This window comes from Sinorhizobium sp. CCBAU 05631, assembly GCF_002288505.1.
Lineage (GTDB): Bacteria > Pseudomonadota > Alphaproteobacteria > Rhizobiales > Rhizobiaceae > Sinorhizobium > Sinorhizobium fredii_C.
Genome location: NZ_CP023063.1, coordinates 627,736 through 738,833, shown reverse-complemented (window position 1 = coordinate 738,833; position 111,098 = coordinate 627,736). Strand labels below are relative to the sequence as shown.

112 protein-coding genes, 2 tRNA genes and 1 pseudogene (2 of these 115 only partly in view) are annotated in these 111,098 nt (G+C 63.5%); 52 read left to right on the top strand and 63 right to left on the bottom strand.

From position 1 onward, the window contains the following. The 11 genes from SS05631_RS03545 to feuN form a co-directional block, all read right to left on the bottom strand. Positions 1-978: the 5' portion of a HAMP domain-containing sensor histidine kinase gene (locus SS05631_RS03545; RefSeq protein ID WP_037413605.1), read on the bottom strand. It extends 420 nt beyond the left edge of the window; only the first 978 of its 1,398 coding nucleotides appear in the window; it begins with the start codon at positions 976-978; its stop codon lies beyond the left edge, outside the window. Continuing rightward, positions 975-1,676, bottom strand: a complete 702-nt coding sequence (locus SS05631_RS03540; RefSeq protein WP_037413603.1) for a response regulator transcription factor — start codon at positions 1,674-1,676, stop codon at positions 975-977. The genes SS05631_RS03545 and SS05631_RS03540 overlap by 4 nt, the downstream gene beginning before the upstream one ends. 146 nt (positions 1,677-1,822) lie before the next feature. Continuing rightward, positions 1,823-3,388: a Do family serine endopeptidase gene (locus tag SS05631_RS03535; RefSeq protein WP_037413601.1), complete on the bottom strand. Its 1,566-nt coding sequence runs from the start codon at positions 3,386-3,388 to the stop codon at positions 1,823-1,825. Positions 3,389-3,705: 317 nt separating this feature from the next. Continuing rightward, complete coding sequence (locus SS05631_RS03530) at positions 3,706-4,161, bottom strand: cytochrome c-type biogenesis protein (RefSeq protein ID WP_037413599.1); 456 nt, start codon at positions 4,159-4,161, stop codon at positions 3,706-3,708. Beyond that, complete coding sequence (locus SS05631_RS03525) at positions 4,158-6,143, bottom strand: heme lyase CcmF/NrfE family subunit (protein ID WP_037413597.1); 1,986 nt, start codon at positions 6,141-6,143, stop codon at positions 4,158-4,160. Before SS05631_RS03525 ends, SS05631_RS03530 begins: the two co-directional genes overlap by 4 nt. Next, the gene (ccmE, locus tag SS05631_RS03520) at positions 6,140-6,592 is read right to left on the bottom strand and encodes a cytochrome c maturation protein CcmE (protein WP_037413594.1); all 453 of its coding nucleotides are present in this window, start codon (positions 6,590-6,592) and stop codon (positions 6,140-6,142) included. The genes SS05631_RS03525 and ccmE overlap by 4 nt, the downstream gene beginning before the upstream one ends. Next, a complete protein-coding gene (gene ccmI, locus SS05631_RS03515) occupies positions 6,589-7,728 on the bottom strand; it encodes a c-type cytochrome biogenesis protein CcmI (protein WP_037413584.1) in 1,140 nt (379 codons plus the stop codon). Before ccmI ends, ccmE begins: the two co-directional genes overlap by 4 nt. Positions 7,729-7,860: 132 nt before the next feature. Then, a complete protein-coding gene (locus tag SS05631_RS03510; protein WP_037413581.1) occupies positions 7,861-8,301 on the bottom strand; it encodes a membrane protein in 441 nt (146 codons plus the stop codon). Between the two features lie 211 nt (positions 8,302-8,512). Then, on the bottom strand, positions 8,513-9,898 hold the full coding sequence (locus tag SS05631_RS03505) for a HAMP domain-containing sensor histidine kinase (protein WP_037413579.1): 1,386 nt from the start codon (positions 9,896-9,898) through the stop codon (positions 8,513-8,515). Then, entirely contained in the window at positions 9,888-10,559 is a 672-nt protein-coding gene (gene feuP / locus SS05631_RS03500) for a two-component system response regulator FeuP (RefSeq protein WP_014327722.1), read from the bottom strand. Before feuP ends, SS05631_RS03505 begins: the two co-directional genes overlap by 11 nt. 40 nt (positions 10,560-10,599) lie before the next feature. After that, positions 10,600-10,851, bottom strand: coding sequence for a two-component system FeuPQ modulator FeuN (gene feuN, locus SS05631_RS03495; protein ID WP_037379546.1), 252 nt, complete (start codon positions 10,849-10,851; stop codon positions 10,600-10,602). Between the two features lie 622 nt (positions 10,852-11,473). Here feuN and SS05631_RS31290 point away from each other — a divergent pair. After that, positions 11,474-11,614 (top strand): hypothetical protein, encoded by a 141-nt coding sequence (locus tag SS05631_RS31290; protein WP_162843174.1) that lies wholly within the window; start codon positions 11,474-11,476, stop codon positions 11,612-11,614. Between the two features lie 126 nt (positions 11,615-11,740). Then, positions 11,741-12,076, top strand: coding sequence for an MmcQ/YjbR family DNA-binding protein (locus tag SS05631_RS03485; protein WP_037413576.1), 336 nt, complete (start codon positions 11,741-11,743; stop codon positions 12,074-12,076). Positions 12,077-12,082: 6 nt separating this feature from the next. Here SS05631_RS03485 and SS05631_RS03480 read toward each other — a convergent pair whose 3' ends face one another. Further along, positions 12,083-12,550 carry a YcgN family cysteine cluster protein gene (locus SS05631_RS03480; RefSeq protein WP_037413573.1) on the bottom strand — a complete coding sequence of 156 codons (468 nt, stop codon included), beginning with the start codon at positions 12,548-12,550 and terminating at the stop codon, positions 12,083-12,085. A gap of 151 nt (positions 12,551-12,701) precedes the next feature. Between SS05631_RS03480 and SS05631_RS03475 the strand changes: the two genes are divergently transcribed. The 3 genes from SS05631_RS03475 to SS05631_RS03465 all read left to right on the top strand — a co-directional run bounded on the left by SS05631_RS03475 (position 12,702) and on the right by SS05631_RS03465 (position 16,129). After that, a complete protein-coding gene (locus SS05631_RS03475; RefSeq protein WP_037413571.1) occupies positions 12,702-14,903 on the top strand; it encodes a transglycosylase domain-containing protein in 2,202 nt (733 codons plus the stop codon). Positions 14,904-15,000: 97 nt separating this feature from the next. Next, a complete protein-coding gene (locus SS05631_RS03470; RefSeq protein ID WP_037413569.1) occupies positions 15,001-15,588 on the top strand; it encodes a DUF1214 domain-containing protein in 588 nt (195 codons plus the stop codon). Continuing rightward, the gene (locus tag SS05631_RS03465; RefSeq protein ID WP_037413564.1) at positions 15,581-16,129 is read left to right on the top strand and encodes a membrane protein; all 549 of its coding nucleotides are present in this window, start codon (positions 15,581-15,583) and stop codon (positions 16,127-16,129) included. The genes SS05631_RS03470 and SS05631_RS03465 overlap by 8 nt, the downstream gene beginning before the upstream one ends. An 88-nt stretch (positions 16,130-16,217) precedes the next feature. Here SS05631_RS03465 and SS05631_RS03460 read toward each other — a convergent pair whose 3' ends face one another. From SS05631_RS03460 to SS05631_RS03450, 3 genes are all read right to left on the bottom strand, one after another. Beyond that, the gene (locus tag SS05631_RS03460; RefSeq protein WP_172900164.1) at positions 16,218-16,388 is read right to left on the bottom strand and encodes a hypothetical protein; all 171 of its coding nucleotides are present in this window, start codon (positions 16,386-16,388) and stop codon (positions 16,218-16,220) included. Positions 16,389-16,675: 287 nt separating this feature from the next. Next, positions 16,676-16,960: a hypothetical protein gene (locus tag SS05631_RS03455; protein WP_037413560.1), complete on the bottom strand. Its 285-nt coding sequence runs from the start codon at positions 16,958-16,960 to the stop codon at positions 16,676-16,678. 149 nt (positions 16,961-17,109) lie between these two features. Further along, on the bottom strand, positions 17,110-17,898 hold the full coding sequence (locus SS05631_RS03450) for an SH3 domain-containing protein (RefSeq protein WP_037413558.1): 789 nt from the start codon (positions 17,896-17,898) through the stop codon (positions 17,110-17,112). 265 nt (positions 17,899-18,163) lie between these two features. Here SS05631_RS03450 and SS05631_RS03445 point away from each other — a divergent pair, with 265 nt between their 5' ends. Continuing rightward, positions 18,164-19,234 carry a DUF2336 domain-containing protein gene (locus tag SS05631_RS03445; protein WP_037413557.1) on the top strand — a complete coding sequence of 357 codons (1,071 nt, stop codon included), beginning with the start codon at positions 18,164-18,166 and terminating at the stop codon, positions 19,232-19,234. 23 nt (positions 19,235-19,257) lie between these two features. Here SS05631_RS03445 and SS05631_RS03440 read toward each other — a convergent pair whose 3' ends face one another. The 3 genes from SS05631_RS03440 to SS05631_RS03430 form a co-directional block, all read right to left on the bottom strand. Then, positions 19,258-19,605, bottom strand: a complete 348-nt coding sequence (locus tag SS05631_RS03440; protein ID WP_037413778.1) for a DUF1491 family protein — start codon at positions 19,603-19,605, stop codon at positions 19,258-19,260. Positions 19,606-19,674: 69 nt separating this feature from the next. After that, positions 19,675-20,658, bottom strand: a complete 984-nt coding sequence (locus SS05631_RS03435; RefSeq protein WP_037413555.1) for a peptidoglycan-binding domain-containing protein — start codon at positions 20,656-20,658, stop codon at positions 19,675-19,677. Further along, positions 20,630-22,192: a HAMP domain-containing sensor histidine kinase gene (locus SS05631_RS03430; RefSeq protein ID WP_037413553.1), complete on the bottom strand. Its 1,563-nt coding sequence runs from the start codon at positions 22,190-22,192 to the stop codon at positions 20,630-20,632. Before SS05631_RS03430 ends, SS05631_RS03435 begins: the two co-directional genes overlap by 29 nt. Before the next feature lie 593 nt (positions 22,193-22,785). Between SS05631_RS03430 and SS05631_RS03425 the strand changes: the two genes are divergently transcribed. Both SS05631_RS03425 and SS05631_RS03420 read left to right on the top strand, forming a co-directional pair. Then, the gene (locus tag SS05631_RS03425; RefSeq protein ID WP_037413551.1) at positions 22,786-23,217 is read left to right on the top strand and encodes a DUF5330 domain-containing protein; all 432 of its coding nucleotides are present in this window, start codon (positions 22,786-22,788) and stop codon (positions 23,215-23,217) included. A gap of 166 nt (positions 23,218-23,383) precedes the next feature. Then, a complete protein-coding gene (locus SS05631_RS03420; RefSeq protein ID WP_037413549.1) occupies positions 23,384-23,806 on the top strand; it encodes a SufE family protein in 423 nt (140 codons plus the stop codon). A gap of 160 nt (positions 23,807-23,966) precedes the next feature. On the opposite strand, the gene mucR is transcribed toward SS05631_RS03420, so the two are convergent. The 8 genes from mucR to SS05631_RS03375 all read right to left on the bottom strand — a co-directional run bounded on the left by mucR (position 23,967) and on the right by SS05631_RS03375 (position 30,732). Then, a complete protein-coding gene (gene mucR / locus SS05631_RS03415) occupies positions 23,967-24,398 on the bottom strand; it encodes an exopolysaccharide biosynthesis transcriptional regulator MucR (RefSeq protein ID WP_037379521.1) in 432 nt (143 codons plus the stop codon). A gap of 406 nt (positions 24,399-24,804) precedes the next feature. After that, a complete protein-coding gene (gene mnhG / locus SS05631_RS03405) occupies positions 24,805-25,164 on the bottom strand; it encodes a monovalent cation/H(+) antiporter subunit G (protein WP_037413546.1) in 360 nt (119 codons plus the stop codon). Next, entirely contained in the window at positions 25,164-25,535 is a 372-nt protein-coding gene (locus SS05631_RS03400) for a cation:proton antiporter (protein WP_037413545.1), read from the bottom strand. The genes mnhG and SS05631_RS03400 overlap by 1 nt, the downstream gene beginning before the upstream one ends. Continuing rightward, complete coding sequence (locus tag SS05631_RS03395; RefSeq protein WP_037413544.1) at positions 25,532-26,008, bottom strand: Na+/H+ antiporter subunit E; 477 nt, start codon at positions 26,006-26,008, stop codon at positions 25,532-25,534. The genes SS05631_RS03400 and SS05631_RS03395 overlap by 4 nt, the downstream gene beginning before the upstream one ends. Further along, positions 26,005-27,564 carry a Na+/H+ antiporter subunit D gene (locus SS05631_RS03390; RefSeq protein WP_037413543.1) on the bottom strand — a complete coding sequence of 520 codons (1,560 nt, stop codon included), beginning with the start codon at positions 27,562-27,564 and terminating at the stop codon, positions 26,005-26,007. Before SS05631_RS03390 ends, SS05631_RS03395 begins: the two co-directional genes overlap by 4 nt. A gap of 5 nt (positions 27,565-27,569) precedes the next feature. Further along, on the bottom strand, positions 27,570-27,947 hold the full coding sequence (locus tag SS05631_RS03385) for a Na+/H+ antiporter subunit C (RefSeq protein ID WP_037413542.1): 378 nt from the start codon (positions 27,945-27,947) through the stop codon (positions 27,570-27,572). Then, entirely contained in the window at positions 27,947-28,366 is a 420-nt protein-coding gene (locus SS05631_RS03380; protein ID WP_037413541.1) for a Na(+)/H(+) antiporter subunit B, read from the bottom strand. The genes SS05631_RS03385 and SS05631_RS03380 overlap by 1 nt, the downstream gene beginning before the upstream one ends. Further along, entirely contained in the window at positions 28,363-30,732 is a 2,370-nt protein-coding gene (locus tag SS05631_RS03375; RefSeq protein ID WP_037413539.1) for a putative monovalent cation/H+ antiporter subunit A, read from the bottom strand. The genes SS05631_RS03380 and SS05631_RS03375 overlap by 4 nt, the downstream gene beginning before the upstream one ends. Positions 30,733-31,226: 494 nt before the next feature. Between SS05631_RS03375 and SS05631_RS03370 the strand changes: the two genes are divergently transcribed. After that, on the top strand, positions 31,227-31,721 hold the full coding sequence (locus SS05631_RS03370; RefSeq protein ID WP_037413537.1) for a hypothetical protein: 495 nt from the start codon (positions 31,227-31,229) through the stop codon (positions 31,719-31,721). A gap of 11 nt (positions 31,722-31,732) precedes the next feature. Here the strand turns inward: SS05631_RS03370 and SS05631_RS03365 are convergent, their stop codons facing one another. From SS05631_RS03365 to SS05631_RS03355, 3 genes are all read right to left on the bottom strand, one after another. Next, entirely contained in the window at positions 31,733-32,395 is a 663-nt protein-coding gene (locus tag SS05631_RS03365) for a hemolysin III family protein (protein WP_037413535.1), read from the bottom strand. 349 nt (positions 32,396-32,744) lie between these two features. Continuing rightward, positions 32,745-33,089 (bottom strand): TraR/DksA family transcriptional regulator, encoded by a 345-nt coding sequence (locus SS05631_RS03360; RefSeq protein ID WP_037379501.1) that lies wholly within the window; start codon positions 33,087-33,089, stop codon positions 32,745-32,747. 56 nt (positions 33,090-33,145) lie between these two features. Further along, complete coding sequence (locus tag SS05631_RS03355; protein ID WP_037413534.1) at positions 33,146-33,568, bottom strand: universal stress protein; 423 nt, start codon at positions 33,566-33,568, stop codon at positions 33,146-33,148. Positions 33,569-33,920: 352 nt separating this feature from the next. On the opposite strand from SS05631_RS03355, the gene SS05631_RS03350 reads away from it, so the two are divergent. The 3 genes from SS05631_RS03350 (at position 33,921) to SS05631_RS03340 (ending at position 37,572) form a co-directional block, all read left to right on the top strand. After that, positions 33,921-34,808 (top strand): VOC family protein, encoded by an 888-nt coding sequence (locus SS05631_RS03350; protein ID WP_050988155.1) that lies wholly within the window; start codon positions 33,921-33,923, stop codon positions 34,806-34,808. A gap of 116 nt (positions 34,809-34,924) precedes the next feature. Then, the gene (locus SS05631_RS03345; RefSeq protein WP_037413533.1) at positions 34,925-37,033 is read left to right on the top strand and encodes a S9 family peptidase; all 2,109 of its coding nucleotides are present in this window, start codon (positions 34,925-34,927) and stop codon (positions 37,031-37,033) included. 11 nt (positions 37,034-37,044) lie between these two features. Then, positions 37,045-37,572, top strand: coding sequence for a DUF1697 domain-containing protein (locus SS05631_RS03340; protein WP_037413531.1), 528 nt, complete (start codon positions 37,045-37,047; stop codon positions 37,570-37,572). 14 nt (positions 37,573-37,586) lie between these two features. Here SS05631_RS03340 and SS05631_RS03335 read toward each other — a convergent pair whose 3' ends face one another. Then, positions 37,587-38,201: a TetR/AcrR family transcriptional regulator gene (locus tag SS05631_RS03335; RefSeq protein WP_037413529.1), complete on the bottom strand. Its 615-nt coding sequence runs from the start codon at positions 38,199-38,201 to the stop codon at positions 37,587-37,589. A 225-nt stretch (positions 38,202-38,426) separates the two neighbouring features. On the opposite strand from SS05631_RS03335, the gene SS05631_RS03330 reads away from it, so the two are divergent. The 3 genes from SS05631_RS03330 to SS05631_RS03320 all read left to right on the top strand — a co-directional run bounded on the left by SS05631_RS03330 (position 38,427) and on the right by SS05631_RS03320 (position 43,658). Next, positions 38,427-39,383: a homocysteine S-methyltransferase family protein gene (locus SS05631_RS03330; RefSeq protein ID WP_037413773.1), complete on the top strand. Its 957-nt coding sequence runs from the start codon at positions 38,427-38,429 to the stop codon at positions 39,381-39,383. 136 nt (positions 39,384-39,519) lie between these two features. Continuing rightward, positions 39,520-41,025 (top strand): protein adenylyltransferase SelO, encoded by a 1,506-nt coding sequence (locus SS05631_RS03325; RefSeq protein ID WP_050988154.1) that lies wholly within the window; start codon positions 39,520-39,522, stop codon positions 41,023-41,025. Between the two features lie 296 nt (positions 41,026-41,321). Beyond that, positions 41,322-43,658, top strand: a complete 2,337-nt coding sequence (locus tag SS05631_RS03320) for a glucose/quinate/shikimate family membrane-bound PQQ-dependent dehydrogenase (protein WP_037413768.1) — start codon at positions 41,322-41,324, stop codon at positions 43,656-43,658. Positions 43,659-43,688: 30 nt separating this feature from the next. On the opposite strand, the gene bla is transcribed toward SS05631_RS03320, so the two are convergent. Continuing rightward, complete coding sequence (gene bla / locus SS05631_RS03315) at positions 43,689-44,579, bottom strand: class A beta-lactamase (protein WP_037413527.1); 891 nt, start codon at positions 44,577-44,579, stop codon at positions 43,689-43,691. Positions 44,580-44,749: 170 nt separating this feature from the next. Here bla and SS05631_RS03310 point away from each other — a divergent pair, with 170 nt between their 5' ends. Together SS05631_RS03310 and SS05631_RS03305 are read left to right on the top strand one after the other, a co-directional pair. Next, the gene (locus SS05631_RS03310) at positions 44,750-45,208 is read left to right on the top strand and encodes a helix-turn-helix domain-containing protein (protein ID WP_050988153.1); all 459 of its coding nucleotides are present in this window, start codon (positions 44,750-44,752) and stop codon (positions 45,206-45,208) included. Positions 45,209-45,364: 156 nt separating this feature from the next. Continuing rightward, entirely contained in the window at positions 45,365-45,868 is a 504-nt protein-coding gene (locus tag SS05631_RS03305; RefSeq protein ID WP_037379478.1) for a GNAT family N-acetyltransferase, read from the top strand. Positions 45,869-45,885: 17 nt separating this feature from the next. Here the strand turns inward: SS05631_RS03305 and SS05631_RS03300 are convergent, their stop codons facing one another. The 3 genes from SS05631_RS03300 to SS05631_RS03290 all read right to left on the bottom strand — a co-directional run bounded on the left by SS05631_RS03300 (position 45,886) and on the right by SS05631_RS03290 (position 48,179). Then, positions 45,886-46,803 (bottom strand): cytochrome c, encoded by a 918-nt coding sequence (locus SS05631_RS03300; RefSeq protein ID WP_162109061.1) that lies wholly within the window; start codon positions 46,801-46,803, stop codon positions 45,886-45,888. A gap of 76 nt (positions 46,804-46,879) precedes the next feature. Continuing rightward, a complete protein-coding gene (locus SS05631_RS03295) occupies positions 46,880-47,326 on the bottom strand; it encodes a cytochrome c (protein ID WP_037379476.1) in 447 nt (148 codons plus the stop codon). 214 nt (positions 47,327-47,540) lie between these two features. After that, positions 47,541-48,179: a LysE family translocator gene (locus SS05631_RS03290; protein WP_037413525.1), complete on the bottom strand. Its 639-nt coding sequence runs from the start codon at positions 48,177-48,179 to the stop codon at positions 47,541-47,543. A 132-nt stretch (positions 48,180-48,311) separates the two neighbouring features. Here SS05631_RS03290 and SS05631_RS03285 point away from each other — a divergent pair, with 132 nt between their 5' ends. After that, positions 48,312-49,025 (top strand): YafY family protein, encoded by a 714-nt coding sequence (locus SS05631_RS03285; RefSeq protein WP_037413523.1) that lies wholly within the window; start codon positions 48,312-48,314, stop codon positions 49,023-49,025. Positions 49,026-49,122: 97 nt separating this feature from the next. On the opposite strand, the gene SS05631_RS03280 is transcribed toward SS05631_RS03285, so the two are convergent. Then, positions 49,123-49,725: a superoxide dismutase gene (locus SS05631_RS03280; RefSeq protein WP_037413517.1), complete on the bottom strand. Its 603-nt coding sequence runs from the start codon at positions 49,723-49,725 to the stop codon at positions 49,123-49,125. Positions 49,726-49,954: 229 nt separating this feature from the next. Here SS05631_RS03280 and SS05631_RS03275 point away from each other — a divergent pair, with 229 nt between their 5' ends. Next, complete coding sequence (locus tag SS05631_RS03275) at positions 49,955-50,365, top strand: VOC family protein (RefSeq protein WP_037413516.1); 411 nt, start codon at positions 49,955-49,957, stop codon at positions 50,363-50,365. Between the two features lie 88 nt (positions 50,366-50,453). Here the strand turns inward: SS05631_RS03275 and SS05631_RS03270 are convergent, their stop codons facing one another. Together SS05631_RS03270 and SS05631_RS03265 are read right to left on the bottom strand one after the other, a co-directional pair. Further along, complete coding sequence (locus SS05631_RS03270; RefSeq protein ID WP_037413513.1) at positions 50,454-51,002, bottom strand: glyoxalase superfamily protein; 549 nt, start codon at positions 51,000-51,002, stop codon at positions 50,454-50,456. A gap of 202 nt (positions 51,003-51,204) precedes the next feature. Next, positions 51,205-52,086 carry a branched-chain amino acid aminotransferase gene (locus SS05631_RS03265; RefSeq protein WP_037413511.1) on the bottom strand — a complete coding sequence of 294 codons (882 nt, stop codon included), beginning with the start codon at positions 52,084-52,086 and terminating at the stop codon, positions 51,205-51,207. A gap of 155 nt (positions 52,087-52,241) precedes the next feature. Between SS05631_RS03265 and SS05631_RS03260 the strand changes: the two genes are divergently transcribed. The 5 genes from SS05631_RS03260 (at position 52,242) to SS05631_RS03240 (ending at position 56,443) form a co-directional block, all read left to right on the top strand. Then, a complete protein-coding gene (locus SS05631_RS03260; protein ID WP_037413509.1) occupies positions 52,242-53,282 on the top strand; it encodes a zinc-dependent alcohol dehydrogenase family protein in 1,041 nt (346 codons plus the stop codon). A 69-nt stretch (positions 53,283-53,351) separates the two neighbouring features. After that, positions 53,352-53,903 (top strand): phosphatase, encoded by a 552-nt coding sequence (locus SS05631_RS03255; RefSeq protein WP_037413507.1) that lies wholly within the window; start codon positions 53,352-53,354, stop codon positions 53,901-53,903. Between the two features lie 159 nt (positions 53,904-54,062). Further along, positions 54,063-54,725: a haloacid dehalogenase type II gene (locus SS05631_RS03250; RefSeq protein WP_037379455.1), complete on the top strand. Its 663-nt coding sequence runs from the start codon at positions 54,063-54,065 to the stop codon at positions 54,723-54,725. Positions 54,726-54,737: 12 nt separating this feature from the next. Beyond that, positions 54,738-55,511 carry a trans-aconitate 2-methyltransferase gene (gene tam / locus SS05631_RS03245; protein ID WP_037413504.1) on the top strand — a complete coding sequence of 258 codons (774 nt, stop codon included), beginning with the start codon at positions 54,738-54,740 and terminating at the stop codon, positions 55,509-55,511. Positions 55,512-55,612: 101 nt separating this feature from the next. Next, on the top strand, positions 55,613-56,443 hold the full coding sequence (locus SS05631_RS03240) for an aldo/keto reductase (RefSeq protein WP_037413501.1): 831 nt from the start codon (positions 55,613-55,615) through the stop codon (positions 56,441-56,443). 51 nt (positions 56,444-56,494) lie between these two features. On the opposite strand, the gene SS05631_RS03235 is transcribed toward SS05631_RS03240, so the two are convergent. Then, entirely contained in the window at positions 56,495-56,887 is a 393-nt protein-coding gene (locus SS05631_RS03235) for a hypothetical protein (RefSeq protein ID WP_037379449.1), read from the bottom strand. A 263-nt stretch (positions 56,888-57,150) separates the two neighbouring features. Here SS05631_RS03235 and SS05631_RS03230 point away from each other — a divergent pair, with 263 nt between their 5' ends. Beyond that, positions 57,151-58,704, top strand: a complete 1,554-nt coding sequence (locus SS05631_RS03230) for a helicase HerA-like C-terminal domain-containing protein (RefSeq protein WP_037413760.1) — start codon at positions 57,151-57,153, stop codon at positions 58,702-58,704. A gap of 72 nt (positions 58,705-58,776) precedes the next feature. Here the strand turns inward: SS05631_RS03230 and SS05631_RS03225 are convergent, their stop codons facing one another. Further along, the gene (locus tag SS05631_RS03225; protein WP_037413500.1) at positions 58,777-59,199 is read right to left on the bottom strand and encodes an organic hydroperoxide resistance protein; all 423 of its coding nucleotides are present in this window, start codon (positions 59,197-59,199) and stop codon (positions 58,777-58,779) included. Positions 59,200-59,314: 115 nt separating this feature from the next. Between SS05631_RS03225 and SS05631_RS03220 the strand changes: the two genes are divergently transcribed. Further along, the gene (locus SS05631_RS03220; RefSeq protein WP_037413498.1) at positions 59,315-59,806 is read left to right on the top strand and encodes a MarR family winged helix-turn-helix transcriptional regulator; all 492 of its coding nucleotides are present in this window, start codon (positions 59,315-59,317) and stop codon (positions 59,804-59,806) included. A 27-nt stretch (positions 59,807-59,833) separates the two neighbouring features. Here the strand turns inward: SS05631_RS03220 and SS05631_RS03215 are convergent, their stop codons facing one another. Then, positions 59,834-60,595 carry a L,D-transpeptidase family protein gene (locus SS05631_RS03215; RefSeq protein ID WP_037413496.1) on the bottom strand — a complete coding sequence of 254 codons (762 nt, stop codon included), beginning with the start codon at positions 60,593-60,595 and terminating at the stop codon, positions 59,834-59,836. 393 nt (positions 60,596-60,988) lie between these two features. Between SS05631_RS03215 and SS05631_RS03210 the strand changes: the two genes are divergently transcribed. Beyond that, positions 60,989-61,648 carry a glutathione S-transferase family protein gene (locus SS05631_RS03210; RefSeq protein WP_037413494.1) on the top strand — a complete coding sequence of 220 codons (660 nt, stop codon included), beginning with the start codon at positions 60,989-60,991 and terminating at the stop codon, positions 61,646-61,648. Here SS05631_RS03210 and SS05631_RS03205 read toward each other — a convergent pair. Next, the gene (locus SS05631_RS03205; RefSeq protein WP_037413492.1) at positions 61,608-62,543 is read right to left on the bottom strand and encodes a LysR substrate-binding domain-containing protein; all 936 of its coding nucleotides are present in this window, start codon (positions 62,541-62,543) and stop codon (positions 61,608-61,610) included. The two genes, SS05631_RS03210 and SS05631_RS03205, sit on opposite strands and share 41 nt — an antisense overlap. A gap of 164 nt (positions 62,544-62,707) precedes the next feature. On the opposite strand from SS05631_RS03205, the gene SS05631_RS03200 reads away from it, so the two are divergent. Beyond that, positions 62,708-62,965, top strand: coding sequence for a hypothetical protein (locus SS05631_RS03200; protein ID WP_141471730.1), 258 nt, complete (start codon positions 62,708-62,710; stop codon positions 62,963-62,965). Further along, the gene (locus SS05631_RS03195; RefSeq protein WP_037413490.1) at positions 62,962-63,327 is read left to right on the top strand and encodes an MmcQ/YjbR family DNA-binding protein; all 366 of its coding nucleotides are present in this window, start codon (positions 62,962-62,964) and stop codon (positions 63,325-63,327) included. The genes SS05631_RS03200 and SS05631_RS03195 overlap by 4 nt, the downstream gene beginning before the upstream one ends. A gap of 9 nt (positions 63,328-63,336) precedes the next feature. Here SS05631_RS03195 and SS05631_RS03190 read toward each other — a convergent pair whose 3' ends face one another. After that, the gene (locus SS05631_RS03190) at positions 63,337-63,957 is read right to left on the bottom strand and encodes a glutathione S-transferase (protein ID WP_037413488.1); all 621 of its coding nucleotides are present in this window, start codon (positions 63,955-63,957) and stop codon (positions 63,337-63,339) included. Positions 63,958-64,071: 114 nt separating this feature from the next. After that, on the bottom strand, positions 64,072-64,443 hold the full coding sequence (locus SS05631_RS03185) for an NUDIX hydrolase (protein WP_037413485.1): 372 nt from the start codon (positions 64,441-64,443) through the stop codon (positions 64,072-64,074). A 93-nt stretch (positions 64,444-64,536) separates the two neighbouring features. Here SS05631_RS03185 and SS05631_RS03180 point away from each other — a divergent pair, with 93 nt between their 5' ends. Beyond that, on the top strand, positions 64,537-65,289 hold the full coding sequence (locus tag SS05631_RS03180; protein ID WP_037413483.1) for a DeoR/GlpR family DNA-binding transcription regulator: 753 nt from the start codon (positions 64,537-64,539) through the stop codon (positions 65,287-65,289). 52 nt (positions 65,290-65,341) lie between these two features. On the opposite strand, the gene SS05631_RS03175 is transcribed toward SS05631_RS03180, so the two are convergent. After that, on the bottom strand, positions 65,342-66,349 hold the full coding sequence (locus SS05631_RS03175; RefSeq protein ID WP_037413481.1) for an asparaginase: 1,008 nt from the start codon (positions 66,347-66,349) through the stop codon (positions 65,342-65,344). Positions 66,350-66,420: 71 nt separating this feature from the next. On the opposite strand from SS05631_RS03175, the gene SS05631_RS03170 reads away from it, so the two are divergent. Further along, entirely contained in the window at positions 66,421-67,158 is a 738-nt protein-coding gene (locus tag SS05631_RS03170) for a DUF3750 domain-containing protein (protein WP_037413478.1), read from the top strand. A 240-nt stretch (positions 67,159-67,398) separates the two neighbouring features. Here SS05631_RS03170 and SS05631_RS03165 read toward each other — a convergent pair whose 3' ends face one another. From SS05631_RS03165 to SS05631_RS03155, 3 genes are all read right to left on the bottom strand, one after another. Beyond that, positions 67,399-68,406, bottom strand: coding sequence for an NAD(P)H-quinone oxidoreductase (locus SS05631_RS03165; protein ID WP_037413476.1), 1,008 nt, complete (start codon positions 68,404-68,406; stop codon positions 67,399-67,401). An 81-nt stretch (positions 68,407-68,487) separates the two neighbouring features. Next, positions 68,488-70,278 carry a GGDEF domain-containing protein gene (locus tag SS05631_RS03160; protein WP_037413758.1) on the bottom strand — a complete coding sequence of 597 codons (1,791 nt, stop codon included), beginning with the start codon at positions 70,276-70,278 and terminating at the stop codon, positions 68,488-68,490. Between the two features lie 130 nt (positions 70,279-70,408). Further along, complete coding sequence (locus SS05631_RS03155; RefSeq protein ID WP_037413474.1) at positions 70,409-70,957, bottom strand: HdeD family acid-resistance protein; 549 nt, start codon at positions 70,955-70,957, stop codon at positions 70,409-70,411. A gap of 146 nt (positions 70,958-71,103) precedes the next feature. Here SS05631_RS03155 and betI point away from each other — a divergent pair, with 146 nt between their 5' ends. The 4 genes from betI to betA all read left to right on the top strand — a co-directional run bounded on the left by betI (position 71,104) and on the right by betA (position 76,769). Continuing rightward, positions 71,104-71,691 (top strand): transcriptional regulator BetI, encoded by a 588-nt coding sequence (gene betI, locus SS05631_RS03150; protein ID WP_037413471.1) that lies wholly within the window; start codon positions 71,104-71,106, stop codon positions 71,689-71,691. A gap of 211 nt (positions 71,692-71,902) precedes the next feature. Next, positions 71,903-73,441, top strand: coding sequence for a choline-sulfatase (betC, locus tag SS05631_RS03145; RefSeq protein ID WP_037413756.1), 1,539 nt, complete (start codon positions 71,903-71,905; stop codon positions 73,439-73,441). A gap of 1 nt (position 73,442) precedes the next feature. Next, positions 73,443-74,906 carry a betaine-aldehyde dehydrogenase gene (betB, locus tag SS05631_RS03140; protein WP_037413469.1) on the top strand — a complete coding sequence of 488 codons (1,464 nt, stop codon included), beginning with the start codon at positions 73,443-73,445 and terminating at the stop codon, positions 74,904-74,906. A 213-nt stretch (positions 74,907-75,119) separates the two neighbouring features. Then, positions 75,120-76,769 (top strand): choline dehydrogenase, encoded by a 1,650-nt coding sequence (gene betA, locus SS05631_RS03135; protein WP_037413468.1) that lies wholly within the window; start codon positions 75,120-75,122, stop codon positions 76,767-76,769. Positions 76,770-76,828: 59 nt separating this feature from the next. On the opposite strand, the gene SS05631_RS03130 is transcribed toward betA, so the two are convergent. Together SS05631_RS03130 and SS05631_RS03125 are read right to left on the bottom strand one after the other, a co-directional pair. Continuing rightward, positions 76,829-77,314 (bottom strand): DUF6644 family protein, encoded by a 486-nt coding sequence (locus tag SS05631_RS03130; RefSeq protein ID WP_037413465.1) that lies wholly within the window; start codon positions 77,312-77,314, stop codon positions 76,829-76,831. Continuing rightward, positions 77,314-77,712 carry a DUF6152 family protein gene (locus SS05631_RS03125; protein WP_037413754.1) on the bottom strand — a complete coding sequence of 133 codons (399 nt, stop codon included), beginning with the start codon at positions 77,710-77,712 and terminating at the stop codon, positions 77,314-77,316. Before SS05631_RS03125 ends, SS05631_RS03130 begins: the two co-directional genes overlap by 1 nt. Positions 77,713-78,002: 290 nt before the next feature. On the opposite strand from SS05631_RS03125, the gene SS05631_RS03120 reads away from it, so the two are divergent. From SS05631_RS03120 to cysN, 3 genes are read left to right on the top strand one after another with little or no spacing between them, the layout of a single operon-like run. Then, the gene (locus tag SS05631_RS03120; RefSeq protein ID WP_037413459.1) at positions 78,003-78,758 is read left to right on the top strand and encodes a phosphoadenylyl-sulfate reductase; all 756 of its coding nucleotides are present in this window, start codon (positions 78,003-78,005) and stop codon (positions 78,756-78,758) included. A gap of 45 nt (positions 78,759-78,803) precedes the next feature. Then, entirely contained in the window at positions 78,804-79,757 is a 954-nt protein-coding gene (gene cysD, locus SS05631_RS03115) for a sulfate adenylyltransferase subunit CysD (RefSeq protein WP_037413458.1), read from the top strand. Further along, the gene (gene cysN, locus SS05631_RS03110) at positions 79,757-81,253 is read left to right on the top strand and encodes a sulfate adenylyltransferase subunit CysN (protein WP_037413455.1); all 1,497 of its coding nucleotides are present in this window, start codon (positions 79,757-79,759) and stop codon (positions 81,251-81,253) included. The genes cysD and cysN overlap by 1 nt, the downstream gene beginning before the upstream one ends. A gap of 243 nt (positions 81,254-81,496) precedes the next feature. Here the strand turns inward: cysN and SS05631_RS03105 are convergent. Next, positions 81,497-81,573, bottom strand: a tRNA-Pro gene (locus SS05631_RS03105). A gap of 289 nt (positions 81,574-81,862) precedes the next feature. Between SS05631_RS03105 and SS05631_RS03100 the strand changes: the two genes are divergently transcribed. Then, the gene (locus SS05631_RS03100) at positions 81,863-82,276 is read left to right on the top strand and encodes a hypothetical protein (RefSeq protein ID WP_037413453.1); all 414 of its coding nucleotides are present in this window, start codon (positions 81,863-81,865) and stop codon (positions 82,274-82,276) included. 82 nt (positions 82,277-82,358) lie between these two features. Here the strand turns inward: SS05631_RS03100 and SS05631_RS03095 are convergent. After that, positions 82,359-82,433: transfer RNA gene (locus tag SS05631_RS03095), tRNA-Gln, on the bottom strand. A 400-nt stretch (positions 82,434-82,833) separates the two neighbouring features. Here SS05631_RS03095 and SS05631_RS03090 point away from each other — a divergent pair. Continuing rightward, positions 82,834-83,745 carry an MBL fold metallo-hydrolase gene (locus SS05631_RS03090; protein WP_037413451.1) on the top strand — a complete coding sequence of 304 codons (912 nt, stop codon included), beginning with the start codon at positions 82,834-82,836 and terminating at the stop codon, positions 83,743-83,745. Positions 83,746-83,751: 6 nt separating this feature from the next. Here the strand turns inward: SS05631_RS03090 and SS05631_RS03085 are convergent, their stop codons facing one another. Beyond that, positions 83,752-84,660, bottom strand: a complete 909-nt coding sequence (locus SS05631_RS03085) for a DUF1499 domain-containing protein (protein ID WP_037413448.1) — start codon at positions 84,658-84,660, stop codon at positions 83,752-83,754. Between the two features lie 404 nt (positions 84,661-85,064). Here SS05631_RS03085 and SS05631_RS03080 point away from each other — a divergent pair, with 404 nt between their 5' ends. Together SS05631_RS03080 and SS05631_RS03075 are read left to right on the top strand one after the other, a co-directional pair. Continuing rightward, on the top strand, positions 85,065-85,454 hold the full coding sequence (locus SS05631_RS03080) for a hypothetical protein (protein WP_037413446.1): 390 nt from the start codon (positions 85,065-85,067) through the stop codon (positions 85,452-85,454). Between the two features lie 283 nt (positions 85,455-85,737). Next, the gene (locus tag SS05631_RS03075; RefSeq protein WP_037413751.1) at positions 85,738-85,983 is read left to right on the top strand and encodes a hypothetical protein; all 246 of its coding nucleotides are present in this window, start codon (positions 85,738-85,740) and stop codon (positions 85,981-85,983) included. Positions 85,984-86,002: 19 nt separating this feature from the next. Here the strand turns inward: SS05631_RS03075 and ppdK are convergent, their stop codons facing one another. The 5 genes and pseudogenes from ppdK to SS05631_RS03050 all read right to left on the bottom strand — a co-directional run bounded on the left by ppdK (position 86,003) and on the right by SS05631_RS03050 (position 94,451). Then, the gene (gene ppdK, locus SS05631_RS03070; protein WP_037413442.1) at positions 86,003-88,693 is read right to left on the bottom strand and encodes a pyruvate, phosphate dikinase; all 2,691 of its coding nucleotides are present in this window, start codon (positions 88,691-88,693) and stop codon (positions 86,003-86,005) included. Between the two features lie 146 nt (positions 88,694-88,839). Further along, positions 88,840-92,301: a chromosome segregation protein SMC gene (gene smc, locus SS05631_RS03065; protein ID WP_037413440.1), complete on the bottom strand. Its 3,462-nt coding sequence runs from the start codon at positions 92,299-92,301 to the stop codon at positions 88,840-88,842. A 256-nt stretch (positions 92,302-92,557) separates the two neighbouring features. Continuing rightward, a pseudogene (locus SS05631_RS03060) lies at positions 92,558-92,930 on the bottom strand (DUF559 domain-containing protein). A gap of 80 nt (positions 92,931-93,010) precedes the next feature. Further along, the gene (locus SS05631_RS03055) at positions 93,011-93,823 is read right to left on the bottom strand and encodes a DsbA family protein (protein WP_037413439.1); all 813 of its coding nucleotides are present in this window, start codon (positions 93,821-93,823) and stop codon (positions 93,011-93,013) included. 121 nt (positions 93,824-93,944) lie between these two features. After that, the gene (locus SS05631_RS03050; RefSeq protein ID WP_037413437.1) at positions 93,945-94,451 is read right to left on the bottom strand and encodes a DUF721 domain-containing protein; all 507 of its coding nucleotides are present in this window, start codon (positions 94,449-94,451) and stop codon (positions 93,945-93,947) included. 90 nt (positions 94,452-94,541) lie between these two features. Between SS05631_RS03050 and mutY the strand changes: the two genes are divergently transcribed. The 3 genes from mutY to SS05631_RS03035 all read left to right on the top strand — a co-directional run bounded on the left by mutY (position 94,542) and on the right by SS05631_RS03035 (position 97,502). Continuing rightward, a complete protein-coding gene (mutY, locus tag SS05631_RS03045; protein ID WP_037413435.1) occupies positions 94,542-95,630 on the top strand; it encodes an A/G-specific adenine glycosylase in 1,089 nt (362 codons plus the stop codon). A gap of 41 nt (positions 95,631-95,671) precedes the next feature. Further along, positions 95,672-96,334: an HAD family phosphatase gene (locus SS05631_RS03040; RefSeq protein WP_037413432.1), complete on the top strand. Its 663-nt coding sequence runs from the start codon at positions 95,672-95,674 to the stop codon at positions 96,332-96,334. Between the two features lie 130 nt (positions 96,335-96,464). Beyond that, positions 96,465-97,502, top strand: a complete 1,038-nt coding sequence (locus SS05631_RS03035) for a calcium-binding protein (protein ID WP_037413430.1) — start codon at positions 96,465-96,467, stop codon at positions 97,500-97,502. Positions 97,503-97,684: 182 nt separating this feature from the next. On the opposite strand, the gene SS05631_RS03030 is transcribed toward SS05631_RS03035, so the two are convergent. The 3 genes from SS05631_RS03030 to SS05631_RS03020 form a co-directional block, all read right to left on the bottom strand. Continuing rightward, entirely contained in the window at positions 97,685-98,815 is a 1,131-nt protein-coding gene (locus SS05631_RS03030; protein ID WP_037413429.1) for a site-specific DNA-methyltransferase, read from the bottom strand. 117 nt (positions 98,816-98,932) lie between these two features. Continuing rightward, positions 98,933-99,289: an antibiotic biosynthesis monooxygenase gene (locus SS05631_RS03025; protein ID WP_037413428.1), complete on the bottom strand. Its 357-nt coding sequence runs from the start codon at positions 99,287-99,289 to the stop codon at positions 98,933-98,935. Between the two features lie 4 nt (positions 99,290-99,293). Next, positions 99,294-99,614, bottom strand: a complete 321-nt coding sequence (locus tag SS05631_RS03020; protein WP_037413749.1) for an NIPSNAP family protein — start codon at positions 99,612-99,614, stop codon at positions 99,294-99,296. Positions 99,615-99,685: 71 nt separating this feature from the next. On the opposite strand from SS05631_RS03020, the gene SS05631_RS03015 reads away from it, so the two are divergent. Next, a complete protein-coding gene (locus SS05631_RS03015) occupies positions 99,686-100,366 on the top strand; it encodes a winged helix-turn-helix domain-containing protein (RefSeq protein WP_037413425.1) in 681 nt (226 codons plus the stop codon). Here SS05631_RS03015 and SS05631_RS03010 read toward each other — a convergent pair. Together SS05631_RS03010 and SS05631_RS03005 are read right to left on the bottom strand one after the other, a co-directional pair. Then, positions 100,361-100,789, bottom strand: a complete 429-nt coding sequence (locus tag SS05631_RS03010) for a DUF1284 domain-containing protein (RefSeq protein ID WP_037413424.1) — start codon at positions 100,787-100,789, stop codon at positions 100,361-100,363. The two genes, SS05631_RS03015 and SS05631_RS03010, sit on opposite strands and share 6 nt — an antisense overlap. A 52-nt stretch (positions 100,790-100,841) precedes the next feature. Further along, positions 100,842-101,510, bottom strand: coding sequence for a GntR family transcriptional regulator (locus SS05631_RS03005; protein WP_037413422.1), 669 nt, complete (start codon positions 101,508-101,510; stop codon positions 100,842-100,844). A 170-nt stretch (positions 101,511-101,680) separates the two neighbouring features. On the opposite strand from SS05631_RS03005, the gene SS05631_RS03000 reads away from it, so the two are divergent. Together SS05631_RS03000 and SS05631_RS02995 are read left to right on the top strand one after the other, a co-directional pair. After that, positions 101,681-102,376: an HAD family phosphatase gene (locus SS05631_RS03000; RefSeq protein WP_037413420.1), complete on the top strand. Its 696-nt coding sequence runs from the start codon at positions 101,681-101,683 to the stop codon at positions 102,374-102,376. A gap of 243 nt (positions 102,377-102,619) precedes the next feature. Next, positions 102,620-103,726, top strand: coding sequence for an ABC transporter substrate-binding protein (locus tag SS05631_RS02995; protein WP_037413418.1), 1,107 nt, complete (start codon positions 102,620-102,622; stop codon positions 103,724-103,726). 194 nt (positions 103,727-103,920) lie between these two features. Here SS05631_RS02995 and SS05631_RS02990 read toward each other — a convergent pair whose 3' ends face one another. Continuing rightward, a complete protein-coding gene (locus SS05631_RS02990; protein WP_037413416.1) occupies positions 103,921-104,469 on the bottom strand; it encodes a hypothetical protein in 549 nt (182 codons plus the stop codon). Between the two features lie 409 nt (positions 104,470-104,878). Between SS05631_RS02990 and thrC the strand changes: the two genes are divergently transcribed. The 4 genes from thrC to SS05631_RS02970 form a co-directional block, all read left to right on the top strand. Continuing rightward, positions 104,879-106,285 (top strand): threonine synthase, encoded by a 1,407-nt coding sequence (gene thrC / locus SS05631_RS02985; RefSeq protein WP_172900163.1) that lies wholly within the window; start codon positions 104,879-104,881, stop codon positions 106,283-106,285. A gap of 14 nt (positions 106,286-106,299) precedes the next feature. Continuing rightward, positions 106,300-107,601 carry a pitrilysin family protein gene (locus tag SS05631_RS02980; protein ID WP_037413415.1) on the top strand — a complete coding sequence of 434 codons (1,302 nt, stop codon included), beginning with the start codon at positions 106,300-106,302 and terminating at the stop codon, positions 107,599-107,601. Between the two features lie 261 nt (positions 107,602-107,862). Then, positions 107,863-108,474, top strand: a complete 612-nt coding sequence (locus tag SS05631_RS02975) for a GNAT family protein (RefSeq protein WP_037413744.1) — start codon at positions 107,863-107,865, stop codon at positions 108,472-108,474. Then, positions 108,474-111,098, top strand: partial view of a sensor domain-containing phosphodiesterase gene (locus SS05631_RS02970; RefSeq protein WP_037413414.1) — the 5' portion only. Its footprint extends 288 nt past the window's final position; 2,625 of the gene's 2,913 nt are visible here — the first part of the coding sequence; its start codon is at positions 108,474-108,476; its stop codon lies off the right edge, out of view. The genes SS05631_RS02975 and SS05631_RS02970 overlap by 1 nt, the downstream gene beginning before the upstream one ends.

The window sequence follows — 111,098 nt, the reverse complement described above, 5'->3', positions numbered from 1 at the left end:
AAGCTCTACGCAATCCTCGACGATGCCGGACAAGGCGACATCGCTCATCTCAGCGATGGCGGAGCCCGCCTCGACGCGCGAAATCATCAGCAATGCATTGAAGGTTCGGATCAGTTGGTCGGATTCGCCGATGATTTCCTCGAGCGCGCCGTTCTGGTTGCCACCTTCCTTGCTGGCAAGCGCCGCTTCGGCCTTGTTGCGCAGCCGCGTCAGAGGCGTCTTGAGGTCGTGGGCGATATTGTCGGAAACCTGTTTCAGGCCCTCGTTGAGCTTCTCGATCCGCCCCAGCATCGCGTTCAGCGATTCCGACAGACGGTCGAATTCATCGCCCGATCCGCTCGTCGGCAGCCGTTGTGAAAGGTCTCCGGCCATGATCTTGGTGCTTGCCTCCGACATCCGGTCGATGCGCCTCAAGGCGTTGCGACCAATGCCGAACCAGATGACCAGTGCGCCGAGCCCCATGATGCCGAGCGCCACCACCAGGGCCTGGCGGACGAGAACGCGAAACTTTTCCGGTTCCTGCAAATCGCGGCCGACGAGGATGCGCAGGCCGTTGTCGAGCATGAGGACCTGGGCGAGCGCGACGTGGTTGCCGGTGCGGCTTTCGTCGGTGAAACGCCGGTAGTGAAAGGGCTCCGATGTCCAGCCCTCGTTGTCGAGCAGGCCCGGCTCGAGGCCGGCGACATTGCCGGCAAGGATCTCCCCGCTCGGCCCCGCAATGACATAGAGGTTGGCGCCCGGTTGACGGGCCCGACGCTCCAGCGAGCGGAGCAGGCCGTTGACGCCGGCACGCTCGTAGATGTCTTCGATCTGGGCCGCCTCGACGGCAATCCCTTCACGCGTCTGCTGCTGCAGGAGACGCTCGGACATGCCGGTGACGTAGAAGACGAGGAAGACGGCGCAAAGGGAGAAGAGGACGAGATAGAGCGCGGAGAGCCGGACCGCGGTCGTCCTGAACAGAACGCCGACTTTGCTCATGCGTCAGCGGTCCGATCGTCCTTGATCATGTAGCCGGCGCCGCGAACGGTTCTCAGCAACGGTGGATCGAAATCCTTCTCGATCTTGGAGCGCAAGCGGGAGACGTGCACATCGATCACATTGGTCTGCGGATCGAAGTGATAGTCCCAGACATTCTCGAGCAGCATGGTTCGCGTCACCACCTGCCCGGCATTCTTCATCAGATATTCAAGCAGCCGGAACTCGCGCGGCTGCAGCGGGATTTCCTTGCCCTGGCGGCGGACCGAATGGGAGAGCCGGTCCAGTTCCAGGTCGCCGACGCGGTAGACCATGTCCTGGTCCGGCGCTCCCTTGCGCCGGCCGAGCACCTCGACACGCGCCAGGAGCTCGCTGAAGGCATAGGGTTTGGGGAGGTAATCGTCGCCACCGGCGCGTAGTCCCGTCACCCGGTCGTCCACCTGGCCGAGGGCGGAGAGAATGAGCACCGGCGTATGGATGCCCCGGCGCCTCAACTCGGTGATCAACGACAGGCCGTCCCGACGCGGCAGCATGCGGTCGACGACGAGCACGTCGTAGGCGTTCTCGCTCGCCATGAACAGGCCGCTTTCGCCGTCGCTGGCGTGGTCGGAAACGATGCCCGCTTCGCGGAACGCCTTCGCCAGATAGGCGGCCGCCTCGAGGTCATCTTCAACTATCAGAATCTTCATACGGGTGACCATAGTCCCGGACCTCTGTTCGTCTCAACCGGTTTCGGGGTTTGCCTTGGCCGAATACAGCGTTCGGCCGAAACAGAAGACGCCGCGATATCGGCAGATGTCGCGGCGCCTCATCATCAGCCAGGATGGTGGCTTGCTCTTGCCGCGCCTCAGCTCTGCGCGATCGGCAACGCCACGAAGCGGCTTCCCTCGTCGGCCTCGATCTGGAAGAGCGCCTTGCTGCGGCCATCCTTCTTGGCGTTGTTGATCACCTTCAGGATGTCGTCCGCCGTCTTCACTTGCTGATTGTTGACGGAGACGATCTTCTCGCCTTCCTTCAGGCCACGATCGGCAGCATCCGAGTCCGGATCGACGGAGGCGATGGTGACGCCCGTGCCGTCTTCCGAAGGGGTGACCGCCAGACCGAGGTCGGCCAGTGCCTCTTCGCCAGCCTGACCCTGGTCCGTCTGTTCGTCGCGGGTATCCGGCGGCGTAGCCTTGGCCTCCTCCGGCAGCGTGCCGATCTCGAATTTGACGCTCTCAGACTTGCCGTTACGCCAGAGTGTGACCTCGGCGGTCGAACCGGGGCGCAGCGTTGCCACCCGGCGGGCCAGGTCGCGTGGATCCTTGACCGGCTCACCGTTGAGGGCGGTCACGATATCACCCTTCTTGATGCCCGCCTTGTCGCCCGGCGAACCCGCCTGCGGCTCGACCACCAACGCACCGCTCGCCTCAGAGAGGCCGAGCGATTCGGCGATATCCTTCGTCACCGGCTGGATTTGAACGCCGAGCCAGCCGCGCGAAACGGAGCCGTCCTTGATCAAGGCATCGACGACGTCCTTGGCGACGGAAGCGGGAATCGCGAAGGCGATGCCGACATTGCCGCCCGACGGCGAGAAGATCGCCGTGTTGATACCGACGACTTCGCCGGAGAGATTGAACGTCGGGCCGCCGGAATTGCCGCGGTTCACCGCCGCATCGACCTGCAGATAGTCGTCATAGGGGCCGGAGCCGATGTCGCGGCCGCGTGCCGAGATGATACCGGCCGTCACGGTGCCGCCGAGGCCGAAGGGGTTGCCGACCGCGACCACCCAGTCGCCGACCCGCACCCGGTTGTCATCGGCGAAGCTTACATAGGTGAACTTGCGGTTGGCTGCGTCGACCTTGAGCACGGCGAGATCGGTGCGGCTGTCCTTGCCGACGAGCTTGGCGTCGAGTTCCGTCCCGTCGTTCAAAATGACAGTGAAGGCGGAGCCATCGGAGACGACGTGGTTGTTGGTGACGAGATAACCATCCTCGGTGATGAAGAAGCCGGAGCCCTGGGCTCGCGGGCGCAGGCGACCTTCGCCACGCGGACCGTGCCGATCACGCCAGCGATCGGCCCGATCGCCATCGCGGGAATCGGGACTGCCGAATTCGCGGAAGAAGCGCTTCAGCGGGTGGTCGTCGGGCAGGTCTTCGAAACCGCGGCCGCCGAAGTCGAAGGTGAAGTTGCTCTCGTCGTTGGATGCCTGTTCACGGGCCTGGACGCGGACGGAAACGACGGCCGGGGAAACGGCGTCGACAACATTGGCGAAGCTCGGAACCGACGGAGCCTGCACCCTGACCGCCTCGGCGAAGGACTGGGTGATCTGCGCCGGCAGACCGGTCGTCAGCATGACTGCGGCAAGACCTGCAACCGTGGAGGTCTTCAGTGCGGTCTTCAGCGAGGGACGCGGAGTTTTGAACGTGGACATTCGTTTTGCCTTCTCTCTTGCGTGAAGCCGCCGCCGACAGACGGACGGCTTCGAAACTTTGATCACGAGCAAGGTATCCGGACCAACCGCCCGGAACCCGCTCGTATGGCTGTGACTGGAGGAACAGCCGATGACGCAAGGTGTAACGGATGGGACCTTACTGGGTTCTGTCCGGAAGATGAATTTTTGGTAATGTTGCGACAGAGCAGAAATGAGAGGCCGGTACCCGATCCGCGGGTCCTCTCAAGGAACGGCGAAGCATGCCCTTAACGCGTATGATATTGCCGTTGGAACTGCCACCGGCAGTCGGCGGCTCCCTACGGGCCAAGCAGCTTGTCGAGCTCTTCCTTTTCATCCTTGGAAAGCGGCGCACCAGCTGGGCGCGTGCCGCGCCGGTGCGCGGCGACGACCAGCGTGACCGCACCAAGGACGAGCAGCACGACCGGCATGCCCCAGAGGACCAGTGTCTTCGCCTCGAAGCGGGGTTTCAGCAACACGAACTCCCCGTAGCGCGAGACCACATAGGCGATCACCGCCTCGTCACTGTCCCCGTTCTCGAGCCGCTCGCGCACGAGCACTCGCAGATCCTTGGCGAGTTCGGCATTGGAATCGTCGATCGACTGGTTCTGGCAGACCATGCAGCGAAGCTTGGCGGAGATTTCCCGGGCGCGCGCTTCGAGCGCCGGATCGGCAAGCACCTCGTCCGGATTGACGGCGAAGGCCGGCGCAACCGAAACAATACAGAGGAAGAGCGCGGCGAGGACGCGGATCATTCGACGGCTCCTGCGGCAAGCCTCGCCGTCCTGGCGCGCGACGGAGCACCCACCCTCAGGCGACGGTCGCTCAAGGAAACGATTCCGCCCGCCATCATGACGAGAGCGCCGCCCCAGATGCAGAGGATCAGCGGCTTCCACCAGATGCGCACGACGATGCCGCCGCCGGTCATCTCGTCGCCCAGCGAAACATAGAGCTGGCTGAGGCCGAAGGTCCTGATGCCGGCCTCCGTCGTCGGCATGCGGCGCGCCGAATAGAGGCGCTTGGACGACCAGATCTCGGTTACCTTCACGCCGCCGCGGCTGACGGTGAAGTGGCCGGTGTCCTCGGTATAGTTCGGCCCGCGACCCTCGCGCATGCCATCGAAGCGTATGCTATAGCCGCCGGCATCGACGAGCATTCCGGGCTTCATCTCGACGACGGTCTCCGTCTCATAGGCCGTCACGGCGACGATGCCGATCAGCGTGACGCCGAGGCCGATATGGGCAAGCGCCGTGCCATAGGCCGAGCGCGGCAGGCCAAGGAACCGCCGCAAGGCCACGCGGCCCGCCACCTTGCCCAGGCCCGAGCGAAGCGCGACATCGGTGATCGAACCGACAATCAGGTAGACCCCAAGCCCGATGCCGAGGACGGCGAGAACGGGACCGCCATTCCTGGCATAGTAGACCGCGGCGGCGAAGAGCAGGCCGGCGCCGACGGCGGCGAAGAGCCGCTGGGCGGCGGCCAAGAGGTCGCCGCGTTTCCAGGCAAGCAGCGGCCCGAAGGGAACCGCAAACAGCAAGGGGAGCATCAACAGGCCGAAGGTCATGTTGAAGAACGGCGCGCCGACCGAAATCTTGTCGCCGGTGAGCGCCTCGAGCACCAGCGGATAGAGCGTGCCGGTGAGAACCGTTGCCGTCGCCGTCGTTAAGATCAGATTGTTGAGGACGAGCGCGCCTTCGCGCGAGATCGGCGCAAACAGTCCGCCGGACTTGAGGTGGGAGGCCCGGAAGGCGAAGAGCGACAGGGCGCCACCGATGAACACGATGAGGATCACCAGGATGAAGACGCCGCGCGTCGGATCGGTAGCGAAGGCGTGAACCGAGGTCAGCACGCCCGAGCGCACCAGGAACGTGCCGAGCAGCGACAGCGAGAAGGTGAGGATCGCTAGGAGCACGGTCCAGATCTTCAGCGCCTCACGCTTTTCCATGACCAGCGCCGAGTGCAGGAGCGCCGTTCCGGCCAGCCAAGGCATGAAGGAAGCGTTCTCGACCGGATCCCAGAACCACCAGCCGCCCCAGCCGAGTTCGTAATAGGCCCAGTAGGAGCCCATGGCGATGCCCGCGGTCAGGAACGTCCAGGCGGTCAGCGCCCAAGGCCTGACCCAGCGCGCCCAGGCGGCATCGATCCGCCCCTCGATCAGCGCTGCGATCGCGAAGGAAAAGCAGACGGAAAAGCCGACATAGCCGAGATAGAGCAAGGGCGGATGAATGGCGAGGCCGATGTCCTGCAGCACCGGATTCAAGTCCCGGCCTTCCCCCGGAGCCGGGACGAGGCGGGCGAAGGGATTGGACGTCAGCAGGATGAAGAGCGTGAAGGCGGCGGCGATCCAGGCCTGGACCGCCAACACATTCGCCTTCAGACTTTCGGGCAGGTTGCGGCCGAAGCTTGCCACCAGGGCGGAAAAGAAGACGAGGATCAGCAGCCAGAGGAGCATGGAGCCCTCGTGATTGCCCCAGACGCCGGAGATCTTGTAGATCAGGGGCTTCATCGAATGCGAGTTTTCCCAGACGTTCCTGACGGAGAAGTCGGAGGTCACATAGGCGAAGGTCAGCACCGCAAAGGAGAAGGCGACGAGCAGGAAGGAGACGATCGCGGCACTGCCCGCGAGGTCGACCAGAGCCCGATCGCCGCGCCGCACGGCGAGGAGCGGCAGCACCGACTGGATGAGCGCGGTCGCGAGCGCCAGCACCAGCGCATAATGTCCGAGCTCGATGATCATTGAATGTTTTCCTTCCCGCCGAGCGTGACGCCCTGAGCCTTCAGGCGGTCGGCCACGTCCTTCGGCATGTAGGTCTCGTCATGCTTGGCAAGCACCGTATCGGCAACGAAAACTGAACTTCCAGCGGCGAAGCTCCCCTCCGCCACGACACCCTGGCCCTCGCGAAAGAGGTCCGGAAGTATGCCTGTGTAGGTCACCGGCACCGTCGCGAGCGTGTCGGTGACGCTGAAGGTGACGGTCTTGCCGTCGCCGCGCTTGACCGAGCCCGCTTCCACCAGCCCGCCGAGGCGGATGCGCGTGCCCGGCGCGAGATCCGCCTTGGCAAGGTCGCCGGGGACATAGAAATAAGCCACGGCCTGGCTGAAGGCGAACATGACCAGAAGGACGGCGGCCGTCAGGAAGCCGACCCCGCCGCCGATGATCGCCAGGCGTTTCTGCTTACGCGTCATTCTTTCGCTCCGCCGCCATCGATGCCGAGTTCGCGCCCGAGAGCCAGCAATTGCTGGCCCTCATCGCCGCTGGCCGGAAAGGCCTGCAAGCCGTCGCGTAGAGCATTCTCGGCCTTATCTCTTTGATCGAGGACAACATAGGCCCGGATCAGCCGCATCCAGCCCTCGAAGTTGTCGGGGTCTTCCTTCAGCCGGCCGGCGAGACCGTCGACCATGCCGCGGATCATCTCCTGACGATCGCCGGCGCTCATTCCCTCGGCGGCGGCGATATCCTCGGAGGTCGGGTTTCCCGGCGCTGCACCGCCGGCAACGGGCGTGTCGGCGGAGAGCTCGGCGATATGCTGGTTGACGAGCGGCAACCACGGCGCCCCCGCGGGCGACGTGTCGGCAAGCTTGCGGAAGGCCGCGAGCGCGTCGCCGCGCCTTCCCTCCTGCTTGAGGCCGAGGGCGAGATAGAACTCCGAGCGCGGATCATTGGCATCGAGAGCCAGCGCCTTCTTCAGGGCATCCTGCGCCGCTGCCGTCACAAGGCCGCCGGACTGCACGATGAGGGCCTCTGCATAGCCGCCAAACCTGGCTGCCGTCGGCCCGAGCAGGCGGAGGGCGCGGTCATAGGCGGCAACCGCGTCGTCGACGCGGCCGTTGCGCATGTAGATCGGCGCAAGCAGGTCCCACCCTGCCCCGTCGTCCGGGTTGAGGGCCAGGTGATTTTCCGCCTTGGCGATCAGGATGTTGACGTCTTCACCGGGATTGGCGAGCCGCGCCGCAAGCGGCTGCGCCGGCACGCCGGGATTGCCCGTCGTTAAGTAAAGACAGAGCCCGACGGTCGGCAGACAGAGGAGGATGAACACCTGCGCCAGGCGTTTCGAGCCAAGCCGCCTGGACGCCGCAGTGGAGGTGTCGGCGGCGTGGGCGGCGATCAGGCGGCGGCCGATTTCGGCCCTGGCGAGTTCCGCGTCTTCGTCGCTGATCAGCCCGGCCTCACGGTCCCGCGTCAGTTCCTCGAGCTGGTCGCGGTAGACCTCGATGTCATGGCTGTGAGGAGACGGGAGGGGCGGCGCCGCCCGCATCAGCGGGAGGACAAGTGCGACAGCTACAGCCGCCGTCAAGATGGCGACGAGGATCCAGAACAACATGGATGCGAAATACTATGAGGCTCCCGGCTTTCCAACTCGAAAACCGAGAATGACGGAGATTTGAGGCGTTTCGCCGCAAGCCGTGCCGGTCCTGCAAGGCAGTCCGCCTACGGGCAACGCGCCGCGTCCGGCTCAGGTCAGCGGCGACCAGGTGCCATTGCTGTTGCGGCATGCAGCACCACGGGCCGTCGAGGACTGACCCTTCACGACCACCGTGTGGCTGTACTGACGGCAATTCTGTGAGCCGACCTGATAGGGGGCGGCAGCAACAACCGAGCCGCTGACGCCGCGGCCTTCCCATGCCACGGGCTGGCCGCCGGGAGCCGCCTCGAGCGCACGATACTCCGCCTCGAGTGCGCGCTGCCGGTCGGATTTGCCGAGGTCGATCGTGCCGAGGCGCGCGATGACGCCGCCTTGCAGGGCCTCGATATAGGCGGCCGATGACGCTCCACCCGCACCCAGACTCGCAACGGCCACGCCCCCGCGCTGACCGCCCGAAGTCCCGCAGCCGGCAAGAGCGACGGTCGACGCGACGACCACGATTCTGCCGCTCAAGGCGACGGCTCGCCCCATATCTGCGTTAATCCTCATGATACGCGACAACTTAACCCTCGTTGACCGGTTGCCGCCCGCGATCCGATCGATCGCGTCAAGCGGCGGCGCTTTCGATTTTCTTTTTGCACCCCCAGCCTCGCTAGGCAACCGCGCGCCGTGGACGACGGGGTATTTTCGACTGCCGGTGTGACCGTCGGATCACGGCTTGAACGGAGGCACCCCACTCCCGCTAGACGGCCGCCGGCAGAACGAGTTTGGCCCTCAAGCCTCCCTCCTCGCGTCGGCTGAGTTCGACGCTGCCCTGATATTCGCCGACGATTTCGCTGACGATCGACAGTCCCAGGCCGGTGCCGGGCTTGCTTTCGTCGAGCCGCTTGCCGCGCTTCATCGCCAAAGCGATCTGATCCGGATCAAGCCCGGGGCCGTCATCGTCGATCTTGAGCACGATCCATTCGCGGCCGGACTCCTTGCTGCGCTCCTGGTCGGTGGCGGGCTCGACGCTGAGGACGACGTGATCCCGTGCGTAGCGCGCGGCATTTTCGAGCAGGTTGCCGACGGTTTCCTCGACATCCTGCTGTTCCATGGCCAGCACCAGCCCCGGCGGAATGATCGACAGGCTGAACTGTTTTTCCGGATTGAGCCGCCGCATCACCCGGACGATCCTTTCCAGAGCCGGCTGAGCCTCGGTCCTCGCCAGAATGGAACCGCGCTGCGCCGCAATGCGGGCACGGCTGAGATAGGACTGGACCTGCGTCTGCATCGCGTCGGCCTGGGTCCTGATCAGTTCGCCGTGGGGGACCTCGAGAACCCGCGCTTCGTTGAGCAGCACGGCGATGGGGGTCTTCAGAGAGTGGGCGAGATTGCCGACCTGCATGCGCGCGCGTTCGATGATGCGGCGGTTGCTGTCGATCAACGCATTCACCTCGTTGGCAAGCGGCTGAATCTCGCGCGGAAAGGCACCGTCCAGGCGCTCGCTCTGGCCCGTACGGATTTTTTCGAGCGAGCGGCGCACCTGGTCCAGCGGCCTGAGGCCGAAGAGAATGGTCAAGGCGTTCACCCCGAGCCCGCCGAGACCGAATATGGAGAGCGCGATCGTCAGGTTGCGGGTGAAGCGGTCGATGTCCGCCTCCAGGACGTCGCGGTTTCCGGCAACCCGGAAACGCGCCGTATGCCCCTGGATGTCGAGCACGACTTCCGTCTCGGCCACCTCGACCTCGTTTCCGAACGGATCCTCGGTGGTGTAGAAGCGCTCGTAGCGGATGTCGAAGGGAACCTCGTCGACGCTGACAATCGGCAATTTGGCGGATCCGAGAGACGTCGACAGCAAGGGCGGCGTGTCGAATTCGCCGATCGGCTCGACGATCCAGTACCAACCGGTCTGCGGCTGGGAAAAGCGGAGGTCGCCGAGTTGCGGGCTGCCGGTCAGGGCTGCCTTCTCGTCGACCGAGATGGAGTTGATGACGTTATAAAGCTGGGCGCGCAAGAGGTCCTGGAAGCCGCGTTCGGAGCCCTGCCGGTAGAGCGCCGAGATCACCACTCCGATCACGACGAGGGCGACGACGGCCCAGACGGTCGAAACCGCCAGAACGCGCGCCGTAAGGGATCTAATGGCCATTGCCGGGTGCTTGCATCCGATATCCGAGACCACGCACCGTCTCGATCAGGTCGTTGCCGATCTTCTTCCGGAGCCGGCCGATGAAGACCTCGATCGTATTGGAATCGCGGTCGAAGTCCTGATCATACATGTGCTCGACAAGTTCCGTGCGAGAAACTACCTGCCCCATGTGATGCATGAGGTAGGAGAGCAGCCGGAATTCGTGCGAAGTCAGCTTCAGCGCAACACCGCCGACCGTCGCCTTCGAGCCTTTCGTGTCGAGGCGGACCGGGCCGCAGACGATTTCGGAACTCGCATGCCCGGCGGCGCGGCGGATCAGCGCCCGGATGCGGGCGAGCACCTCCTGGACGTGGAAGGGCTTCGCAACATAATCGTCGGCGCCGGCATCGATCCCCGCCACCTTGTCGCTCCAGCGATCGCGAGCGGTCAAGATCAGCACCGGCATCGTCTTGCCGTCCGCCCGCCACTTTTCCAGCGCCGTGATGCCGTCCATTTCCGGAAGGCCGATGTCCAGAATGATCGCGTCATAGGGCTCCGCATCGCCGAGATAGTGGCCCTCCTCGCCGTCATAGGCCTGGTCGACGACGTAACCGGCTTCCTTCAGCGCTTCGGCGAGCTGCCTGTTCAGATTGACGTCGTCCTCGACTATCAGGATGCGCATCTTGCTCTTACTTCCCTTCGCTGACGGGCGCTGCCGATGCCTACATCGGCACCTTGACCGTCACCTTCTTCGGCCGCCCGCCATTGCCCGGGATTAGCACGGTCACGACGCACTTGCCATCGGCTGTCGGCTGGGCGGAGAGCAATTCGCCGCCTGTCTCCGCCACGACTTGCGCCGCCGCGGCGCTGCAGTCACCCGCCACGCGAACAACAACCCTAGGCACGTCAACGGCAGGCAGCGAAAAACCTGCGAGGCCTGCGGCGAGCGCGACTATGGTCACTGATGAAGACATGAACGCACTTTCGACTTGGGAAGATCATGGCGACTTGGGAAGATCATGGCAAAATCATTAGCCGATGGAGGCTGAATGGCAAATGAATGTCGGCCGCCGGGTCCCGCGGCATCGCGCAGCAGGCATCGGCACTACAGACCCTAAAATCCACCGGAAATTGCAATGCCCGCGCAGCCGCGGCGCCCCCATCAGCGATCCGTTAAGACCTTTGCGTCACACTCTTGGGAGGACGGCAGGCCGTACTGAAGACGTGCGCCGAACTCCGGCTCGGCAGCGCCGTTTCGCGAGTCGGCCCGAATCCCTTGCGGCGTTTTCTTCAGAATTCGATTCCGGTTCTTCGGACGCCTCGTGAGAGAGCTCGGAAGGCGAATGCGGACAAGCTCGCAAATCTTTGGAGCAGCCTGCCTTTTTGGCTCTCAAATGGTTCTTCGGCCGATAGTTTCAAAAGCCAACGCGATTGTGAAGGCATCCGCGCCGGGAGGCACGAGCGGCTGTGGACGAGCGCGAAGTTAATCGATTTAAAGATTTTTCAATCGTTTAAATAGTTTAAGCCCCTGATTTACAAAGTATTTGCCATATGAAATGGTCCGCCTGACCCAACCGTCTTGCACAGGAGGACCGGATGCAGACACTCGCGAAGAAGCCGCTCGTAGCGCCGCAATCCAGGATTCCGCAATCGCTGCTCGATCGTTTCGAAAGCGAATGGCGCGAAATGCGTGTGGCCAGCGAAACTGCTCAGAAGCCCGTTCCGCCTGCAGAATAGCGCTCGCGCTCGGCGATCATTCGCCTCGATATAGCAGTCCCCACCCCATCACAGCATCGTCTCGCGCCCGCCCCAACGGCGGGCGCGGGTTTTTGTCAATTGGCGATTTCGTGCTACTCTTTTCGGATGCTAACCGAAGAGATCGAAAAGCTGGCGCTCAGCCTCCCCGGGACGCAGGAAAACGCCCATTTCGGCACGCGCGACTTCCGCGTGGGCAAGCGCATATTCATGACCCTGCCGGAAGCGGGGCGTGCCGTCTTCAAGCTGACCCCCGATCAACAGCGCATGCTGCTCGAAATGGAACCCGGCGTCTGTGCCGCCGTGCCCGGCGGATGGGGCGCCCGCGGCTGGACGTCGCTTTATTTCGTCGAGGCCGACGAGGAGCTCATTCGCCAATCGCTGGAGACCGCCTGGAGAAATGCCGCCCCGAAGAGCCTTGTCCGGAGAAACGGCGGCCACTGACGACAACTACTCGGCCGGTTCCAGTCCGACTTCAAGGGGCCAAGTAACCAGATAGTCTTCGTAATCTTCGATGTCGATGCCGTCCTCGGCGATGGTGCGCCCGCGCACCGAGATGCCGGCCGCGTGGACCGTTTCCGGATCGCCCGAGACGAGCGGGTGCCACCAGTACAAATCCCTTCCCTCGGCAACCAGCCGATAGCCGCAGGTCGGCGGCAGCCAGCTGATCTCCCGCACCGCCTTCGGCGTCAGTTGGACACAGTCGGGAACCGTCGCCTGCCGATTGTCGTAGTCCTTGCAGCGGCAGTTCTCGCCATCGAGCAGCGTGCAGCGGATCGAGGTCCAGGCGATCTCGCCCGTGTCCCAATCCTCCAGCTTGTTGAGACAACAGAGTCCGCAGCCGTCGCAGAGGCTTTCCCATTCGGCGTTGGTCATCTCGTCCAGGGTTTTCGTTGTCCAGAAAGGCATTTCGCCCATTGCGTCACACTTTCGTCACTTCCACGCCAACATCGGAAGTTTGCAGAAAATTGCCGGTTTTTTAAGGCCGACGGCGCGATATGCAAGTAGATTGGAACGTCGCGCCGTGCAAATATCATAAGGTGGCAGAAAGCTTCGGGACAGGAAAACCGTGCAGGACCCGCTAAAAGACGAAAACCGGCCGAAGAAGCGACACATCTTTCTGCGGATCGATTCCTGGATCGATTCCACCGTGTGGAATGCCGGGTTTCGCCTGGCGGAGTGGTGGGAGGACACCACCATCTTCTTTCGCCGCTTTCGTCTGCGCGGCTGGAAAAGAGCGGTTTTCGACGTCCTCGGCGAAGGGATGACCTGGGGCACGGCCGGCTCCGTGCTGATGCTTGCGCTGGCGCTCCCGGCCTTCGAGGAGACCAAGGGCAACTGGCGGGCGCAAAGCGATTTCGCCGTGACCTTTCTCGACCGCTATGGCAACGAAATCGGCCATCGCGGCATCATCCATGAGGATTCGGTTCCGATCGACGAGCTGCCGGATCACCTGATTAAGGCGGTCCTGGCGACGGAGGACCGTCGTTTCTTCGACCACTGGGGGATCGACTTCCTCGGCCTCTCGCGGGCCATGACGGAGAACGCCCGCGCCGGCGGCGTGGTCCAGGGCGGCTCGACGCTGACGCAGCAGCTTGCCAAGAACCTGTTCCTCACCAACGAGCGGACGATCGAGCGCAAGATCAAGGAAGCATTCCTCGCCGTCTGGCTCGAGTCCAATCTGTCGAAGAAGGAAATCCTCCGCCTCTACCTCGACCGCGCCTATATGGGCGGCGGCACCTTCGGCGCTGCGGCGGCGGCTCAGTTCTATTTCGGCAAGTCGATCACCGACATCGATCTCGCCGAGTCCGCCATGCTGGCCGGGCTGTTCAAGGCGCCGGCGCGATACGCGCCGCATGTCAACCTGCCGGCGGCACGCGCCCGCGCCAACGAGGTGCTGTCCAACCTCGTCCAGGGCGGGCTGATGACGGAGGGCCAGGTGCTCGCCGCCCGCCTCAATCCGGCGACCGTCATCGATCGCGCCCAGGTCAAGGCACCGGACTTCTTCCTCGACTGGGCCTTCGAGGAGGTCCAGCGCATCGCCGCCCCCTTCGCACAGCATTCGCTGATCGTCAGGACGACGATCGACATGGGGCTGCAGCAGGCGGCCGAAGATTCGGTCGAATCGAGCCTCCGGCAATATGGCGAGAGCTACAAGGTGAAGCAGGGCGCCCTGGTCATGATCGAAAACGGCGGTGCGTTGCGCGCTATGGTCGGCGGCCGCGACTACGGCGAGAGCCAGTTCAATCGCGCCACCCGGGCGCTTCGCCAGCCCGGCTCGTCCTTCAAGGTCTATACCTATGCGGCAGCGATGGAGAAGGGCATGACGCCCGAGACGGTGGTCGTCGACGCGCCGATCACCTGGCGCGGCTGGTCGCCGCAGAACTACGCCCGAAAATATGCGGGCCGGGTCACGCTGATGAATGCGCTGGCGAGATCGATCAATACCGTTCCGGTGCGCCTCGCCAAGGACAAGCTCGGCACGGAGATCATCGCCCAAACAGCCAAGAGAATGGGCGTCGAAACGCCGATCCGCACAGACAAGACCATGCCGCTTGGGACGTCGGAGGTGACCGTGCTCGACCAGGCAACCGCCTATGCCGTGTTTCCCGCCGGCGGATTGGAATCCCGCCGCCACGGCATCAGCCAGATTCTGAATTACGACGGCGATATCCTCTACGACTTCGGCCGCGACGCGCCGCCGGCTCGACGGGTCCTGAGCGAGCAGGCCACCTTGTCGATGAACAGAATACTCACCCAGATCCCGGTCATCGGCACCGGCCGCAGGGCCGCGTTGAGCAACGGGCTCGTGACAGGCGGCAAGACGGGAACGACGCAAGCCTATCGCGATGCCTGGTTCGTAGGCTTCACCGGCGATTACACGACGGCGGTCTGGTTCGGCAATGACGACTACACCTCCACCGAGGAAATGACCGGCGGCTCCCTGCCGGCGATGACCTTCAAGCGGCTGATGGATTACGCCGAACAGGGCATCGAACATCGCGCAATCCCGGGCATCGATGCTCCGCCGGCCGAAACGCCGAAGGAGCCGGAGGCCGCCGCTGAGCCGGATGAGAACGCCTTGCCGCCGCTTGTCCGGCCGCGCTCCCTGTCTGCCGACGTGACCCGGCTCTTGAAGTCGATCGGCAATACGTTCGAGCAGGCGCCACCGCTTAAGCCCAAGGAAAAAGACGGCGGCCGGGTTGCAGCGCTCGAGGGGCCTGAGGGAACGCCAGCCACGCCTCGGGTGACAAATGCCGCGAAGAATTGACTTCGCCACGACAAGTCCGTTTTCTGGCGGCCTGCAGCGCCGCACAATCGACTCACTGCCGGCAGGATAAACAAGACATCATTCGATAGAGCCCCCCTTGTTCCGCGTTCCCCTCCTCGTCGCCCTTGCACTTCTCGTCGCCTTCGGCGGCGGCATTACCTCAGCCATATGGGCGCTGAAGGCGACCGTCGGCTTCGGATCGATCGCAATCGGCCCTTGGGTGGCCTTCCCCGAGGCGCAGACCGTCGCGGCCGACCCTTATGCAAAGGCGCACCGCGCCCGGGTCGGGGAACTGCTCTATGGCGGTGCGGAAGGCTTAAAGTTCACGGCTGCCACCGACGATAGCGGTGCGCGCCTATCGGCCGCATGCTCCTATGACATTTCCGGGATCACACCGCCCGCCCGGTTCTGGACGCTTCACACGGCGAACACCGACGGTGCGACGCTGCGACCGGGCTCCGATCTACCTTCGGCGATCAATTCGTGGACGGTGCTGCGCGCCAAGGACAGCAGTTTCGTCATTCACGTCTCGCCGGTCGCCCAGCCGGACAATTGGCTCGCCATCCGCCACACGGGAAATTTTCAGCTCGTGCTGACGTTGCTCGATACACCGACGGCCGGCTCCTCCGGACTGATCGACCTCGCAATGCCGAAGATCGTCAAGACGGGGTGCGGAAATGCGTAGGGCCCTGTTCGCGTTTCTCGTCGGGCTGGTCGGTGCCGCGCTCCTGCATATCGTCCTCGTCCTCGCCCTGCCGCGGTTCACCGGCCGCGACGCCTATACGCGCGTCCTCGGTCTTCTCGAGATGGACAGTTTCTTTCCGCTCACCGCCGAGCCGGGCTCGACCGGACTGGACAATAGCGACCCGTTTCTGCGCACCGCCGTCTGCAGCTTCTCGATCGCGGACGCGCCGGCGCGTTTCATTGCGCGCGGTGCCGTGCCGTTCTGGTCGCTGTCGATCTTCGACAGCGGCTCGAACGAAGTCTTCAGCATGAACGACCAGACCGCCGTCAATGGGGATCTCGATCTCGTCGTCGCCACACCGATCCAGCTCGTGGAGCTTCGCAAGACGCCCCCGGAGGCGCTCGCCCAGTCGATCATGATCGAGATGAAGGATGAGGAGGGCTACGCGGTCCTGCGCGCCCTGGCGCCGCTCGACAGTTTCGAGGAGCAGGTCCGCGAATTCCTCACCGATTCGAGTTGCGCGCCGTTCCGACGCCAGTGACGAGTGTATAGGGGGAATTAGAGAGGCGAACGAGCCACGCAGCGATGTCAGCGGACCCGCGGCATCAGAGCCGATCACGCCGGACCGGCTACTGCTTCTTGACCTGCCGCCCTGTCGGAGCGCTTGGCTGCGGGCCGCGCCCGTCGAGCCGCTCGTAACGGATGCCCGTGAAGAACAGCACTTTGGCACTGCCCGCGGTGACGGGACGCCTCCGCGGCATCTTTACCTTGCGGTCCTGCAATCTGATTACGTCTGCCATGCTCGTCTCCATACTTGCATGAGACGGATGAACACAGATTTCACCCTGCCCGATGGCGGGCTGGCGCATTCCCGACATCCCCGGGCAGACGCGCCGTTCTCAACTCACTCCTTCTTCCGGTCACCCGGATCTCGTCCGTTTCAATGCAAATCAGATGCGAACCAATAATAGCCCGCCTCCTCGGATTGAGCCATAGCCCGATTAACCATTTCTTAATCCAGACCACGTCGCCTTAACCAAGTGCAATTGCCATTTCTGGTGGTATTTTAGTTCGCGCCGAAATGCCTTCAGCGTCTCGCGAAGAGGCCGACCAGGAAGGCTACTCCCGCAACGGTCAGCAGCGTCGAGATCGGATCGTCGCGGACACGCTCCCTGAGCCGTTCCGTCATCAGTTCCGCTTCCCCCTGCACGACCGCCTTGGCACCGCTGCCGATAGCCGAAACCGTTTCCGTCAGGCGCACGATCTCCGCTCTCAACTCAGCGACGTGGGCCTGCAATTCCATCTGTGTGTCGGCCGCGGTCTTTTCCGTTTCCATATCGGCGCCCACCGCTGCCAGCTTCTTTTCCGCCATTGTCTCCGCTCCTTACCTTTCGCGCGAAATCAACGCGTCGAACAGGGATTGGTTCCCGCAAAGCGCCGCCAAATGCGGACAAGAAAAAAGCGAGCGGATGGTCGCCGCCCGCCTTCGCCACCATGATCGGAGCGGAACGTGCGGCTCCGTCAGTCGTTCTCACAGGCGAAATCGTTGAACACGCACTTCGGAACCGTTCTGACTTCGCCATCCCGGCGCAGTTCGCGGAGCTGACGCGCCCGCTCTTCCTTGCGAGCTCCTTGGTAGTTTTCGGCGGAACCGTTTTCCCGTCGCTCTTCGTCGCGGCCACGGTCCCGCCACTCGCGACGCTCGCGTTCCCGCTCGCGCTGCCACTGTTGGCGCTCTCTCGCCTCCTGCCGATCTCTCGCCTGCTCACGCTCCCTGGTCCGTTGGCGCTCCCAGTCGCGCCGATCCTGCTCACGCTCCCATTCGCGCCGTTCCGCCTGCTGCCGGCGCTGCCGATCCCGGCGCTCCTCTTCGCGCCGCCACTGCCAGTCGCCTTCTTCGATCCAGTCGGGCCCGCGGCGCCAGCGATCCCGGTCGCGATAGAAATCGCGTCCTCGATAGTTGCGATCCCAGTAGCGATCGAATTCGAAGACGACCGTTGGGATCCCGAGCGGCCGATAGTATTCCGGCTCCACATAGACCCGATTGCTGCGATAGAGCGCCTGGACGTATTGGCCGGCCACCCATCCGCGGCCGCCATAGAAGGAAACGTCGCACCAGGGGCGATCGGCCAGACAGCCATGGATTTCCACCGATTCGCCCGAGGGAATAACGGTGACGGCGGGATAGCGGGTACTCGGACCCGATCGCATGTTGACATTGGCGGTGGCAAAGCCTTCTGCGGCCTCGGCTACGACCGGCATGAGCGAAAGCGCACAGAGTGCCGCCGCCCCCAAGAACGTACTCTTCACAGATACTACTCCCATAAGGAGGCCATATGGCCTTCTGCTTCGGCGGGCGAAAACCGCCCTTCACCGTCCAGGCAAGGAAATAGGCCTGCATGTGGAGTTTTTATGGCTGAGCTCGACGCTTCGGCGGTGGCCGCCCCCGGCGGCCGCCCGACACGCGGATGCCGCAAGCCTGAATAAAGCCTCAAGGTCCATAGTTAATTCTACGCTAACGATTTCGATCTATTTTTTGAGACGTGTGCCGTTCCGAGCCATCGGCAATGGTGTCATGCTTTTGCATCTGGGATTTGTCGTGACGAACCGGTTTCGTGAGTTGGAAAGGCCGCAGACGGGCCGGCTGAAGGACGTCGTGCTGATGGCGACCGTCACCGGCTTCGAAAGCCTTCGCATCCCGCGCAAGTCCGACCTGAAGCAGTTTGCCGAACTCTTCGAACCGCTCTTCCTCGGCTCCAGCAACGAAGCGCGCCGGCAGGCGGCAGCGGCGCTGTCGCAGTGCCCGCACGTGCCCGAATCGGTCGCACTGCTCATCGGCAGCATGCCGATCTCGATCGCCGCGATCTTTCTCACCCGCTCGAAAGCGATCCCCGACCGGACGCTGATCTCGATCATCCGCCAGCACGGCCCAGCCCATGCGAACGCGATCGCGCACCGGGAGGATATCTCGCCGTCGATCGTCGACGCGCTGGTCGAACACCATCAGTTCAGCGCCGCCGCACCCCGCGCCGATCCTCCAGCCGCAACGGCTGCGCCGCCTGCAGCTGCAGAAGAGGATCGCCTTTCCTCCGACCGCGTAACCCGCGAAGAAGAGCTGCGCGACGAAATCCGGGCGCTGGCGCGCGCCGGATCCAGGTCTCTCCAAGAAGTCGGCCGTCTTCAGCCCATCGACGAGCTGCATCAGGCGCTGCTCATGCGGTTTGCCCGCAGCGGCGAGGCAGTCCTTTTCGCGACGGCGCTTGCCGCCACCCTTTCCGCGAGCCGCGCGCTCGCCGAGAGAATCCTGCTGGATGTTTCCGGTCAACAGCTTGCCGTCACGCTCATGGCGCTCGACTTCCCGGACGGGGAACTGCCCCCCCTGCTTCTGGCGCTCTATCCACATCTCTCCGAAAGGCTCGGCTCAGGCAACCGTGCGGAGTGGCTGATCAGGAGCATCGACCGGAAGGCCGGCCTCGAACGGGTCGAATCTTGGCTGCGCGCCGACCGCGATGGAGCTGCCAAGCCGGCGCGCCACGAAAGCCACCTCGCCGAGAATCGCGGCGCCGATCCGCGTCGGCAGGAGAGCCGGACGGCGTCCGCCCCGCCGGCCGCGGCACAGCCGAAGCGCACCGTCGGGCGAAAATAGGGCACCGCCTAATCTTCGCGGGCTCAGCGGCCGGCCTCGACAACCTGTAAAAGATCGCCGACGTCGTCGAGTTCGATCTCGACGATCCAGCAATCTGGGTCGAAGCGGACTTCAGACGACAGCGCGCCGTCGATATTTTCCCCATCCATGTTCCGCAGGCGGACTTCGAACTTGCGGAGATCATCGCCTTCGTCTTCGAAAAAGCTCTGCGGCGCCGGCGCATAGAGCGTTTCGGTGCCGAGGCGGGTGCGGTGGCGGATGAAAATCGCGCCGGCCTCTTCCGCTCCCTTGCGTAGCACCGCCGCATAGCCGCCGCTCGCGAACACGCGGCGCAGGAGCGAAGTGACGAAGATATGGGTTTTCACGCGCATTTGCGGCAGATACACGCGTGATGGTGTATATGCAATGACCTTCCGCGGCGCCGCTTTTCGGTCCGCAGTTCAGAGCGCGCCGATTTCCTTGAGCTTCTCAAGAACCTTGCCGTTCGGTTCGCCGGTCTGCGGGAGCCGGTAGTGCTTCTCGAAATGGCGGATCGCCGCCCGCGTCTGATCGCCGGCGACGCCGTCGACGACGATATCGGCGTAAGCGAGATTGCTCAGCCCCTTCTGGATATTCATGACCAGTTCGTTCGATACCGGTATTTCGGCGGGCGGCATAAGCGTCGCGTCCCCTTCCGCGGTGCGGATCGCAGCGGCGACGGGATCGACTTCGGCGGCAGTCGATTTGGAATCGGCGTAGGCGCGGTTGCCAGGCGCTGCAACGGCCACTTCGGAACGCTGGGTTGCCAGGAGCGCCTGAAGGAGATCGGGGCTCGCCACACCCGATTCCGCGCGCCCGGCTCCTTTTTCGAAGCGAAGGATGGCCGATACGGTCTTTGGACCGCTGCGGCCGTCCGGCGTGCCGTCGTAAAGGCCGAGCCGGGCAAGTTCCTTCTGGACATCGGCGACAAGGGCCGACGGCAAGGCGTTGTCCGGTTCCAGCACGGATTCCGCCGGCCGCGGCAAGCGTTGCGTGGAGGAATCGTCTTGCGCGGCGACCGCGTCGTCGTCGGCCTTTACCGGAGCCGCTTCACCTTCGCGCTCGATGACGAAGGTCGTTACCTTGCGCGGCTCGACGGGCTCGCCGTTGGCGGCCGCCAAACGCTCGGCAACCTCGGACCCGACCAGCGGAACTCGGGTGCGCAACAGCGGCGAAGGATGGCTGCCGTGCTGATACCACATGGCGTTCGCCGCCACGAAGCTGAATACAACGGCGAAGGTCGCCAACCCGCCGGCTCCCACCGGATGGTGCGCGATCACTCGCCCGGCAAGGACGGCACAGCGTCCGACGCCCAGGCCCGCCAGCGCCAGTCCGCGCAACGCGATGCCCTGCCGCGGCCGTCCGCCACGTTTCCGCTCAGGCTGTTTTCGCTTGCGCGGCGCCATGTCGCCTTTCCTTGACTGTTCCTTCGGAAGCCTCTGCCTGCAATCGCAACTCGCTCGCCTTTTCGTCGCGCAGTTTCAGTCGCGGCGGAAACTCCACAGTCCCGCCTATGCTCACCTGCTGACGCTCGCAAATTCCGGTACCGTCCCGCGGTATGGTGACCACGACCACTGTCCCCTCGCCTTCCGAACTGCGGATCGAAATCCTGCCGCCATGCAATTCGACGAGCCCCTTGACCAGCGACAGGCCGAGACCGGTGCCCTCGTAGCGGCGGGTATAGTCATTCTGAATCTGGACGAAAGGTTGGCCGAGCATGTCCAGCTTATCTTCAGCAATACCGATGCCGGTATCGCTGACAGTCAGCTTCAGCATCACGCCTTCGACCTCCGCATCGACGGTGACGAGCCCGCCCTTCTCCGTGAACTTCACGGCGTTGCCGACGAGATTGATGAGGATCTGCTGGACGGCGCGCTGATCCGCGTTGATTTCGTCCACCGACCGCATCACGCGGCTTGTCAGCCTCACACCCTTTTCGCGCGCCTGATGCGACAGCATCGCTTCACAGGTGTCAATCGCGTCGGCGACCCGGAAAGGCTCCGGCACCAGTTCGTAGCGGCCGGCCTCGATCTTGCTCACGTCGAGCATGGTATTGACGACGGAAAGCAGATGCGTGCCGGACCGGTGAATCAGGGAAACATATTCGCGCTGACGGTCGTTCTCCAGCCTGCCGAAATATTCCCCGGAAAGAACGTCCGAAAAGCCGAGAATGGCATTGAGCGGGGTGCGCAATTCATGACTGACGGCCGCAAGGAAACGCGTCTTGGCATCGTTGGCCGATTCGGCATGCGCCGCCTTGGCGGCAACTTCCGCCCGCAGGCGGGCCTCGTTCGAAACGTCTCGGGATTGCGCGATGATCGCCATCAGATGCCCTTCGGCATCGCGAAGGGGCGTCAACTCGCAGCGCATATGCACGAATTGCGCTCCATCGGCAGGGGCCGACGGACGTTCGAGGCGGATATCGACCGCCGAGCATTCGCCGTCCTGGCGCAGAGCATCGACCGCCTTCAGGAAGCTGATGCGGTCGGATACGTGGATCTGCTCGATGAAGCCGCGTCCGTGCGGATCGCGCATCGACTTCAAATAGTCGGCGGCATCGCGGCCGTGAACGGACAGCACCTGCCCACGCGGATCGTGAACGGTGACGAGACCGGCAAAGAGATCGTAGGCGGCAGCGAGATCGGGCAGGTCGGTCACGCCGGGCGGCTGCGCCGCCGGCACTAGGCGGCGCGCTGCGAGACTTGCGGCGGCGGCCAGCAAAGAGGCCGACGCCCAGAGCGCCGTCCCCGCCGGCAGGGCCACGGAAATGGGCAGGACCGTCGACAGGGCGAGCGGCACGATCGGCAGCACCGCCAGCGAAACGGCAGCCACGGCGCGCAGTCGTTTGAAATCATGGCGTCCTGCAACGGGCCCATCCGGGCGGCGCGGCAACCATGCTGCGGCGGCTTCATCCACACGGGATGCCCATTTGCCAGCCATGTTACGCAATACACTCACGCCTTGCCCTGCCACCATTATTGTTTTTGCGAGGCGGGCGCAGCCCTCCTGCCGGCGTAAACCGAGCCACCTCGTAGTGGTTCGAATCTCGCATTCCCGACTTAATGAAAGAATAAGCGCGGTCCCTGCGCGGGCTGGCGAAACGGGCGAAAATTCCCATTTCGAAGCAAATCCGGCGGGCTTCGTCTCTTGTGGTTAACGGGGCGTAAGCAGCGGATTTTGGTGGATTTTCTGCTTTCCATTAACGATTTGGGCAGCGCCCGCCGGCGGCGGTGTCGAGCCGCTCGGGCGTGGCGGCGGCAGGGCTGCCACGATCCTTAACGCCGATCGTTAAAATGCCGGATAATCGCCCTCCGGCAATGCCACAATCGGCCAGTTCGCTAAGATTTGAAGCAAATCCCCGCATTTCTGGAAAAGCAGTCTTGTGATTCCCGCTCTAGCGTTGCTCACGTCAAATGCCCCGAGGCGCAACAATTCGGCCACTGGGCAAAGCGTAACCAAAGGCGTAGGCAGTAAAGGGCCGAAGATCCATCCGGCGAAAACCGGGGCGGCGGCCTGACAGAGGATGGCAGACCATGTGGTTTCTCGTAAAGGCGGCGTTCTGGTTCTCGCTCGTGCTCGTGCTGCTGCCCTTCCTTGATCCGTCGAGCGGCGCCAAGCTGGAAAACGGACCGAAGGTGGAGATCGGCGACACCTTCTCCGCCGCCAATGAGGCCTTCCAGTACATCAGTGCGATCTGCATCCAGAAGCCGGACGTCTGCACGAAAGGTGCCGAAACCTTTGTCGCTCTCGGCCATCGCGCCCGTGAGGGTGCGCGCATCGCCTATGAATTCCTCGACAGCCAGTTCGCGGAGACCGAGGCGCCCGACGCCAAGGTCATGACCGGCACTGTGGCGCCTGCCGAAAGCCTCTTGGCCGTGGAGCCGGCGAACGAAGCCATGCCGGTTTTCAAGCGCACGCCCGTCCCGGAAAAGCGCCTCGACCCCAAGGCGACGTCCGCCAAGTAAAGTCGGTCTCAAGGAGCGAAATCGTCCCGGAAGCCATAGGGCTGTTCTCTTTGCAGCCCGTATCCCCTATATGAATGGGTGTACGGGATCCCGGCCTTGGGCACGGGACGGAAGCAAAGCGCAGGCGAGCGGCAGTCGATCGCAAGGCGCCACATTCGGATCAGCCATGGTTTCACTTGACCAGATCATCGACGACTTCGCCTTTCTCGACGAGTGGGAAGATCGCTACCGCTATGTCATCGAACTGGGCAAGAGCCTGCCGGAGATGCCGGAAGCCTGGAGGACCAGCGAGAACAAGGTTCAGGGCTGTGCCAGTCAGGTGTGGCTGGTAACGCATACGTCCGGCGATCCCGATGATCCGGTCCTGACCTTCGAGGGCGAGTCGGACGCGCACATCGTGCGCGGCCTGGTGGCAATCGCGCTTGCGATCTTTTCGGGCAAGCGCGCCTCGGAGATCGCCAGAACCGATGCTCTCGATATCTTCGGCAAGATCGGCCTTATCGAGCACCTCTCGTCGCAGCGTGCCAACGGTCTGCGGTCGATGATCCGGAGAATCAAGGGCGAGGCCGAGACGCGCCTGCCCGCGTAAGACCGCTCTGCAGCGGCGACCCGTCGGTCGGAGAGCCGGCGTCACCAAAAAGCCGGACTGAGACAGCCCGGCTTCCACCAAACACCAGATATTCTGCTGCCGTTCAGGCATCGGACTTCCGTACCTGAGACTCGCCCGGACGGTTGCCGGGCGAACCCGCTTATTTGCCGCGGCGCTTGCGACGCTGACCCAGCCCCATCTCCTTGGCAAGACGCGATCGGGCTTCCGCATAAGCCGGCGCCACCATCGGATAATCCGCAGGCAAATCCCACTTCTCGCGATATTCTTCCGGAGAGAGATTGTGGTGGGTCATCAAATGGCGCTTCAGCGACTTGAACGTGCCGCCGCATTCCAGGCAGGTGATCTGGTCATCCTGCACGGACTTGCGCACGGAGACCGCTGGCTTCGGCTTCTCGACCGGCACGATGACCGGCGCGGGAGCGGTCGTATTGTTGAGCGCCGAATGAACATCGGCTATCAGCGTCGGCAGCTCGGCAACCGGAACGACGTGGTTGCTCACATAGGCGGCAACGATTTCCGCCGTCAGTTCAACCAGGAGTTCGTTGCTCGCACCGAGCGTATTTTCACTCATTTTTTTCTCCTATGGGAATCCAGCAACAAGTCCTGAAACGGTGTTTCAGGAGGGAGGAAATGCCAAAATGCCGCCGAACAGCGCTTTCCGCCTTGGAACTGAGCGATAACCGCGCAACGGGGGCATCGCCCCGCCGCAACATCAAGGCTCGATTCGCGACAGCGAAATCCGTCACCAAGGTGCCGCACCGTTTGGCACCTCAAAGCAACGGATAAGAATCACAACTCAAGCTGGAATTCCAGTTCAAAGTATTGATCACAACGACACTTTGCGGATACTGGCTTAACACTGATCCGCAAAATGTCAAAACATAATTTTTGGCAAAGAGCAGCATATCTATTTCAGGTCACTAAAACTGTCCGGAGTGGCGGAATTGTCCCGAAATAGAGAGTCAGAAATGACGCCATCAATGCCGCCGTGGCTCTTCCTTTTGTGGCAGCTGATCTATAACCGATTGTTTCGTCATCCTGTAACCCGCCTGATGAGCGGCTTTCGCCAGCAAATGGGCCGAGATCGGCGCCGTCAGCACCAGGAATACGAAACCGGCAAGCGCGCGAACGAAAATGGCGGGATCGAGCGAGTGCAACCCGGCGGCGACGAGCAGCAGGCCGGAACCGACGGTACCCGCTTTGGAAGCTGCGTGCATGCGCGTGTAGAGATCCGGGAAGCGCAGGAGGCCAAGCGCCGCGAGCAGCGAAAAGCCTGCGCCTGCGACGATGAGGATGGCGACCAGAATTGTGATCCCAGCGACGAAAAACGTGTCCATCAGCGCCCTCCCCGGCGTTTGCGACGGGCCGTCTCGGGAGCCCGGCCCCTCTTCAAGACTGGTTTCGCGAAGGCGGCGCCTTGTTCCGCTTCCGGCGCGAGGCCACGTGTCAGGATGAAGCGCGCGAAGGCGACGGTTGCCAGGAAGCCGACCAGGCCGAGGGCGATCCCTATGTCGATATAGAGATTGAAGCGGGTCTTGATTGCTAGGACCGCAATGAACCCGATCGCGATCGCGACCAGCATGTCGAGGCCGAGCACCCGATCCGGCAATGTCGGACCGCGGATGATGCGCAGCATGGTCATCAGCAGCGCGAGCGAGAGGAGCAGAAGCGCAAGGCTGGTCGCCCCCGCCAGGATCGCGGAAATCATCGTTCGAAAGCCTCCCGAATGCGCCGCTCGAAGCCGCGTGCAATATCCTGGCGCAACGCACCCGGATCGGCACAATCGAGCGCGTGCACATAAAGGGTCTTGCGGTCCTCGGATATGTCGACGGAAAGCGTGCCGGGCGTCAGCGTGATGAGATTGGCAAGCAGAGTAATCTCGAAATCGCTCTTGGCGGTCAGCGGATAGGCGAAGATCCCGGGCTTCAGGCCCATCCGGGAGCGCAGGACGAGAATGGCGACCTTGACCGCCGATACGGCCAGCTCCTTGAAGAACAGAGCCGCCAACAGCGTCAGCCGCAATGGTCTCAGCGGATAGGTGACGGGCTGCAGCTCGCGGCGGATCAGCCACAGGGACACAGCGCCGACAGCAAAGCCGAGCGCGAGGTTCGCTGGCGTGAAACTGGCGCTGATGGCACCCCAAATAACGGTGAAAATCAGGTTGATCTGCAGGAATTTCATTGCGGCCCACCTTCCGGGAAGACCGAGTTCACATAGGCCGACGGCTCTGCGAGCCCCGCCGCCGCGTCCTGGATTACCGCCAGCAGCGGCTCGGGATAAAGGCCGATCAACAAAGTGAGCCCGGTGAGCACGGCTAGCGGGCCGAATGCCGCGGGCGACAGCGATACCGCCTCGCCGTCCGCAGGTGGAGCCTCGCGCCAAAACGCCAGAAGGAAAAGGCGGCCGGTGACGATCATTGTCAGGAACCCGGCAAGGAGAAGCGCGGCGGCGAGCCACCAGGCGCCGATATCGAGAGCTGCCTTTACGAGCATGACCTTCGGCCAAAAACCGGAAAAGGGAGGCAGGCCAGAGACGGCGAAACACAGCATCAGGGTAAGAGCGGCAAATCCGACATGCCGGCGGTAGAGGCCGGCGAGCGCCGCAATCGAGGAACTCGCGCCGAGGCGCATGGCGATCCCCGAGGCAAAGTAAAGGCCGGTCATCACGAGCATGGAATGCAGCGCATAAAAGATGGCACCCCCAATGCCGCCCGGTCCGCCGACGGCGATACCGGCGAGCATCGAGCCGATGCCGGAGACAATGAGGTAGCCGAGAATGCGGCGGAAATCCGTCTGCGCCAAAGCGCCGAGCACGCCGACGATCATCGTCAGCGCCCCGGCGACCGCGAGGATGAAGCTCAGCTCCTCCCTTTCGACCGGGAAAAGCATGACCATCACCCGCACCAGCGCATAGATCCCGACCTTCGTCAGCAGGCCTGCAAAGAGCGCGGAGACGGCGACGCGGGGGGTATGGTAGGAAGCCGGCAGCCAGAAATTCACCGGGAAGGCGGCCGCTTTCATGGCAAAGGCGAGCATGAACAGGCCGGTGAGCGTCATCAGCGGCGCGCGGTCGCGCAATGCCTCGGCCTTCGTAGCGACGTCAGCCATGTTGAGCGTGCCGAAAACGGCGTAGAGATAGCCGGTCGCTATCAGGAACAGCGTCGTGGCGACGAGATTGAGGAAGCCGTATTTCACCGTGCCGTCTATCTGCTCAGGCTCGGAGCCCAGGACGAGAAGGCCGAAGGACGAGATCAGCAGCACCTCGAACCAGACGTAAAGATTGAAGATGTCGCCGGTCAGAAAGGCGCCCGAGACGCCGGCCATCAGCAACATCAGCAACGGATAAAAGCCGTAGCGGCGGCCGCTGTCGTTGATATCGGCAAGCGAGAAGACGCCGGCGACCAGCGCTACAAGCGCCGCGGCAAAGGCGAACAAGGCCCCGGTCAGGTCGGCAGTGAAGGCGATGCCGAAGGGAGGCAGCCAGCGCCCCATAACCATGGTCAGCGGACCGTTCTCGGCGATCTCCCTGAGCAGCAGCCCATTGATCAGCACGAGCCCGGCGAGACCGCTCATGGCAATGGTCGGATGGAGGCCGATCGGGCGGCGCAGCATGACCAGCAGCGCACCGATCGCGAGGCACCAGGCGACCGGCAGGATCACCAACCATTCGGCAAGCGTGGGCGGCGCGGCAACGAGCGCAGCGGAAAGATCGACGGAAGGGGAGATCGTAGCGGCCATGCGGGTCAGTATCCAAGCGGAGGGAGCGGCTCGTCCGCCGGTTCGGCAACGCGCATTTCGTCCGTGTTGTCGGTCGCAAGGTCGCTATAGGCGCGCCAGGAGAGGACGAGCAGGAAGGCGAAGAAGGAAAAGGAAATGACGATCGCCGTCAGGATCAACGCCTGGGGAAGCGCGTTGGCCGCCGGCGCAGCCAGCGACTCGGCCCCTTCGGGTATGATCGGCGGCACCTCCCGCGTCAGCCGACCTCCGGTGAAGATCAGCAAATTCACCGCATTGCCGAGCACTGCGACACCCAAGAGCACGCGGATGATGAATTTCGAGAGCATCAGGTAGACGGCAACAGTGAAGAAGACGCCGACCAGTAAGGCAAACCAAGCCTCCATCACTCCCCTCCCCGCTCTTCGAGCGACAGCGCGATCGAACTGATGGCGCCCACGACGACCAGGTAAACGCCGCTGTCGAAGAGCAGCACGGTCGAAAGCGGGACCTCGAGGCCGAAAACGGCCGGATAGATCCAAAGTCCGGTCATGAACGGGACGCCTGCGAAGATCGCGATCAGGCCGGCAGAGGTGGCAGCGAGGAGCCCGGCCCCGGCGATTGCCATCGGGTGGAAGAAGATGGCCCGCCTGACCGTCTCGACACCGTGCGCCATGCCATAGATCGCCAAGGCCGAAACGGCGATTAAACCGCCGATGAAACCGCCGCCCGGCTCGTTGTGGCCGCGCAGCAGCACGAAGATGGAAAAGAGCATCATCAGGCTCGTCAGGACCGGGGCGAGCGTGCGGAAGATCACCGACTTCATGCCCGTTCCTCCACCGCCGTCTCATCGGCCTCCGCGACGACGGCGCGCTTCAGCGAACCGGCCCTCAGCCGCACGAGCGCCAGGATCGCAAGGCCGGTAATCATCACCACGGCAATTTCCCCGAGCGTGTCGGTGCCGCGGAAATCGACGATAATGACGTTGACGACATTCGCCCCGTGCGCAACCGACTTCGAATAGAGGTTGAAGAAGTCCGTGAGCGACCGGTCGAAGGGTACGGCCGTGGCCCGCAGCAGAAACAGGGCGAAGCCGAGGCCGCAGGCAAGCGCGATCGTCGCGTCGCGCGCTTTCTCGGGGAGTGGCCGATGGTCGGCGGGCGAGAGCCGCAGCCGGGTCATCACCAGCGCCAACACGACGACCGACAGCGTTTCGACCATGAATTGGGTGAAAGACAGGTCCGGCGCCCCATAGAGCAGGTAGATGACGGCGACTGCGAAGCCTTGAATGCCGAGCGAGACGATCGCGGTGAGGCGGTCGGAAGCAACCACGACGGCGAAGAGACCGCCGACGGCGATCGCGATGATCGCAAGCTCGTGCAGCGGAACGTCCGCGGAGAAGAACGGGGCGCGCGGGAACTCACCGTATCGCAGTGGCATTGCCAAGAGAATGACCGCAACCAGCGAGAAGGTGGCGGTCATATAGACGTCGAGGCGGCCGCCCTGCAGGCGCCGAGTGACGGCGACGGCAAGGCGCACGAGACCACGCATGAATTGGTCGAAGCCCCGATCGGGCCCCCAGCCGATGTCGACGAGGATCGCCGCCATCGCGGCGCGCAAGCGGGCGAGATTGAGGTAGAAGGCGACGCCGAGCGCCACCGTCAACGCCGAAAGCACGAGCGGCAGACCAAGATGCGGCACGAGCGATATGTCGACCGTCCTTGGCTCGCCGGCGATCGCCGAGGCGGTGGGCGATGAGACGAACCGATGGGCGAGACCCGACAGGAGCGCGATGGAGAGCCCCTTGAGTGCGAGAACGGCCGGGCCTATCCATAGTAGCGGCGGCGCCTCATGGGCATGCTTCGGCGTGTTCACGCGCGGTCCCAGGAAAGGCTTCAGGACGACAGCGAAGGCGACGGCAAAAATCAGGGCGTTGCCGAGGACAGCCAGTATCGCAAAGAGCGCGGAGCGCAAATTCGGCGCGGAGAAGGCGGAATAGAGCTCCTCCTTGGCGAGGAATCCGAAAAAGGGCGGCAGGCCACCCATGGAGAGCGCAGCGGCAAGGGCAATGGCAAAGGTGAGCGGCATGACCGAACGCAGGCCGCCGAGCTTCGTGAAGTCGCGCAATCCGGTTTCGTGATCGAGGATGCCGGCCACCATGAACAGGGCGCCCTTGAAGAGCGCGTGTGCCACGAGATAGAGCGCTGCCGCCTCGATCGCGCGGGGCGAGCCGAGCCCGATCGACATCACCAGCAGACCGAGCGAGGCCACCGTGGTATAGGCCAGCATCAGCTTCATATCGGTCTGGCGCACCGCGAGCGCCGCGCCGATCACCAGCGTCGTCACACCGAAGAGCGGCAGAAGGAGCTGCCATTCCGGTGTTCCGCCGAGGACTGGATTGAGACGCATCAACAGATAGACGCCTGCCTTCACCATCGTCGCCGAATGCAAATAGGCGGAAACCGGTGTCGGCGCCTCCATCGCATTCGGCAGCCAGAAGTGAAATGGAAACTGGGCCGATTTGGTGAAGGCACCGCCGAGGACCAACAGCAGTGCAGCGAGATAAAAGGGGCTCTCCTTCACCTCGGAGCCGAAGGAAAGCAGCAGCGAAAGCTGCGTAACGCCGCTGACGTTCCAAAGGATCAGCAGCCCGGCGAGCAGCAGAAGACCGCCTCCGCCGGTGACGACCAGCGCCTGCAGCGCGGCGCGGCGCGTGGCCTCGCGGGCGTGGTCGAAGCCGATCAGCAGGAAGGAGGTAATCGACGTCAATTCCCAGAAGACGAACAGCATCAGGAAACTGTCGGAGACGACGAGCCCCTGCATCGATCCCATGAACAGGAGGATGAAGGCGAAGAAACGGCCCTGTTGCGGGTGCCCTTTCAAATAGCCGCCCGAATAGAGAACGATGAGCGCTCCGATACCGGAAATCAGCAGCATGAAGGTCAGCGACAAACCGTCGATCAGCCAGGAAAAGCTGACATTGAAAGACGGTATCCACGCATAGCCGCCTGTCACGATTTCGCCGCTCGCGACATCCGGAAGGAAGCGCAGGAAATGCAAAAAGATTGCCGCGGGAGCAAGGGCCAGGACCCAGGCGGCATTGTGCCCGAGGAGCCTGGTCAGGCCGGGTGCGACAAGGGCCGCAGCGAAGGGAAGGCCGAGCGCCAGAAATGTCAGTGCCGTGACTTCCATCGCTTGGCGTGCTCCTTCGCCGTTGATCATCTGGTCAATTGATACCGGACATAGAAGAAGGGCTGGCTCGTCTCAAGAGAAATCGGTTGGAAGCTCAGTCAAGTGGACGGTTATACTGTGCAAAGGCAGCAAAGCCTCTGCCAAGCACCGCGCATCTACGCCGGCCGACAGCACGCGGCTGCGGTTCACTGTTCCCACAGGGGCTGCGTGGTCATGTTCCGCGGGGAACAGATAAGGAGTGGCGGCGGGACTATCGAATACGTGGTAATCCGGAGCGGCCGGGGAAGGCCAATGCGGCTGCCTCCGACCCGCAAGAGCCCTTTACGCGCCCAGCGAAAAGCGCCACTCTCCTACAGCGCCGCGCGTCTTATCAGACGCGCAAATGTCGCTATAGGATTTTGAAATGCTGCATGTTTTGTCCTAAATCGGCTACGATTTAACGACACGTGCAGAAGGCAAAGCGGCAGGTAAATAACCGAAGGAATGCTCTGCGCATGCGCCGCGTCATATATGCATTCGCTCTTCTCTTTGGGCCCGCGCTGCTCGCTGCCGCGCAGGACGATTGGCATCCCTATTCCAACCCCCGTTTTGGCTACACGGTGGAGATTCCGCCGGGTTTCGAGATGCACCAGCAGGCCGACAACAACGACGGCGCGAGTTTTCATGCCGACGACAATGGCGCGACGCTGATCGTGTTCGGCACGCACCCGCCGGCCGGCGATTTCGAGACCGACGTCACCGACCGGATCGGCTACGAGAAAGACGACGATTGGAGAATCCTCTACTCGCGCGTCACGCCCGCCTGGGCGAGCTTCTCCGGCGCTCGAGGCCGAGAGGTCTTTTACACACGGGCGATCGCGCTCTGCGACGGCAGCGCCGCCTATTTCCGGCTGCAATATCGCAAATCGAAGCTGACAAGCTTCGATGGCGTCATCTCGCGGATGGCGTCGGCATTGCGTCCCTCGGACGATTGCCGGCCTCCGGAGTGAGTCCTGCCGCGTCAGGCGACGGCTGAAGCGCTGATGCAGTTGAGGACGGCGGAATAGTGAACGGCCGATCCGGCGACCACGAAGCCGTGCCAGATGGCGTTCTGGAACCGAAGCCGCTCCCAGACATGGAAGATGATACCGATCGAATAGATGATGCCGCCAATTAGGACCAGAACCAGCGTCGTCGCAGTGAGGGCTGCGAAAAGCGACTTGGCGGCAAGAACGCCGCCCCAGCCCATGGCGAGATAGAGAAAGATCGCCAGCCGATCGAACCGTCCCGGCAGCAGGCATTTGATCGAGATGCCGAGAAGTGCGACGGCCCATATGCCGATGAGCATCCAAAACAGGAACGGATCATCCCAAACGCGCTGGAGAAAGGGCGTATAGGTTGCGGCGATCAGCACGAAAATGGCCGAATGGTCCAGGCGGCGCAGCAACCACTTCGTCCGGCAAATGGGATAGAGATTGTAAAGAAACGACACCGACAGGGTGAGGATCAGGCCCGCACCGTAGATCCACGCAGCGGCAAGCTGTCCTGAGGTGCTCCAGACCGTCGCATAGAATATGAGGGCTGTGACGCCGACGAGCGCGGCACAAAGGCCGATGCCGTGAACAATTCCGTCGGCAATCAGCTCCGACCGGTCATAGGTCCATTTAAACTCGCTGATATCCACGCGGCCCCTCCAGATCCCGCATCGATTCCGACATCGGCACCGTGTCCCCGAACCGCAGTGATCTGGTCGAACAGACTCGCCCCAACACCGTGGCCCCTTCCGACGGATCGATTTATCGTGCCACAGAGTTCTTTGACGGCAAAGCGCCTGTTTGGGGCGAAAGGATCAAATTCCGCAACGCATTACAACAGTCGAAAGGCGCCCCGCGACCGCGTCGCGTGGCAAGGCTGATCGCGACACTGCATGTTGGATTGGATCCGCGCCGAGGCCACGGCGCGCCCTGTTCGTTGGGTAGGTCCGGGGGCGCGGGAGTATCAAAGCCCGCTCGGGCGGCGGCAATGCGCCGCCCTCATCGGGTGCGCGAGGCGACTTCGGCGGCGCAAGTCTGGCAGAGCGGAGCGTGGGGCACCGCATGCAACCTCTCCTGAGAAATCGGGTCTCCGCAGCGGGCGCAGATTCCGTAGGTTCCGGCCGCGATCCGGTCGAGCGCCGCATCGATGGCGCGGATCTCGCCCTGGCCGGCGAGCCCCAGCCCTTCGAGCACTTCATCGTTTTCCCGTTCTGTGACGCGATCCGGCACGTCGGCATTCATCGGCTGGTCCAGATCTTCCTCGATCTTCACCAGACGGCCGTAGAGCTCGTCCTTGCGGCGCAGAAGCTTGTCGCGGAAATCATCAAGCGCGTATTTGTCCATCATGGGGCTCCCTTGGGTCGCGGCGCGGCATGGCCGCACCGCATTCTTCTTGTTGATTAGCGGTCGACGAGGACGGCGCAGGGGCAGTGGCTGACGACGCGGCTGGCGGTCGATCCGATGAAATAGTCGATCAGCCCCGGACGGTGCGACGCAATGATCACCAGGTCCGCGTTCTCTTCCTTGGCGAGCGCATTGATGGTGCCGGCCGCCCCGCCGGTGCGGATCTCGATCCGTCCCTTGATGCCATGCTTGGTCTTCAGCGCCTCGAGCGTCTTGACCGCATGCTTGCGCGATTCCTCGATCATCTCGAGCGGGAAATCGACGATCATGTAGCCTTGAGCGTAGGCGTTGAGGTCCTCGACGACGTTGAGGAGGATGATCTCTCCACCCTCATCGATCAGCTTTTCGGCGATGCCGAGAACGGATTCACCGTGTTCGAGCTGATCCATCGCGATCGGGACGATAATCTTCCTGTACATACAGATACGCTCCTTCTGTTGCGTTCCGGTCGCCGGCTGGAAATCGGGCGATTCTTCGGATCCGAGGGCGGCACTCCGGCGTAACTTTCTTCCGCCTTTTCCCGCCCTGCAGATCGAAATTGAGCGGAGGCGGCGACTCCGACCATGATCGAGATCAATCGGCCACCGCTTCCGCGCTCGCACCATCTATGATGAGGTAGCGCGACAGCCGCGACCGTCAACGTTCGTCGAACACAACATCAAGTAATATAATGGCTTTCCCGAACGCCTTCACGTGCTCATATTGGGCTACGGTTCCGGCGCCCCGGCAGCCCGGAGCGCCTCCCGAAAGGCGTAGCTCAAGGAAAAGACGATGAAATCGCAGCTCGTGACCAACCTTCCCGCCGACCACGCGGTGGCGATGCCCGCCTATGTCGACCGGGCGCATCTCGTCGTTCAGGACCTGCCAATGGTGTCGAGCTGGTATCAAAAAGTGCTCGGTCTCGCTTCGATCGAAGCGAGCGCCAGCGGCGAGACGCTCGGGGTCGCCGGAAGGCCTCTGTTGACGCTGACAACCGATGCGCAAGCGACAAGGGCACCGCGCAGCGCGCCCGGTCTGTTCCACACGGCGTTCCTGGTGCCCGATCGCCGGGAGCTGGGACGCTGGCTTGCCCACGCGGCGAACAACGGCGTTCGCCTCCAGGGCGCCTCCGACCACCTCGTCAGCGAAGCGATCTATCTCGCCGACCCGGAGGGCAACGGCATCGAGGTTTATCGCGATCGGGCGCGCAGCGAATGGCGCTACGAGGTGGACGGTACGGTGGCGATGAACACCTTGCCGCTCGACCTGCAGTCGCTCTATGACGAGGCGCCGGAGGAAGCTTGGAGCGGCCTTGCCGACGGCACCGTGATCGGCCACATTCATCTGCAGGTCTCCGACATTCCGCAGGCGGATGCCTTCTTCCGCGACGTCCTCGGCCTCGATCTGATGGCGCGCTATCCGGGAGCAAGCTTTTTCGCTACTGGCAAATATCATCATCACGTGGCCGCGAATATCTGGAATTCGCGAGGGGCGGCGAAACGCCAGGCCAAGATGACCGGTCTCTCAGACTACACGATCCGCTTTCGGGACACCGACAGGCTCGCGACGGCAATTCGCAAGCTCGACGAGCTCCAGATCCCCGTGCGCGAGGAAGGCGGCATCCATCGTCTCACCGATCCGTGGGGCATCGGCCTCAATCTCGCGGCTTCGGCAGCCTGAGCTTAGCTGGCAATCCGTCGCTCTGTCCGCCGGCGCCCGGTGGCGCTTTCCGCTTGATCGCCGCCCGGGCGCTCTCTATCTCATGATCTCCCACCGAAGAGATCCCGGAGAGACCCTTGTCCGTTTTCAGAAACCTGCCCGCCGCGCCCGTCGCTCGTAAGAAGCCGCTCACGGATACGCGCCACGGCATCACCCGGACCGATGACTACGCCTGGCTGAGGGCCGACAACTGGCAGGCTATGTTCAAGAACCCGTCGACCCTCGATCCGGAAATTCGCCGGCACCTCGAGGCGGAAAATGACTACATGAACGCCGCGATGGCGGACACCAAGGATCTGCAGAAGGCGCTGTTTGCCGAAATGCGCGGCCGCATCAAGGAGGACGATTCCTCCGTACCGATGAAGGACGGCGCCTTTGCCTATGGCACGTTCTATGTGAAGGGCGGCGAGCATCCGCGCTATTTTCGCATCCCGCGCGACGGAGCGGCGGGCGACGAGACGATCCGCCAGGTGCTGCTCGACGGCGACAAGGAAGCTGAGGGCAAGGCTTACTTCCGCATCGCCGGCCTCGACCATTCGAGCGATCATGCCCGCGGCATCTGGGGTTACGACGACAAGGGATCGGAATATTTCACGCTGAAGGTGCGCGATCTTTCGAGCGGCGAGGACCTGGCCGACGTAGTCGAGAATACCGGCGGCGGCGGTGCCTGGGCACCGGACGGCCAGAGCTTCTTCTACACCGTGCTTGACGAGAACCACCGGCCGTCGCGAATCTACCACCACGTCGTCGGCACGCCGCAGTCCGAGGATCGGCTCGTCTACGAGGAAACGGACCCCGGCTTCTTCATGTCTGTCGGAGGATCGCTGCTCGACGACTTCATCTATATCGACATCCATGATCATGAGACGAGCGAATACCGGCTGCTTTCGACCAAGAACCTGACGGCCGAGCCGCAGATCGTGGCGAAACGCGTCATCGGTCTCGAATATTCCATGACCGAGGGCGGCGAGGTCTTCTACATCCTCACCAATGCCGACGGCGCCAAGGATTTCAAGATCATGGAAGCGCCGGCGGAAGCGCCGCAGAAGGAAAACTGGCGTGAGGTGGTGGCGCACCGCCCGGGTACGCTGATCCTCAGCCACATGGCCTATGCCCGTCACCTCGTTTGGCTGCAGCGCCGCGAGGGGCTGCCGGAGATCGTCATCCGCGACCGGAAGACAGGTGAAGAACATGCGATCGCCTTTGCCGAGGAAGCCTATTCATTGGGGCTCTCGGGGGCGGCCGAATACGACACCGACGTCATCCGCTTCTCCTATTCGTCGATGACGACGCCCTCGCAGCTCTTCGACTACAACATGGCGACGCGCGAGCGCACGCTCCTGAAGACCCAGGAAGTGCCCTCCGGCCACGATCCGGACGACTACGTCACCCGCCGCGTCTTCGCCCCGGCTGAGGATGGTGCGTCGGTTCCGGTGACGCTCCTCTATCGCAAGGGCACACCGCTCGACGGTTCGGCGCCGTGCCTGCTCTACGGTTATGGTGCTTACGGCATCACCATCCCGGCCGGCTTCAACACCAATTGCCTGTCGCTCGTCGACCGCGGCTTCGTCTATGCCATTGCCCATATCCGCGGCGGCAAGGACAAGGGCTTTCAATGGTACGAAGACGGAAAAATGGCGAAGAAGTCCAACACTTTCAAGGACTTCATCGCCGCGGCTGACCATCTGAATCAGCAGAAGTTCACATCCTACGCAAACATCGTCGCCGAGGGCGGCTCGGCGGGCGGCATGCTGATGGGCGCAATCGCCAATATGGCACCGGAGAAATTCCGGGGCATCATCGCGGCAGTCCCCTTCGTCGACGTCCTGAATACCATGCTGGACGACACGCTGCCGCTGACGCCGCCGGAATGGCCGGAATGGGGCAATCCGATCGAGAGCGCCGAGTTCTACAACATCATTGCCGGCTACTCGCCCTACGACAATGTGGAAGCTAAGCCTTACCCGGCAATCCTGGCGCTCGGCGGCCTGACCGATCCGCGCGTCACCTATTGGGAGCCGGCGAAATGGGTCGCCAGGCTGCGCGAGAAGACGACCGGCAGCGAGCCGATCCTGTTGAAGACCAACATGGATGCCGGGCATGGCGGCGCCTCGGGCCGTTTTCAGCGGCTGGAGGAAATCGCGTTCGAATACGCTTTCGCCATCAAGGTCGCCGGCAGGATGTAGGAGGACCGCCTGTGCCGGTCTATGTCGCACTGCTGAGGGCGGTCAATGTCGGCGGCACCGCTACGCTTCCCATGGCGGAGCTGAAGGCCCTCTGCGAGGGCCTCGGCTTTGCCGATGTCAAGACCTACATCCAGAGCGGCAACGTGCTCTTCCGCTCCGAGCTTGCCGAAGGCAAGGTTCAAACGAGACTCGAGGAAGCGCTGACGGTAAAGATGGGCAAGACGCCGGGCGTCATTCTGCGCAGCCGCCGTGACCTGGAGGCGATTGTCGCAAAGGCGCCGTTTCCAGACGCGAAGCCGAATTTCCTGCTCGTCACATTCCTGCCGGAAGCACCCGCCGCGGACGCGTTCGACAAGCTCGTCGCACCGGACGGAGAAGAAGTGAAGATCGACGGGCGGGAGATCTATATCCACTATCCGAATGGATCGGGTCGGTCGAAGCTCAAACTGCCGGCGCTAAAATCGGGTACGGCACGCAACCTCAACACCGTATGCGAGCTGGCGGAACTCGCCGCGGTTCTCGAGGATGAAGGCGCGTGACCCGCCCCGCGGCCTTACGCGGCGGGCTGGAACAGCAAGCGCACGAAACTGCGGAAGACAAGGAGCTGGTCGGGCAGGCTTTTCGGCTCCTTCAAGGCTTTTGAGAGTACGATACCGCCTTCGAGGACGGTCGAGACCATGTCGGCGAGCTGATCCGCATCCAGCGCTTCCCGCGGCCGATAGACCTGCATGATGTCCCGGAACATGGCGGCGAAGCGCCGGCGCCACATCAGCGCCGCCTGGCGGTTCATCTCCTGGATCTCGCGGTCGAAGGCGCGCTCCTGGGTGCACATCGTGGCGACCAGGCAGCCCGGATGGCCGTTCGGCAAGTCGGAGAGCAATTCTGCAAGCAGCTTCAATCCGATCAGGAACGCCTGCAGCGGGTCGTCGGCAAGTTCGCGCGCCCGGCCGAAAATCTCGTCGTAGATGCGCTCGTCATTGTCGATGTAGCGCTCGAGCAGCGCCTTGGCGAGCTCGTTCTTGTCGCGAAAATGATAGAAGAACCCGCTCTTGGTGATGCCTGTCTCGACGATCAGTTCGTCGATCGAGGTGCCACCGAAACCCTTTGCCAGCACTGCGGCTTCGGCAGCATCCAGGATCTTGGCACGCGTTTCCTCGCCCTTTCGCATGGTGCACTCCTGTACCGCCGGTAAAGTTTTCTCTCTGGAAAGGACGGCGAGCCATTCGCCTGTCGCCTCGAATCTTACGGCAAGTTCCTGATGTAACATCGCTATGCGGCTTATTGGGTCATAGTGTACCGCAAGCCGGCTAGTTTAGCAGATGATAAAACGGCAGAAATTCCTCAGACCTCGCGCCGGAGCGTCCGCAAAAGGGAGGGAACGATGCAATACGAAATCGCCAAGTATCGACATGACCTGCCGCTTTTACGGGGTGGCACATTCCTCAGCGACGGTGGCATGGAGACGGCGCTGATCTTTCATGAAGGAGCCGAGCTGCCGCACTTCGCCTCTTTCGTCCTGCTGTCGACCCCGGAGGGCCGCCGGCAGCTGTTGCGCTATTACACGCGCTATCTCGAGATCGCGCGGCTCCACGACACCGGTTTCGTGCTCGACACGGCTACGTGGCGCGCCAATGCCGACTGGGGCGCGAAACTTGGCTACGACGCCGAGGCGCTCAGGCAGGTCAACCAGGACGCCGCCCACCTGCTTGCCGAACTGCGGGCGCAGTACGAGCGGCCGCAGGTCCCGATCGTGTTCAACGGCGTTATCGGTCCCCGCGGCGACGGCTACAAGGCCGGCCTGATGAATGCGAAGGAAGCTGAGGAATATCACAGCGCCCAGGTCGCGGCCTTTGCCGGCAGCGAAGCCGACATAGTATCGGCGGTGACCATGACGAATGTCGACGAGGCGATCGGCGTCGCAAGAGCGGCCAGGAAACACGGCATGCCCTGCGCCATCTCCTTCACCGTCGAGACCGACGGTCGGCTGGTAACGGGCGGCTCTCTCCAGGAAGCCGTCGAAACGGTGGACGCAGAGACGGAAGGCTATCCGCATTACTACATGGTCAATTGCGCCCATCCGAGCCATTTCGAAAGCAGCCTCGATCAGCGCCAGCCATGGGTGCGGCGGATCGGCGGCATTCGCGCCAACGCCTCGACCAAGAGCCATGCCGAACTCGACGAAAGCGAGACCTTGGACATCGGAGACATCGGCGATCTCGCCCGGCGCTATCGTTCGCTCACAGGCCGCATGCCGCATTTGCGTGTGCTGGGCGGCTGCTGCGGCACCGACCATCGCCACATCGCGGCGATCTGCGAGGTCTGCCTGCCCGCGACCGCACTGAGCGCTTGACCACCGGAAGAGCTCCTTCCGCCGTAGTGGCGGCAGGAGCTCCCAGTATTCCCGACGCTCGCGAAAACCGGATCGCTCGTGTAGACTTGTCGGGAAAGGGCGGCCGGTATTTGCTAGGCAGGGCCGCTGGAGTGTGATGAATTCCATACCGCCGCAACCGGGCTCGGCGACAGCCCCGTTTCCCTTCGACAACAGCTATGCGCGACTGCCTGGGAATTTCTACGCCCGGGTCGAGCCGACACCTGTTGCCGAGCCCTGGCTGATCAAGTTCAATCGGCCGCTCGCGGAAGAGCTGTGTCTCGATCTCGAAGCGCTCGAGCGCGACGGCGCCGCGATCTTCTCCGGCAGCATGGTCCCGGCGGGCGCGGAGCCGCTCGCCATGGCCTATGCCGGGCACCAGTTCGGCACCTTCGTCCCGCAACTCGGCGACGGCCGCGCCATCCTGCTGGGCGAAGTCGTCGACCGTGATGGAAAACGCCGCGACATCCAGCTCAAGGGACCCGGCCAGACCCCATATTCGCGCCGCGGCGACGGCCGGGCAGCGCTCGGGCCTGTGCTGCGCGAATATATCGTCAGCGAGGCGATGCATGCGCTCGGCGTGCCGACCACCCGCGCGCTTGCCGCGACGGTGACCGGCCAGCCGGTCTATCGCGAGCAGATCCTCCCCGGCGCCGTCTTTACCCGGGTGGCGGCGAGCCATATCCGGGTCGGTACGTTCCAGTTCTTCGCCGCACGCGGCGACATGGACTCGGTCAAGGCACTGGCCGACTACGTGATCGACCGCCACTACCCCGAACTGAAGGCAGACGAGAACCCTTATCTGGGCCTTCTCAGGGCAGTCTCGGAGCGGCAGGCAGCGTTGATCGCGCGCTGGCTGCACATCGGCTTCATTCACGGCGTGATGAACACCGACAACATGACGATTTCCGGCGAAACGATCGACTTCGGTCCCTGCGCCTTCATGGATGCCTACGATCCGAAAAAGGTCTTCAGTTCAATCGACCAGTTCGGCCGCTACGCCTATGCCAACCAGCCGGCCATCGGCCAGTGGAATCTCGCCCGGCTCGCCGAAACACTCGTGACGCTCTTCGATCCGACGGCAGACGTGGCGGTGAACCTCGCCAATGACGCCCTCGGCGAGTATGGCGCTATCTTCCAGAACCAATGGCTCGACGGCATGCGCCGCAAGATCGGGCTCTCAACGGCGGAAGAGGGTGACCTGGAGCTGGTGCAGGCTTTGCTGGCGCTGATGCACAAAGGGGGCGCGGATTTCACCCTCACCTTCAGAAGGCTCGCTGCGTCGGCGGAAGACGCAGGCGCCGATGCCGAGCTTGCCAAGCTCTTCCAGGCGCCCGAGGCACTGTCGCCATGGCTTGGGGACTGGCGCCGCCGTCTCGAGCGCGAAGCTCCCGGGCCGGTCGAAAGAGCGGCAGCGATGCGCGCCGTCAATCCGGCCTTCATTCCGCGCAACCACCGCATCGAGCAGGCGATCGAAGCGGCGACCGAACATGCGGATTTCTCGCTTTTCGAAGCGATTCTCGAGGTGACCTCCAAACCTTACGATGATCAGCCGGCACATGCCGCCTTTGCCGAGCCGCCGCAACCTGGCGAAGAAGTGCTGCAAACCTTCTGCGGCACCTGACAAGCCGCAGCCCCGCCTCGGCCTCCGCGGCCCAATGGGCCGCCAATTTAAAATACTCCCGGGGAATCAAAGTCCTGCCGCGACGCCTGGCGTATGCAAAGGCGCTTGCGCCGAAGGCGGCAACATTGAAAGGCACCTGCGTCGCGTTACCTTCGCAAATGATGCTGTGGATGAGGCGCACAATTTGCGAGGGAGAATTGTCGCGAAATCCGCGCTCGTTCTTCGTCTGCCGTTCCGTGCGGCCCGGCGGGCCGAAGGTGCCGCCGTATCGTTCTTCAATTTGGGAGTTCGAATTCATGCCGATTGTCCTGACCGCCCTTTTCTTCGCACTGATAGGTCTCGTGCTCGGTGCGGGAGGGACAAGGCTCGTCCTGCTCGGCGGCAGTCCATACTACATCATCACCGGCTTGGCGTTCCTGCTCACCGCATTGCTGCTCTACCGCAAGAGCGCGGCGGCGATCTGGGTCTATACGCTGATGGTCCTCGGCTCGCTTACCTGGGCCGTCTGGGAGGTCGGGCTTGACTGGTGGCAGCTTGGTCCGCGCGGCGGTGTGATCATCCTGCTGGGCCTCTGGCTGCTTACGCCATGGATCCGGCGGCCGCTCGGTTTCATCAGCCCGTCGGGCGAACACTACAGCGCAGCCGCCTGGCCACTTGCGCTCGCCAGCCTCGTCGCGATCGGCGTCGCGCTCTATTCGATGACGCAGGACGTCCATGACATTCGCGGCGACCTGCCGGCTGACGTCGCGGCGGGCAACCCCAACCTCGGCGGCAATGTGCCGGCCGGCGAGTGGCATCACTACGGCCGCACGCTGTTCGGCCAGCGCTATTCGCCGCTCGCCCAGATCCACCGGGAGAACGTCGCGACTCTGAAGGTCGCGTGGCAGTACCAGACAGGAGACGTCAAGCTGCCGGAGGATATCGGCGAGACCACCTATCAGGTGACGCCGCTGAAGGTGAAGGACACGCTCTATCTCTGCACGCCGCATAATTGGGCGATCGCGGTCGATGCTGCGACCGGCCGGCAGAAATGGAAATATCATTCGAACTCGGGTCTGAACCCGGACCGCCAGCACCAGACCTGCCGCGGCGTCACCTATTGGGCCGATCCGGCGGCGGCCGCCGGCAGCGCCTGTGCCGAACGCGTATATCTGCCGACATCGGACGCCCGCCTGATCGCGCTCGATGCCGCGAACGGCACGGTCTGCACCGGTTTTGCCGACCAGGGCGTTCTGCACCTCGAACAGGGCATGCGCTACAATCCCGCCGGCTATTACTATTCGACATCGCCCCCGGTCGCCGTCGCCGGCAAGCTTATCGTCGGCGGCGCCGTCAACGACAATTACTCGACCCAGGAACAGTCCGGCGTCATCCGCGCCTTCGACATCAAGACCGGGGCGCTTATCTGGAACTGGGACAGCGGCAACCCCGATCAGACGGCGCCGCTGCCGCCCGGCCAGTTCTACACGACCAATTCGCCGAACAGCTGGTCGGTCTCCTCCGTCGACGAGGCTCTCGGGCTGATCTATGTCCCGCTCGGCAATCAGGTTCCCGATCAACTCGGCATGGGGCGGAGCGAGCATGTGGAGAAATACTCGTCCTCGATCGTCGCGCTGGACATCAACACGGGCGCGGTGCGCTGGGTCAGGCAGACGGTGCATCACGACCTCTGGGACATGGACGTGCCGGCGCAACCGGCCCTCCTCGACATCACCAGGGAAGACGGGAGCGTCGTGCCGGCGCTTGTCGGGCCGACCAAGCAGGGCGACATCTATGTGCTCGACCGGCGCAGCGGAGAACCGATCATTCCGGTGGAGGAGGTGCCCGCCCCCGGCGGCGCGATCGCGGAGGATTTCACCGCGCCGACCCAGCCGGTCTCCGGACTCACCTTTATGCCGCCGCCGCTTCAGGAGCGCGACATGTGGGGAATTACCATGTTCGACCAGCTCGCCTGCCGGATCGAGTTCCTCTCGTTAAAATACGAGGGCCGCTACACGCCCCCCTCGCTCGAAGGAACGCTCGTCTATCCGGGCAATTTCGGCACCTTCAACTGGGGCTCGGTCGCCGTCGACCCGGAGCGCCAGGTGATGTTCGGAATGCCAACCCATCTCGCCTTCACCTCGCGGCTCGTGCCGCGCGAGGAAATCCCGCCGAAGGGCGAAGGCGAAAAGGGCAGCGAGCAAGGGCTGAACCGCAACGAGGGAGCACCCTACGGCGTCTATATGGGTCCGTTCCTCGGTCCCTTGCGGATTCCCTGCCAGGCGCCGCCCTGGGGCTATGTCGCGGGTGCCGACCTCCGGACCGGCAAGATCGCCTACAAGCACAAGAACGGCACGGTCTACGACATGACGCCGCTGCCGCTTCCCTTCAGGCTCGGCGTGCCGGGCATCGGCGGACCGATCATCACCAAGGGCGGCGTCGCCTTTCTCGGCGCCACGGTCGACAATTTCCTGAGAGCCTATGACGTCACCACCGGCGACCAGCTCTGGGAGGCGCGGCTGCCGGCCGGCGGCCAGGCGACGCCGATGACCTATATGGTCGGCGACAAGCAGTATCTGCTGATGGTCGCAGGCGGGCACGGCTCGGTCGGGACCAAGCCGGGCGACTATGTGATCGCCTATACGCTGCCCTGATGGTCATCGGCGGCCCGCCTGCTGAAGCGCTCAGACCATGCCGGCGACAATTTTGCCGACTTCGGCGAACAACGGATTGAGCTCTGCCGGCTCCACCTTCGCTTCGCCGGTATAGACGGTGATGAGGATCGGGCCGCGCCCCTTGGGCACCGCAAAGCCGATATCGGAGACTGCGCCGGTCGAACTCGTGCCGGTCTTGTCACCGATCTGCCAATCCTTCGGCAGTCCGGCACGAAGCCGCGCGTCGCCGGTCGTGTTGGCGACCATCCATTCGACGAGTTGTCGACGCGAGCTCTCCGCCAGGACCGATCCGAAGGCAAGCTTTCCGATGGTCTCGAGCATCGCGACCGGCGTCGTTGTATCGCGCGGATCGCCGAATTTGGCTTCGTTGAGATCCGGCTCGGTTCGGTCGAGGCGCGTCGTCCCGTCGCCGATCGACCGCAGCCAGGAGGTCAGCCCGGCCGGGCCGCCGAAGCTTTCGAGCATCAGGTTGGCGGCCGCATTATCGCTGATGGTGACCGCGGCGTCGCAGAGTTCGGCGACCGTCATGCCATTGCCGCCGACATGCTTTTCGGCGACCGGCGAATGGGGCAGCAGGACATCCTTGCCGAAGGTGATCCGCCGGTCGAGTTTTTCTTCGCCCCGATCGACGCGCGCGAGCACGCATGCAGCGGCGAGCGCCTTGAAGGTCGAGCACATGGCGAAGCGCTCGGTCTCACGGTGACCGAAGGAGATGTTGGTTTCGGTATCGAGCACGGCCACGCCGAGGCGCCCGCCGGTCCGCTTTTCGAGCTCGGCGAGCAGTTTCGTCACATCGTCACCGGTCGAAGTGGCGGCACGCGCCGCACCGGCAAGCGCCAGTGCCGGATAAAGCATTGCGGTGCCGATCAGCATGTTGCGGCGATTGATGAGCAGGGACATGTCTTTCCTCCTTTTGGCGAGCGAGCAGCCGCTGAGGTTAAATTACTGATCTCGAATATTAATTTCGTCCATGCGACGCTCTGACTCGCTAGGCAGGGAATGTGGCGGCCTTGTGCCCTGAGGGAGCGGTATCTATATAGCTCCAGAGACTATAGCTATGGAGCGCGCCTATGTACTCGATCGGAGACCTCTCCCGGCGGACCGGCGTGAAAATTCCGACGATCCGCTATTACGAGCAAATGGGTCTCATCGCGGCGCCGGAACGTTCGGAGGGCAACCAGCGGCGCTACGAGCGGCGCCAGCTCGAGCGGCTTGCCTTCATCCGTCACGCGCGCGATCTCGGGCTTTCGATCGAAGCGATCCGGGAATTGCTGGCGCTCAGCGAACATCCGGAACGGCCCTGCGGCGAGGCGGACCGCATTGCCAGCGAACATCTCGCTTCGGTGCGGGAGAAGATCGCCCGCCTCACTAAGCTCGAGCAGGAACTGGAGCGGATCGTCGCCTGCCACGGCGATCACACGATCGGCGACTGCTATGTCATCCGGGCCCTTGCCGACCATTCGCTGTGCGACAGCGAGCACTCAGGCATGTTTGTACCAAGTATCCCGTTGACAAATTCGCGGAAATGAACAATCTACGCGCATGATCAAGAACGCACCCATCTGCCGCGCGTATTTTTGGCTGTTCCGATAGGAGCGGCCTGCTGATCATTTTCAACAAGGCCGCCATCAGGCGGCTTTTGTTTTTCACGGCACCTGATGGCGGGAAACCCATAGGAGCCGAGAATGCTGCAGACTGCCACCCCCTCCCTTCATCCTATTCCGTCGGTCCGCGCTCCGATGGTGACGATCCGCTGCGCCAAGTTGCGCGACCTCGCCGAACTGCGTGAGATGATCGCGGAGCTTTCCGCCCATCACGGCGATGCCGCCCCGCTTACCTCGGAGCAGCTCGAACGCGACCTCTTCGGCCGCACCCCCTGGATCACCGCCCTTGTCGCCGAGGCCGGCGGCCAGCTGATCGGCTACGCAATTCTCGTTCCCCAATACCGGGCAGCCGAAGGCGCGCGTGGCATGGAGCTGCATCACCTCTTCGTGCGCCCCGGCCATCGCGGCACAGGCATCGGCCGCCATCTCGTCGCCAAGGCGCGGGAACAGGCGAAGATGGCGGGCTGCGATTACCTTGCCGTCAGCGCTGCAACCGGCAATTTCCAGGCGCATCGTTTCTACGAGTCGGAGCGCTTCGTGCCGCGGCCGGTGACCGGCATGCGCTATATGCAGAAGCTAGGCTGAGCGAAGGAGGCGATAGCCTATGACGGGGGCAGCGCCTTCAGGTAGGCGGCAATCGCCTCGCGCTCGGAGGCCGGAAGCTTTGCCATGTTCTTCTGCACCTCGACCATAGAACCGCCGACTGAATCGAATTCGGGCGTGAAACCCGTCTCCAGATAGGAGGCGATGTCCGATGCGCTCCAGCTGCCGATGCTCCTGGAGCCCGGGGTGATGTCGGGAATCCGACCCTCGCCTTCCGGGTTCGGGGCGCCGGCTAGCCAGCGGCCCGCTTCGAAGCCGCCGAGTGCGTCGCGCGGCGTGTGACACTCGCCGCAATGGCCCGGGCCTTCCACGAGATACTGTCCGCGGGCGAGCTTCGGGTCGGCGCTGTCGACCTGAACCCGCGGCTCGTCAGTGAGATACATCAATTTCCAACCGCCGAGCGCCAGACGGACATTATAGGGAAAAGGCAGATCATGCGGCGGCACCACATTGGCGCTCTTCGGCAAGGTCCGCATATAGCCATAAAGGTCGTTGATGTCCTTGGCGGTCATCCGCGCATAGGAACCGAAGGGAAAGGACGGGTAGAGATGCTCGCCATTCCTCCCCACCCCGCGCGTCATGGCGTTGCCGAATTCTGCCAGCGTCCAGCCCCCGATGCCGGCTGTCTCGTCCGGCGAGATATTCGGGGGGAAGAAGGTGCCGAAGGGGCTCTTCAGCGGCCGGCCACCCGACAGCACCAGTCGGGCATCGTCATCGGCACGGGGTGCTGCATGGCAGCTGGTGCAGCCGCCCGCCCAGAAGACCCGCTCGCCATTGGCGAGATCCGGCTCGCCCAGGCCCTCCCAATGGGCGGCATCCCAGGGGGCGGGCTTCGTCAGCCACCAGAAGGCGCCGGCGCCGACCGCTGCAAGTAGAACCAGACCGGACAAAAGCCGCCCCGCGGGCCCCCTCATCATCTCTCCTTCGTCTTCAACACAGAAATAAATGCGCCGGGTAGACCGGCGCATTGAACTGACCAAGCAGTGGCGTCCGCTACTCTTTCTTCAGACGATAGCTCTCATGACAGCTGGCGCAATCCTTGCCGAGGACGCCGAGTGCGGCGCCGACGCCGGCCTGGTCGGCGGGCAGCTCGGCAAGAATCTTCTCGGCATCGCCACCGAGCTTGGCGGCCTTCGCCTTGAAGTCATCCATGTTCTGCCAGATCTTCGGGCTCGCCTCCGTTTCCATACCGGTCTCGGAGCCGGCCGGGAAATGATTCGGGAAGACTTTCACCGTCTCGCTAATCGTCGACAGCGACGCTTTGACGATTTCGGCATCATAAGGCTTTTCGCCCTTGGCGATCCCGCTCAGCGCGCCGGCAGCCTGGCCCACCTTCTTCATCAGTTGCTGGCGGACCGCCTGAGGTTCACCGGCGGCGGTGACGGCGGTCACACCCAAGCCTGCGAGGACGGCTGCAAGCATAAGAGCTCGTATCTTCATCATGTTCTCCGGTCGTTCGAACCCGCTCGCGCGGCTTCCTGTTGAAGGCGCCGGCATGATGGCATCTTGGCTTTTCGACGGAAGTAACATTTTCTTGATGTGCTTGTCATTTCAGCACAATTCGCCGCGCTATACCTGAAGGCGCGGCAGAACTTGTGCGAACAATAACATGAATTCCTTGTTCATGTTTAATACTTGAAGGGAGCACAGCAAATCACCGGGCGGCGCTCCAACCCTGCCATACGGTGAAGACGGCGATTGCGACAAGCAGCAGGCCGGCACCGCGGCCGATGGCAACCGTCGCTACCGGACTGCCGACCAGCAGGTCGCGGCCGCGGCCGGCGGCGAGCGCCAGCCCGCCATAGACGGCAAGCTGCGTCACGGCGATCATCAGCGCCATGACCGCGGCCTGCGACCAGACTGGACCGAATTGCGGCTTCAGGAACTGCGGATAGACGGCGAGCATGAAGAGATAGGCCTTGGGATTCATCAGGCTCGTCAGTGCCCCCTGCCGGAAGCTTGCCCAGCGCGACAGCCGCCTGCCCTCCTCGACACCGCCGATGGTGATCGAACTGCGCAGCAACGAAAAACCGATCCAGGCGATATAGGCGGCGCCGGCGACAAGGAGCACATTGAAGAGCTCCGGGACCAGATGCAGCACGACGCTGACGCCGAGCGCGGCATAGAGCGTGTGCAGCACTCCGCCCGCCATGATGCCCGCCGTCGCGGCCAACCCGGACGTCCGGCCGCCGGTTATCGCATTGGCGAGCACGAAGACCATGTCCATGCCCGGAACAATGATGATGCCGAACAGAAGTGTGAAGAAGAGCCAGAGATTTTCAGCATAGGTCATGTCAGTTACTCATCGAGGTTGCATGGGAGTTCCGTTTCGGATTGCTGATTTTTCAATCCGTTGATGCGTGCTATAGCTCCGCCCAACTGACAGGGTTCTGTCAGGAGCGTTCGGACTTCCGGAGTTTTCGCCATGCGCAAGGCGGCGCGGCTTTTCGAGATCATCCAGATATTGCGGCTTGCCCGTAAACCGATCACGGCCGCCCAGATTGCCGAGAAACTAGAGGTCACGCCGCGCTCGATCTATCGCGATATCGTCGCCCTGCAGGCAATGCGCGTGCCGATCGAAGGGGAGCGCGGTCTCGGCTATATCTTGAGGCCCGGCTTCGATCTGCCGCCGCTGATGTTTTCGATCGAGGAGACGGAAGCGATCGTCCTGGCGCTGGCGCTGCTGGCGCGTACCGGCGACGAGGAATTGAAGACCGCAGCCCAGCGCGTCAACCGCAAGATCACCGGCGCCGTGCCCCAACCGCTGCGCCAGGCGTTCCACTCGCAAGCGCTGCATGCCTGGGGCACGATCGCCGCCCCGCCGCCTGCGGTCGACCTCGCCATGATCCGCCGCGCGATCCGCGACGAGCAAAAACTCGCGCTCGACTACCGCGACGAACTCGGGCGGACAACGGAACGCACGGTGCGGCCGCTGGCGCTGATCTACTATTCGGAGCATGCGATGATGGTCGCCTGGTGCGAATTGCGCCAGGACATCCGCAACTTCCGCGCCGACCGGGTGGAGCATTGCGAGCCGATCGGCGCCTTCTTCCGCGGCGAAGGCGAGAAGCTTCGGCAAGCGTGGATCGCCGGCTGGAAGATAAATGCCGTTCGATCTTTCGCTTCGGGCACTCTGTGATTGATCGCGAAGCAGATATTAGTCTCGCCGGCGGACCAACAACGAAAAGGCCCGACGCAAGCGCCGGGCCGAATTTCGTGCATAAACAACCAAATGGTTACTTCGCCGCTGCCTCGTACATTTCGAGGACGTAATCCCAGTTGATGAGATTGTCGACGAAAGCCTCGAGGTATTTCGGACGGGCATTGCGGTAATCGATGTAATAGGAATGCTCCCAGACGTCGACGCCGAGGATTGGCGAGGCGCCGTGCACGAGCGGGTTTTCGCCGTTCGGGGTCTTGGAGATTTCGAGCTTGCCGTTCTTGACCGAGAGCCAGGCCCAACCGGAACCGAATTGGGCGGTGCCGGCGGCGATGAAGTCGGCCCGGAACTTGTCGTAGCCGCCGAGATCGGACTTGATGGCCGCGTCGAGCTTGCCCGGCAGGCTGGTGCCGCCGCCGCCCTTCTTCATCCACTTCCAGAAGTGGACGTGGTTGTAGTGCTGGCCGGCATTGTTGAACAGCGGCTGGTTGGTGCCGTAGGACTTCTTGACGATTTCCTCCACCGAAAGGTTCGACAGACCGGCTTCCTCGGCGAGCTTGTTGCCGTTCGTCACATAGGCGAGGTGATGCTTGTCGTGGTGGTATTCGAGCGTCTCGCGCGACATGTAGGGCGCGAGCGCATCGTAGTCATAGGGAAGGTTCGGCAATTCGAAAGCCATTGTGGCATCTCCTCTTGGCATTGGATTTCGTGACGGAAATCAGTGAGCGGGAACATAGGCACCGCCTTGGCGGGAGGCAACCGATGCGGTGCCAAAAATTCCCTGAGCCGCGCAAAATACTTTCATTCGGCGCTGGGTGCGCGTTTGACGCGAATGTCGACGCTGAGGATTCCTGTCCTACCTTACGGAGACGAGCCAACTGACTTCGCCCTCGGCACAGGAGGAAAGAATGGAGTTCCATCAGGGCCGTCTCATTGACCACGTACATCTGCGCGTCGAGGATCTCGCCGTCAGCAAGCGCTTCTATCAGGCAGTGCTTGGCGCCCTCGGCCATCGACCAACCCACGAGACCGACGCGTTTTTCGCCTTCGACGAGTTCTTCGTCGACCAGGCGGACGACTATCGTACCCGCGTCCATATCGCCTTCCAGGCCTCCGGGCCGGACGCGGTGCAGCGCTTTTACGATGTCGGCCTCGCCAATGGCGGCACGGATAATGGCGCACCCGGCGAGCGTCCCTATCACCCGGGCTACTTCGCCGCCTTTCTGCTGGATCCCGACGGCAACAATATCGAGGCGGTTCATCATGGGCCGACGACGCGATCGGCCGCCGATGTCGTCGTCCGGCCGGTCGAGACTTGAGGTCGGAGTGCGGTTCATAGTCGGGAGACCGTTCGATCCGGCTAGCGCCGGGCATCGCTGCGGCCTCCCGATCAGATAGGCGGCCGACCTATCCCTCCTTCAGCTCCATGAAGCGGATGGGGTTGTTGAACGGGTCGATGACTGTCACCTCGAGCCGCGTTCCTTCATCCTCGAGACCCGGCCGCATGTAGCGGTAGTTCTTGGCGATGAGTTCCTTGTGGAACGCGCGGATGCCCGTCATGTAGACGCACATGTTGCCGCCGGGCGTCGCGTCTCCCGCATGCTCGGAAAGATGCAGCTTCAGTCCGCCTCGCGAGATCTGCGTGTAAAGCGGGAAATCGTCGCCATAGCGGTGTTCCCAGTCGACTGTGAAGCCCAGGAAGCCAAGATAGAATTCGTGGGCCTTTGCCACGTCGAAGATCCGAACGATCGGCACGGCCTGCTCGAACGCGATCTCGGCGCTCTCTCGAGCGGCTGCCGCGGCTTCGAGTTTCGCCGACAGGATGTTCCAGGTGGCAAGCCCGAACTGGCGGGCGACGATCTCAAGCGCCTCGCTGTGGGCGATCGTCATTTGATGGTCGGCAAGGGCCTCACGCAGGGCCTTCGCCATGGCCTTGGCATCGCGATAGTCGCGCATTTCCGTTCCTCGTCACGGCGAAGCCTTCGTCAGCGCCCGCATTACCAACGCCTTCGCCCGACTGTCGAACGGGTGAGCAAGGATCAGTGGAGGCGTTCGCCATGCCCTTGTCGGACGCGGGCTGCCGGCCGCCTCCGGCCGAGCATCAACCTATCCGGTTCACACCGCCTTTGTCAGCCGGAATATCCCGTCTTGAACCCTCCTAGACGTCGCCGCTCGAATGCGCCCAATCCATATAGAGATCGCGCGCCTTGGCGGTGATCGGGCCGGCCTGCAGATCGCGGTCGTCAAGGCGGGTCACCGGCAGCACCTTCGAATAGTTGCCGGTGGTGAAAATCTCGTCGGCAGCCCCGAAATCGGTCATCGTCAGCGTCGTTTCGATCACCTCGAAGCCAGCTTCGCGCAACAGGCTCATGACGCGCGAGCGGGTGATGCCGGCGAGGAAGGTGCGGTTGGCGGCCGGGGTGAAGACGACGCCGTCCCGGACCATGAAGATATTGGAAGAGCCGGTCTCGGCGATGTTGCCGAGCATGTCGCGCACCAGCGCATTGTCGAAACCGCGCGAGCGCGCTTCCTGGAGGATGCGGGCGTTGTTGGGATAGAGACAGCCGGCCTTGGCGTCCGTCGGCATGCATTCGAGCGTCGGGCGGCGGAAGGGCGAGAGCGTCAGCGCCGAACCGGCATGGGCGTTGCCCATCGGCGCCTCGAACAGGCACAGCGCAAAGCGGGTCGATTCCGGATCGACCGCCACGACGCTCCAGGACCCATGCTCGCCCCAATACATCGGCTTCACGTAGATAGCCGTCTTGCCGTCGAATTTCTTCACGCCCTCGAAGGTCAAAGCCTCGATTTCCTCGGCGGCCATGGTGGGCTTCAGGCCGAGCGCTTCCGCGGAACGATTGACGCGCTGACAATGGAGGTCGAGGTCCGGGGCGATGCCGTCGAACCAGCGGGCGCCGTCGAACACCGTCGAGCCAAGCCACATGGCGTGCGATGTCGGGCCGATCAGCGGCGGGTTACCGGACAGCCATTCGCCGTCGACATAGGTCCAGGTGGTGGATCGGGGGGATGTATCGACGGCCATCGGACTCTCCTCTTGTCCTTCGCTGCTGTCCCGATCTAGCCCGAAAAAGCAGCATCAGGGTGAATGGGTACATCAAAAAATGTCATGGCGTCCATTGTGGAGCCTCCCCGCACCGCGTGCGAGAATAGCGGAACAAAAATGGAGACCGATCGCCGATGAAAGCGATGTATTACGATGCCTTCGAGAAGACGCCGGAAATCCGGACGCTGCCCGATCCGACGCCCAGCGAATACGGCGTCGTCGTCAAGGTCGAGGCGACCGGGCTCTGCCGCAGCGACTGGCACGGCTGGATGGGGCACGACCCGGACATCCGCCTGCCGCATGTGCCCGGCCACGAACTGGCCGGAACGATCGCCGCCGCCGGGCGCGGCGTCCTCAACTACAAGATCGGCGACCGGGTGACCGTGCCCTTCGTTTCCGGCTGCGGCCGCTGCGGCGAATGCCGCTCCGGCAACCAGCAGGTCTGCGAGGCGCAGTTCCAGCCGGGCTTCACCCATTGGGGTTCCTTCGCCGAATATGTCGCACTCGACTTCGCCGAGCAGAACCTCGTGCACCTGCCGGAGAGCATGGATTTTGCGACCGCCGCCAGCCTCGGCTGCCGCTTCGCCACATCCTTCCGGGCGATCGCCGACCAGGCCCGCGTCCGAGGCGGTGAATGGGTGGCGGTGCACGGCTGCGGCGGCGTCGGTCTTTCGGCGATCATGATCGCCGCGGCGCTCGGCGCCAATCCCATCGCCATCGACATTTCCGAGGAGAAGCTCGCATTCGCGCGGACGCTCGGCGCCGTCGCCGCGATCAATGCGCGGGGGACGGAGAATGTCGCCGACGCGGTCAAGGAGATCACCGGAGGCGGCGCGCATGTCTCGATCGACGCGCTCGGCTCGCCCGTCACCTGCTTCAACTCGATCAGGAACCTCCGCCGCCGCGGCCGCCATGTCCAGGTCGGGCTGATGCTGGCGGAACAGGCAACACCGCAGATCCCGATGGCGCAGGTGATCGGCCACGAGCTCGAAATCTACGGCAGCCACGGCATGCAGGCCTGGCGCTACGACGCAATGCTGTCGATGATCACCAGCGGCAAGCTCGTTCCGAAGCGGCTGATCGGCCGCGAGATATCGCTGGAGGAGGCGGTGCCGGCGCTTACGACGATGGACCGGGCGACGGACCTCGGCATCAGCGTGATCACGGGGTTCTGATCGGGGATTCCGATCGTTACGGCGCGCTGTTATTCTCAGCCTAGCAAGACGAATCAGGGAGGTGTCGTCATGGCGCTTGCGGCTCGGGCCACGGAAGACGAACTCTATCGGCCGGTTCTTAACACGAACCCGGCCCATCCGAGCGGCTGGCCGGTGCGGGTGATCGTGAGGTCGCAGACGGAGGCGCGGCACAACCGCCAGCACTGGGCGCCGACGCATCTCGTCTCGATCCGGGCGCCCGCAACCCGCCTGCTTTCGATGATCGACCTGCCGCCGGAGCGGCATCTGGAGCTCTATTTCGGCGATACGACCGACCCGGATGCGCCGGATGCGGCGCGCGCCGAGGCGATCCAGGCGACCTTCGCCTTCATTGACGGGCTGCCAAAGGACGCGCATCTGCTGGTCCACTGTCTGAGGGGCATCGGCCGCTCGACGGCGCTGACGCTCGGCATATTGGCGCGCTACATGGAACCAGAAAGGGCGGCGGCAGCCCTGCACGCGCTTCGCCCCGAGGCTAAGCCGAACCGTCATGTGGTCGGCCTCTGCGACGCGACGCTGGGGCTCAAGGGGAAGCTTGCCAAGCAGGCACTGCGGTTTCCTGCAAAGCTCTGGAAAGGCTGAACAATCACGGCGAGGATGAGACGCATTGTGCGGCGCACAAAAATTTGACATGATCCCCTAAAAACAAATGGAGAAGCGGCGCGTTCTTCGTCGCAAGAAGCCTTCGCTGCGGGCACCGATCGGAAAGCGCCGCAGACGAGGTAAAGACGGGAGAGTTCGATGTCTCATGCGGCCTATGTCTTCGATGCCTATGGCACTCTTTTCGATGTCCATGCGGCCGTGCGCCGGCATGCCGAGGCGATCGGTCCGGACGGCCAGGCCTTCTCCGAACTCTGGCGCGCCAAGCAGCTCGAATATTCCTGGGTGCGCTCGCTGATGGGCGCCTATGTCGATTTCTGGCAACTGACCGAGCAATCGCTGGACTACGCCTTTGCCCGCTTTCCCTCCGCCGATCCCAAGCTCAGGAAGCAGTTGCTCGACGCCTATTGGGCGCTCGATTGCTACCCCGAGGTTCCGGCCGTGCTCAAGGGGCTGAAGGAGCGCGGCGCCCGTATCGCCATTCTCTCGAACGGCTCGCCGGCGATGCTTGCATCGGCCGTCAAGAATGCCGCGCTCGACATCATCATCGATGACGTCTTCTCGGTCGATGCGGTCAAGGCCTTCAAGACGGCACCAGCCGTCTACGACCTGGTGACGACGCAATACCGGCTCTATCCGCATGCGGTTTCGTTCCAGTCGTCCAACCGCTTCGACATTGCCGGCGCCACCAAGTTCGGCTTCCGCACGGTGTGGATCAACCGCGCCGACATGCCGGACGAATACCAGGACTATGGCCCGGCACTCATTCTCCCTTCGCTGGAAAGCCTGCAAGTCGGCATATGAAGGAGCGGCCCGATGGCCTGGTCGGCAGCGCAATATGTAAAGTTCGAGGATGAGCGAACCCGGCCGGCGCGCGATCTCCTGGCGCAGGTCCCCGATCTGCCGCCCGGCCCCGCCTTCGACCTCGGCTGCGGACCGGGCAATTCGACGCAACTTATCCTCGAACGCTTCCCCAACAATCCGCTCGTCGGCATCGACAGCGACGAGGACATGCTGGAGGCCGCTCGCAAACGGCTGCTCGGCCTGCGCTTCGAGAGGGTCGATCTTGCCGGCTGGACGCCGCCGCCAGGGGCCGCGCTTTTCTTCGCCAACGCCGTCTTCCAATGGCTGCCGAAGCACATCGATATCCTCGAGCGTCTCGTCGAGGCGCTGCTGCCGGGCGGAACGCTTGCGGTGCAGATGCCCGACAACCTCGACGAGCCTTCGCATCTCCTGATGCAGGAGACGGCCGAGGAACGGACTTTCGCAGCGGCTTTTGCCGGCCGGACGATCCGGCGAATGTCGCTTCCCTCCCCGAGGACCTATGTCGAAAGGCTGGCCCCGAAGGCGGCGCGGGTCGAGGTCTGGCACACGGTCTATTATCACCCGCTGGCCAACGCGAATGCCATCGTCGAGTGGGTGAAGGGCACGGGCTTGCGCCCCTATCTCGATGCACTGCCTGCCAACCGGCGTAAGGACTACCTCGCCGCCTATGCTGAGAAGATCCGCAGGGAATATCCGGCCATGGCCGACGGGCGGGTGCTCCTGCGCTTTCCCCGCCTGTTCCTCGTCGCCGTAAAGGCGCCCTGAATCGACGGCGAAGGACGTGCTGGCCGGCTTGAAGCCGCGACCGGCAGCGACAAGTATAGGGGCATGTCCGTTATTTCTCCGCCGCGACCAAGGAGCCACCCATGCATGCAGTCATTTCGAACGGCGCCAACATCCCCGCCCTCGGCTTCGGCACTTTCCGCATGTCGGGCGCCGAGGTGTTTCGGATCTTGCCGAAAGCCCTGAAGATCGGCTTCCGCCACGTGGACACCGCGCAGGCCTATGGCAACGAGGCGGAGGTGGGGGAAGCGATCCACCGTTCAGGCATTCCGCGCGCCGACATCTTCCTGACGACCAAGGTCTGGGTCGATCGGTACCGCCATGACGACTTCCTCGCCTCAGTCGACGAGAGCCTCAGAAAGCTGAAGACGGACCACGTCGATCTGCTGCTCCTGCACTGGCCGGGCGGCAGCGAGGTGCCGATGGCCGAGCGCATCGGGGCGTTGAACGAGGTCCGGAAGGCGGGCAAGGTCCGCCATATCGGCGTCAGCAATTTCAACACGGCGCAGATGGAGGAGGCGGTCCGCCTCAGCGACGCGCCGATTGCGACCAACCAGGTCGAGTACCACCCCTATCTCGACCAGACGAAGGTGCTGCAGGCGGCGCGGCAACACGGCATGTCGCTCACCGCCTATTACGCCATGGCGAATGGCAAGGTGCCTTCCGACCAACTGCTGAACGACATCGGCGATCGCCACGGCAAGACAGCGGCGCAAGTGGTGCTCAGATGGCTGGTGCAGCAGCAGGATGTGATCGCACTGTCGAAAACCGCCACGGAGGCGCGGCTTGAAGAAAATTTCGCGATCTTCGATTTTGCGCTGACACGAGAAGAAATGGCGGCGATCCGCGGCCTCGCCCGCCCGGACGGGCGAATCGTCAACCCGGCGGACCTTGCGCCCGAGTGGGACGGATGAGAGGGATTGCTGCCCCTCTGGCCTGCCGGTCAGAGGGGATTGATCGCAGAATCAGACGAACTGGCTGAGACCCGGAACGGAGGCGACGACCTCGTCCACGACCTCGTCGCCGGCCTTTTCCTTGGCATAGGCAATGGTTTCCCTGGCGAGCGCGGTGATTTCGCCCATGCCCAATCCCTGGCTCATCAGCTGCTGGCCGAGCGCCATGACGCCGCCGCCGCCGATGGCCGACAGGAGGCCGCCGAGCAGGCCGCCGCCATTGCCGCCCTCGCCATTGTACTGAGCGACCAATTCCGGCGCACCGGGGATAGCCTCGATCATCCGGGCGACCGGGCCTTCGGCCGCTTCGCGCTGGAGAAAGCCGAGGATCATGCCCACTGCCTTCTCGGCCGTCGCGGGCTCGAGACCGACATTTTCAGCCACCCGCGTAACCAGTTCACTCATGGAAATCTCCTCGTGCAATTTTGACGTTGACGTCAAGGTAAAATATCGCTTCCGAAATGACAATAGCACCGGAACACATATCCGTCCTGCGTCAACATATGCGGCGTTGCAGCCCGGCGAGGCCTTGCCTCGCCTACACCCCGTGTTGCCGGACCGCAGTGCACAGCCTATAACAGAACCGAGCAATATTTCGATGACGGACTTCGTACGACATCCGGCAAATGCCCGGTTCCATTGACAAAATCGATTCGGAGAAGAATGCCATGCAACAGGAAGGCAAGCTCTATATCGGGACCAGCCGCAAGCCGGACGATGCGATCAACAAGCCCGAATATCTCGAACTGAAGTTCGGCAACCGCCATGGCCTGATCACCGGCGCCACCGGTACCGGCAAGACCGTAACGCTGCAAATCCTGGCGGAGGGTTTCTCGAACGCCGGCGTTCCGGTCTTCTGCGCCGACGTCAAGGGCGATCTTTCCGGCATCGGCGCCATCGGTGAGGCCAAGGACTTCCTCCTCAAGCGCGCCGAGCAGATCGGCCTCTCGCCCTATGACTTCCAGGAATTTCCGGTGATCTTCTGGGATCTCTACGGAGAGAAGGGCCACCGCGTCCGCACGACGCTGTCGGAAATGGGGCCGCTTCTCCTGTCGCGGCTGATGAACGCCAGCGATGCCCAGGAAGGAGTCTTGAACATCGCCTTCAAGATCGCCGACGAGGGCGGCCTGCCGCTCCTCGACCTCAAGGACCTGCAGTCGCTGCTGAATTACATGGGCGAGAATGCGAGCGAACTCTCCAATCAGTTCGGCTTCATCTCGAAATCCTCCGTCGGCTCCATCCAGCGCGAACTCCTGATCCTCGAACAACAGGGTGCCGAGCACTTCTTCGGCGAGCCGGCGCTGAAGATCACCGACATCATGCGCACGACGAATGACGGGCGCGGCGCAATCTCGGTGCTTGCCGCCGACAAGCTGATGATGAACCCGCGGCTCTATGCCACCTTCCTGCTCTGGCTTCTGTCGGAGCTTTTCGAGGAGCTGCCTGAGGTCGGCGATCCGGACAAGCCGAAACTGGTGTTCTTTTTCGACGAGGCGCACCTGCTCTTCAACGACGCGCCGAAGGTCCTCGTCGAGCGCGTCGAACAGGTGGTCCGGCTGATCCGTTCGAAGGGCGTCGGCGTCTATTTCGTCACCCAGAACCCGCTCGACGTGCCCGAAACCGTGCTCGCTCAGCTCGGCAATCGCGTCCAGCATGCGCTGCGCGCCTATTCGCCGCGCGAGCAGAAGGCGGTGAAGACCGCGGCCGACACGTTCCGCCCCAATCCGAATTTCGACTGCGCCGAGGTGATCACCAATCTCGGCACCGGCGAGGCGCTGGTCTCGACGCTCGAGGGCAAGGGGTCGCCGTCGATGGTCGAGCGGACCTTGATCCGGCCGCCGGCCTCGCGGCTCGGTCCGCTGACGGAGGCCGAGCGCCAGAATGTCATGAATGTCAGCCCGGTGCGTGGGCTCTATGACGAGGACTTCGATCGGGAATCCGCCTATGAGCTCCTCGCCAAACGGGCTGAAAAGGCCGCTGAGGCCGCCGAACGGGCCGAAGCGCAGGCCGCCGAAGACGAGGCCGGCCGCAGCCGCTGGACCCTCCCCGGCTTCGGGGACGACGACAAGGAGGCAGCGTCCGGCCGCCAGGCCCGGCCGCGCTCCACGGGCTATCAGCGCGAAACGATCATGGAGGCGGCGATGAAGTCTGTCGCCCGTACGGTCGCAACCCAGGTGGGACGGGCACTGGTCCGCGGCATTCTCGGCAGCCTGAAGCGATAGGTGAGCGGCAAAAGGCCGTAGCCTGAACTGAAGCCCGCAACCGCGGACTTCAGTTCACAATGACGTTTCCTATCAGGCCACCGACAGTTTCACGTCGACATTGCCCCGCGTCGCATGGCTGTAGGGGCAAACGATATGCGCCTTCTGGACCAGGTCCTCGAGCACGGCCTTGTCGACGCCGGGTGAAGAGATCTCAAGCGCCGCATCGATGTAGAAGCCGGTGCCGTCGTCGCGCGGACCGATGCCGACCGTTCCTGTCACTTTCGTGTCTTCGGCAAGCTTTACCTTCTCCTTGCCGGCCACGAACTTGAGCGCGCCGAGGAAGCAGGCGGAATAACCGGCGGCAAAAAGCTGCTCCGGATTCGTGCCGCGTGCCCCATCGCCGCCCAGTTCCTTCGGCACGGTGAGGGTGACGTCGAGGACGCCGTCGGCGCTCTTGGCCTCGCCGGCGCGGCCCCCGGAGGCAGATGCGGTGGTGCGATAAAGAATGGGCATGGCAGTTCTCCTTGCTGGCTTCGTTGTGGATCGCATTTCAATAGCGCAATATTAAATTGGACGCAAATTAATTTTGCAAATTGCATTTGGGGCGTGAATTTGCGACAATCCGGGAATGACGACCAAAGTGGTGAAGACTGGAAACCCATTCCCCGACGAGGCGCTGGCGCTCGGCCAGCAACTTTGCTTTGCCGTCTATTCCGCGACGCACGCCTTCAACCGGGCCTACAAGCCGCTCCTCGACCGCTTCGGGCTCACCTATCCGCAGTATCTCGTGCTGCTGGCGTTGTGGCAACGGGACGGCATGACGGTGAAACGGATCGGCGAGGAACTGGGTCTCGATTCCGGCACTCTCTCGCCCCTGCTCAAGCGGCTGGAGGCAGCCGGCTATGTCGGGCGAATGCGCGACCCGGCCGACGAAAGGCAGGTCATCGTCAGCCTCACGGAAAGCGGCCGGCGCCTGAAGACCGAGGCCTTCAAGATTCTTGCGGAGATCGGCAAGGCGACGGGTTGCAGCCTTGAGGAGGTCGGCGAACTGCGCGAGGCGCTGCATCGGCTGACGCAACGCCTGGCCGACAGCCAGGACGAGGGAACGCAGACCGCTTGATCCGTGCAGACGCGCGGCTCGCCGTCGTCAGACGACGAGAATCGGCGCCTTTCCGCGCACGCGATCATAGAGGTCGATCACGTCCTGGTTGATCATGCGGACGCAACCAGAAGAAACGGCCTTGCCGATCGACTGCCATTCCGGCGTTCCGTGGACGCGATAGAGCGTGTCCTGGCCGTTCTGGAAAATATAGAGGGCGCGCGAGCCGAGCGGATTGTCGAGGCCCGGCGGCATGCCGCCATTGTCCGCCGAATATTTGGCGAGCACCGGCTGGCGGACGATCATCGAATCCGGCGGCGTCCATTTCGGCCATTTCTGCTTCCACTGAATGACGCCGCGGCCCGACCAGGCGAAGCCTTCGCGGCCGAGGCCAACGCCATAGCGCGTGGCGCTGCCGCCGGATCCGATCAGGTAGAGATAGCGGTCCGCCGTATCGACAACGATCGTCCCCGGCGCCTCGCCGAACGGGTCACTGACCTCCTGACGATAGAAGCGCGGGTCGATCTGGTGGTAGGGCACCGCCGGAATGAGAAAGCCGCCATCCTCCCGCTGCGCGTAAATATCGGCGTAGTAGGCGTCCTGCGGCGGCAGGCCGGTCAGCGGCTCTTCGAGCATAGCCGGATCGACCCAACGGTTTTCGAGCGCCGGATTGCGATAGACCGGCATCGTTTCCTGGCGAAAGCGGTCGGTGTTCATCGACGATGTACAGCCCGCAAGACCGGCAGAGGCGATCGCAACCGCGGACGTGCGAAGAAACTGGCGGCGGGAAAAGACAGGCAGTGATGACATCGAACTCTGACGGGTTTGAGTGCGGCGAGAAAGGAGAGCGGCGCGACGCGCAACGTGCATCGTCCCGCTCCTGCAGCGAAATCGCGATGGCCTTGTCGACGAAAGCCATCCGGGTGATCGATATCGACAAGTCGGAGGAGGACGCAAGCCAAAAACATTCTTGCCCCCTCACTCCAAGCTTGCATTTACGGCTGGAGCCGAACTTGCGCCAGTAAATACCCGATCACGATTGTGGTACCGCACTTTGCAACCGTTAACAGGCGCTGCCTCGGTGCGACCGGGCCGCAGAGCGGTTCGCATCAAAAGATTTCATGCGCACATCAACATGGACGGCTTCGCCAGGCATCGGCAATTGCGTATGCAATCGCGGCATTGCCAACCAAGGAGGCCGAGATGCTGACGATTTATGGTGTTTACCGCTCGCGCGCATCGCGCAACTACTGGATGGCCCGCGAACTTGGCGTTCCCTTCCAATCGGTGCCGGTTATCCAGGCGCGTCGCCTTGCCGATCCGCTGGCAGCGGACGCGCCGATCAACACGCGCTCGCCGAGCTTTCTCGCCGTCAACCCGACGGGGCTTATTCCGGCGATCGACGACGACGGGCTGGTGCTGACGGAATCGCTTGCCAACAATCTCTATCTCGCCCGCAAGCATGGCGGGCAGCTGGCGCCGGCCGACCTTGCCGAGGAAGGACAGATCGGCAATTGGACCATGTGGGCGGCGACCGAAGTCGAGCCGCACGCGGTCAAGATCGTCATCGCCTATGACGCCGGCATCGAGAACACACCGGACGGGCAGGCCGTGATCGCCGCCTGCTTGCGGTCGCTCGAGAAATCCTTCGCCAGGCTCGAGGCGCATCTCGACGGCGGCGATTACCTGGTCGGGGGCCGCTTTACGGTCGCCGATCTCAACCTCGCCGAGGTGTTCCGTTATACGATGAGCCAGGCGGCGCTTTTCGAGCAGCACCCGGGCGTCAAGGCATGGCTGGCGCGCTGCCAGTCGCGCCCGGCCTTCAAGGCGATGATGGAAGAACGGCTGAAGGAGAAGGAATAGCGGAGAGCTGCCGCATCCCCTCCTCCACTTCCTCGCGCACCCAGCGCTTGAATGCAGTGACGGCCTTGCTTTCACGCCTCGAGGCCGAGGTGACGAAATAGTGCCCGAAGCCGGTCTTGGCGCGGATGCCGAACGGCGCCACCAGACTGCCCTTCATCACCGCATAGCCGGCGAGCGTCTGCCAGGCAATCATCACGCCCTGGCCGGCAATGGCCGCGTCGAGCGCCAGCGACGCATCATTGAAGGTGTGGCGCACGGTCATCTGGGCGCCGGAAAGACAGGCCGCCTTCAGCCACACCTCCCAGGAGAACATGGCGTGCTCGTCGATGACGGCCGGCAGATTCAGGATATCCACGGGTTCGCGCAGTCCCGCGGCCAGGGCCGGCGAGCAGACGGGAAAGACCTCCTGCTCCAACAGCAGCTCGGCCCGCACACCCGGCCAGCCGCCCGCACCGACGCGGATGGCGAGATCGACGTCGGACGTTTCTAGATTGGCGAGTCTCGTGGTCGCGTCGATTCTCAGCCGGATCTCCGGATGGCGCTCGGCGAAGCGGTTCAGCCGATAGACCAGCCAGCGGGCCGCAAAGACCGGCGCCACAGACACCGTCAATACCGACTCGTCGCGACGACGCACCTGCGCCACGGCTTCGGCGAGTTCCGCAAAAGCATTCGAGAGCCGCATCATGAGCGGGCGGGCGCTATCCGTTACCACAAGTCCGCGCGGCGAGCGCTCGAAGAGCGTACGCCCAAGCTGCGCCTCAATCTTGGCAATCTGCTGACTGACGGCGCCGGGGGTCACGCCGAGTTCGTCGGCCGCGGCGGCGAGCGAACCCAGGCGACCCACTGCCTCCGCCGCACGTAGCCCATTCAAATGGATCGTGTTCAGTTCCTTCATATAGTTTTTCTAAACATAAGATCCGGCAATCTCAATTGTAAATTTCGCCGAACAGGCCGATTCTGCTGCAAGGCTCCCCGGAAGGAGAGCGAATGGCTGCAAAGGTTTTAACCGCATTCGACCGCAGATGCGGGACTACGGCGGCCTCGAAGAAGGATAGCGCCATGCTGAAGGTTTTCTCTATACTGAAACGTATCGGGATCGCCTCTGACGATCTTACCGAAGCGGCTCCCGCCTGGTCGCGAGATCCTCTCCAGCATCCCGATCTCGCCCGCATGGATGAACGCGCGCTGGCGGACCTGCCGTTTCCCGGATGGCCATGGCCGCGCGCTGCGGCGAGCGGGGCTTGCGACCACAGTGATCGGCGACGGCGGCTGAGCTATGATCCGCAACGTCCTTCCGTTTGCCGAGGAAATCCATGACGGACGAGATGAAGCGTTCCTTCGAGCGCGTGTGGCGCCTGGCAGAAGCCGCGGCGTTGCCGGAAATGACCGTCGGCACGTCCTATGGGACGCCGGCGCTACTCGTCAAAGGCAAGAGCTTCGTACGGATGAAGGACGCCGAAACGCTGGTGGTGATGTGTGCGCTCGAAGAAAAGGAGATGCTGATGGAACTCGGTCCGTCGCTTTTTTTCGAGACCGACCATTACAAGGGATGGCCGGCGATGTTGGTAAGGCTCTCGGTCATCGACGACGATGTGCTGACGCAACGGCTGATCGCCGCCTGGCGCGAAAAAGCGCCGAAACGGCTGGCAGATCGCTTCGCCACCTGCAACCCGACGTGACCCGCGGTATCATGACTGCACGACTGCCTGCACCTTGGCGACGGCGGGCCGTGCGGCCATTCGGTTGCGATGATCGAGAACCTTCGGGAAGCGCGCCGGATCGACGCCGTCCGCTTCAAGCCAACTGGCAATTGTGAAGAGATAGGGATCGGCGATCGTGTAGTTCCGGCCCATCACGAAGGGGCCGGCGAACATGGAGCTTTCTATCAAGGCGAAGCAATTGGCCATATTCTGCGGCACCTTCGCCATCATCGCCTCGTGCGCAGCCGGGTCGTCCGCCCAGCGTGCCGCTCGCCGCGCATGAGCGTGAGCGACATGCACCGTCGAGCAGAGATAGCTCAGGAACGACTGCAGCCGCGCAAACTCGAATGCGTCCTCGATCGGTGCAAGCCGCGCCGCGGGAAAGCTCTGGGCTATATAGGCGAGGATGGCTGGCGTCTCGGTCAAGATGCCACGATCGGTCACGAGCGCAGGTACCCTTCCCTTCGGATTGATGACGAGATATTCGGGCTTCGTCTGCTCGGCCTTGGAAAAATTGATACGATGCGCTTCATAGGCAGCTCCGGTCTCCTCGAGCGCGATATGCGAGGCAAGCGAACAGGTCCCGGGCGTATAAAACAGTTTCAGCATCGTTCTGCCTCTCAAGGTGGCGGCGCGGAAGCGCGAATTGCCTTTGCAGAAGAGATGAAAACGCGGCGATTGACAAGGGCGGAAGGTCCGGCGGCGATCCGCCGGACCCGGTGCTCAGGCGACCAGCGTACCGGCGCAGCCCGGCACGTCTTCAAGACGATAGTAGACCGGAATGCCGCGCTCGCGCGCTATGCGCACGTCATTGTCCGCTCCCTTCGAGTCGCCGGGCAACCGCAGTACGGCGTCGCAAAGGGCTAGCAAGCGGCCGGCCACCGGGTGAAAGATCTCCTCATAGAGATCATCGCCCACGTGGCGACCGTCCGCTGCATGCCATACCGGCAAGGCCACCCATTCGCCGATCATCGGTACGTGCCCAGCCTTGAAGAGCGCGTAGGACGGCTCCTCCAGACGCTTCAAGTTGGCCGCCATTTTGGCCGCATCGTCGCCCGTACCCGAGCGGTAGGGTCCAGCAATCAGAATAAGCATCAACTTTCTCCACGGTTTTTGCACGAAAATTCCAGATATTTCTGGAAAATTCAGAGACTTCATGCAATTTCGTGGATAGTCAAGGAGGAATCGATGCTGACGACACAGAGACGAGCGATGATCTCGGCAAGACTTGCGCGCGACGGGCAGATTGTTGCAAAGGCGATTGCCGACGAGCTCGGGCTTTCGGAAGACACGATCCGCCGCGACCTCAGGGAAATGGCGGCCGAGGGCCTGTTGAAGCGGGTTCATGGAGGAGCCCTGCCGCTGACGCCGCCGCTTCCGGATTTTGCCGCCCGCGGGGCTATCGCCAGCAACGTCAAGCGCCGACTCGGCCGCCGCGCGACAGGCCTCGTTAAGGCCGGCCAGGTCGTCTTTCTCGATGGCGGCACAACCAATGCAGAGATCGCCCGAGCTCTGCCGTACGACCTCCGCGTGACCATCGTCACGCATAGCCCGACGATCGCCGCAGAGCTCGAGCGTCACGACGCGGAAGTGGTCCTGGTCGGCGGCAGGCTCTACAAGCACTCGATGGTGACAACCGGCTCCGCCACGCTCGCGGCGATCGAGCAAATCCGGGCCGACATTTTCTTTCTCGGGGTCACCGCCATTCATCCGGCCCATGGGCTCTCGACCGGAGACTACGAGGAGGCGGCGATAAAGCGGGCGATCGCCCGGCGCGCGGCTGAAACCTACGTGCTCGCCACGCCGGAGAAATTCGGCTCAGCCTCTCCGCACAGCATCATGAGCGTCAGCGACCTTGCCGGCCTCGTCGTACCCGCGGACATGGAAGCCGACCTTCTATCGCCCTATCAGGACGGCACCACCGCGCTGATCACGGCATAGAGAGACTTCCGAACGCTGCCGCATGTTTCCTTAAGACGCGCGGCGTTGTAGGTCACGCGATAAAGGCCTCGGTCACGCGCACGTTGCCGACATGGATACGATTCCAATTGTGCATCGAGTGGTTGGCCTGAGCCATCAGCGCTGCGTGAACCTGCGGCTCGTCCGCGAAGAAGCGTGCGAGCGTCGCCGCGACCATAGACTCGGCCGCGCGCGTCGTGCCGTCCTCGCACTTGACTGCGATGCCGATGCCTTTTTCCGGGATCGCGGCGCAGAACACCCCTTCGGCACCGGTCTTGGCGAAGATGCGCCCGGGTGCCGCCTTCATCAGCCGCGTGCAGGTGCGATCGGTGCCGGCAACATAGAAGGGCTCGGCCATGCAGGCACCGATCAGGCGCTTGGAGGCGCGTGCCCGCACCGCGTCCAAGCCCGCGCCCGTCGCCATGCGGGCGAAGCCATGGGCGAGGCCCTTCATCGGCACCGCATAGGTCGGAATCGAGCAGCCATCGACGCCGCAGTTATCCTGGGTGAGAAGCGCGCCTGTCAGGCTTTCCATGATCCCGCGGATTTCCTGCTGGATCGGATGGCCGTAGCCGGCATAGCCCTCGACCTCGGTGCCGGAGTGGCAGCAGGCGCAGATAAAGCCGGCGTGCTTGCCGGAGCAATTGTTGTGCAGTGCGCTCGGCCTTTCGAGGGTGCGCGCCTGCGCAATCAGGTTCTTCTGGTAGAAGGACCAATGGGCGCCGCATTCAAGCGCGCCGACATCGCGGCCGGCGGCGGAAAGCATCTTGGCGGCCAGCGCCACATGTTCCGGCTCGCCGGAATGCGATGAGCAGGCAAGCGCCAGTGCCTTGTCGTCGAAGCCGTAGGCATCCGCGGCGCCGCTTTCTATGAGCGGGAGGGCCTGCATCGCCTTGCAGGCCGAACGGGGGAACACGGCCGCTTCCGTGTCGCCGAGCGCGAACAGCGTCTTGCCGTCGCCGTCGACGGCGATGACCGCCCCGCGGTGGCGGCTTTCGACCAGATTTCCGCGCGTCACTTCGACCAGGACCGGATTCGACATGTCTTGCCCTCAATTTTCCAAGTTTGGGCTATGCATCTATCAGGAATCCATCCGCAGAAAAGACATCGTCGATGAAAATCCTCCGCCGGCTGCTGATCGTCTTCGCCATCATCTACCTGCTGCCGGCGCTGGCGTCGGCAGGGCTGTGGTACTTCAAGGAAAGGCCGCAGAGCTGGCGTGACGCGGACTGGTCATCGGCAGGCATCCTCCCCGAGGCATCCATCAGTCCGCAGGCAGCGATCTATGTCTTCTCGGCAACGACCGGAGGCATGAAGGGCGCCGTGGCCAGCCACGCCTGGATCGTCACGAAGGACGAAGGCGCTTCCACATACAACCGCTATGAAAAGGTCGGCTGGGGGCGGCCGATCCGCAAGAACGCCTATCGGGCCGACGGCCGCTGGTATTCGAACGAGCCGCGCATCGTTGCCGCCGTGACCGGCGAGGAAGCGAAGCGGCTGATCCCGAAGGTCGAACAGGCGATTGCCGCCTATCCCTACTCCTCGCCCGGCACCTACCGCCTCTGGCCGGGGCCGAACTCCAACACCTTCGTCGCCCATGTGCTGCGCTCGGCGCCCGAACTCGACACCGTGCTGCCGCCCGATGCGGTCGGCCGCGACTATCTGCCGGAAGGCAAACTGTTCCACATCGACGCGGACGGCCGCGACCTGCATACGACGCTCTATGGCATCGCCGGGATTTCGGCCGGCTGGCGCAGCGGCCTGGAACTGCATTTCATGGGGCTGGTGGCCGGCATCGATCTTGCCCGGCCAGGCATCAAGATACCGGCGATCGGCCGGGTCGGGATTTGACCTGAAAATGGAAAAGGGCCGCGCTAGCGACCCTTCCATGAGTTTTGGCCTTGTGAATGGCTGGGCCTGGCGGGCCCGAGGAAGGCGGGGATCAAGCCGAGGGCTGCCTCGACTCCTTCACCTCTCCGATGCCTGTCACGAGGTCCGAAATCTCATTAGACATTGGATCACCTTCCTTTCTGTTGTTGCCGATATAGCCAAGGTAGTTCATGTCCGCGGCAATACAAGGGCAACCATCGTCTAATCCCTGGTAATCGTCATCATGATCTTGCCGATATGGTCGCCCTCTTCCATCAGGCGGTGGGCGTCCGCAATCTCTTCAAAGGGCAAGACCGCGTGTATGACCGGCGCGACGTCGCCTGCTTCCAAGAGCGGCCAGACCCGGCCCGCAAGTCCGTCGCGGATCGCTCGTTTCTCCTCCGCCGTACGCGGTCTCAATGCGGACCCCATCACATGCAGCCGTTTGGTCAGGATCGCGGCGATATTGGCGTCCTCGACGCGCGCCCCGCCGAGAAAGCCGATGATCGACAGGCGTCCGTCCTTGGCCAGCGAGGCGAGGTTGCGGCCGAAATAGCGGCCGCCGACCATATCGAGGATGACATCGACGCCGCGGCCGCCCGTCGCCTCGAGCACGGCGGCCTTGAAATCCTCCTCGCGGTAGTTGATCGCCCGCTTCGCGCCGAGCGTCTCGCAGGCGGTACACTTCGCCGCACTGCCGGCCGTCGCGAAGACCTGGGCGCCCAAGGCGTTGGCAAGCTGGATCGCCGTCGTGCCGATGCCGCTCGAACCGCCGTGCACGAGGATGGTCTCGCCAGGCTTCAGGCCCGCCATGTCGAAGACATTGGCCCAGACCGTGAAGAAGGTCTCCGGCAGGGCCGCGGCCTTGACCGCATCAAAGTCCTTCGGCCAGGCAAGCGCCTGCGTCGCCGGCACCGCGCAAAATTCGGCATAGCCGCCGCCATTGGCGAGCGCGCAGACCTTGTCGCCGACCGAAAAACCCGCTGCCCCCTCGCCAAGCTCGACGACCTCGCCGGCGATCTCGAGGCCGAGAACGGGGCTCGCGCCGGGCGGCGGCGGATAGTCGCCCTTGCGCTGCAGCACGTCCGGCCGGTTGACGCCGAAGGCCTCGACGCGGATCAAAATCTCGCCGGACCTAAGCTCCGGCAGCGGTCCGCGCGTAAGAACCATGTTTTCCGCGCCACCCGGGCTCGGCAAATCGACATAGGTCATTTCGGTCGGGATAGTCATGGCAGTATCCTCGCGAAGCGCTCGAAGCGCCTATACCTATAGCCGGCCCGCGGCTCAGGAAAGGCCATGCCTCGCCAAGGTTCATTCGCGGGTGATCAGTTCCAGCACCAGGCCTGTCTCACTTGCCTTGGCCCGCGCCTTGATCTCGGCGATCCTCGTGCTCACCGTCTGGCTGTCGGAGAGTATGAAACCGGCCGGCAGGACGAGCACCGCGATCGAACAGCGCATCAGCGGGAAGTCCTTCGCTCCGCCGTCACGGCCATATCCACTGATGCAACCCGCCGCCTGATGCTCCGGCGAATAGAGCTGGCGGACATCCGAACGAAAATCGTCGATGAGGCGCATCAGCTGGGCGCGAAGCTCCGCTTCGGCGAGCCCGCTCACACCGACGAAGAAGTCGTCGCCGCCGACATGGCCGAGGAACTTTTCCTCGCCGATGAAATGGCGCCGCAAAAGCGCGGCAAACAGGGTAATCGCCAGGTCACCCTTCTGGAAGCCGTAGCTGTCGTTGAAGGGCTTGAAGTCGTCGAAATCGCAATAGCAGAAATAGCGCGTCTCATCGCCGTCGAGAATGGCCTGCTGGACGTGGTCGCGGATTGCACGGTTGCCGGGCAGGCCGGTCAGCGGGTTCTGCTCCTGCGCCAGTTTCAACTGTTTCTCGTTGATGATCTTCAGGAGTGACGAGGCTGAGAGAATGCCGGCATACCGCATGTTCTCCGTCAGGATGACGCAGTCGCTGCCGTCCATGCCGGCAAAGATCTTCAGCATCTCGTCGGCCGGCGTATCGAGATCGGCGATTGGCGCCGGCGTGACGAAGTGCGAAATGCGCCGCTGGTAGATGCGGTTTTTCAGAAGATCGCGGCCGAAGGGATGATAAATCATCTCCTTCACGTGGTACTCGTGCAGGATGCCGCGCGGCTCGCCGTTGGCGTTCAGCACCGGGAAGAACGCCTGGCGCGGGTTGCGCCGGAAAAGATCGAAGACGGAATCGAGGTCATCGCTTTCCCTGACGGTCGGCAGTTGCTCGATCTCCTTGCGGATCAGGATGCTGTCCAGCGTCGACGAAAGCCGGCGGACGCCCGGCTCGAGATGCGGATAGACCGGCTGAAGCTCATTCAAGTGTGTCGTCGGGCGCGCGACGAAATAGCCCTGTATCAGGTCGCTGCCGAGATCGCGGCAGACCAAAAACTCGTCTTCCGTCTCGACCCCTTCGGCAATCACCCGGGTACCGAGCACATGCGCCATGTTGACGGTGTGGCGCAGGAGGTGCCGCTTGCGCGGGTCCCTCTCTATGCCGGAGACGAAGTGCCGGTCGATCTTCACATAGTCGACGGGCTGGTCGCAGAGCAGTTTCAGCCCGTTGAAGCCGGCACCGAAATCGTCGATCGCCAGCTTAAAGCCGCCAAGCCGCAATTGCCGGACGAGGGCCGAGAAGTCCGGGATCTTGCCGCTGTCGAAGCGCTCCGAGATCTCGAAGCAGAGCGACGACGGGGCGATATTGGCGCGCTTCAGGTGATTAACGAGGCGCTCGACGATGTCGCCCTCGCCGCCGACCAGCCGCGAGTCGAAATTCAGGAAGAGCGTACGCGACGCAAAATCCGGCAGCGTCGCGAAGGCGGCGACGGCGCGGCTGTTGATCAGATGTTCGAGGGCCAGCAATTGCCCGGCGCCCTCCGCCCTGTCGAGCAGTTCGAGCGGCGAGGCGAAGCCCAGCCGATCGAAACCGCGTAGGAGCGACTCATAGCCGAATACGGCGCCGGTGGTCGCTTCGACGATCGGCTGGAAGGCGTTTTCAATGACGAGCTTGGCAAGCGTTACGATCTGATCGTCGCCGAAGCGGCGAAACGACAGAAGTTCTGCGGCGGCGGGCATGCCGGACTCCAGGATATGACGGACGGACCGGCCGCCAGCATCGGCGGCAAGCGTCAATGAAAGCTTTCGCCAATGTGAAAGTTTTGTGAAGGCCGCTTGCGGACGGGTCTTCCTTCACGCGCGCAGCCGACTAACTCTTCACGAGAACACCGAAGGCGATCAGCGCCAAACCCTGCATGACGAGGTCTACCGCCAGAAACAGGCCGAGGATCCAGAGGCTGTCGACCGGCCAGCCGGCAGCGATGACGAGACCGGCAATCAGCGTCACAAGGCCGCCAATGACGATCCAGCCCCAGCCGCCTAGCGGACTGAGCCTGAAGCCGACCCAGATCCGGAAGGCGCCGGCGACGATCAGGGCCATCGCCATGAGGATGGTCAGGATCGACGAAGCGAGCAGCGGATTGACGAAAGCGAAAAGGCCCGCTGCCGCATAGAGACCACCGCTCAGCACCCAGAAGAGAAAGCCTCCCCAATCCTTGACCTGATAGGCCTGAGCGAGGTTGAGCAGACCGCCGATCAGCATGATGAGACCGACGTAATAGACGGAGGCGACGGTCGCCATCAGCAGATTGCCGAAGGCAATGCCGCCGGCCATGATCAGCAGCACGCCGAGCGCGACGAACCATCCCCACTTTCCCGCCACGGTCTGTCTTCCGCTGGGATCGAACGTGTTGGTCATATTCAACCTCAGTCCAGGCGACGAGCACGAGCGCTACCTCGTGATTGAGCCGGATTTCCAAGCAAAAAGAAAGGGAAAAAGCATGTGGATTTTTATTGATTGATGCATCAATCAAAAATAGACTGCCTCACGAAGGAGCTCGGGAGATGCCGAAAATCGGAATGGAGCCGGTGCGCCGCAAGGCGCTGGTGGACGCGGCGCTGCGCGTGATCGGCGATCAGGGAACGCTTGCCGTCACCATGTCCGACATCGCCCGCACGGCCGGCGTCTCGCCGGCGCTGGCGCATCACTATTTCGGCAGCAAGGATCAGTTGCTGATCGCCACCATTCGCAGCCTGCTCGGGCAGTTGCGCCGCGACGCCGTAGCCGCGATCCGGGCAGCACGGACACCGCGGGAAAAGCTGAGCGCGCTGATCCGTGTCAGCTTCCGGGCCGACCAGTTCGCCCCCGAGACGGTCGCCGCCTGGCTCGCCTTCTATTCCGAGGCGCAGCGCTCCGAGGACGTGCGGCGCCTTCTCGTCATCTATGCGCGGCGGCTGCGCTCCAATCTGCTCGCCAGCCTCAAGGCGCTCTGCCCGGCTGATGACGCGGAGCGTATTGCCGAGGGCGCGGCTGCGATGATCGACGGACTTTACATTCGGCAAAGTCTGAAATCGGCGCCGATCAGCATCGAGGCTTCGATCGCGCTGACGGAAGATTATGTGAATGCGCATTTGCGGGCGCGTGGTGGGTGAGCTTGTGGCCCCTCAACTCCGTTCTCGCGAATTGGTCGCCCCTCATCCGGCTGCCGCCACCTTCTCCCCGCTCGCAGGGAGAAGGGATATGCCGCACCGCCCTGTCCCCTCTCCCCGCCTGCGGGGAGAGGGCTAGTCCTCGGGTTTAACCCGAGCAGAGGGGCAAAACTCAGAGCAAGATGTGGAACTGAACCATCAAGGAACCGACAACGTGACCGCCAGGAAGCCGAATATCCTGATCATCATGGTGGACCAGCTGAATGGGACGTTCTTCCCGGACGGTCCCGCCGACTTCCTGCATGCGCCCAATCTGAAGGCGCTCGCCGACCGCTCGGCGCGCTTCCGCAACAACTACACGTCCTCGCCGCTCTGTGCCCCGGCGCGTGCGTCTTTCATGGCCGGGCAGTTGCCGAGCCGCACGCGCGTCTACGATAATGCCGCGGAGTACCAGTCGTCGATCCCGACCTATGCGCACCATCTGCGGCGGGCGGGATACTACACCGCGCTTTCCGGCAAAATGCACTTCGTCGGTCCGGACCAGCTGCACGGCTTCGAGGAACGGCTGACGACCGATATCTATCCGGCCGATTTCGGCTGGACGCCGGACTATCGCAAGCCCGGCGAGCGCATCGACTGGTGGTATCACAATCTCGGCTCGGTCACCGGCGCCGGCGTCGCCGAGATCACCAACCAGATGGAGTACGACGACGAGGTGGCGTTTCTGGCGAACCAGAAGCTCTACCAGCTTTCGCGGGAGAACGACGACAAGGACCGCCGACCCTGGTGCCTCACCGTCTCCTTCACCCACCCGCACGACCCCTATGTCGCGCGCCGAAAATTCTGGGACCTCTACGAAGATTGCGAGCACCTTCGGCCGAAAGTGGACGCCATCCCCTTCGAGGAGCAGGATCCTCATTCGCAGCGCATCATGCTGTCCTGCGACTACGAGAACTTTGAGCTGACCGAGGAAAACATCCGCCAGTCGCGCCGCGCCTATTTCGCCAATATCTCCTATCTCGACGAGAAAGTCGGGGAGCTCGTCGATACGCTGGCGCGGACGAGGATGCTCGACAACACGCTGATCCTCTTCTGCTCCGATCACGGCGACATGCTCGGCGAGCGCGGCCTGTGGTTCAAGATGAACTTCTTCGAAGGCTCGGCGCGCGTGCCGCTGATGGTGACCGGACCGGGCGTCACGCCGGGTCTGCATCTGACGCCGACATCGAATCTCGACGTGACGCCGACGCTGGCCGATCTGGCCGGTATTTCGATGGATGAAATACAGCCCTGGACCGATGGGGTCAGCCTCGTGCCGATGATCAACGGCGCGGAGCGCACCGAGCCGGTGCTTATGGAATATGCGGCAGAGGCTTCCTACGCGCCGCTCGTCGCGATTCGCGAGGGCAAGTGGAAATACGTCCACTGCACGCTCGATCCGGACCAGCTCTACGACGTCGATGCCGACCCGCTGGAACTCACCAATCTTGCGGAAAAGCCGCGCGGCCCCGTCGATCAGGCGACGCTCGCCGCATTTCGCGACATGCGCGCCGCCCATTGGGACATGGAGGCTTTCGACGCCGCCGTGCGCGAAAGCCAGGCGCGTCGCTGGGTGGTCTACGAGGCGCTCCGCAACGGCGCCTATTACCCCTGGGATCACCAGCCGCTGCAGAAGGCATCCGAGCGCTACATGCGCAACCACATGAACCTCGACAATCTCGAGGAATCCAAACGCTATCCGCGGGGAGAATGAGATGAAAGCCCAACCGAAAGCCTCGCACTTCATCGATGGCGAATATGTCGAGGATGCGGCCGGCACGACGATCGAGAGCATCTATCCGGCGACCGGCGAGGTGATCGCCCGGCTGCATGCGGCAACGCCGGCAATCGTCGAGAAGGCAATAGCGGCGGCGAAGCGGGCACAGCCGGAATGGGCGGCGATGAGCCCGACGGCGCGCGGCCGCATCCTCAAGCGCGCCGCCGAGATCATGCGCGAGCGCAATCGCGAGCTCTCCGAGCTTGAGACGCTCGACACCGGCAAGCCGATCCAGGAGACGATTGTCGCCGACCCGACCTCGGGCGCCGACAGCTTCGAGTTCTTCGGCGGCGTCGCGGCCGCCGCGCTCAACGGCGACTATATCCCGCTTGGGCAGGACTTCGCCTATACCAAGCGGGTGCCGCTCGGCGTCTGCGTCGGCATCGGCGCCTGGAATTACCCACAGCAGATCGCCTGCTGGAAGGGTGCGCCGGCGCTCGCTGCCGGCAATGCGATGGTGTTCAAGCCGTCGGAGAACACGCCGCTCGGAGCGCTGAAGATCGCCGAGATCCTCACAGAGGCGGGGCTGCCGAAAGGGCTCTACAATGTCATCCAGGGCGACCGCTCGACCGGCCCGCTGCTCGTCAACCATCCCGACGTCGCCAAGGTGTCGCTGACCGGCTCGGTGCCGACCGGAAAGAAGGTGGCAGCGGCCGCAGCGGCCGAACTGAAGCACGTCACCATGGAGCTCGGCGGCAAGTCGCCGCTGATCGTCTTCGACGACGCCGACCTCGAAAGCGCCATCGGCGGCGCCATGCTCGGCAATTTCTATTCGACCGGCCAGGTCTGCTCCAACGGCACCCGCGTCTTCGTGCAGCGGAAGATCAAGGAAGCGTTCCTGACGCGACTCAAGGAGCGCACCGAGGCGATCGTCATCGGCGACCCCATGGACGAGGGGACGCAACTCGGGCCGATGGTGTCGAGGGCGCAGCGCGACAAGGTGCTCTCCTATATCGACAAAGGCAAGGAGGAAGGTGCGCGGCTCCTCACCGGCGGCGGCATCCCGAACGATGTGAACAGCGAAGGCACCTATATCCAGCCGACCGTCTTTGCCGACGTCACCGATGAGATGACGATCGCCCGCGAAGAAATCTTCGGGCCGGTGATGTGCGTGCTCGACTTCGACGACGAGGCCGAGGTCGTCGCCCGGGCGAACGCGACCGAGTTTGGTCTCTCCGCCGGCATCTTCACCGCCGACCTCACCCGCGCCCACCGGGTGATCGACCAGCTCGAAGCCGGCACGCTGTGGATCAACGCCTACAATCTCGCACCGGTGGAAATACCCTTCGGCGGCTCGAAGCAGTCCGGCTTTGGGCGGGAGAACTCGATCGCGGCGCTCGATCACTATACCGAGCTCAAGACCGTCTATGTCGGCATGGGGAAGGTAGAGGCGCCGTACTGAGAGTTTGCAATAGCCCCTCACCCTAGCCCTCTCCCCGCTCGCGGGGAGAGGGAATACCGCGCCGCATACGCTCGCCTCGTGGAGGAGACAGGGTTTTGGGCGGGGTCAGAGGGGAGCGAAGTCGGCAACCGCAAGTCCCTTCTCCCCGCAAGCGGGGAGAAGGTGGCGGCAGCCGGATGAGGGGCGTACTCGACACACAAGAAAGACACTAGAATGCAGGCAGATTTCGTCATCATCGGTTCCGGTTCGGCAGGCTCGGCGCTCGCCTATCGCCTGTCGGAGGACGGCAAGAATTCGGTCATCGTGCTGGAATTCGGCGGATCGGACTTCGGTCCGTTCATCCAGATGCCGGCCGCGCTCGCCTGGCCGATGAGCATGAACCGCTACAATTGGGGCTATCTCTCCGAACCGGAGCCGCACCTCAACAACCGGCGCATCACCGCGCCGCGAGGCAAGGTGATCGGCGGCTCCTCCTCGATCAACGGCATGGTCTATGTGCGCGGCCACGCGGAGGACTTCAACCGCTGGGAAGAACTCGGCGCGCAGGGCTGGGCCTATGCCGACGTGCTTCCCTATTTCAAGCGGATGGAGCATTCGCACGGCGGCGAGGACGGCTGGCGCGGCACCGATGGACCCCTGCACGTACAGCGCGGCCCGGTCAGGAACCCGCTGTTCCACGCTTTCGTCGAAGCCGGGAAACAGGCCGGTTTCGAGATGACCGACGACTACAACGGCTCCAAGCAGGAAGGCTTCGGGCTGATGGAGCAGACGACCTGGCGCGGCCGGCGCTGGTCGGCCGCTTCCGCCTATCTGAAGCCGGCGCTGAAGCGCCCAAATGTCGAGCTGATCCGCTGCTTCGCCCGCAAGGTCGTCATCGAGAACGGCCGTGCCACCGGCGTCGAGATCGAACGCGGCGGCCGCATCGAGATGGTCAAGGCCAACCGCGAAGTGATCGTCTCGGCCTCCTCGTTCAACTCGCCGAAACTCCTGATGCTCTCCGGCATCGGACCGGCCGCGCATCTGAAGGACATGGGCGTCGAGGTCAAGGTCGACCGCCCCGGCGTCGGCCAGAACCTGCAGGACCACATGGAGTTCTATTTCCAGCAGGTCAGCACCAAGCCCGTCTCGCTCTATTCCTGGCTGCCCTGGTTCTGGCAGGGCGTCGCCGGGGCCCAATGGCTGTTCTTCAAGTCCGGCCTCGGCATTTCCAACCAGTTCGAGGCCTGCGCCTTCCTGCGTTCGGCGGCCGGCGTCAAGCAGCCCGACATCCAGTACCACTTCCTGCCGGTCGCGATCCGCTATGACGGCAAGGCGGCGGCGAACACGCACGGCTTCCAGGTGCATGTCGGCTACAACCTGTCGAAGTCGCGCGGCAGCGTCACGCTGCGCGCCTCCGACCCAAAAGCCGATCCGGTGATCCGCTTCAACTATATGAGCCATCCCGAGGATTGGGAGAAGTTCCGCCACTGCGTGCGCCTGACGCGCGAGATCTTCGGCCAGAAGGCCTTCGACCAATATCGCGGGCCGGAAATACAACCCGGCGAAAAGGTCCAGACGGACGAGGAGATCGACGCCTTCCTGCGCGAGCACCTGGAAAGCGCCTACCACCCCTGCGGCACCTGCAAAATGGGTTCGAAGGACGATCCGATGGCGGTGGTCGATCCGGAAACACGGGTGATCGGCGTCGACGGCCTGCGGGTCGCCGACTCCTCGATCTTCCCGCATGTCACCTATGGCAATCTCAACGGCCCGTCGATCATGACCGGCGAGAAGGCCGCCGACCATATCCTCGGCAAACAGCCGCTCGCCCGCTCGAACCAGGAGCCCTGGATCAACCCGCGCTGGGCGATCAGCGATCGCTAGAGCAGTTGCCGGAAAAGTGCATAGCGGTTTTCCGCCCGAAATTGCGGAATTTCAAAGCACTACTCCAGCAGGAAGCCGATCCAGCGGCCGGCGATGACGGCGCCCGTCCAGACGATGATGGACAGCAGCGCCGAGAGGCGGATCCTGAGCGAAATCGGTCCCCCCTTGACCCCGGCGCGCCACTGCGGCGCCAAGTGCAACAAGGCCGCATTGGCGACGCCTAGGGCGAGCAGCGTCATCTTGATTAGAAAGGCGGCATTGCCGGCATATTCGAGCGGATTGACACTGAAGAGGCAGAAGCCGGTGACAATCGCCAGCGCCACGCCAACGGCCGCGGCGTGCGAGAGGAAGGGTCCGACCACCTCGATCGGCACCTTCCTGAAGCGGCCGAGAAGTCTGAGGTCCAGCGGCAGAATTGCGCCGACAATGATCCCGATCGACAGGATATGGGCGGCATTGACGAAGATGTAGATGATCGCAGAGCGCCGTATCGCCAAGGCGAAGGGCAGCGCCCCGATCCCCTCAAGCAATTCGACGCCGGTCATCAATTCGTCTGAATGCGGTCCGGATAGATGTCATAGACCTTTCCGGCCACCGTGATCCGAACCGCCTTCATTCTCTTCTCGTTGTGGTCAAGCGAGCGGTTGCCAAGCGCGACGATCTGATCGCCGACCTTCGCAACGCCCTCGACGAAGCCGGAGCGCTCGGTCAGCCGGGGATTGCCGAGTTCGACCAGCCAGATGCCGTCATTCTTCGTCTCGACCCGAAGCGTCGGATGCGGCGGCGCCATCGATATCTCGCGGATCGTTCCGGAGAGCTCGACCTGGTCGGCCTCCGCCCAGGACCAGCCGTGGTGAGCATAGGCGCCGGTCACCAGAAGCAATCCTAGGACGCTTCCCAAGGCGGCTCCAAGGGCGGCGCGCCTGGACAAGGACTGGACCATCTCCGTCTCCTTCATTCTCCCGATCGCTCAAGCACAAAGCTGGAGCAGCCGGTGCGAAAGGACAGAGCCTTCAACAATTCTTGAACGGTCCGCCCTGTCGGCTCCGGCAGAGGAAGGTATCCTCGCGTCCTCTCGCCGCATGAAGATAATCTAGTAAATTACTAGGTTTTCTTAGAACTTTCTGGATCAGAGAGATATTTGCTCTGATCCTTGAGCAATAGAAATCCGTTTTTCTGTCCTTTGTCACAAACGGCTGCGATATTCCGTTCAAATTGCAACAGGATGCAGCCATGACGACGCAACCTCTCGAAGCCGAAGCCAAGGCCCTGAACGACAAGCTCGAAAGCCTCGATCTTGCCGGGCGCCTGGCGCTCGTCGCCGGTCTTGAAGGCCGGGCGGTCTTCACGACGTCGCTCGGCATCGAGGATCAGGTCATCACCGCTGCGATCGGCACCAACCGTCTCGACATCGAGGTCACCACGCTGAAGACCGGCAGGCTCTTCAACGAAACGGTCACCCTGATCGAGGAGACCGAGGAAACCTACGACATTCTGATCAAACGCTACCATCCCGAAAAGGCCGATATCGACGCCTATGTGGCGCAATACGGCATGAATGGCTTCTACGAGAGCGTCGAAGCCAGGCATGCCTGTTGTGGCGTTCGCAAGCTGAAGCCGCTTGCGCGTGCGCTCGAAGGGGCAAGCTACTGGATCACCGGGCTGCGCCGCGGCCAGTCCGGCAACCGTGCCACCACGCCCTTTGCCGAGGCCGACCTCGAGCGCGGCCTCATCAAGATCAATCCGCTGGCGGATTGGGATATCGAGACGATCCGCGCACATGTCGCCGCAGAGGCCATTCCCGTCAACCCGCTGCACGGCCGCGGCTATCCGTCGATCGGCTGCGAGCCCTGCACGCGCGCCATCAAGCCGGGCGAGCCCGAGCGGGCCGGCCGCTGGTGGTGGGAGAACGACGAGAAGCGCGAATGCGGCCTGCACGTAGCGGAAGCGGCTTCCTCCATCATCCCCAATGCCAGCAGCGCCGCCTGAGGCAGCGCCGCCGCCAAGAGACAAGTATCCTCCCCGGAGTTCGAAATGCCCCACACCCATCCGGAAACGGAATTGCATAACCCGCAGAGCACGAAACCGCCGCTTGATCCGCATCTGAAGGCCCTCGAAAACGAAGCGATCCACATCTTCCGTGAGGTCGCTGCCGAATTCGAGCGCCCGGTGATGCTCTATTCGATCGGCAAGGATTCGTCTGTCCTGCTGCACCTGGCGCGCAAGGCCTTTTATCCCGGCCGCGTCCCCTTCCCGCTCCTGCATGTCGATACCGGCTGGAAGTTCCGCGAGATGATCGCCTTCCGCGACGAGATGGTCGAAAAATACGACCTCGATCTCGTCGCCCACACCAATCCGCGCGGTGCGGCCGAGAACGTCACGCCCTTCACGCACGGTTCGGCGCTCTATACCGACATCATGAAGACGGAAGCGCTGCGTCAGGCGCTCGACGCCGGCCAATACGATGCCGCCTTCGGCGGCGCGCGTCGCGACGAGGAAGCGAGCCGCGCCAAGGAGCGCATCTATTCCTTCCGCACGCCGGACCATCGCTGGGACCCGCGCAACCAGCGCCCCGAGCTCTGGAACGTCTATAACGGCATGATCCGCAAGGGCGAGAGCGTGCGCGCCTTCCCGCTCTCCAACTGGACCGAGGTCGACATCTGGCGCTACATCCAGGCGGAAGAGATCCCGATCGTGCCGCTTTACTTTGCCAAGAAGCGCCCGATCGTCGAGCGCGACGGCATGATGATCCTCGCCGAGGACCCGCGCCTCGAGCTGCTTCCGGGCGAGACGAAGCGCGAGGAGGTCATCCGCTTCCGCACGCTCGGCTGCTTCCCGCTGACGGGCGCGATCCGCTCCAACGCGACGACGCTCGACGACATCATTTCCGAACTTGAAACCGCGACCGTCTCCGAACGCCAGGGCCGCGCCATCGACCGCGACCAGGCGGGCTCGATGGAAAAGAAAAAACGCGAAGGATATTTTTGATGACCGCACCGGCACTAGCGAATGCAGCCCTGGACGAAACGGCCGTTGCCCTCCCGTCGCAGGAACCGGCTCGGGTCGCGCGCGATTCCCGCCCGCTTCGCCTCATCACCTGCGGCAGCGTCGATGACGGCAAGTCGACGCTGATCGGCCGGCTGCTCTGGGACACCAAGGCGGTCAAGGAAGACCAGGCCGCGAGCCTTCAGCGCGATTCCAAGGGCAAGCAGAACGATCTCGGTCTGCCCGATTTCGCGCTGCTGCTCGACGGCCTGCAGGCCGAGCGCGAACAGGGCATCACCATCGATGTCGCCTATCGCTATTTCTCGACCGACAAGCGCTCCTTCATCGTCGCCGACACACCCGGCCACGAGCAATATACCCGCAACATGGCGACCGGCGCCTCGACCGCCGATCTCGCCGTGCTGCTCGTCGATGCACGCGTCGGCCTTTTGGAGCAGACCCGCCGCCACGCGACGATCGCGACGCTGATGGGCATCAAGCAGTTCGTGCTGGCCGTCAACAAGATCGACCTGACCAACTACGACCGCAGCCGCTTCGAGCAGATCTCGCACGAGTTCAAGGAACTCGCCCTGTCGCTCGGCGTCCGTCAGGTCACCGCGATCCCGGTCTCGGCGCTGAAGGGCGAAAACGTCGTCTATGACGGCCGCGCGTCGATGCCGTGGTACGAGGGCCCGACGCTGATCGAGGTACTGGAACTCGCCACCACCCGCTCGGCGCAGACCGTCGGCTTCCGCCTACCGGTGCAGCGCGTATCGCGCCCGGGCGAAAGCTTCCGCGGCTATCAGGGCACGGTTGCCGGCGGTTCGGTGAAGCCCGGCGATTCCGTCGTGATCCTGCCGTCCGGCATGGTCGCCAACGTCACCAAGATCGTTACCTTCGACCTGGTGCGCAATGCGGCCGTCGCCGGCGACGCGATCACACTGGTGCTCGACCGCCAGGTGGACGTGTCGCGCGGCGACATGATCGCGGCGATCGACAGCCAGCCGATGACCGGGCTCGCCTTCGACGCCCAGCTCGTGGCACTTCAGGCCGAAGGCATCCAGCCGGGCAAGCGCTATTGGCTGAAGTCCGGCAGCCGCCGCCAGCGCGTGCAGGTGCAGCCGATCAGTCAGCTCGACCTGAAATCCGGCAAGTGGAACCATGCGGACGAGCTGCCGATGAACGCCATCGGCAAGGTGCACCTCGCCTTCGACGAGCAGGCGATCTTCGACGCCTATGAGCAGAACCGCACCACCGGCGCCTTCATCCTGATCGACCCGGACACCAACAACACGGTGGCCGGCGGCATGATCACTGCTAAGCGAGCGGCCATCGGCGGCATCCATACCGAGGACAGCCGCGTGATCCTGTCGCTGCCGGCCGACCTTGCCGACCAGCTGATGGCCACGGAAATCTTCGCCGGCCGCCGCGAGGATGCGGAAGTCCGCCGCCTCACCGCCGCCAGGGCGATCGAGATCATCGACACGATCGACGAGTGAGCGGGAATATCCAAGACGTGAAAAGGGGCCTTCGTGGCCCCTTTTTCATGCGTCGTTCGTGCCGGCAGAATTTTGATTGCGGTCCTTTCAGACTGTCTGTCTCGATAGAGGCATTGGCCAGAACCGCGCCCGAACCGGACCTGCTGCGGGCCGCGAGGCGCAACACGTCCAGACGTGTTCAAACGCTATCGCTCCCGAGATGTCGGAATCGAAGAAACACTGCGCGTAACTGATTGATTTAGCTGGTCGGAGTGGTGTGATTCGAACACACGACCCCCACGTCCCGAACGTGGTGCGCTACCAGACTGCGCTACACTCCGTGACCAGCGGCGCCTCTATAGAACAGCATTTTCGTTTTCACAAGCGCCAAACTCAAAAAAGAAGGTGGGCTCATCCAAAAAATTCCGGGCGGCGACATGCCCATCAACTCCTCGCCCATGCGTGGCAATAGGGCGTTTCTGCAACGCTTCGGATTTTCCTCGTTCGCAGGGTTCCACGGCGATTTTCTTTCGTCGTTTTTGGCGCTAGAGCCACGCCGGAACGCAAGGAAATCCGGGCGTCCGGCCTTTCCGCGCCGCAGAATTTAAGCACAGACAAAGGGACAGAGACATGAATTTCCGCATGATGACGGCGGCCGGCCTTGCGCTGGTGCTCGCCGGCTGCACGACGACGACCGGAGTGGCGCGCAACGAGGTCGAGAAACGCTGGCTCGGCCAGCCGGCCGGCGCCTTCTTCGCCCAGTTCGGCCCGCCAATTTCCGATGTCGAAGCCGGTAGCGACACCGTCTATAGCTGGAAGGGCGGCTACAAGACCCGCAGGATCCCGGCCGAATACGAAAAGACCGCCGACGGCAAGCGCGGCAAGCGAATCGCGGCCGCCCGCACCGAATATCTGAGCTGCGCCGTCCAGCTCACCGTCTCCTCCGACTACGTCATCCGCTCGATCCGCATCGCCGGCGACCGCAAGCGCGCGAACGGCCCGAGCTGGTGCGAGGAGTTTTTGGGCGGCGCCAAGGCGGAGTGAAGACGCGCACACCGTTCATCCGCGTGACCCGCTGACGAAAGTCGGCGGGTTTTGTTTGTGACATCTGGAGAGGGTTCGGCGGTGGCTGGGGCGCCTGGATTCGAACCAGGGAATGGCGGTACCAAAAACCGCTGCCTTACCGCTTGGCTACGCCCCAACGGATTGGCGGCAGTGCGCTCGCCAAATCGAGCGCCTGATTAGCAAAGCTCGTGCGTGCTCACAATGCTTAACTTCGCTTTGCCTGCATTTTGTTGGCCCATTTCCGCTAACCCCGACCGTTCAATCCAGCGGTCGCTGCTCGCGACAATCCGAACCGGTGTACCGTTTCTTCCTTCCACGCTTTGGCCTATTGTCACTCGCGAGTGAAACTCGAACCAATGTTGCTCATCGCGATCGACTCGCCCCTCATCCACCTGCCGGCACCTTCTCCCCGCGAGCGGGGCGAAGGCGACCGCGGCGCGCCCTCAGTCTCCTCTTCCCGTGAGCGGGGGCTAGCCCTCGGGGCCGAGGAGAGGGCATGAGGTCGTTGGTCGAAGATGGAGCGCAGGAACAGACGCATGCAGGGACCGGAATTCGACCTCGATTTCAAGCCAGCCCATGGCGAGGCAGTGACGGTGGCAGACGGCGTTCAGCGCATCACCGTCAACAATCCCGGGCCCTTTACCTTTCATGGCACCAACACCTACATCGTCGGCCGCCTCTCGGTCGCGGTGATCGATCCGGGCCCGGAAGATGAGGCGCATTTTCAGGCGCTGATGGCGGCACTCGAAGGGCGCGAGGTAACGCATATCGCCGTCAGCCATACGCATCGCGACCACTCGCCCCTCGTCCGCCGGCTCAGCCAAGCGACCGGGGCCATTGTCGTCGGCGAGGGGCCGCACCGGGCCGCCCGCCCCTTGCACGCCGGCGAGACCAACCCCTTCGCCGAAAGCTCGGACATGGATTTCGCCCCCGACATTGCACTTAAAGACGGCGTACGGATCGAGGGCGACGGCTGGAGCCTGACGGCGATCGCCACGCCGGGACACACCGCCAACCACATGGCCTTCGGGCTCGACGGCACCGGCATTCTGTTTTCCGCCGATCACGTGATGGCCTGGGCAACGACCATCGTCGCACCGCCGGACGGCGCCATGGCCGACTATATGGCCTCGCTCGACAAGCTGCTCTTGCGCGACGACCGGCTCTATTTGCCCGGCCATGGCGGCCCGGTGAGCGAGCCCGCCTCCTTCCTGCGGGCCCTCAAGGCGCACCGTAAGATGCGCGAACGCGCCGTGCTGGAGCGGCTGCGCGCCGGCGACCGGAATATTCCCGACATGGTGAAGGTGATCTACGCCTCGACCGATCCGCGTCTGCACGGCGCAGCGGCGCTTTCGGTGCTCGCCCATATCGAGGACCTGATCGAACAGGGCCGCATCGAGACCAACGGCCCGCCATCGCTTCTTGGCGAATACCGGCTGGTCGCCTGAGCGAGATTAATCGCCAGCAATCCCAAGAAGCTCGGCATCGAGCGCGCGCAAGAACTCTTCCGCGAAACTGGCGCCCATGCCGAGATCGTGCTGGCCGTAGCGCGAGGCGACGCGCAGGTCGACGAGCGTGGTTTCCGCCTCTTCACGCAGCCGGATCAGCACGTCGAAACGGAAGCCGACGATCAGCGTGCGCCATTCCCCCTGTAGAACGATATCGCTGGCTTGGCGCCCCGGTATGCCGACATCGATATCGGGCGCCGGGCGCGTAGCCGGAACCGGAATGGCCTCCGGTCCCCGGCTCGTGTCCGCCCCCTCGCTGGGGCCAACGGCAAGATCCTCGAGATCGGCACGTGCGTTTTCGACGCCGAGTTCCGCGGTGATGCCGACCCGCGTTGCCTCGACGACCTTGCGGACGCCCTGGAAAACGCGGTCAAGCGCGCCGTCGTAACGCCGTCCCGTGAGCCCCGGATAGGCCGCGATCTGCGCTTCGCGATCCTCGGGCGTCACGATCGGCCGGCGTTTGATCCAGCTCTCCTCGACGACGGGCGCCTTGATCCAGAGCGGCGGCGTCGCCGTATCGGTGCTCACATCGTAGATCGCCGGGCGCGTCAGATATTGCGCCGCCCCATAGAAGAAAAAGCCGAGCGGGAGCGCCGCATAGAAGAGCGCCGAGACCGAAGCGGTCCCGCCGATTGCCGCAACCCGCCAAAGGCGCGTCAGACCGATTGCCGCAAGCAGGACGGCCACTAGGGCGAAAGCCACGGCAAAGCCTGCCAGCGCCAGAAAATGCGGGGTGGTCAAGGGGCCGAAGCGGTGCGCGGCAAGCGACAGCACGAAAATGACGAAGCCTATGCGGGCGAACCGTCGCGCCCAGTGGGCGGCATGGGAATAGGGACGCTCGTAGCGGACCATCATGAAACGGAATCAATCCCCGCGGAAAAGTCTTTGCCCTTCTTAATGCAAGATCCCCCAAATCGGAATCGATTTAGGGACAGAATCATGCAGCAATTCAAAGTGCTACGTTTGCGCGTCTCATTAGGCGCGCGGCGCTGTAGACCATGGCGCTTTCCGTGGGAACCACGCGCTTTTGCACGCCTTGAATTCGCCCGAAAAGAGTATGAGCGCATCGGTTGTATTTCTGCCGCAAATTCGCCATTCTCGTTAACCAGTTATTTCAGTTGAACATTCGGCAGCCTTGCCGGTTGCCGCGCCGACCAGCGCCCAGGGAAACTGGCAGCAGATCAAAGTAGGCCAACGGCCTCCGCCTGCCTGAAAAGACACACGGCGGCATAGAGGCGCCGTGACAACGGAGAGAGATCATGACCGCATCGGAGACACGTTCGGAAATCGCCGTTGCCGCCCCTCCGCCGCCCGGCGGAGACGCTGCCCTTCCGATGGCGCTGCTCGAACTCGAGCTCTCCCTCGACCGCTTCTCCGGCAACAAGGATGATTTCTCGTCCTTTGTCCGCACGGTTGCCGCCGAGATCGGCGGCGAGTTCCTCTTCGTCCTGCCTGCCTCCGGCCTTGTCGACAATTGCCTGACCATTGCCGTCCTCCGCCACGGCACGGCCGGCGATCAGGCGGAAACGATCCTCTTCGTCTGCCTGAATGAGGATGGAAGTTCGATCCGCGTCGAGCAGCCGAGCGAGCGCACCGCCGGTCTCACCAGCTTCGCCGAGGCTTTCGTCGGCGTGCTCGAGCGGATCTGAAGCAGCCGAGATTAATCGCCACTATCCAGCGGCGCATGATATTCTTGTTGCCGTTGAATCGCGCCCGCAGACCCGCAACCATGCGTCCTTCCTGCCTACAGCGTCGCGCGTCTTGTCAGACGCGCAAAGGCCGCTGTAGCACTTTGAATTGCTGCATGCCTTTGTCCTTAAATCGAGGACGATTTAAGGACAAAGACATGCAGTAGCAATTTCATCGCGCGGAGGACGAGCCGACATGCCGCCGATCTCAGTTGCGCGAGCGAGCGCCGATCAGGAGGCAGGAATGAATACGACGACAATCAGACTGCTGACACTCGCTGCAACAGGAATAGTGCTTGCCGGCTGCCAGACGGTGTCCCCGCAGGAGCGGCGCGCAAGGGACGAAACGACCTGCGCCTCCTATGGCTTTCGCCGCGGCACGGATGCGTTCGCGACCTGCCTGCAACGCATAGAACTCGACCGCCGCGCCGAAGCGCGCGCCTTCCGCTACGAAAGCGACATACTGTTGCGAAGACCGTATTGGTATTAAGGCGGACGCAGGCCAGCCGTCAACTTGCCGCCAGCGCCTCGGTCTTGCCGTTGCCCTTGATCGCCGCCTGTGCGGCCGCCAGCCGGGCGATCGGCACGCGGAAGGGCGAGCAGGAAACATAGTCGAGCCCGGCCTCCTCGCAGAAGCGGATTGACGCCGGATCGCCGCCATGCTCGCCGCAAATGCCGAGCTTCAGGCCGTTCTTGGTGCGGCGGCCGCGCTCGGCGGCAAGCTGGATCAGTTCGCCTACGCCGTCGAAGTCGAGCGAGACGAACGGATCCTGCTCGATGATGCCCTTCTGCTGATAGGTGGCCAGAAACTGGGCCGCATCGTCGCGCGAAATACCGAAGGTCGTCTGCGTCAGGTCATTGGTGCCGAAGGAGAAGAAATCGGCCGCTTCGGCAATCACGTCGGCGCGCAAGGCGGCGCGCGGCAGTTCGATCATCGTGCCGACCAGATAATCGATGCCGATGCCTGCCTCGCCGATCACTTCCTTGGCGACCGCATCGATCCGTTCCTTGACATAGTCGAGTTCCGCGCGCAGCCCGACGAGCGGGACCATGATCTCGGGAACCACCGGCGCACCTGTGCTGCGCGCCGCCTCGACGGCCGCCTCAAAAATGGCGCGGGCCTGCATTTCGGCGATTTCCGGATGGGAGATCGCGAGCCGGCAGCCGCGATGGCCGAGCATCGGATTGAACTCGTGCAGCGCATCGACCCGCTGACGCAGATGCGCCGGGTCGAGCGCCAGAACGCCGGCGACTTCGGCAATTTCCTCATCGGTCTTCGGCAGGAATTCGTGCAGCGGCGGATCGAGAAGGCGGATCGTCACCGGCAGGCCGTGCATGATCGAGAAGAGCTCCACGAAGTCGGAGCGCTGCATCGGCAAGAGCTTCGCAAGTGCCGCACGCCGGCCCTCCTCGTCCTCGGCGAGGATCATCTCGCGCATCACATTGATGCGGTCGTCCTCGAAGAACATGTGCTCTGTGCGGCAGAGGCCAATGCCTTCGGCGCCGAAGGAGCGGGCGGCACGCGCATCGGCGGGCGTCTCGGCATTGGTGCGCACCGTCATCCGGCGGCTCTGGTCGGCCCATTGCATGATCTTGCCGAAATCACCCGAAAGCTCCGGCTGCAGCATGGCGATCTCGCCCTTCAGCACTTGGCCCGACGATCCGTCGATAGTGATCACCTCACCCTTCTTCAGGGTGACGCTCGCGGTGATCAGCAGCTCGCCCCGCTGATCGACGCGGATGCTGCCGGCGCCTGAGACGCAGGGCGTGCCCATGCCGCGGGCGACGACGGCGGCGTGGCTCGTCATGCCGCCGCGTGTCGTCAGGATGCCCTGAGCCGCATGCATGCCGTGGATGTCCTCCGGGCTCGTCTCGACTCGGACCAGGATGACCTTGCGGCCTTCCTTGACGGCCTGCACCGCCTCCTCGGAGGTGAAGACGATCTCGCCCGTCGCCGCCCCCGGCGAGGCCGGCAGCCCCGAGCCGATGATGTCGCGGCGGGCATGCGGATCGATGGTCGGATGCAGGAGCTGGTCGAGCGAAGCCGGATCGATGCGCGCCACGGCCTCTTCCTTGGAAATCAGGCCCTCCTCGGCCATGTCGACGGCGATCTTCAGCGCCGCCTTGGCGGTGCGCTTGCCGGAGCGGGTCTGCAGCATCCAGAGCTTGCCGCGCTCGATGGTGAATTCGAGGTCCTGCATGTCGCGGTAGTGGCGCTCAAGCGTCTGACAGATCGCCTCGAACTCGGCGAAGCCCTCCGGCATCAGCTTTTCCAGCGACGGCTTATCGGAGCCGGACGCGATCCGGGCGGCCTCGGTGATGTTCTGGGGCGTGCGGATGCCGGCGACCACGTCCTCCCCTTGCGCATTGACCAGGAATTCGCCGTAGAGTTCCTTTGCGCCGGTCGACGGGTTGCGGGTGAAGGCGACGCCGGTTGCCGACGAATTGCCGAGATTGCCGAACACCATCGCCTGAACGTTGACGGCGGTGCCCCAGGCAGCCGGAATGGCGTGCAGATGCCGGTAGGTAATGGCACGCGGGTTCATCCAGCTCGAGAAGACCGCGCCGATCGCACCCCAGAGCTGGACTTCCGGATCCTGCGGAAAGGGCTCGCCGAGCACCTCCTCGATCGCTTCCTTGTAGCGGGAGATGACATGCTGCCACTCGACGGCCGAAAGCTCCGGATCCTGCTCGTGGCCGAGCCGCGCCTTCTCTTCCTCGAGGATTTCTTCGAAGATCTCGTGATCCACGCCCATCACGACGTCGCCATACATCTGGATGAAGCGGCGGTAGCTGTCCCAGGCGAAGCGCGCGTCGCCGGCATCGTGTCCGAGCGCGTGCACCGACTGATCGTTGAGACCGAGATTGAGGACCGTATCCATCATGCCGGGCATCGAGGCGCGGGCTCCGGAACGGACCGAGAGAAGCAGCGGATGGTCCGTATCGCCGAAAACGCGCCCGGTGATCTCTTCCATCCGGGCAATGCCCTCGCGGACCTGCTCGCGCAGGCCTTCGGGCATTTCCCGGCCGTTGTCGAAATAGCTGTTGCAGGCATCCGTGACGATGGTCAGGCCGGGGGGCACCGGCAGGCCGAGATTGCACATTTCGGCAAGGTTCGCGCCCTTGCCGCCCAGCCTATTGCGATCCCCCGCACTCCCTTCGGCCTTGCCTCCGCCGAAGGTGTAGACCCATTTCGTCATGCCTGTTCTCCACCCAGAAACAGTTCGATGGACGATCTACAGTATATGGTTCGGCCTGAAAATGCACTCGGCGAAGATTTTTGCTGCAGTGCATCAAAAATGCAGCAGCGCCTGTCGCCTCTCTCGTCTGCGGATGGCCCGCCGGTTCAGACCGCTTCGCGCATGCGCTCGGCCGTCTGCAGGTCGACGGAGACAAGCTGCGAAACACCCTGCTCGGCCATGGTGACGCCGAACAGGCGGTTCATGCGGGCCATGGTGATCGGGTTATGGGTGATGATGATGAAGCGCGTCTCGGTCGAGGCGGCCATTTCATCCATCAGGTTACAGTAGCGCTCGACATTGTGGTCGTCGAGCGGTGCGTCGACTTCGTCGAGCACGCAGATCGGCGCGGGATTGGTGAGGAAGACGGCGAAGATCAGCGCCATCGCCGTCAGCGCCTGCTCGCCGCCGGAAAGCAAGGTCATGGTCTGCGGTTTCTTGCCCGGCGGCCGGGCGAGGATTTCGAGGCCGGCCTCCAGCGGATCGTCGCTCTCGATCAGTTGCAGTTCCGCGGTGCCGCCGCCGAAGAGATGGGTGAAGAGCCGCTGGAACTGGACATTGACCACGTCGAAGGCGGCAATCAGCCGTTCGCGTCCCTCGCGATTGAGGTTCTGGATGGCGCTCCGGAGCTTGCGGATCGCCTCGATGACGTCATCGCGCTCCTTAAGGAGTGCCGCCAACCGTTCAGAAAGCTCCTTCTGCTCCTCGTCGGCACGCAGGTTGACGGCGCCGAGGCGCTCCCGCTCGATCTTCAGCCGCTCAAGCTCACGCTCGACGGCTCGCATGTCGGGCAACGCCGCATCGGCGGCCAGTCCCGTGAGGCGCATCGCCTCGTGCGGTGCGCAGGAAAGCGCCTCCAGTATGCGCGCCTCGACCTCGACGCGCCGCTCGCGGGCCGAGACGAGCCGTTCCTCGGCTCGGCCGCGCTTTTCGCGCGCTTCCGCGAGTTCCGAGAGCGCCGCCGCGGCAAGGCGATCGGCTTCACGCTGGCGGGTCTCCGCCTCGGCGAGGATGTCGGCCGACTGGCGGCGCGCCGTCTCCGCCTTCTGCAACTCGTTTGCCAGGGCGCGGCGCTTGTCGTCGAACTCGTCGGGTGCGTCGACGAGCTCCTCGACCTCCTCGCGCGCTTCCGCCTCGCGGTCGCGCAGTGTCGCGATGTGCTCCTCGGCGCTCGCCGCCCTCGCCCGCCAGGTCTCGCGTTCCGCAGCGATCGCCGTCAGCCGGCGCAGGCGCGCCTCGTTTTCGCGGGCAAGTCCGTCATGCGCGGCGCGCGCTTCGGCGACCGCGGCGCGGTCCGTCGCAACCTCCGCCGTCCGGGTGCGCAGCCGCAGCTCGAGTTCCGAGGGGTCGGACGCCTCGGCCAGTGCGTCGTTCGCCGCCTCGATCTGCTCGGCCGCCTCTTCGACCTGAGCCTCGAGCTGAAGCTTCGTCTCGGCAAGCACCGCCCGGCGGCGAACGAGATCACCGGAGGCACGTTCGGCCGCAGCTAGAGCGTCGCGCGCCTCGGCGAGCTGCCTGGAGATCATCCGCTGGGCATCGCGCGACAGCCGCAGCCGCTCGTCCTCGGCACGAATGCGCGCGCCGGCGGCGGCGAGATCCGCCTCCGCCCGGCGCAGCACCTCAGCCGCATCCTCGGCCTCCGCCTCGAGCTCGGAAAGGCGGTTCTTCTGCGCGAGCCTCAAGGCGGCAGCACTCGGCGCTTCCGAGCCGGTGACGTGCCCATCCCAACGCCAGACAGCGCCTTCCTTCGTCACCAGCCGCTGGCCGGACTTCAGGAGCGGCAACAGGCGCTCAGCCTCGGATTCGTTTCCGACGATGCCGATCTGGCGGAGCGTGCGGCCCAGCGCCTCCGGGGCGCTGACATAGTCGCTGAGCGGCAAGGCACCGCCGGGCAAGGCGGGGTCGTCGGCGTGGTCGCCGGGCATGCGCCAATGGGCGGCAGCCGCCTGCTCCAGCGGCGAATCGAGGTCGTCGCCCAATGCTGCGCCGAGCGCCGTCTCGAAGCCGCGCTCCACCTTCATATCCTCGACGACCGCCGGATAGGCGCTGGCGCCGGCCGCTTCCAGCATCCGGCGGATCGTGCGCGCCTCGGTTTCAATGCCGTTCAGCCGCGCCCGCGCCTGGTCGACGGGCTGGCGGGCCGCCGCTTCTTCCGCCCGCGCTTCGGCAAGGTTTTCCTCCACGGCGACGACCACCGCCTCGGCCTCTTCCAGCGCCGCTTCCGCGGCCTCCACCTGCCCCTGCTTCTCGTGCGGGTCCGGGAGGGCCGCCATCTGCCGGTCGAGGCTTTCGAGGTCGCGCCCCTGATCGGCGAGCTGACGGGCAAGGCGCGCCTGCCGCTCGGCGAGGTCGCGCAGCGTCCTGTCGAGCTGGTTGCGCGCCGCTTGCGCTTCGGCGCGCTCGGCGGTAAGCCCGGCGAGATCGGCTTCGCTGCCGGAAAGCCTTTCGTTGGCGTCCTCCAGCCTTTCTCGCGCCTCCGCGGCACGCTCGTCCGCCTCGGCGAGCGCGTCGCGCAGCTCTTCCTCCTCCAGGTCGAGGCGGGCAAGGATGCCGGCATTGTCGGCGATGAGCCGCTCCTCGCGGGCGATATCCTCGGCAAGCTGCGAGAGCCGCCGCTGCAATTCGTCGCGCCGGCGCAGAATGCGCCCGGCATCTTCTTCGAGCTGCGCGCGGGCGATCTGCAGGCGCTGCAGCGCTGCTGCAAGCTTCGCCTCGTTCTCGCGCAGCTCCGGCAGCTTGAGGCTCGAGATCGCCTGATGCTTGGCCGCTTCCATCTGCGCCTGTGCCTTTTCGGCGACGAGCGCGGTGATCTGGTTCAACTGGCTGGTCGCCTCGGCTTCGGCCTCCTTCGCCTGTACCCAGCGGATGTGGAGCAGGATCGCCTCGTGACGGCGGATTTCCGCCGACAGCATCTTGAAGCGGTTGGCTTGACGCGACTGGCGCTTCAGGCTCTCGATCTGGCTTTCGAGCTGCGAGGTGACGTCATCGAGCCGTTCGAGATTGGTCTCCGCCGCCTTCAGCCGCAGCTCGGCCTCGTGACGGCGCGAGTGCAGGCCGGAAATGCCGGCTGCCTCTTCGAGCAATTGCCGGCGGGCTTGCGGCTTTGCGGCGATCAGCTCGCCGATCCTGCCCTGCCCGACCATCGACGGCGAGCGGGCGCCAGTCGAGGCGTCGGCGAAGAGCAGCTGGACGTCCTTTGCCCGCGCCTCCTTGCCGTTGATCCGGTAGACCGATCCCTGCTCGCGCTCGATCCGGCGCGTCACCTGGATCTCGTCGCTGTCGTTGAACGCGGCGGGCGCCGTGCGGTCGCCATTGTCGAGGTAAAGACCGACCTCGGCGGTATTGCGCGCCGGCCGGTTGCCCGAACCGGAAAAGATCACGTCGTCCATGCCGGAGGCGCGCATGTTCTTGTAGGAGTTCTCTCCCATCACCCAGCGCAGCGCCTCGACGAGGTTGGACTTGCCGCAGCCATTCGGCCCGACGACGCCGGTCAAGCCCCGTTCGATGATGAATTCGGTCGGTTCGACGAAGGATTTGAAGCCGAGCAGGCGCAGCTTGTTGAATTTCATGGGGCGCGATACCCCCCTTTGCGATGTGCGGCGACCGCGCTGCACCCCCCTCTGCCCTGCCGGGCATCTCCCCCGCAAGGGGGGAGGTCGGCTAGACGCATGGGCTTCCGCGACATCAAAGCCGAATGTGCCGAAAGCCCCACTAAAAATGACCCAAGCGACAGGTATTTGGTCGAGCGGGACATCGCCACTTGCCGATCTCCCCCCTTGTGGGGGAGATGCCCGGCAGGGCAGAGGGGGGTGAGCCACGAGCGCATCACTCGAATGTCCCCTTCCCGATAACCCGAACGATATGCTCGCACACATTTGTCAATGTCGCGCAGCACGTCGTCATTCCAGAAACGCAAGACAGTCCAGCCAGCGGTCTCCAGTCGGAGCGTACGCTGCCGATCGTAGTCGGCATCACCCGGTTTCGCATGCTGCGCACCATCGACTTCGATGATCAGTCGATGTGCGGGGCAAGCGAAATCGACGATATAACCCGCGACCGGAACCTGTCGGCGAAAGCCGAGGCCCATCAGTCGATGTGCGCGCAACTCGTTCCACAGCTTGACCTCGGCGTCGGTCATCACACTCCGCATGCGGCGCGCATTGGAGCGAGTTTTCGGCGGAACGTCAGTGTGAGGCATGGCCAAACCTTACGGGTTCCCGAACATAAGAAACGGGCGCACGGCCGCAGCCGTCGCCCGTTGTCAGGAAGAGCGAAGGATCAGAGCTTGCTGTCGATGAGGGCCGACATAACGTCAACCGACATGTCCCCCGAATAGTGCTCGCCATTCACGAAAAAGGTCGGCGTCGATTTCACTCCGAACTCCTTGGCGCCGCGCTGCATGACTGCGTTCACATCATCCAGAAGTTTTTGGTTCGTCAAGCAGGCCTCGAAGCTCTCCTGTGTAAAACCGGCGAGTTTCGACATCTGCAGCAGTGCATCGCGGCCGTTTTCCGCGGCGGCCCATTGTTCCTGCTGCTTGAACAGCATGGAGATCATCGGGAAATACTGTCCCTCCGGAGCGCAGCGCGCCAGCATGAAGGCGGCCGCGGCGCGCGGGTCGAAGGGGAATTCGCGGATGACGAAGCGCACCTTGCCGCTGTCGACATATTTCGTCTTGATGGCGTCGAAGGTCTTGTTGTGAAAGTTGGCGCAGTGCGGGCAGGTCATCGACATGTATTCGACGATCGTTACCGGCGCATTGGCCTCGCCGAGCGCCATTTCCGGAAGCGCGCTGGGCTCCATCAGCTTCTGCACGTCGACGCTGCCTTCCGACTGCGGCAACTCGGCCTTGGCGGTCGGGGCGGAAGACTGCGCGACCTCGGTGGCGGCGGACTTCGCCTGGCCGGAAGCGGCCGGCGTCGCGGCGGTGGAGCCGGTGGTCGTCGCGTCCGCGCTGGCCGTTGTTTCAGCCGGCGCCTTGGAAGCCGCCTCCTTCTTTTCTTCGCTGCAGGCTGCAAGCACCAGGGCAATCGCCGCGACGGCGACACCGCTCAGCAGGCGTTTCGGAAGGCTCGTTTCGGAAGCGGACATGGAAGGACCCGTGTTCTAGGAGGGGAAAATTGAGTTGTGATTTCGATAACTTGCTCAGTGCAAGGCGACAAGGGGCACTGTTTCAACTGAATTCAAAGAATTGTGACCCCTTGATGGTGAACTACTTGCGGCGCTGAGACAGGACCGCCGTGCCGAGCCGCTTCAGTGCGGCCTTCAGCGCCTCGCTCTCGATGCCTTCAACCATGGTGTCGAGCCGGCGTGCCGGTTCGCCGGTCAGCGGCCGCGGCCGCCGGTAGGGCTTGGGCGGCGGTGCGACAGGCTTCTGGACGATTCGAAGCTGACCGATCGCATGGAAGCCGAAAAAGCCGTTGATGCGCTGGATCAGTTCGCCCTGGGCATGGGTCAGGAAAAGCGCCCTTGCGCCTTCACAGGCAACCGTCAGCACGCCGGGCTGGTAGCCGCCATCGCTGCCGATCTCCGAGGCGCGCCGCGGCCAGGCGATCTTTTCCGGCCGCGTGCAGTCGGCGAACTCCGCGCCGGCGATCTCGTCCCAGGAGCCGAGCAGCATCGTGTTGATGCCGGCGCGCTTGGCCAGCACCGGATCGATCAGCCCGTTCGCAACCTCGCTGATCTGCACAACGCCCTTGCGGGACTTCGCTTCACTCACCGGAACGACTTTCTGTTCGCAACTTCGATCGAGCCTTGAAGCCCAAGCGGGCGTCGGCCAAGTATAGGCCGGAAAGGGACTCTCCGGCAAATGACGCTCGACACGCTAAAGGCGGCCGAAGCCGCCACCGTGCTGCTCAACTGGTACGATCGCCACCATCGCGATCTGCCGTGGCGTGTCTCGCCGCCGATGGCAGCGCGCGGCGCCGTCGCCGATCCCTACCATGTCTGGCTGTCCGAAGTCATGCTGCAACAGACCACCGTGCAGGCGGTCAAGGCCTATTTCGACAAGTTTCTAAGGCACTGGCCGACGGTTGAAGACCTGGCCGCCGCCGAAACCGAAGAGGTGATGAAGGCCTGGGCCGGCCTCGGCTACTATGCCAGGGCGCGCAATCTGAAGAAATGCGCCGAGGCGGTGGCGCGCGACCATGGCGGCCGCTTCCCGGAGACGGAGGAAGGACTGAAAGCCCTTCCCGGCATCGGCGACTATACAGCGGCCGCGGTTGCGGCGATCGCCTTCAACCGCAGGAGCGCCGTGCTCGACGGCAATGTCGAGCGGGTGATTTCCCGCCTCTATGCGATCGAGACGCCGCTTCCCGCCGCCAAGCCGGAAATGCGCCGGCTCGTCTCGGAACTGACGCCGTCCGACCGGCCGGGTGATTTCGCCCAGGCGATGATGGATCTCGGTGCCACGATCTGTACGCCGAAGCGCCCCGCCTGCGCGCTCTGTCCCTTCCGCTCGAACTGTCGGGCGCTCGCCGTCGCCGATCCCGAGACGTTTCCGCGCAAGGGGGCGAAGAAGGAAAAGCCGCTGCGCCTCGGCGCCGCCTTCGTGGCGATCGATGGTGCTAATGCCGTCTATCTGCGCAAGCGCGCCGAGACGGGCCTCCTTGGCGGCATGACGGAAGTGCCGGGCACGGGCTGGACCGCGCGCCGCGACGGCGAGACCTCGGTAGAGGCGCAGCCTTTCGCGGCCGCCTGGGAAGCCTGCGGCACTGTCACGCATGTCTTCACGCATTTCGAACTGCGCCTCTCGGTCTACCGTGCCAAAGTCGCGAAGGCCGTGGCCTGCGCCGAGGGCTGGTGGGAGCCGATCGCGTCTTTGAAGGGGCAGGCATTGCCGACCGTCATGAAAAAAGCAATCACGCAGGCTATACCGCACGCATTCAAAGCCGTGTAAGGCAAGGCCGCAACCTCGTTCAACCCGCCGCAGGATTACCAATGAGCAGCGTCGACATCCGCCACATCGTTTTCGACATCGGCAAGGTGCTGATCCATTACGATCCGCAGATCCCCTACGCGCGGATCATCCCGGACGAGGCGGAACGCAGCTGGTTCTTCGCCAATGTCTGTACCCACGACTGGAACATCGAACAGGACCGGGGCCGTTCCTGGGAGGAGGCCGAGGCGCTGTTGATCGAGGAGCATCCGGAACGGCAAGAGCATATCCGCGCCTTCCGCCGGCATTGGCACGAGATGGTGCCGCACGCCTATGAAGATACGGTCGCGCTGATGGAAAGCCTGATCGCCGAAGGCCGCGACGTGACGATGCTGACCAACTTCGCCTCCGACACGTTCCGCGAGGCGCAGAAGCGCTTTCCCTTCCTGACGCTGCCGCGCGGCGTCACGGTTTCGGGCGACGTCGGGCTGATCAAGCCGGATGTCGAAATCTACTGGACCCATGCCCGTACCTTCGGTCTCGACCCCGCGGCGACGATCTTCATCGACGACAGCCTGGCCAATGTTGAAGGCGCCCGGGCGGCGGGCTGGCAGGCCGTGCACTTCGTCGATGCCCAAAGGCTGAGGGCCGATCTGGCAGCCTATGGCGTGCAACCGTTGGACGTGCTTGACGGTGTCGGTCCGGCAGTGGCGACCCAGGCCTGACAGCGCGATCCTGACCGCCGAACCGGCCAGCGAATTCACGAAAACGCCGCATTCGGTTCACCCGCCATTCAGCTTTGCTCCTCCATGATCCGCGTTAGATTTCAACGCCTTCGCTGAAAAGGTCGAGCTAATGGTCACGCGCATCTACGGTACGAATTACGCCGATATCCTCAAGCAGAACAGCTATATCGAGGTCGAAATCTATGGCTATGACGGCGACGACGACATCTACCTGAACAGGACCGACAGCTACGGCGGATACAACTACGTCGATGCGGGCTACGGCAATGATCTCGTGGTGAATTCCTACGAGGGCGGCAACGACATTTATATGGGTGCCGGAAACGACATCTATGTTGCCGACATCCGGGCACGCGACACGAGCTCCTACGATGTCGTCTATGCCGGCAGCGGCAATGACCGCTTCGAAATCGACGGCTATGCCAGCGACTATTACGGCGAAAGTGGCAACGACACCTTCCTCTCGGCCGGATTCAACAACTACTTCAACGGCGGCACCGGCATCGACACCGTCAGCTACCAGTTCCAGGACGACTGGAGCTCGGAGCGCGGCAAGGGCGTGACGATCGACCTCGGCAACAAATACGCGACCACCGGCAGCGGCCGGCGCGAGGACCTCATTAGCATCGAGAACGCCACCGGCACGAATTACGGCCATGACGATATCACCGGCAGTTCTGTTGCCAACACGCTGCGCGGGCTGGGCGGCCACGACATTATCGAGGGCCTCGCCGGCGACGACTTCCTCGACGGCGGCAGCGGTGACGACGATCTCTATGGCGGCTCCGGCGCCGATATCATGCGCGGCGGCAGTGGCTTCGACTATCTGGTCGGCGGGACCGGCACCGACAGCTTCGATTTCAACGCGATCTCCGAATCGGTGGTCGGCTCCCGCCGCGACGTGATCGCCGATTTCCGCCGCTCCGAGTTCGACGTCATCGACCTTTCGACGATCGATGCCGACACGACCTGGAGCGGCAATCAGAAATTCACCTTCATCGGCGGCAGCGCGTTTTCGGGAGACGCCGGCGAACTGAACTTCCGCTCCGGCGTCCTGTCCGGCGACGTCAATGGCGACGGCTATGCCGACTTCCAGATCAAGGTGAACGGCGTCACCAGCCTGCGGGTCGACGATTTCTTCCTCTGAGGCGGCGCGGCGTGCCCCTTCTCCCCGTCAAGGGAGAAGGTCGCGGCAGCGGGAGGGCATCCCACCTCATACAAACGCCCGGAATCCCTTACGGATTCCGGGCGTTTAAAGCTCTCCTCCCGGGACTGAAGGTACAAAACCGGGCAGAGCGCTTTTTCGAAGACCCAAGCGGAACTGGTTGATCAGTTCAGTTTTGCCAGGTCATTTCGAATGACGGATCTGAGTTCGTCGATCGGCTTCAGAGTATTCCCTTCTTCGAAATGCCAGAACGTCCACCCGTTGCAGGCGTCGAGGCCCTGAACCTTGGCGCCGAGGCGGTGGATCGAGCCGGCCTCGCCGCCAGAGGCAAGCGTGCCGTCGGCGCGCACGATGGCGCTGTAGCGGCGCTTAGCATCGGTCAGCACCGTGCCGGGCTTGATCAAGCCGCTCTCGACGAGCGTATTGAAAGCGACGCGCGGTTCGGCCTTCTTACCGGTCATCACGGACAGAGTCGCCTTGCCGAGCGGCTCGACTGCGGCGATGCGTTCGGCTGCGGCGTCGATATAGTCCTGTTCGCGCTCGATGCCGACGAAATGGCGGCCGAGGCGCTTGGCAACCGCGCCGGTGGTGCCGGAGCCGAAGAAGGGATCGAGCACCACGTCGCCGGGCTTGGTCGAAGCCATCAGGATGCGGGCGAGCAACGCTTCCGGCTTCTGCGTCGGATGCACCTTCTTGCCGTCGTCGCCCTTCAGCCGCTCCGAACCGGAGCAGATCGGGAACAGCCAGTCGGAGCGCATCTGCACGTCGTCGTTCGCGGCCTTCATCGCCTCGTAATTGAAGGTGTAGCCCTTGGCCTTGGCGTTCGGCGTCGCCCAGATCAGCGTTTCGTGGGCGTTCTGGAAGCGGCGACCCTTGAAGTTCGGCATCGGATTGGTCTTGCGCCAGATGATGTCGTTCAGGATCCAGAAATGCAAGTCCTGCAGGATCGCGCCGACCCGGAAGATATTGTGGTAGGAGCCGATTACCCAGAGTGTGCCGGTCGGCTTCAACACGCGGCGGCAGGCAAGCAGCCAGGCGCGGGTGAAGGCATCATAGGCCTCGAAGGAAGCGAACTGGTCCCATTCGTCGTCGACAGCGTCGACCAGCGACTGGTCCGGCCGGTGCAGCATGCCGCCCAGCTGCAGATTATAGGGCGGATCGGCGAAGACGACGTCTACCGAATTGTCGGGGAGCGCGTTCAGCGCAGCCACGCAATCTCCTTTGATGATGCTGTCCAGCCAGCTCAGCGGACGGGCGGCTCGGGAGATTTCGGCAAGCGAAACAACTGAAGACATGGGCAACTCGCAAATACGCTTACTCGGGACTGACTATAGCACTTATGGTTACCGAAGATGGTTACCAAAGCTTGAAGGCCGCCCGGGAAATTTGCGTCGCTGCCATGCCCCTCTCGTTCAGTTCGTATCGTGCTCGTGCCACTCCCGGCTGTCCGCTGGCGCCTCATGCCGTTCGTTGAGGCCGTAGTCGCGAACGACCGCCGCGATCCGCAGGCGATAGTCGGCGAAGACGCCATTCCTCCCCGCGGCCTGTGCCGCGCGATGTTCCGCACCCTTGCGCCAGGCCTTCACCGCCGCTTCGTCGCGCCAGAAGGAGAGCGACAGCAGCTTGTTCGGATCGGTAAGGCTCTGGAATCGCTCGATCGAGATGAAGCCGTCTATCCCGTCGAGCAGCGACCGCAGGTCGGCGGCAAGGGCGAGATAGGCTTCGCGCTTGCCCTCGGCCGGCAGAACCTCAAAAATCACCGCGATCATCGCATCACTCCTTCCCATGTGGCAGCGAGACGTTCTTCAGGAAGATGCGGTCCTCCTTGAGGATGAAACGCTCGCGCCGCGCGAATTCGTAATTCTCGCGGCCGAGCGGATCGGCGGCAAGACGCGCCCGGTACGCCTCGTAGGCGGCGAGGCTTTCGATGTTGTAGACGCCATAGGCGGTCGTCGCCGAGCCTTCGTGCGGACCGAAATAGCCGATGAGGTCGGCACCGCAGCGTGGAATGGCCTCGCCCCAATTGCGGGAATAGGTAGCGAAATCCTCCTTGCGGAACGGATCGATCTCGTAGCGAATGAAGCAGGTGATCATGATCTTCTCCTTGTTGATGATTTGCATCATGCCCGCTTGTTCGGCCGGAATGCTTCGACTACGATCGAAGTATGAAGGAAGGTCCCGATATCGCCCTCATCGGATCGCTGATCGGCGATCCGGCCCGCGCCAACATGCTGACCGCGCTGATGGGCGGCGAGGCGCTGACGCTAACGGAGCTTGCGGCGCACGCCGGCATCACGCTGCAGACCGCGAGCTCGCATCTCGCCAAGCTCGAGGCCGGCGGATTGCTGACGCAGCGCAAGCAGGGTCGGCATCGCTACTATGCCTTGGCCGAAGACGAGGTTGGGCTGATGCTCGAAAGCCTCATGGGTTTCGCCGCCAGCCGCGGCCTGACGCGGCATCGGCCGGGGCCGAAGGATCCGGCGCTCAGAAAGGCGCGCATCTGCTACAACCACCTCGCCGGCGACTATGGCGTGCGCCTGCTGGACAGTCTGGTCGCGGAGCGCCAGATCGAAGTGACTGGAGAGGACCTCGCCTTGACCGATGCAGGACGGCATCGCATCGAGGCGCTCGGCATCGACTACCCCGCGCTTCAAAAATCCCGACGGCCGATCTGCCGAACCTGCCTCGACTGGAGCGAACGCCGTTCGCATCTCGCCGGCTCGCTCGGCGAGGCGCTGCTCAGGCTGTTCATCGACAACGGCTGGGCGAAACGCGAGAAGGACAGCCGCGTGATCCGTTTCACCGACAGGGGCGAAAAAGCCTTCCTGGAGCTCTTTCCGCTATAGGCGCTTGGCCTTGACGAGCGCGTCGGCAAAACCGTCGCCCGCGATCCGTGTGCAAAACTGCGCCCATTCGCACGCCTCGCAGGCTGCCCGTATCGAGTCTGCCGCAAACGCGGCACGCAGCCGCTCCAGGCGCTCGCCGTCCAGTTGGAGGACCGAGCCGGCCGTCAGCGACATGCCCAGCAGATCGGCGACGGCGGTCAAGGCTTTGTCGTCACGGTCAAGAACACTGTCGTTCCGGCAATGGGCGTCGGGATCATCCAGCATGGGAGCGCAGATATCGTCCGGGCCTTGGACGATTTCGATCGCCTCGCCGGAGGAAAGGCGGGCGGCGATCCCGAGATAGTTGCGGGTGAAGGCGGCCGTGTAGCCCTTGCCGACATAGGTCAGCAGACACAGGAGATGGTGGCCGCGCAGGCGAACCATGGAATGTCACCTCGTCCCGGTTTCCGAAGTCGCAGTTTACGGCAGATCGCCGCTATCCGACGATAGAAAAGGCGTCGCGGACTTCCCCGCCGGCGGTCTTTACCGGCGTCTTGCCGATCCAGCCGACATGGCGCTCGAGGATCGAGGCAGCCTCCTCGCCTCTCCCCTGGCGCAGCGCTGCAAGAATGGCGCGGTGGTCGTGGTCGGTGCGTGCCTCCCAGCTGGATCGCCAGGCGGAGAAGAGAAACCGGGCGCTTGCCGCATGAAGGTCGTCAATCGCGGCGAGCAGGCGCGGCATGGCACAGGGCTCGAGGATCAAACGGTGGAACGCTCGGTTTGCCACCTCCCAGCTACGCACGTCGCGGGATCTGTCCGCCGCGGCCGTGGCCGCCTCGGCGCGATCGAGAATGGCGGGTGCGAGGTGGGGTATGGCATGGCGGAGCGCCAGCACCTCGAGTGCCGCGCGCATCTCCGCCACCTCGCGCACCTCTTTGAGATCGAAGGAGGCGACCCGCACGCCCCGGCGCGGCTCGCTGACGGCAAGGCCTTGCGCCTCGAGCCGTCGGAAAGCCTCACGCACCGGCACGTGGCTCGCGCCGAACTCCTCGGCAACATGGTCCTGACGCAACCGCTCGCCCGGAGGGAGCGCCCCGGAGATGATCCTTTCGGCGAGCGCCCGGCTGATCCGGCTTGCAATCGTGTCATCGCGTTCGTTTGTCATGCGCTACAGATAGAGGTGCAGCCCGAGCCTGTCGAGCAAGGCACAACTTCCGCAAGACGATTTCCAAAGGTTGAGCTTTGATCCACCATCGTATAAATCTGCCCGGACCTGTTTTCGCGCCGCATCGAGCCTCCTCCCCGCCAGCGGCGCGCCTCTCCCAAGGACGCAAAATGACCGGTTTCGATCTCATCATCTTTGACTGCGACGGCGTGCTCGTCGATTCGGAAATCATCGCCTCGGAAGTCGAGGCCGGACTTCTGACGGAAGCCGGCTACCCGATCAGTGTCGAGGAAATGAGCGAGCGCTTTGCCGGCATGACCTGGCGCGACACGCTGCTGGCGATCGAGAAGGAAGCCAGCATTCCGCTCTCGGCTTCTTTGATCGACCGCGTCGACACCATTCTCGACAAGCGGCTCGCCCGCGACGTCAAGATCATCGACGGCGTCAAGCCCGTACTGCTGCAGCTGACGCTGCCGCACTGCATCTGCTCGAACTCGACCTCAGCGCGGCTCGCAACGATGCTCGGCAAGGTCGGCATTCAGGACCATTTCGGCAAGCATATCTATTCGGCGCGCGATCTTGGCCCGGACCGGGTCAAGCCGAAGCCGGACATCTTCCTGCATGGCGCCGCCCAGTTCGGCGTCGACCCGGCACGCGTCCTCGTCATCGAGGACTCGGTGCACGGCGTCCACGGGGCGCGCGCCGCCGGCATGCGCGTCGTCGGCTTCACGGGGGGCTCGCATAGCTATGCCTCGCATGCTGACAAGCTGACGGAGGCCGGCGCCGAGACCGTTATCTCGCGGATGGCCGTCCTGCCCGGCGTCGTCGCCGCGCTTGCCGAATGGTCCGAGTCCCTGACGGCCTGACCCTCACCCTCTCTAATTCCGACGGCCCTTCGCGCCGCTCATCATCGGCGCCCTCGAAAGGCGGCATGCGGTGGAAGACCCATGGTTTCCTGCGAGAAACCGCGGGTTTTCGAACGGCGCACGAGAGCTATATCAAGATCGACCACTGCATGGTTCCGGGTAGGGCCGCGCAGCAGTTCAAAGCGCTATGGCGGCCTCCGTATGTCCGGGCGCTGTAGAGGTTATTTCCAAGGAGGAACCACGATGCGTCTTTCACTATTGACCGGACTGACCCTGGCTGCCGGCGTGGCTTTCGCGCCGCTCGCCCATGCCGATATCACGATCGGCGTGATCACGCCGCTCACCGGCCCGGTCGCGGCCTTTGGCGAGCAGGTGAAGAACGGCGCCGAGGCAGCGGCCGAAGCAATCAACAATGCCGGCGGCATCAAGGGCGAGAAGATCGTCATCAAGATCGTCGACGATGCTGGCGAGCCGAAGCAGGCTGTTTCCGTTTCCAACCAGCTCGCCGGAGAGAGCGTGCGCTATGTCGTAGGGCCGGTGCTTTCCGGCACGGCGATGCCGGCATCCGACGTGCTCGCCGAGAACGGCATCCTCATGGTCACGCCGACGGCAACCACGCCCGACCTTACCACCCGCGGGCTTTGGAACGTGCTGCGCACCTGCGGCCGCGACGACCAGCAGGCCGTGGTCGCGGCCGACTATGTCGTCAAGAACCTCAAGGACAAGCGCGTCGCCGTCCTGCACGACAAGGGTGCTTACGGCAAGGGCCTCGCCGATGGCTTCAAGGCGGCGATCAACGCAGGCGGCATCACGGAAGTCGTCTACGAGGGCTTGAACCCCGGTGAAAAGGACTTCAGCGCCATCGTCACACGCCTCAAGGCCGAGAATGTCGAGGTCGTCTATTTCGGCGGCTACCACGCCGAGGCCGGCCTGATGATCCGGCAGATGCGCGACCAGGGTGTCAATGCGCAGCTGATCGGCGGCGACGGCCTCTCCAACACCGAGTTTTGGGCGATCGGCGGCAACGCTGCCGAGGGAACGATCTACACGAATGCAAGCGACGCCACCCGCCACCCGGCCGCCGCCCCGGTGATCGAGGCGCTCAATGTCAAGAACATCCCGGCGGAAGCCTTCACTCTCAACGCCTATGCCGCCGTCCAGGTGCTCAAGGCCGGCATCGAGAAGGCAGGCTCGGCCGAGGATGCGACCGCGGTTGCGACCGCGATCAAATCCGGCGAGGCGATCGACACGGTCATCGGCAAGCTGACCTATGGCGAGAGCGGCGATCTCACCTCGCCGAGCTTCTCGCTCTACAAATGGGAAGCGGGCAAGAGCGTGGCGGCCGAATAACCCGGCCGCGGACGCGTGGAAACGCCGGGCATTGCCTCGGCGTTTTTATAAGTGGCTGCAAAGAGTTGTTTTTCTTGGAGTCTGCCCCTCATCCGGCCTGCCGGCCACCTTCTCCTCGCAGGCGGGGCGAAGGGGACTCGCGGCACCGTATCGGGTCAGCGTAAGGGGCAACTCCCCCGCACCTGTGCGGCCTGCTACTGCTTCGCCTTCTGCGGTCCCTCGTCGAAGCCGACGAAGATCTTGGCATCGGCTCCGGCTCCGGCCGGCAGGGTGACGTTGGCCTTGGTGAAGACGAATTGCGTGTTGGTGCTGCCCGGCGGGACTTCGACCGGATATTGCGTCAGTTCGGAATAGAGCGTCTTTTCCCCGTCGGTCGCCGCCACGCGGATAGGCATGGTAATCTTGCCCGGACCGCCGGCGGGGCCGGCAACGACACGGCCCTGGGCGACCACGGTCACCGTCAGTGTGTCCGCGCTCTGCACGCATTGCCGCGTGGTATCGGCTAGCGAGGCCTGGTAGACCACCTTGGTCGGATCGTCCTTGCCGCCCTTCGCATAGGTGCGATAGGAGGCGGTGCCGTCCCGCAGCGTCACCGGCGGGCAAGCCGCCTGGATCACCGCCGGCGTCGGTGCGTTCGCGGTGCCGCCGGCCTCGATGGCGCCGCCGTCTTGCGTTTTGTTACAGCCTGCGGCGACCAAAAGAACAGACATTGCGATAAGATGGCGAGACACTTTGCCAGACACGTTGCACGACCCCTACTGACCCGGTGAGACTTTGAGATCACGGCAACCGCGGCGAATTCGGCCGAAGCTGGCGCGATCCTTTTGATGGCCGGAGCAGGAACCCATCTGCAATCCCCTCCTCCTCCGGACCGACGATCTTCGAGGGCCTTTCTCGACCCTCGGGCATCGTCTATAGCAGCGGCAAATCGAAAAATCGACCGGCGGGCCATCGCAAGCCTCACTTTCCGAAGCATTCGGAAATTTGCCATGGTGACAAAAATGCCCGCGCGATTTACGGCGAACTGGAACAAATAGGGGGCCGGGCGGCGGTTCTTCCTTGAAGGTTATGCAATATCGGCGTGATAGCGCGGCGAGAGGGGCGGTCCTCCGCCAGACTGCCTGCTGTAACTTTGAGATGCGGTAACGAAGGATGAAGAAGGTGAAGTATATTTCGACGCGCGGGGAAGCAGCACCCCTCGGTTTCTGCGACGCTCTTCTGGCAGGGCTTGCTCGTGACGGCGGCCTGTACCTGCCGAAAGAATGGCCGGCCTTCTCGAAAAAGGAAATCCGTGCGCTGCGCGGCAAGTCCTATCAGGAAATCGCTTTCGCTGTTCTCGAGCCCTTCACGAACGGTGAAATTCCGGCCGCGAAGTTCCGCGAGATGATCGACGAGGCCTATGCGACCTTCCGCCATCCGGCCATCGCCCCGCTTGTCCAGACCGGCCCCAACTCCTTCGTCATGGAGCTCTTCCACGGTTCGACGCTCGCCTTCAAGGACGTCGCCATGCAATTGCTGGCGCGCCTCATGGATCATGTGCTCGCCGAGCGCGGCGAACGGGCGACGATCGTCGGGGCAACCTCCGGCGATACCGGCGGTGCCGCGATCGACGCCTTTGCCGGCCGGGAAAGGACGGACATCTTCATCCTCTTCCCGCACGGCAAGGTCTCGCCGGTGCAGCAGCGGCAGATGACGACCGCGGGGGCGTCGAACGTCCATGCGATCGCTATCAAGGGCAATTTCGACGATTGTCAGAACCTCGTCAAAGCCATGTTCAACGACACGGCGTTTCGCGACCGGGTTAAGCTGTCGGGGGTCAATTCGATCAACTGGGCGCGCATCATGGCTCAGATCGTCTATTACTTCACCACGGCGATCGCGCTCGGCGGCCCGGACCGGAGGATCTCCTTCACGGTGCCGACCGGCAATTTCGGCGATATCTTCGCCGGCTATGTCGCCAAGCGCATGGGCTTGCCGATCGACAGGCTGATCATCGCCACCAATGAAAACGACATTCTGGCGCGCACGCTGAAGACCGGCCGCTACGAGATGCGCGAGGTCAAGGCGACGACCTCGCCCTCGATGGACATTCAGATCTCGTCCAACTTCGAGCGCTTGTTGTTCGAGGCCTATGGCCGCGAGGCGGCAGGGGTGCGCGCCGCCATGGAAAGCCTCAAGCAATCCGGTTCCTTTGCCATCGAAGAGGGCGCACTGAAAAAAATTCGCAAGGAATTTCGCGCCGGCCGCGCCTCGGAGAAGCAGGTGGCGGCGACGATCCGCGAAACCTTCGAGAAATCCGGCTATCTCCTTGATCCGCATACGGCAATCGGCGTCTCGGTCGCCGCCAAGCACGAGAAGCCGTCGGCGCCAATGGTGGCGCTCGGGACCGCTCACCCCGCGAAATTTCCCGACGCGGTAAAATCGGCGAGTGGTATTGACCCCACGCTTCCGACGTGGCTTGCTGATCTCATGACTAGGGCGGAGCGTTTCGACATCCTGGATGCGGAGCTGAAGAACGTCGAAACCTTCATCGGCGAGCGTACCCGCGTTCGGGAATAGAACGAAAGATACGGATGATGAAAGTTGAGTGCACCCGGCTCCCTTCCGGGCTGACGGTGGTAACCGAGCGAATGCCGCATTTGGAAAGCGTGGCGCTCGGGGTCTGGATCAAGTCCGGTTCGCGCAACGAGACCGTGGATGAACACGGAATTGCGCATCTGCTGGAGCACATGGCTTTCAAAGGGACAAGACGGCGCAGCGCCCGCCAGATCGCCGAAGAGATCGAAAACGTCGGCGGCGAGGTCAACGCCGCCACCTCCACCGAGACCACCTCCTACTACGCGCGGGTACTGAAGGACCACGTGCCGCTGGCGGTCGACATCCTTGCGGACATTCTGACGGAATCAACCTTCGACGAGGAGGAGCTGCGGCGCGAGAAGCACGTCATCCTGCAGGAGATCGGCGCGGCCGACGACACGCCGGACGACGTGGTCTTCGACCGCTTCGCCGAGACCGCCTACCGCGACCAGACGGTCGGGCGGCCCATTCTCGGCACGCCCGAAACGGTGATGTCGTTCACCCCCGGTCAGATCCGCCAATATCTCGGCCGCAATTATACGACCGACAGGATGTTCATCGTTGCCGCCGGCGCCGTCGACCACGACACGATCGTGCGCCAGGTCGAGGAGCGCTTTTCCACGCTGCCCGTCACGCCGCTGTCGACTCCGGTCCTCGATACGGCGCGCTACACGGGCGGCGACAGCCGCGAGAGCCGTGACCTGATGGACGCGCAGGTGCTGCTCGGCTTCGAAGGCCGGGCCTATCACGCCCGCGACTTCTACTGTTCGCAGATCCTTGCCAATATCCTCGGCGGCGGCATGTCGTCCCGCCTCTTTCAGGAGGTGCGCGAACATCGCGGCCTCTGTTATTCGGTCTACGCCTTCCATTGGGGCTTTTCCGATACCGGCATCTTCGGCATCCACGCCGCTACCGGCGGGGAAAATCTCCCCGAGCTGATGCCGGTCATCATCGAGGAGCTGCGCAAATCGTCGGCGAGCATCGACCAGCAGGAGATCGAGCGTGCCCGTGCGCAGATCCGGGCGCAACTGCTGATGGGACAGGAAAGCCCGGCGGCGCGCGCCGGCCAGATCGCCCGCCAGATGATGCTCTATGGGCGCCCCATTCCAAACGAAGAGCTGATGGAGCGGCTGTCCGGCATCACCATAGAGCGGCTGACCGATCTCGCCGGCCGGCTCTTCTTCGATACGACCCCTACCCTTTCGGCGATCGGCCCGCTCGAACAGCTCGCCCCGATGAGCGACATTCTGTCGTCTCTGAATATCAAACCCGCTGCCGTCCAGGCGCTCGCCGGCTAGCGGGCGCAATCCCCGATCTTCAGAGTGCGGGCAGCACCTGCGGGGCCCGTGCCTTTCTTGCACAATTTCTAAAATCGGATTCGATTTAGGCGTTAACTTGTGCAACGCTTCGCAATGACACGGCGCCTTCGAACTCTTGCATGATGGCGCGGTCCGGGCTGGGATTTCGGTCCGGCTGTGTAGATTGACCTGAGCGGGATGAGGAAGAGCATGAAGCCGATCTCCGCCCGCCGGCATGCGAGTTTGGGGCCGGAGGCATATATGGCACGATCGGTATTTCGGTTCCTGTCGAGGCAGCCCGAATCGGTCGAAATCGCCAATCAGGATTACCTTCTCCGCCTGCCGCGCTACGCCGATTATCGGCAATGGTATCAATTACGCAGCGCGAGCCGCGGCTTCCTCGAACCGTGGGAGCCCACCTGGCGGGCTGACGAGATGACCGAGAGCGCGTTTCGCAGCCGCGTCATCCGCAACGAACAGGAATATGCTTCCGGCCAGGCGGTGCCGTTGTTCCTGTTCCGCAGACCGGACGAGGTTCTCCTCGGCGGCCTGACGATCGGCCATATCCGCAGGGGTGCGGCGCAGAATTGCATGATCGGCTACTGGATGGGGCAGAAACATGCCGGCCAGGGCCACATGTACGAGGCGCTGAAGCTGACCATCCCCTACATCTTTTCGACCCTCGAGTTGCACCGTATTGAAGCAGCCTGTATTCCAGAGAACGCAAGGAGCATCCGGCTCCTTGAAAAGGCCGGCTTTGAACGCGAAGGCTACTTGAGACAGTACTTGAAGATAAACGGCCAGTGGCGCGATCACCTGATGTTTTCGCTTCTGTCCGCGGATGCCGTACCGAACAGGAATATGCCCCTTTGATGCCCGTGATCCGCAAGCCGACCGCATGGCCAGCCGCAAGGGTGGCGGCGTTTCTGGCGGCATTCGCCGTTTTCATCTTCGGCACCGCCGGCGGGGTCGCCCATGCTCTCGAACCGGTCAAGATCTCGCGCGAGGACACGGCACTCGACCTGACGGCCACGACGGAAATTTATTCCGGCCGGGGCGAGGCTTTCCAGGTGTCCACCGCGCCCGGCACGGACGGCATCGTGCGGCGCATCGAGGTCCGATCGAGCACGGAGCATCATCAGGGCGACTGGGCCGTCTTCGCGCTTGCAAATGTCTCCGAGGAGCAGCTCGAGCGGGTGATCGTCGCGCCGCATTTCCGGCTGGTCAATTCGAAACTGTTCTGGCCGGACCTCGGCTCGCAACGCATCCTGTCGATCACGCCGAGCGAGGGCTTCGCGCTCGACCGACAGCCGAGCGACGAGGCGGACGTGTTCCGCATCACCCTCAACCCCGGCGCCGTCATCACCTTCGTCGCCGAGCTTGCGACGCCGGAACTGCCGCAGATCTATCTGTGGCAGCCCGACGCCTACAAGGACACGGTCAACGCCTTTACGCTCTATCGCGGCATCGTGCTCGGGATTGCCGGGCTGCTCGCGGTCTTCCTGACCATTCTCTTCGTCGTCAAGGGCACCTCGATGCTGCCGGCGACGGCGGCGCTTGCCTGGGCGGTTCTCGCCTATATCTGTGTCGACTTCGGCTTTCTGTCGAAGCTGATCAGCGTGACGGCTGGCGACGAACGCATATGGCGAGCAGGAACGGAAGTCTTTCTGGCGGCGGGGCTGGTAATCTTCCTTTTCACCTATCTGAACCTCAACCGCTGGCATCAGCATCTCGGCTACGCGACGCTCGCCTGGATTCTCGGCCTGGCACTGCTCTTCGGCGTCGCCGTCTACGATCCCGCGATCGCATCGGGCATCGCCCGTCTCTCCTTTGCGCTGACGGCGACGGTCGGCATCGTGCTGATCGCCTATCTCGGCTTTAACCGCTACGACCGCGCCATCCTCCTCGTTCCGGCCTGGCTCCTGATCCTCGTCTGGCTGTTCGGCGCGTGGCTGGCGGTCACCGGTCAACTCGCCAATGACATCGTCCAGCCGGCCCTCGGCGGCGGCCTCGTGTTGATCGTCCTCTTGATCGGCTTCACGGTGATGCAGCATGCCTTTGCCGGCGGCGCATACCAGCAGGGTCTCTTCTCGGACCTCGAGCGGCAGGCGCTGGCGCTGACCGGCTCCGGCGACACCGTCTGGGATTGGGACGTGGCGCGCGACCGCGTCGTGACGATCCCGGATATTTCGCACCAGCTCGGCCTTTCGCTCGGCACGATGAACGGACCGGTCCGCAATTGGGTGCCGCGGCTGCATCCGGACGATCGCGACCGGTTCAGGGCGACCCTGGATGTGCTTCTCGAACACAGACGCGGCCGCTTGAACCACGAATTTCGCGTGCGCGCCGAGGATGGGCACTATCACTGGCTGTCGATCCGGGCGCGGCCCGTGCTGGGCGCCAATGGCGAGATCATCCGCTGCGTCGGCACCATCGTCGACATCACCGAACAGCGCAATTCGGTCGAGCGGCTGCTGCAGAACGCGCTCCTCGACAACCTCACCGGCCTGCCGAACCGGCAGGTTTTCCTCGATCGCCTGCAGTCCATCCTTCTGATGTCCGACGGCACCGCTTCGACGCGGCCGACCGTTCTCGCCATAGACATCGACCGCTACAAGCAGGTCAACGACCTGCTCGGGATCGCCGCCGGCGACAACATTCTGATCGCGTTGACGCGGCGGCTGCGCCGGCTGCTGCGGCCGCAGGACACGCTTGCCCGCCTCGGCGGCGACCAGTTCGGGCTGATCCTGATGTCCGAGCGCGATCCGGCGAAGATCGCCGATTTCGCCGATGCGGTCAGCAAGGCGATCATGGTGCCGCTCAACTACGGCAACCGCGAGATTAATCTCACCGCCTCGATCGGTCTCGTTTCCTGGCTCGACCAGGAGCAGAGCGCCGCAAGCCTGCTCGACGATGCGGAGCTTGCGATGTTTCGCGCCAAGAAGGAGGGCGGCAACCGCGTCGAGCCCTTCCGGCCGGCCTTCCGAACATCCGGATCGGATCGCCTGCAGCTCGAAGCGGACCTGAAGCGGGCGATCGAACGCAAGGAACTGTCGCTCGTCTACCAGCCGATCGTGCGTCTCAGCGATGCCGAGGTCGCCGGTTTCGAAGCGCTGATGCGCTGGGACCATCCGAAGCGCGGCAGTATCTCGCCGACCGAATTCATCCCGATCGCGGAGAATTCCGACGTCATAAACCAGCTCGGCATGTTCGCCTTCGACCAGGCGACGAGCGACCTTTCCGAATGGCAGATCCAGACGGGCGATCTGCCGATCTTCGTCGCGATCAATCTTTCGAGTGCGCAGCTGCTCAACAGCGGGCTCTATGACGACGTCCGGACCATCCTCAACAAGAACCGCTGCGATCCGGCGAAGGTGAAGATGGAGCTGACCGAATCGCTGGTGATGGAGAATCCGGAACAGGCCCGACTCGTGCTCGAAAAGCTCCGGGAAGCCGGATTGCGGCTCGCCCTCGACGACTTCGGCACCGGCCATTCT

Bases quoted from the DNA above. Each gene is read 5' to 3' on its own strand.
- SS05631_RS03440 (WP_037413778.1), bottom strand. From the start codon at position 19,605: ATGCGCGTGAAAACCCATATCTTCGTCACTTCGCTCCTGCGCCGCGTG.
- SS05631_RS03285 (WP_037413523.1), top strand. From the start codon at position 48,312: ATGCGCAAGGCGGCGCGGCTTTTCGAGATCATCCAGATATTGCGGCTT.
- SS05631_RS03170 (WP_037413478.1), top strand. From the start codon at position 66,421: ATGAAAATCCTCCGCCGGCTGCTGATCGTCTTCGCCATCATCTACCTG.
- SS05631_RS03020 (WP_037413749.1), bottom strand. From the start codon at position 99,614: ATGATCACCTGCTTCATTCGCTACGAGATCGATCCGTTCCGCAAGGAG.
- smc (WP_037413440.1), bottom strand. From the start codon at position 92,301: ATGAAATTCAACAAGCTGCGCCTGCTCGGCTTCAAATCCTTCGTCGAA.
- SS05631_RS03480 (WP_037413573.1), bottom strand. From the start codon at position 12,550: ATGGGCGAAATGCCTTTCTGGACAACGAAAACCCTGGACGAGATGACC.
- SS05631_RS03370 (WP_037413537.1), top strand. From the start codon at position 31,227: ATGCGCCGCGTCATATATGCATTCGCTCTTCTCTTTGGGCCCGCGCTG.
- SS05631_RS03195 (WP_037413490.1), top strand. From the start codon at position 62,962: ATGACGGACGAGATGAAGCGTTCCTTCGAGCGCGTGTGGCGCCTGGCA.
- SS05631_RS03320 (WP_037413768.1), top strand. From the start codon at position 41,322: ATGCCGATTGTCCTGACCGCCCTTTTCTTCGCACTGATAGGTCTCGTG.
- SS05631_RS03455 (WP_037413560.1), bottom strand. From the start codon at position 16,960: ATGGCGGAAAAGAAGCTGGCAGCGGTGGGCGCCGATATGGAAACGGAA.
- SS05631_RS03310 (WP_050988153.1), top strand. From the start codon at position 44,750: ATGTACTCGATCGGAGACCTCTCCCGGCGGACCGGCGTGAAAATTCCG.
- thrC (WP_172900163.1), top strand. From the start codon at position 104,879: ATGAAGAAGGTGAAGTATATTTCGACGCGCGGGGAAGCAGCACCCCTC.
- cysD (WP_037413458.1), top strand. From the start codon at position 78,804: ATGCCCCACACCCATCCGGAAACGGAATTGCATAACCCGCAGAGCACG.
- mnhG (WP_037413546.1), bottom strand. From the start codon at position 25,164: ATGGACACGTTTTTCGTCGCTGGGATCACAATTCTGGTCGCCATCCTC.
- SS05631_RS03160 (WP_037413758.1), bottom strand. From the start codon at position 70,278: ATGCCCGCCGCCGCAGAACTTCTGTCGTTTCGCCGCTTCGGCGACGAT.
- SS05631_RS03015 (WP_037413425.1), top strand. From the start codon at position 99,686: ATGAAGGAAGGTCCCGATATCGCCCTCATCGGATCGCTGATCGGCGAT.
- SS05631_RS03230 (WP_037413760.1), top strand. From the start codon at position 57,151: ATGCAACAGGAAGGCAAGCTCTATATCGGGACCAGCCGCAAGCCGGAC.
- SS05631_RS03010 (WP_037413424.1), bottom strand. From the start codon at position 100,789: ATGGTTCGCCTGCGCGGCCACCATCTCCTGTGTCTGCTGACCTATGTC.
- SS05631_RS03400 (WP_037413545.1), bottom strand. From the start codon at position 25,535: ATGATTTCCGCGATCCTGGCGGGGGCGACCAGCCTTGCGCTTCTGCTC.
- SS05631_RS03165 (WP_037413476.1), bottom strand. From the start codon at position 68,406: ATGACTATCCCGACCGAAATGACCTATGTCGATTTGCCGAGCCCGGGT.
- SS05631_RS03235 (WP_037379449.1), bottom strand. From the start codon at position 56,887: ATGAGTGAACTGGTTACGCGGGTGGCTGAAAATGTCGGTCTCGAGCCC.
- SS05631_RS03175 (WP_037413481.1), bottom strand. From the start codon at position 66,349: ATGTCGAATCCGGTCCTGGTCGAAGTGACGCGCGGAAATCTGGTCGAA.
- SS05631_RS03525 (WP_037413597.1), bottom strand. From the start codon at position 6,143: ATGATCATCGAGCTCGGACATTATGCGCTGGTGCTGGCGCTCGCGACC.
- SS05631_RS03390 (WP_037413543.1), bottom strand. From the start codon at position 27,564: ATGGCCGCTACGATCTCCCCTTCCGTCGATCTTTCCGCTGCGCTCGTT.
- SS05631_RS03540 (WP_037413603.1), bottom strand. From the start codon at position 1,676: ATGGTCACCCGTATGAAGATTCTGATAGTTGAAGATGACCTCGAGGCG.
- SS05631_RS02975 (WP_037413744.1), top strand. From the start codon at position 107,863: ATGGCACGATCGGTATTTCGGTTCCTGTCGAGGCAGCCCGAATCGGTC.
- SS05631_RS03030 (WP_037413429.1), bottom strand. From the start codon at position 98,815: ATGTCTTCAGTTGTTTCGCTTGCCGAAATCTCCCGAGCCGCCCGTCCG.
- SS05631_RS03465 (WP_037413564.1), top strand. From the start codon at position 15,581: ATGCGTAGGGCCCTGTTCGCGTTTCTCGTCGGGCTGGTCGGTGCCGCG.
- SS05631_RS03425 (WP_037413551.1), top strand. From the start codon at position 22,786: ATGTGGTTTCTCGTAAAGGCGGCGTTCTGGTTCTCGCTCGTGCTCGTG.
- ccmE (WP_037413594.1), bottom strand. From the start codon at position 6,592: ATGACGCGTAAGCAGAAACGCCTGGCGATCATCGGCGGCGGGGTCGGC.
- betB (WP_037413469.1), top strand. From the start codon at position 73,443: ATGAAAGCCCAACCGAAAGCCTCGCACTTCATCGATGGCGAATATGTC.
- SS05631_RS03305 (WP_037379478.1), top strand. From the start codon at position 45,365: ATGCTGCAGACTGCCACCCCCTCCCTTCATCCTATTCCGTCGGTCCGC.
- SS05631_RS03445 (WP_037413557.1), top strand. From the start codon at position 18,164: ATGCTTTTGCATCTGGGATTTGTCGTGACGAACCGGTTTCGTGAGTTG.
- SS05631_RS03210 (WP_037413494.1), top strand. From the start codon at position 60,989: ATGCTGACGATTTATGGTGTTTACCGCTCGCGCGCATCGCGCAACTAC.
- SS05631_RS02980 (WP_037413415.1), top strand. From the start codon at position 106,300: ATGATGAAAGTTGAGTGCACCCGGCTCCCTTCCGGGCTGACGGTGGTA.
- SS05631_RS03225 (WP_037413500.1), bottom strand. From the start codon at position 59,199: ATGCCCATTCTTTATCGCACCACCGCATCTGCCTCCGGGGGCCGCGCC.
- SS05631_RS03085 (WP_037413448.1), bottom strand. From the start codon at position 84,660: ATGATGGTCCGCTACGAGCGTCCCTATTCCCATGCCGCCCACTGGGCG.
- SS05631_RS03385 (WP_037413542.1), bottom strand. From the start codon at position 27,947: ATGGAGGCTTGGTTTGCCTTACTGGTCGGCGTCTTCTTCACTGTTGCC.
- SS05631_RS03270 (WP_037413513.1), bottom strand. From the start codon at position 51,002: ATGCGCGACTATCGCGATGCCAAGGCCATGGCGAAGGCCCTGCGTGAG.
- SS05631_RS03530 (WP_037413599.1), bottom strand. From the start codon at position 4,161: ATGATCCGCGTCCTCGCCGCGCTCTTCCTCTGTATTGTTTCGGTTGCG.
- ppdK (WP_037413442.1), bottom strand. From the start codon at position 88,693: ATGACGAAATGGGTCTACACCTTCGGCGGAGGCAAGGCCGAAGGGAGT.
- betA (WP_037413468.1), top strand. From the start codon at position 75,120: ATGCAGGCAGATTTCGTCATCATCGGTTCCGGTTCGGCAGGCTCGGCG.
- SS05631_RS03460 (WP_172900164.1), bottom strand. From the start codon at position 16,388: ATGGCAGACGTAATCAGATTGCAGGACCGCAAGGTAAAGATGCCGCGG.
- SS05631_RS03215 (WP_037413496.1), bottom strand. From the start codon at position 60,595: ATGTCATCACTGCCTGTCTTTTCCCGCCGCCAGTTTCTTCGCACGTCC.
- SS05631_RS03040 (WP_037413432.1), top strand. From the start codon at position 95,672: ATGAGCAGCGTCGACATCCGCCACATCGTTTTCGACATCGGCAAGGTG.
- SS05631_RS03185 (WP_037413485.1), bottom strand. From the start codon at position 64,443: ATGCTTATTCTGATTGCTGGACCCTACCGCTCGGGTACGGGCGACGAT.
- SS05631_RS03275 (WP_037413516.1), top strand. From the start codon at position 49,955: ATGGAGTTCCATCAGGGCCGTCTCATTGACCACGTACATCTGCGCGTC.
- SS05631_RS03120 (WP_037413459.1), top strand. From the start codon at position 78,003: ATGACGACGCAACCTCTCGAAGCCGAAGCCAAGGCCCTGAACGACAAG.
- SS05631_RS03380 (WP_037413541.1), bottom strand. From the start codon at position 28,366: ATGAAGTCGGTGATCTTCCGCACGCTCGCCCCGGTCCTGACGAGCCTG.
- bla (WP_037413527.1), bottom strand. From the start codon at position 44,579: ATGTCCCTGCTCATCAATCGCCGCAACATGCTGATCGGCACCGCAATG.
- SS05631_RS03025 (WP_037413428.1), bottom strand. From the start codon at position 99,289: ATGATCGCGGTGATTTTTGAGGTTCTGCCGGCCGAGGGCAAGCGCGAA.
- SS05631_RS03260 (WP_037413509.1), top strand. From the start codon at position 52,242: ATGAAAGCGATGTATTACGATGCCTTCGAGAAGACGCCGGAAATCCGG.
- SS05631_RS03180 (WP_037413483.1), top strand. From the start codon at position 64,537: ATGCTGACGACACAGAGACGAGCGATGATCTCGGCAAGACTTGCGCGC.
- SS05631_RS03200 (WP_141471730.1), top strand. From the start codon at position 62,708: ATGCTGAAGGTTTTCTCTATACTGAAACGTATCGGGATCGCCTCTGAC.
- SS05631_RS03190 (WP_037413488.1), bottom strand. From the start codon at position 63,957: ATGCTGAAACTGTTTTATACGCCCGGGACCTGTTCGCTTGCCTCGCAT.
- SS05631_RS03355 (WP_037413534.1), bottom strand. From the start codon at position 33,568: ATGTACAGGAAGATTATCGTCCCGATCGCGATGGATCAGCTCGAACAC.
- SS05631_RS03090 (WP_037413451.1), top strand. From the start codon at position 82,834: ATGCAGGGACCGGAATTCGACCTCGATTTCAAGCCAGCCCATGGCGAG.
- SS05631_RS03485 (WP_037413576.1), top strand. From the start codon at position 11,741: ATGCTAACCGAAGAGATCGAAAAGCTGGCGCTCAGCCTCCCCGGGACG.
- SS05631_RS03220 (WP_037413498.1), top strand. From the start codon at position 59,315: ATGACGACCAAAGTGGTGAAGACTGGAAACCCATTCCCCGACGAGGCG.
- SS05631_RS03360 (WP_037379501.1), bottom strand. From the start codon at position 33,089: ATGGACAAATACGCGCTTGATGATTTCCGCGACAAGCTTCTGCGCCGC.
- ccmI (WP_037413584.1), bottom strand. From the start codon at position 7,728: ATGTTGTTCTGGATCCTCGTCGCCATCTTGACGGCGGCTGTAGCTGTC.
- SS05631_RS03005 (WP_037413422.1), bottom strand. From the start codon at position 101,510: ATGACAAACGAACGCGATGACACGATTGCAAGCCGGATCAGCCGGGCG.
- SS05631_RS03035 (WP_037413430.1), top strand. From the start codon at position 96,465: ATGGTCACGCGCATCTACGGTACGAATTACGCCGATATCCTCAAGCAG.
- SS05631_RS02995 (WP_037413418.1), top strand. From the start codon at position 102,620: ATGCGTCTTTCACTATTGACCGGACTGACCCTGGCTGCCGGCGTGGCT.
- SS05631_RS03255 (WP_037413507.1), top strand. From the start codon at position 53,352: ATGGCGCTTGCGGCTCGGGCCACGGAAGACGAACTCTATCGGCCGGTT.
- SS05631_RS03240 (WP_037413501.1), top strand. From the start codon at position 55,613: ATGCATGCAGTCATTTCGAACGGCGCCAACATCCCCGCCCTCGGCTTC.
- SS05631_RS03250 (WP_037379455.1), top strand. From the start codon at position 54,063: ATGTCTCATGCGGCCTATGTCTTCGATGCCTATGGCACTCTTTTCGAT.
- SS05631_RS03420 (WP_037413549.1), top strand. From the start codon at position 23,384: ATGGTTTCACTTGACCAGATCATCGACGACTTCGCCTTTCTCGACGAG.
- SS05631_RS03125 (WP_037413754.1), bottom strand. From the start codon at position 77,712: ATGGTCCAGTCCTTGTCCAGGCGCGCCGCCCTTGGAGCCGCCTTGGGA.
- SS05631_RS03300 (WP_162109061.1), bottom strand. From the start codon at position 46,803: ATGATGAGGGGGCCCGCGGGGCGGCTTTTGTCCGGTCTGGTTCTACTT.
- feuP (WP_014327722.1), bottom strand. From the start codon at position 10,559: ATGCGCATCCTGATAGTCGAGGACGACGTCAATCTGAACAGGCAGCTC.
- mucR (WP_037379521.1), bottom strand. From the start codon at position 24,398: ATGAGTGAAAATACGCTCGGTGCGAGCAACGAACTCCTGGTTGAACTG.
- cysN (WP_037413455.1), top strand. From the start codon at position 79,757: ATGACCGCACCGGCACTAGCGAATGCAGCCCTGGACGAAACGGCCGTT.
- SS05631_RS03295 (WP_037379476.1), bottom strand. From the start codon at position 47,326: ATGAAGATACGAGCTCTTATGCTTGCAGCCGTCCTCGCAGGCTTGGGT.
- SS05631_RS03155 (WP_037413474.1), bottom strand. From the start codon at position 70,957: ATGACCAACACGTTCGATCCCAGCGGAAGACAGACCGTGGCGGGAAAG.
- tam (WP_037413504.1), top strand. From the start codon at position 54,738: ATGGCCTGGTCGGCAGCGCAATATGTAAAGTTCGAGGATGAGCGAACC.
- SS05631_RS03510 (WP_037413581.1), bottom strand. From the start codon at position 8,301: ATGGGGCGAGCCGTCGCCTTGAGCGGCAGAATCGTGGTCGTCGCGTCG.
- SS05631_RS03290 (WP_037413525.1), bottom strand. From the start codon at position 48,179: ATGACCTATGCTGAAAATCTCTGGCTCTTCTTCACACTTCTGTTCGGC.
- SS05631_RS03280 (WP_037413517.1), bottom strand. From the start codon at position 49,725: ATGGCTTTCGAATTGCCGAACCTTCCCTATGACTACGATGCGCTCGCG.
- SS05631_RS03080 (WP_037413446.1), top strand. From the start codon at position 85,065: ATGACCGCATCGGAGACACGTTCGGAAATCGCCGTTGCCGCCCCTCCG.
- SS05631_RS03335 (WP_037413529.1), bottom strand. From the start codon at position 38,201: ATGCGAAAGGGCGAGGAAACGCGTGCCAAGATCCTGGATGCTGCCGAA.
- SS05631_RS03395 (WP_037413544.1), bottom strand. From the start codon at position 26,008: ATGAAATTCCTGCAGATCAACCTGATTTTCACCGTTATTTGGGGTGCC.
- SS05631_RS31290 (WP_162843174.1), top strand. From the start codon at position 11,474: ATGCAGACACTCGCGAAGAAGCCGCTCGTAGCGCCGCAATCCAGGATT.
- SS05631_RS03535 (WP_037413601.1), bottom strand. From the start codon at position 3,388: ATGTCCACGTTCAAAACTCCGCGTCCCTCGCTGAAGACCGCACTGAAG.
- SS05631_RS03505 (WP_037413579.1), bottom strand. From the start codon at position 9,898: ATGGCCATTAGATCCCTTACGGCGCGCGTTCTGGCGGTTTCGACCGTC.
- SS05631_RS03265 (WP_037413511.1), bottom strand. From the start codon at position 52,086: ATGGCCGTCGATACATCCCCCCGATCCACCACCTGGACCTATGTCGAC.
- SS05631_RS03205 (WP_037413492.1), bottom strand. From the start codon at position 62,543: ATGAAGGAACTGAACACGATCCATTTGAATGGGCTACGTGCGGCGGAG.
- SS05631_RS03130 (WP_037413465.1), bottom strand. From the start codon at position 77,314: ATGACCGGCGTCGAATTGCTTGAGGGGATCGGGGCGCTGCCCTTCGCC.
- feuN (WP_037379546.1), bottom strand. From the start codon at position 10,851: ATGTCTTCATCAGTGACCATAGTCGCGCTCGCCGCAGGCCTCGCAGGT.
- SS05631_RS03430 (WP_037413553.1), bottom strand. From the start codon at position 22,192: ATGGCTGGCAAATGGGCATCCCGTGTGGATGAAGCCGCCGCAGCATGG.
- SS05631_RS03075 (WP_037413751.1), top strand. From the start codon at position 85,738: ATGAATACGACGACAATCAGACTGCTGACACTCGCTGCAACAGGAATA.
- SS05631_RS03325 (WP_050988154.1), top strand. From the start codon at position 39,520: ATGAATTCCATACCGCCGCAACCGGGCTCGGCGACAGCCCCGTTTCCC.
- SS05631_RS03435 (WP_037413555.1), bottom strand. From the start codon at position 20,658: ATGGCGCCGCGCAAGCGAAAACAGCCTGAGCGGAAACGTGGCGGACGG.
- betI (WP_037413471.1), top strand. From the start codon at position 71,104: ATGCCGAAAATCGGAATGGAGCCGGTGCGCCGCAAGGCGCTGGTGGAC.
- SS05631_RS03100 (WP_037413453.1), top strand. From the start codon at position 81,863: ATGAATTTCCGCATGATGACGGCGGCCGGCCTTGCGCTGGTGCTCGCC.
- mutY (WP_037413435.1), top strand. From the start codon at position 94,542: ATGACGCTCGACACGCTAAAGGCGGCCGAAGCCGCCACCGTGCTGCTC.
- SS05631_RS03055 (WP_037413439.1), bottom strand. From the start codon at position 93,823: ATGTCCGCTTCCGAAACGAGCCTTCCGAAACGCCTGCTGAGCGGTGTC.
- SS05631_RS03375 (WP_037413539.1), bottom strand. From the start codon at position 30,732: ATGGAAGTCACGGCACTGACATTTCTGGCGCTCGGCCTTCCCTTCGCT.
- SS05631_RS03000 (WP_037413420.1), top strand. From the start codon at position 101,681: ATGACCGGTTTCGATCTCATCATCTTTGACTGCGACGGCGTGCTCGTC.
- SS05631_RS03350 (WP_050988155.1), top strand. From the start codon at position 33,921: ATGAAATCGCAGCTCGTGACCAACCTTCCCGCCGACCACGCGGTGGCG.